Here is a 111207-nt window from a genome sequence, read left to right as displayed (position 1 = left end):
CCAGAAGCGCTCGAGCCTGATCGAAGTGAGCGAGGGCGGGGCGCAGATGCTGGGCCAGATTGCCGCCGAGCTGGCGTATGGCGAAGGCCTGCAGGCCCACGCCCGCAGCGCCGAGTATCGTTTCAAGCGTAGTTGAATCCCATTGCAGCCGCGTTGGTGCGGCTGCGCAAACAAGGAGCATCCATGTCAGTCGTAGACCCTTCCCTGATCGAGCGAATCATCCGTGACGACGTGCGCGCCATGGGCGCCTACCACGTGCCGGATTCGCATGGTCTGGTGAAGCTCGACGCCATGGAGAACCCGTACCGCCTGCCGCCCGACCTGCGCGCCGAACTGGCCGCGCGGCTCGGCGAGGTGGCGCTGAACCGCTACCCGGTGCCCAGCAGCGAGGCGCTGCGCGCGAAGCTGAAGGACGTCATGCAGGTGCCGGCCGGCATGGATGTGCTGCTCGGCAACGGTTCGGATGAAATCATCAGCATGCTGGCGCTGGCCGCGGCCCGGCCCGGTGCGAAGGTGATGGCGCCCGTGCCCGGCTTCGTGATGTACGCGATGTCGGCCCAGTTCGCCGGCCTGCAGTTCGTGGGCGTGCCGCTGCGCGCGGACTTCACGCTGGACCGCGAAGCCATGCTGGCCGCCATGGCCGAACACCAGCCCGCCATCATCTACCTGGCCTATCCCAACAATCCGACCGGCAACCTGTTCGATGCCGCCGATATGGAGGCCATCGTCCGTGCCGCGCAGGGGGCGGTATGCCGCAGCCTGGTGGTCGTGGACGAGGCCTACCAGCCGTTCGCGCAGGAAAGCTGGATGCCGCGCCTGACGGAGTTCGGCAACCTGCTGGTCATGCGCACGGTGTCCAAGCTGGGCCTGGCCGGTATCCGCCTGGGCTATGTGGCCGGCGCACCACAGTGGCTGGAGCAGCTCGACAAGGTGCGCCCGCCGTACAACGTCAATGTACTGACCGAGGCGACGGCGCTGTTCGCGCTCGAGCACGTCGCCGTGCTCGATGAGCAGGCGGCGCAGCTGCGCGCCGAACGCGCGCGCGTGGCGCAGGGCATGGCTGCCCACGCCGGCGTGACCGTGTTCCCCAGCGCGGCCAATTTCCTGCTGGCACGCGTGCCGGATGCCGCACAGACGTTCGATCGACTCCTTGCCCGCAAGGTGCTGATCAAGAACGTGAGTAAAATGCACCCATTGCTGGCCAACTGTTTGCGCGTCACGGTCAGCACTCCCGAAGAAAACGCGCAGTTCCTAGAGGCATTCGCAGCGTCGCTGCAGGATTAACACCATGCGTGTTGCAGAGGTCACCCGCAATACATCGGAAACGCAAATCCGCGTTTCCCTGAACCTTGACGGCACCGGCCGCCAGAAACTGGCGTCCGGCGTGCCGTTCCTCGACCACATGCTCGACCAGATTGCCCGCCACGGCATGTTCGACCTGGAAGTCGAGGCTACCGGCGATACGCATATCGACGACCACCACACCGTGGAGGACGTCGGCATCACCCTCGGCCAGGCGGTCGCCAAGGCTATCGGTGACAAGAAGGGCATTACCCGCTACGGCCACAGCTATGTGCCGCTGGACGAGTGCCTGTCGCGCGTCGTGATCGATTTTTCCGGCCGCCCGGGCCTGGAATTCCATGTGCCGTTCACCCGTGCGCGCGTGGGCAGCTTCGACGTCGACCTCACCATCGAGTTCTTCCGTGGCTTCGTCAACCATGCGGGCGTGACCCTGCATGTCGACAATCTGCGGGGCATCAATGCCCACCACCAGTGCGAGACCGTGTTCAAGGCCTTTGGCCGGGCGCTGCGCATGGCGGTGGAGCTGGACCCACGTTCGGCGAATACCATTCCATCGACCAAGGGCACGCTCTGAGCAGCTGCCGAACCGAAGGCGTGCCGGCTGGTTGCGGCGCCCGCTGACCGAACTTCGCGAAACTGGGCCGGGGCACTGGCCACCCGCAACCGATCGCAACCGATGGATACGCTCAAGTCGTTCATCTCGCTGCTGGCGCTGATCAACCCGATCGGCGCCATTCCGTTCTTCATCAGCCTGACCGGCCAGCAGTCGGAAGGGGAAAAACTGCGTACCATCAAGATCGCGTCGGTCTCGGTGGCGATTGTGGTGGCGGTATCGGCGCTGCTGGGCCAGCAGATCATCGAGTTCTTCAATATCTCGGTGGCGTCACTGCAGGTGGGCGGCGGGCTCATCATGATCATGATGGCCATGAACATGCTGAACGCCCAGACCAGCCGGACCAAGGCCACGCCGGAAGAAGAGGACGAGGCCGAGGCCAGGTCCAGCATCGCGGTGGTGCCGCTGGCGCTGCCGCTGCTGACCGGCCCGGGTTCGATCAGCACCGTGATCGTCTATGCGGGCAAGACGCAGCACTGGTACCAGTTGCTGATCCTGGTCGGCATTGGCGTGGTGCTGGGTGCGGTGGTGTACGCGGTGTTCCGCGCGGCGGATCCGATCGCCCGGGTGGTGGGGCGTACCGGCATCAATATCGGCACGCGGCTGATGGGGCTGATCCTGTCGGCGCTGGCCGTTGAATTCATTGTGGACGGGCTGAAGACATTATTGCCTGTTTTGAAATCATGACTACCATAGCAATTGTGGATTACGGCATGGGCAACCTGCGCTCGGTGGCGCAGGCCTTGCGTGCCGCGGCGCCGGAAGCGGACGTGCGCGTGGTGGATGTCCCTGAAGGCATCCGCAGCGCTGACCGCGTGGTGTTGCCGGGGCAGGGCGCCATGCCTGACTGCATGTCGGCGCTGGGCGCTTCGGGGCTGCAGGAAGCGGTGATCGAGGCGGCGGCCAGCAAGCCGATGTTCGGTGTGTGCGTTGGCGAACAGATGCTGTTTGAACATAGCCGCGAAGCCAGGCCCGGCACCGACAAGACGCCTTGCCTGGGGCTGATGCCCGGCGAGGTTATCCGCTTCGAGCTGGACGGGATGACCCAGCCGGATGGTTCCCGCTTCAAGGTGCCGCAGATGGGCTGGAACCGCGTCAGGCAGTGCCGACCCCATCCGCTGTGGGATGGCGTCCCGGACGAAAGCTGGTTTTACTTCGTGCACAGCTATTTCGTGCGCGCGCAGGACCCGGCCCATATTGCCGGCGAAACGGAATATGGGAGTGTGTTTACCAGCGCGGTAGCACGCGATAATATTTTTGCCACGCAGTTCCACCCTGAAAAAAGCGCCGCCATGGGGCTGCAGCTTTACCGGAACTTCGTGCACTGGAATCCCTGAAGATCCGATCCGAGCCAGTCAACGCTATCCAGGAATGCTTGCCTATTGACCCGGACTTTCCGGCTGTTGGCCAGTCTGGCTCTATCTCACTCACTCAACCACGCTCGTCACGATTATGTTGCTCATTCCGGCCATCGACCTGAAGGACGGTCAGTGTGTACGCCTCAAGCAAGGCGACATGGACCAGGCCACCGTCTTTTCCGAAGATCCCGCCGCCATGGCACGTCACTGGGTCAATCAGGGTGCGCGCCGCCTGCACCTGGTCGATCTCAACGGCGCATTTGTCGGCAAGCCCCGCAATGAAGCCGCCATCAGGGCCATCATCGCCGAAGTCGGCGACGAGATCCCGGTGCAGCTCGGCGGTGGCATCCGCGATCTGAATACCATCGAGCGATGGCTGGACGATGGCCTGTCGTACGTCATCATCGGCACCGCCGCGGTGAAGAACCCTGGCTTCCTGAAGGACGCCTGCTCGGCCTTCGGCGGCCACATCATCGTCGGCCTCGACGCCAAGGACGGCAAGGTCGCCACTGACGGCTGGAGCAAGCTGACCGGCCACGAAGTGGCGGATCTTGCCCGCAAGTACGAAGACTATGGCGTGGAAGCCATTATCTATACCGACATCGGCCGTGACGGCATGCTGCAGGGAATCAATATCGACGCTACCGTGAAGCTGGCGCAGTCGATGTCGATCCCGGTGATCGCCAGCGGCGGGCTGTCCAACCTGACCGATATCGACAACCTGTGCGCCGTGGAGAACGACGGCGTGGAAGGCGTCATCTGCGGCCGTGCCATCTATTCCGGCGATCTCAATTTTGCCGACGCGCAGGCGCGCGCGGACAAGCTGAGCACCGGGGAATAAGCCAATGCGCCCTGCGGGGCGCCGCCGCCGCCGGGCCATGACCGGGTCCGCGGCGGACAAGGAATCTCATGCTAGCCAAACGTATCATCCCCTGCCTCGATGTGACGAACGGGCGGGTGGTCAAGGGCGTCAACTTCGTCGAGCTGCGCGATGCGGGCGACCCCGTGGAAATCGCGCGCCGCTATGACGAGCAGGGCGCCGATGAAATCACTTTCCTTGACATCACCGCGACCAGCGACGGGCGCGACCTGATCCTCCATATCATCGAGGCGGTGGCTTCGCAGGTCTTTATCCCGCTTACCGTTGGCGGCGGCGTGCGCGCCGTGGAAGACGTGCGGCGCCTGCTCAACGCCGGGGCCGACAAGATCAGCGTCAATTCGTCGGCCATCGCCAATCCGCAACTGGTGTCGGATGCGACCGGCAAGTACGGCTCGCAGTGCATTGTGGTGGCCATCGACGCCAAGCGCAGCTCGGCGCCGGGTGAGCCGCCGCGCTGGGAAGTCTTCACGCACGGCGGGCGCAAGGCCACGGGGCTGGATGCGGTGGCGTGGGCGAAGGAAATGGCCGCGCGCGGCGCCGGCGAGATCCTGCTGACCAGCATGGACCGCGACGGCACCAAGAGCGGCTTCGACCTGGAGCTGACGCGCGCCGTGAGCGACGCGGTGCCGGTTCCCGTGATTGCCTCGGGCGGAGTCGGCAGCCTGCAGGACCTGGCCGACGGCATCCGGCTCGGGCACGCCGATGCGGTGCTGGCCGCCAGCATCTTCCACTACGGCCAGCATACGGTTGGCGAGGCAAAGGCATTCATGGCCCGCGAGGGCATCCCCGTGCGGATCTGATCATGGCAAAGAAATGGCTCAACAAGGTCAAGTGGGACGATAACGGCCTGGTGCCGGTGATCGTCCAGGAAGTCGGCACCAATGACGTGCTGATGTTCGCGTTCATGAACCGCGATGCGCTGCAGAAGACGGCTGAACTCGGCGAGGCCGTGTTCTGGTCGCGCTCGCGCAAGCGCTTGTGGCACAAGGGCGAGGAGTCCGGCCACGTGCAGAAGGTGCACGAGATGCGCCTGGACTGCGACGAGGACGTGGTGCTGCTGAAGGTCACGCAGGTCGACAACATTGCCTGCCATACCGGCCGGCATTCGTGCTTTTTCCAGAAGTTCGAAGGCGATGCCGAGACCGGCGACTGGCAGACCGTCGAGCCGGTGCTCAAGGATCCTTCCCAAATCTACAACGCAAAGTCATGACCGAATCCCACTCCGCCGGTGCCGATGTACTGGCACGCCTCGCCGCGGTGCTGGAATCGCGCAAGCCGGAAAACGGCGGTGACCCCGAGAAATCGTACGTCGCGCGGCTGTTCCGCAAGGGCGACGATGCCATCCTCAAGAAGATCGGCGAGGAAGCCACCGAGACCGTGATGGCTGCCAAGGACGCGCGCGCGGCCGGCAAGTCCGGCGCCGACGCGGACAAAGTCGTCTACGAAGTGGCGGACCTGTGGTTCCATACCATGGTGCTGCTGGCCAACTTCGGCCTGGGGCCGGCGGATGTCGTCAACGAGCTGGCGCGCCGGGAAGGGCTGTCCGGCCTTGAGGAAAAAGCCAGTCGCAAGGAACAGGGCTGACGGCTGGCGCCAATCCGCCGGCGACTGGAATCGGGAGGGCGAGCATGGCGAACGACTACACGGGGCAGGTCACCATCAGCGACAGCGAACGGCTCGGCAGCCTGCGCAAGCTGATGCACATCCTTTATGCGCTGTATGCCATCTTCTGGCTGACCGGCGGCGTGACGGCGCTGATTGCCATCATCGTCGACTACGTCAAGCGCGACGATGCGCGCGGCACGCTGTATGCATCGCACTTCGCGTGGCAAATCCGCTCGTTCTGGTGGTCGGTGGCCTGGGCGGTGCTTGGCGGGGTGTTTTTCGTCAGCGTGGTGCTGATTCCGCTGGCCTTCGCGGTGTGGGCGGTACTGTCCCTGTGGATGCTGTATCGTATCGTCAAGGGCTGGCTCTACCTTAATGACAGCAAGCCGATGTATGCGGAGCAGGGCATTTAGCGCTCAGGTATGCCGCGGCGCTGGTGTGCGCCCGACATCGCAACGAAAACTTCATGAATTCCCTGGATAATTGCATCTTCTGCAAGATTGTGGCCGGCCAGATTCCGTCGCGGAAAGTTTATGAAGACGATGACATCATGGCCTTCCACGATATCCACCCCAAGGCCCCGGTACACTTCCTGCTGATTCCCAAGTCACATATCGACTCGCTGGCGGAGTGTGGTCCGGCCGAAGGAGAGGTGCTTGCTAGAATGATGCTGAAGGTGCCCCAACTGGCGCGCGCGGCAGGGTGCGGCAACGGCTTTCGGACGGTGATCAATACCGGACCGGATGGCGGCCAGGAGGTCTACCACCTGCACGTACATGTGCTTGGTGGGCCCCGCAACCAGTGGAAGGTGCCACTGCCCTGAGCGGGCAGACGAAGCATGAGGAGCCGGACCGCGTGCGCGGGCCGGACGCTGCGCCGGCAACCGTCGCCCGGCGCAGCCAAATTCGGACGGAACAACGGGTCCGGGCGGCAACAGGTAACGCCCGCGGCTTCATCAGGAGCAAGAAATGGGTTCGTTTAGCATCTGGCATTGGCTGATCGTTCTGGTGATCGTCATGCTCGTTTTCGGTACCAAGAAGCTGCGCAATATCGGCCAGGACCTGGGCGGTGCGGTCAAGGGCTTCAAGGACGGCATGAAGGAAGGCACCGACGACAAGCCGGCGCAGGCCAAGGAACTGCGTGATTCCACCACGATCGACGTGGACGCCAAGGAAAAGAGCCGCCAGCAATAAACCTGGCATCGCCGCTTTTTCATTTTTCGCCCCGTCTCCGCACTCAGTGGTTGCACGCCCGATGATTCTTGCCCCGGCAGTAATCCGCCTGACGCCCGCATGATCGACCTTGGCATTTCGAAGCTGGCGCTGATCGGCGCCGTGGCGCTGATCGTGATCGGCCCCGAACGCCTGCCACGCGTGGCGCGCACCGTGGGCGCGCTGGTCGGGCGCGCGCAGCGCTATATCAATGACGTCAAGGCTGAAGTCAGCCGCGAGGTGGAGCTCGAGGAACTGCGCAAGATGCGCACGGAATTCGAGGATGCCGCGCGCGACGTGGAGCGCACGATCCACAAGGAGGTCAGCGAGCAGACGCAGGCGCTGAACGAAGCGCTGGGCGGTATCGACGGGTCTGCCCAAGCGGGCAGTGACGCTTCGAACTTCTCGCCGACCTGGGACTCGGCTCACAAGTCGCACAACGGCCGCAAGAGCTGGAGGGTCAAGCAGGGGGCGCGCCCGCTCTGGTTCAAGCGACAGCACAACGTCCGCGTCTGGGTCCAGTCCGGCGCTGCGCGCGTCAAACGACACCGTCCGGCTGCCGGGCGGGCCCGATCCTTCTTCGAATGAGCCTGGCCGCGCGGCAGCACGCTTGCTGCCCGCGCCATCGGCAATGCCTGCCGCGCAAGCGGTATCACCGAAATCCAAATGCCAGCCGCCACGGCTGAGCGGTCCACGCCATGAGCGACAACCGGTCCAACGATCCCCAAGACGAATCGCAGCAGGAAACCTTCATTTCCCACCTGGTCGAGCTGCGTGAACGCCTGGTCAAGGCGGTGGCCGGCATCATCCTCGTCTTCGTGGGACTGGTGTACTGGGCTCCGGTCATCTTCAACCTGTTCGCGCGCCCGCTGATGGAGTCGCTGCCCAAGGGCGGCAAGATGATCGTGACCGATGTCACCGGCTCCTTCTTCGTGCCGATGAAGGTCACGCTGCTGGTCGCCTTCCTGATCGCCTTGCCGTGGGTGCTGTACCAGATCTGGCAATTTGTCGCGCCGGGCCTGTACCAGCACGAGAAGCGGCTGATCCTGCCGCTCGTCAGCAGCAGCTACGTGCTGTTCCTGTGCGGCGTGGCGTTTGCGTACTTCCTGGTCTTCCCGACCGTCTTCCACTTCATGGCGCACTACAACGCTCCGCTCGGTGCGGACATGTCGACGGATATCGACAAGTATCTGAGCTTTGCCATGACCATGTTCCTCGCGTTCGGCATCACCTTCGAGGTGCCGGTGGTCGTGATCGTATTGGTTCGCTTTGGCGTCGTGGAGCTTGAAAAGCTCAAGCAAGTCCGTCCCTATGTGATCGTCGGTGCCTTCATCATTGCGGCCGTCGTTACGCCGCCGGATGTGCTTTCCCAGCTGCTTCTCGCCGTTCCCTTGATCGCGCTATACGAACTTGGGCTGCTTATGGCGCGCTTTGTAGGGCGGCCCGAAGCCGACACGGATGCGGCGGGAGAAACGCAGGCCGATTGAGTCTGCAGGACAGCGAAAGCGGTAATTTCGCACCAAAATGGGGAATTCGTTCCCCATTTCTGTTGTTCGATCACAACAAAAAGCAACCGTATACGCGGTTTACGCCGAAAAAGCCTTCTGACGGCCGGGGACGCTGGCCCATAATACGCAGCAGACGTGAAAGTTAATGCGTCGCCCAAGCACTTGGGCAACCAAGATTTCCCAATCAGTTGACAAGGAAAGTGTCGATATGAAGATGAAACTGTTTGCTGCTGCCGTCGCCGCCCTGGCTGCTGGTGGCGCGTATGCCCAGTCGAGCGTAACCCTGTACGGTGTTGTTGACGCTGGTATCGAATATCAGAACAACCAGCCCGCTAACCTGTCCCAAGGCGTGGGCTCCGGCCACAGCGTGACCCGTCTGATCTCGGGCGGCCAGTCGGGCAGCCGTTGGGGCCTGCGTGGCGTGGAAGACCTGGGCGGCGGCCTGAAGGGTCTGTTCGTGCTGGAAAGCGGTTTCACCGTTGACGACGGCAAGATGGGCAACGACAGCCGTCTGTTCGGTCGCCAGGCCTACGTCGGTGTCGGCAGCCAGTACGGCCAGCTGACTCTGGGTCGTCACCAGACCCCGTTCTATGACTTCGGTCTGCAGTTCGACCCGATGGCCATTTCGTCGAACTACTCGATCACCGCTCAGGATGGCGCTTTCGCGGGCCGTGCCGACAACTCGATCAAGTACATCGGTACCTTCGGTGGCCTGACCGCAAACGCGCTGTACAGCTTCGGCTCGAACACCGGCGGCGCTGCTGGCGTCTTCCAGGGTAACCAGGGTGAAGTTCCGGGCACGTGGAAAATTGGCCGCGAGTACAGCCTGGGCCTGACCTACGCTGGTGGTCCGTTCTCCGTGGGCGCCGTCTATGACGAAACCAACCTGGGCTTCACCGCCAATCCGGACGCCGTGGTTCGCCGCGCTTCGCTGGCTGGTACGTACGCCTTCGGTCCGGCCAAGCTGTTCGCCGGCTATCGTTGGGCCAAGGGTGTTGACCTGGGCACGATCCCGTTCCTGGGCCTGAGCGCACAAGCTCTGACTGGTGCCAAGGCTTCGTCGAACCTGTACTGGCTGGGTGCTGGTTACCAAGTGACGCCGGCATTCTCGCTGACGGGCGCCGCCTACTACCAAGACTTCCGCGGCAACAAGGCTGATCCGTGGCTGTTCGTTGCCACGGCTGACTACGCTCTGTCGAAGCGCACCGACGCTTACCTGAGCCTGGCCTACGCCTACAACCGCAACAACTCGAATCTGGGTGTTAGCGGCTTCGGCAAGACCAACGTTGACGCGACCGGCAAGGGTGACAGCCAGTTCGGCGCTACCGTCGGTATCCGCCACAAGTTCTAATCTGACGCGGGCCTAGGCCCGCTGTAGATTGACTTGAAAAACGCCGGCATCTGAAAGGATGCCGGCGTTTTGTTTTGTCGTCCGCGCGCCAGTGACGGCAGTCGTGGGTGGCACGGCCAGGGTGCGAACGACACGTCCGATTTGCACGCGGGTACTGGGGGACGGTGCCAGACGTCGCGCGGGGTGGATGCTTCGCGCAAGCTGCGGTATATCGGGCGCCTGGACAATAGGTGTGAGCGTTTCCATAGATACGGCGCCAGCCGTCTGGTTGCCTGTCCAAGCGGGCGATGGGGAAGGCCGAGGCGAAGAGGGGATCATCCTGCAACGCCGGCGAAGCGCCAGGCAACAAAAAACCCCGCCGTTCAAGGGGCGGGGTTCCGGGGGAGCAATCAGCATGCAGTGACGCTGCTATTCCTCTTCATCTAACGGCAGCGCACGCCGCGGAGGCGGAGGCCGCTTGCCGATGGTCACTGTCAGCTCGGTCGGCTTGCCGCGCCGAATCACCTTCATTTTGGCGTCCGCGCCGGGCTTAAGCTGGGCGATCGCGTTAAGCAGCGCCGTGGTATCCGTGATGGACTGGCCATCGACGGACGTCAGCACGTCGCCGGGCTTCACGCCTGCCTTGTCGGCCGGGCCGCCTTGCACCACGGCCGCGATCAGTGCGCCTTCCTTGGCCTCCAGCCCGAACGATTCAGCGATCTCCGGCGTCATGTCCTGCGGCTCCACGCCGATCCAGCCGCGTGTCACGCTGCCGGTCGAAATGATCGATTCCATCACCTGCTTGGCCGTCGATACCGGAATCGCGAAGCCGATGCCGAGCGACCCGCCCGAGCGCGAATAGATCGCCGTGTTGATGCCCAGCAGGTTGCCCTGCGCGTCGACAAGCGCGCCGCCGGAATTGCCGGGGTTGATGGCGGCATCCGTCTGGATGAAGTTCTCGAACGTATTGATCCCCAGGTGGCTGCGGCCCAGCGCCGAGACGATACCCATCGTCACGGTCTGGCCGACGCCGAATGGGTTGCCGATCGCCAGCACCACGTCGCCGACCTTGACGTTCTCCAGCCGGCCCAGCGTGATGGCCGGCAGTTCCTTCAGCGAGATCTTCAGTACCGCCAGGTCGGTCTCGGGGTCCGAGCCCACCACCTTGGCGTTGGCTTTGCGGCCGTCGGTCAGCGCCACCTCGATTTCATCGGCGCCGTCGACCACGTGGTGGTTGGTTAGAATGTAACCCTCGGCACTGACAATGACGCCCGATCCCAGGCTGGACACCGGCTCCTGGCGCTCCGGCAGGCGGTCGCCGAAGAAGAAGCGGAACCACGGATCCTCGGCCTGCGGGTGGGGCGAGCGCCGGGTGCCGTTCTTGCTGGTAAAAATATTCACCACGGCAGGCATCGCCAGCCGCGCAGCTTCGCTATAAGACCCTTCCGCGGCAGCGCCGGTCACATTGGGCACGACTTCCTTCAGCGCCACGATAGGCGACCCTGACTGCACCGCGACACGCCCCCTCTGAAGCCACTCGGGCTTGAGCGTGGCGACGACGAACCAGACTGCCAGCACGACGGTGACAGCCTGCGCAAAGAACAGCCAAAAGCGCCGCAACATATTGGAGTTTGAGCAAAAAATGAAGACTAAAGAGCTGGAATTGTACTTGAACGACCTATTGGAGGTTTCCCGCTACAAGGACTATTGTCCCAATGGTCTGCAAGTGCAAGGCAACGCCGAAGTCACACACCTCGTGACGGGAGTGACGGCCAGCCTCGCTCTGGTCGAGGCGGCCGTCGAAGCCGGCGCGCAGGCCATCCTGGTGCACCACGGTTACTTCTGGAAAAACGAGGATGCGCGCGTGGTTGGCCAGAAGCATGCACGCCTCAAACGGCTGCTGGCGGCAGACGTCAACCTGTTCGCCTATCACCTGCCGCTCGATAACCATCCGGAATTCGGCAACAACGCCCAGCTTGCACTGCAGCTAGGCTTCACCCCGACGGGCCGCTTCAGCGACGATCAGCTCGGCTGGACCGGCACGCTGCCTGCGCCGATGCCGCTGCAGGCATTCGCCGCGCACGTGGGCGGCGTGCTCGGTCGTGAGCCGCTCGCAATCGGCGACCCCGACCAGATGATCCGCACGGTAGGGTGGTGCACCGGCGGTGCGCAAGGCTATTTCGATGCTGCCGTCGCAGCGGGCGTCGATGCCTATCTGAGCGGCGAAGTTTCCGAGCAGACCACGCACCTCGCACGCGAAAGTGGCGTGGCCTATCTCGCGGCCGGGCACCATGCCACCGAGCGCTACGGCATTCGCTCGCTCGGCGAGCATGTGGCGCAGCGCTTCGGCCTGCACCACACCTTCATCGACATTCCCAATCCTGTTTGACGCGTATCAATAAAAACGGCCCCCACTGGGGCCGTTGTCTTGTCAGAATCCTGAACTTGCCGAATCAAGGCTGGCGGGCTTTCAGGCTGTCGCGGATTTCACGCAGCAGGGCGATATCCTCGGGCGTCGGCGGCGGTTCCGCCGGGGCTGCCGGCGCTTCCGCGCGCATCTTATTGAATGCCCGCACCATCAGGAAAATGATGAAGGCCAGAATCACGAAGTTGACCACAATGGTCAGGAAATTGCCGTAAGCAAACACCGGCACGCCCGCTTTCTTCAATGCGTCCAGCGTCATCGTCGTGCCTGCCGGTGGCTCCGCCAGCGTAATGAACATATTGGAAAAATCCAGCTTGCCAACGATTCGCCCGATCACCGGCATGATCAGGTCATTGACGACCGAATCCACGATTTTCCCGAATGCAGCACCAATGATCACACCGACCGCAAGGTCGATCACGTTGCCGCGCATTGCGAAGGTCTTGAACTCCGACATCATGCTCATGGGGCTTTCTCCTTCTTGTTTGCTAGCAATGAACGCCTTCAAGGCCAGAAGCCTGCCGCATCAATGCGCGGAAATCAAGTTTGCACACGGCTATCAGCGCGTTCGACCGATAATCGTACATTCCCATCGGGTTTTTCGCCTATCTCGCGCGGAGGTGCCTCATGTACAATTTATGGTTGACGCAAAATCTAAATTGACTTCCCCTGGGGTTTGGAATGAGTGACCAGCAAGACGTGAAGAGCGTGGATAAAGGTCGCCGCAATTGGTTGATCGCGACATCCGTCGCTGGCGGCGTCGGAGGCGTGGCAGTAGCGGTTCCTTTCGTCAGTACCTTTGCACCATCCGAGAAGGCCAAGGCGGCCGGCGCGCCAGTGGAAGCCGATATCGGCGCCCTCAAGCCCGGCGAGATGATGACGGTCGAATGGCGCGGCAAGCCGGTCTGGATCCTGCGCCGCACCGACGAGATGCTGGCCTCGCTCAAGAAGACCGACGGCGAAGTCGCCGACCCCAACTCCGACGTTCCCTTCACCATGAAGACGCCGGAGTACTGCAAGAACGAAACCCGCTCCCGCGCGGAACACAAGGACCTCCTGGTCGTCGTGGGCATTTGCTCCCACCTTGGCTGCTCGCCTTCGGGCCCCTTCGTTGCCGGCTCCAATCCCCAGCTCGGCACTGATCCCGGTTTTCTCTGCCCCTGCCACGGCTCCACCTTCGACCTGGCTGGCCGCGTCTTCAAGAACAAACCGGCCCCACAGAATCTCGATGTTCCCCCATACCAGTTCCTGACCGACACCAAGATCGTGATCGGCAAGGATGAAAAAGGAGAAGCTTGATCATGGCGGCCGATAAGCAAGTCAAGACAACCGGTCTGCTGGGCTGGATCGACGCCCGCTTCCCCGCCACGCAACTGTGGGAAGACCATCTCTCCAAGTACTACGCGCCGAAGAACTTCAACTTCTGGTATTTCTTCGGCTCGCTGGCGCTGCTGGTGCTGGTGATCCAGATCGTCACCGGCATCTTCCTGGTGATGAACTACAAGCCGGACGGTACACTCAACGCCGCCGGCATTCCCGTCGCCTTCGCCAGCGTGGAATACATCATGCGCGAAGTGCCGTGGGGCTGGCTGATCCGCTACATGCACTCCACCGGCGCTTCGGCGTTCTTCGTGGTGGTGTACCTGCATATGTTCCGCGGGCTGCTGTACGGCTCGTACCGCAAGCCGCGCGAGCTGGTCTGGATCTTTGGCTGCCTGATCTTCCTGTGCCTGATGGCCGAAGCCTTCATGGGCTACCTGCTGCCTTGGGGCCAGATGTCGTACTGGGGCGCCCAGGTGATCGTGAACCTGTTCTCGGCCATCCCCGTGATCGGCCAGGACTTGTCGCTGTTCATCCGCGGCGACTACGTGGTGAGCGATGCCACGCTGAACCGCTTCTTCTCGTTCCACGTCATTGCCGTGCCGCTGGTGCTGCTGGCGCTGGTGGTCGCGCACATCATCGCGCTGCACGAAGTGGGCTCCAACAACCCGGACGGCGTCGAGATCAAGGCCAAGAAGGACGCGAACGGCGTGCCCCTCGATGGCATCCCGTTCCACCCCTACTACTCGGTGCACGACACGCTGGGTGTTGCCGGCTTCCTGGTGATCTTCTCGGCCGTGATCTTCTTCTTCCCGGAAGTGGGCGGCTATTTCCTGGAAGCCAACAACTTCTTCCCGGCTGACCCGCTCAAGACCCCGCCGCACATCGCGCCGGTGTGGTACTTCACGCCGTTCTACTCGATGCTGCGCGCCACCACGTCGAACTTCCTGCCGATCCTGTGGGTGTTCTTCGCACTGGTGCTGGGCATGCTGTTCGTGCGCAGCAAGAGCGCGGGCATCAAGGCCGCATCCGTGGCCATCGCCGTGATCCTGGCAGTGGGCTTCTACTTCATCGACGCCAAGTTCTGGGGCGTGCTGGTGATGGGTGGCTCGGTGATCGTGCTGTTCTTCATGCCGTGGCTCGACTGCTCGCCGGTCAAGTCCATCCGCTATCGTCCCGCTTTCCACAAGACGATCCTGATCGTCTTCGTGGTGGTGTTCCTGGTCCTCGGCTACCTCGGCGTGCAACCGCCGTCGCCGGTGGGCGAGAAGGTGTCGCAGCTCGGCACGCTGCTGTATTTCGCCTTCTTCCTGACCATGCCGCTGTGGAGCCGCGCCGGCGAGTTCAAGCCGGTGCCGGAGCGCGTCACGTTCCATCCGCACTGAGCGAACGCGCGAACCCGACAAGAGGACAAGGACACACGATGAAAAAGCTGCTTTCCATCATTGCGCTGGCAGGCGCCTGCTTTGCCGCCGCGCCCGTCATGGCCAGCGAAGGGGGCTATCCCCTGGAGCCGGCACCGGTGAACACCGCCGACCTGTCGTCGCTGCAGCGTGGCGCCAAGCTGTTCGTCAACTACTGCCTGAACTGCCACGGCGCATCGATGATGCGCTACAACCGGCTCAAGGACATCGGCCTGACCGATGACCAGATCCGCGACAACCTGCTGTTCACGGCGGACAAGGTGGGCGAGACCATGACCATCGCCATGCAGCCGAAGGAAGCCAAGGCCTTCTTCGGCGCGCAACCGCCGGACCTGTCGGTCATCGCCCGCGCCCGCGGCGACGACTGGCTCTACACCTACCTGCGCACCTTCTACCGCGACGACGGCCGCGCCACCGGCTGGAACAACCTGGTGTTCCCGAGCGTCGGCATGCCGCACGTACTGTGGGAGCTGCAGGGCCAGCGCGCCGCCAAGTTCTCCGAAGTGGAGGAGCATGGCGAGAAGGTCCACAAGTTCGCCGGTTTCGAGCAACTGAGCCCGGGCAAGATGAGCAAGGTCGAGTACGACCAGGCCACCGCGGACCTGGTCGGCTTCCTGGACTGGATGGCCGAGCCCGCGCAGAACCACCGCAAGCGCCTGGGCGTCTGGGTGCTGCTGTTCCTGGGCATGTTCACCGTCTTCGCCTGGCGCCTGAACGCCGCCTTCTGGAAGGACGTGAAGTAAGGTCTCAGGCCGGCCCGGCATGAGCGCAGGGGCCAGAGCGGAAGTTGCAGTCGCAGCACCGCTCTGGCCCCTTTTCTATTGGAGCCGCCGTAAATGGTGCTCCAAAAGTGCCGCATTTATAACTTATTTGCAATTCGATGCCCGGTTTTGGCAGAATGTCTGACCCTACTGTCCGACCCAGCATCGGCTAAGCCCAAGGAATCCAACCATGATGGTGTTGTATTCGGGTACGACTTGCCCGTTTTCCCAACGTTGCCGCCTCGTCCTGTTCGAAAAAGGCATGGACTTCGAGATCCGCGACGTTGACCTGTTCAACAAGCCCGAAGACATTTCGGTCATGAACCCCTATGGCCAGGTGCCCATCCTGGTCGAGCGGGACCTCATCCTGTACGAGTCGAACATCATCAACGAGTACATCGACGAGCGCTTCCCGCACCCGCAGCTGATGCCGGCCGATCCGGTCCAGCGTGCGCGCGCGCGCCTGTTCCTGTTCAACTTCGAAAAGGAACTGTTCACCCACGTCTACGTGCTCGAGAACGAAAAGGGCAAGGCCGCGGAAAAGAATCACGAGCGTGCCCGTGCCGCGATCCGCGACCGCCTGACCCAGCTCGCGCCGATCTTCGTCAAGAACAAGTACATGCTCGGCGAAGAGTTCTCGATGCTCGACGTGGCCATCGCTCCGCTGCTGTGGCGCCTGGACCATTACGGCATCGAGCTGTCGAAGAATGCCGCGCCGCTGCTCAAGTACGCCGAGCGTATTTTCAGCCGTCCGGCCTATATCGAAGCGCTGACCCCGTCGGAAAAGGTCATGCGCCGCTAAGCCTGGCGGGCCCGATGCTTGCATCGGGCGTTGCCGGCGCCATGAAGAAGCACCATGCCTGAAACCTCCACCAAGCCTTACCTGATCCGCGCCATCTACGAATGGTGCACGGACAACGGCTTCACGCCGTATATCGCCGTCTTTGTCGACGCGAATACCAGCGTGCCGCGCGAATTCGTCAAGAACAACGAGATCGTGCTCAACGTGAGCTTTGACGCCACCAGCGGCCTGGATATGGGCAACGAGTGGATCACGTTCAGCGCGCGCTTTGGCGGCATCTCGCGCAAGATCGACGTGCCCGTGGAAAACGTGCTCGCCATCTACGCACGTGAAAACGGGCAGGGCATGGCATTCCCGGTCGAGCGCAGCGTGCCGGAAACCCAGGCCGCGACCGAACGCGAAAACAACCCGCCGCCCAAGCTGGCTCCGGTGGAGTCCGAAACCACCGTCAGCGCCGAGCCAGGCACTCCGGACGACGACGAAACCCCGCCGCCCGTGCCGCGCATCGGTGGCAAGAAGCCGTCGCTGAAGGTAGTGAAGTAAGTCATTCGCAATGCACCAAAGCGGACCGCAATGCAGTAGAATCGCGGTCTGCATCAGATATGCCGGCTTAGCTCATCAGGTAGAGCAGTTGATTTGTAATCATCAGGTGGCGGGTTCGAGTCCTGCAGCCGGCACCAATTAAAAAAAGGGGTTGCGCGTAAATCGCGCAACCCCTTTTTGTTTCTCTTGCGCCGCATGTCATACCGGGGGCCTCGGACGCGCGCGGTGCCGGCCGCTCGAGTATGCCGACTTCAATCCAGCGTCATGTGCGAGGCCCGAATGACCTCTCCCCAGCGGTCGCGCTCGCTGGCGACGAAGGCGGCGAATTTTTCCGGTGACTGGCCGCCGGGAATGCCGCCCATCTGCCGGATCTGCTCCTGCAGGTCGGGGTCACGCATGACAGCCGCGAGCTGCCGTTCCAGATCGGAGACGACACCCTGTGGTGTTTTCGCCGAGACGAAGATGCCGATCCAGGCCGTCGACAGGAAATTGTCGAACCCCGCCTGCTCCATGGTCGGAACCTCGGGGAGGCTCGGCATGCGCTGTCTGGCCGTCACGGCAAGCGCGCGCAGCTTGCCGGCGCGGATGTAGGGCAGCGCCTGCGTCAGGTTGTCAAACTGGAACGAAGTCTCCTCGGCCAGCAATGCCGTGGTGGCAGGCGTGGACCCCTTGTATGGCACGTGGATGGCATCGGTCCCCGTGCGAAGCTTGAAGAGTTCACCGACCAGGTGGCTGGTCTGCCCGATGCCCGCTGAACCAAACGACAGCTTGCCGGGTTGCTGCTTCAGTTGCGCAACCAGGTCCGCCACGCTCCTGACCGGCGAGCGGGCATTGACCACCAGCACATTGGGAAAGGCAATGATGTCCGTGACAGCCGTCAGATCGGACGGTTGGTACGTGAGTCGCTTGTAGGCGCTGTAGTTGATTGCCTGCGGGCCGACATTGCCCGCCAGGAGGGTATAGCCGTCAGCCGGGGCCCGCAGGGCGGCCTGCGTGCCGATGATGCCGCCGCTGCCCGGGCGATTGTCTACGACGACCGGCTGACCGACACGCGCGCTCAGCTTCTGTGCCAGCAGCCGGATCGGAATGTCGATGGTGCCGCCAGCTGCGCCTGGCACGACGATGGTGATGGGCCGCGCGGGCCAGGCCACCTGTGCATGCGTGATTGAGGGAAGTGCCAGTGCCATCAGGGTAAGGGCGGTTGCCATCACGACGGAACGTTTCGCCCGGTAGAACGCTTGCATACCTCTTGCCTCCTCTTTGTGTGCTTCGTGGACCTGCAAGATCAGACTGCGTCAGGGGCGCGCTTCCTCCGTGGCCGCCGCGAAGCGGCCCAGGTGCGCGGCAGCGTTGCCAAGCAACAGATCGTTGCCCATCAGCCGCTTGCTGTAATGGCTGATCGGCGTCTCGTCCTGCAGGCCGATCGCGCCATGCAGTTGCAGAACGTCGAGCGCGATCGCGCGGCCGGCCATGCCCACCGTGTACTTCGCGGCGCTGACGCGGCACTTGCGTTCGGCGGGTGATGCCGTCTGCCAGCCGGCGAGGGTTCGCCTCACCAGGTGTCGCGCGCCATGCCAGGCGCGGTAATGGTCGACCACGCGATGCTGCAAGACTTGCTGTTCTGCCAGCGTGCGGCCGAACTGCTTGCGGGTACGCAGGTATTCGACCGTGATGCCGAGCGCTTGCCGCATGGCGCCGATGCTTTCCGCGCAAAGCGCCAGCGTGGCAAATGACAGGGCACTCTCAAGAGCGATGGCAACCGTTGCGCCGCCGGCGAGCAAGGCAGAGGGCGGCAGCGTGACCGCGTCGAGCCGCAGGCTGGCGGCGCCGCGTCCATCGTGCAGCTGGTATGCCTGTGTGGCGACGCCAGCCACATCGGCCGGTACATCGAACAGAGCCGCGCTGCCATCTTCGCGCAGCGCGGCCACGATGAAGCGATGGGCCTGGGCGCCACCCATGACCAGCGGATAGATGCCGCCAAGCCGCCAGCTATCGCGCGCCTGCTGTGCGGTGACTTTCGGACGCCAGCTCCGGCCGGAACCGGAATCATCGCCACAGGCTAGCGCGCACAAGGCATCGCCACTTGCGACTGCCTCCAGCAGCGTGTCGCGCGCTGGGCCGGCGGGCGTGGCAAGCAGTGCCTGCACCACCAAAACTGCATTCCACGGCAGGGGCTCCAGCACCAGCGCTTCGCCCAGCGTTTCGACAAGTGGCAGCAGGTCTTCCATCGATTGACCGAGGCCGCCGGCACTTTCCGGGATGGCCAGGTTGACGAGGCCGAGTTCGCAGAGCCCCGTCCATGCCTCCTGGTCGAAGCCGCCTTGCGCACCGACGATCCGCTGGCGGCGGTCGAAGGTGTAATGCTTGCCCAGCCAGCGCCGGACCGTGTCGACCATCATGGCCTGCTGTTCGCTCAGATGGTCGTTGCGTGGACGATCGATCTCGGTCTGCCCGGCGAAGATTGCCTTGGCGATGATCTGCTTCTGAATCTCCGAGGAACCGCCCGCCAGGGAACTGCCCCGATAGCGCCACATATGCAAGGCCAGATTTGCCGCATGCTCCGCGGTGCCGGACAAACTGCCTGGCTGCCCGTCGAGCGCTTCGGGATGGAACCGCAGCGACTCGGTGCCATGCGCATCGGTCTGGAACAAGTGAAGGTCCTGCAGCAGCTGGATGCCCTCAAGCTTCAGCAGTGAAGCTTCCAGGTCGGGGCTGCCACCCTCTGCAGCCATCCGCACGGCAGGCCACCAGGCGGCTTCCAGGGTGCGCGTGCGGATGTCCAGCTCAGCGTGGCGGCGCGCAAGCAGTGCATGTTCAACGCGCAGCTCGGGAGAGTGATCGATCTGGCGTGCCCTGACCAGTCTTGCGGCACTGGCGAGTTCTGCCTTGCATTCGGCCATGCGTGCCACGAACAGGCGTTCGATGACCAGCAGTCCCTTGGCGATCGCCCACCCGTTGTCGACCGGGCCAACCAGGTTCTCGGCTGGCACCCGCACATCGTCAAAGAAGATCTGGACGTGGAAGTGCGAGCCGTTGATATAGCGGATCGGCCGTACGGTTACCCCGGGTGAGCGCAGGTCGACGAGCAGTACCGAGATCCCATCCTGCTTGCGTGTCGCGCGCGGATCCGTGCGAACCAGAACGAGGGCCCAGTTGGCCCAATGCCCGAGGCTTTGCCAGATCTTTGTGCCATTGACGCACCACATGCAATCGTCCAGCCGCGCCGTGGTGCGCAGTGCCGCGAGGTCCGATCCGGCGTCCGGCTCGGAGTATCCCTGTGCCCAGAAGTCGTCGAAAGACAGCATGCCGGGGAGGAACTTCCGGCACTGCTCCGGCGTGCCGTGCCGGATCAGGGTGGGACCGATGGTATCGATGCCGAGATTCTCGATATGCGGCGCGTCGCTGGCGGCGAGTTCCTCGCGGAAGATGGCCTGCTGCACCAGCGACCACCCCGGGCCGCCGTGCTCGCGTGGCCAACCCGGGGCAGCCCAGCCGCGAGCATGAAGGATGCGGTGCCAGCGTGCGGCCTGTTCCCGGGTGACAAGACAGTTGGCCTGCGTTGCCGCACGGATGTCGGCTGGCACCGCCTCCGCGAGGAATGCGTGGACCTCATCGCGGAATGTCTCTTCGGACACAACGGAACTGGCGTCTGATGGATGTGGCATGGCCCTTTTTCTTTCTGGTTACGTGGCACCAAATGGCCGGCTGTGCATGGTTTGCCGCGCCCCCCGTACCGTTCTGTCGTCAGCCTTGCCAGTACGGCTTGCGCTTTTCCACGAAGGCGGCGATCCCCTCCCTGGCGTCTTCCGTCGCAAAGACATTGCCAAACGATTCCACGGCCGTGGCGATCCCGCGCCGGTAGTCGCCATCATTGGCGCGCAGGAATGCCGTGCGTCCCATCCGCATCACGACCGGGGACTTCTCGCATAGCGTCTGCGCCAGCGCACGCGCTTCGCGCATGACGTCTTGCTCCGGAACGACGCGGCTGACCAGTCCGAGCGACATGGCTTCGGCCGCGCCGAACGAGCGGCCCGTGAACAGCAGGTCGAACGCGCGATGGCGGCCGATGATGCGCGGCAGGTGCGTGAAATGGATGGCCGGCGTAACGCCGACATCGATCTCCGGATAGCCGAAGGTCGCGGAATCGGCGGCCACGATCATGTCGCAGTGAATCGCCAGCGTCATGCCGCCGCCGCGCGCAGTCCCGCTCACCGCGGCAATGGACGGCTTGCCGAGGTTGAACTGTGCTTCGTGCAGCCCGTTGTAGAGCTTGTCGACAAGCTGGTACGCGCGCGACGGCGTCGCACCGTGCAGCGCATCGAGCTGAAGCCCCGCGCAGAAGCGCCGCGGCACGGCGCTGCCGAGAATGACGGCACGTACGGAATCGTCTTGCGCCGCGCGGCGCAAGGCGTCCAGCAGCGCGTCGATCATGCCTTCGTTCAGGGCATTGACCGGCGGGCTGTCCAGCAGGATCTCGGCGACGCGGTCGCGGACTTCATAGGTAACGGCGGACATGTCGGCTCCAGGTGTCATGCCGCGGCGCGCTGGCGCGTCGGCGGTGTGTTGGATTCAGCGCTGCCGGCAGTTGCCACGACGCCGCTCGCCTTGAGCGCGGCGATGGTGTCGGCGTCGTAGCCGGCCTGGCGCAGTACCTCCTCGGTATGCTCGCCGAGCAGTGGCGGAGCCCGGTGCGCGGCGCGGTCCTCGCCCCGGAAGCGCACGGGCAGGCCCATGTTGCGGACCGTTCCCAGCACCGGGTGCTCCGACTCGACGACCAGCCCGCGTGCCGCAAGCTGCGGATGGGCCAGGGCCTGGTCGAGCGTATGAATCGGGGCGCAGGCAACGCCCGCGTTGCGCAGCGCTTCCAGCCAGAACGCAACGGGTTCGGTCGCAATGCGCGCGCGGACCAGCGCGACGGTCTCGTCGAAGTGCGCGACGCGGTCGGCATTGGTCGCGAAGCGCGGATCGTCGACGTAGGCTTGTAGCCCGGCAACGGGGCAGAAGCGCCGCCATTGCGCATCATTGCCGATGCCGATCATGACCGGGCCGTCCGCGGCCTCGAATACCTGGTACGGTGCCATGGCCGGATGCGCGGTCCCCATCGGGCGCGGCGGCTTGCCGCTGCACCAGTAGTTCTGCGCGAGGTAGCCCATGAAACCCATCGCGGTGTCCAGCAGCGAGACCTCCAGCTGCATGCCGCGGCCGGTTTTCTGCCGCTCGATCAGCGCGGCCAGGATGCCGCTGAACGCATGCATGCCGGTGCCAAGGTCGACCGGGGAGAAACTCGCGCGGGCAAGGCTGCCGCCGGGTTCTCCCATCGTGCTGATCATGCCGCTGAATGCCTGCAGCATGACGTCGTAGCCGGGCTCCTGTCCGAGCGGGCCGGTCCGTCCGTAGCCGGATATCTCGCAGTAGATCAGTGCCGGATTCAGCGCCGACAGGGTTTCGTAGTCGACGCCAAGCCTTGCGGCGGCGCCGCTTCCGAATCCTTGCAGCACGATGTCGGCCTTGGCCGCCAGCGTCTGAACGATCTCTCGGCCCTGCGCCGTCTTCAGGTCGACAGCGAGGCTGCGCTTGTTGTGGTTGACCGCCAGGAAGGTGGCGGACTGGCCGCGGTCCTGCGGCAGCCACGCGCGCGTATCGTCGCCATGCCCGACGGGCTCGACCTTGATGACTTCGGCGCCAAGCTCGCCCAGGTACTGGCCGCACAGCGGGCCGGCCAGCACCTTGCTCAGGTCGAGGACCCGAATTCCCTGCAATGCAATCATGTGTCTATCCCGATTGAAATCCATATGCGGCCCCTGGCCCATGTACCAGGGCCGGATCCACGCGTCCTATTCAGGCTTGATGTCGATCGACCGCGCCAGGGCCGTCCAGCGCGCCGCGTCGCGGTTGACGAAGTCCTGCACTTCGCCGGGCGCAAGATGGAACGGCTCGGCCCCGCGTGCGACCAGCGCACTGCCGTACGCCGCATTGCGCGCGGATTCGGCCACCGCATCGCGCAGCAATCCGACAATCGCGGGCGGCGTGCGTGCCGAGACCTGCAGCGCGAGCCAGAACTTGAGGCTTACCGCCGGATATCCCGCTTCGGCCAGCGTCGGCACATCGGGCAGCAGCGGCGAGCGCGCGGCCGAGGTGATGGCCAGTGCCTTGAGCTTGCCGCCCTGAACCTGGCCAATGCAGGTGGTCATGCTGTCGAACAGGAAGTCGACATTGCCGGCCATCACGTCGCTGCTGGCGGGCGCGCTGCCCTTGTACGGGATGGTGACTGCGGAGAACTTCGCGGCCTTGAGCAGCAGCGCGCCATAGATATGCGGCGAGCTGCCCGCGCCATAGGTCGCGTAGCTGAGGTTGTCGGGCTTCTGCCTGCCCAGCCGGACCAGGTCGGCCAGGCTGCTCACACCGAGCTTGGTCGGGTGCACCACCAGCACGTTCGGCACAGTCGCGACCACGCCCAGCGCCAGCAGGTCGCGCTGCGGCTGGAAGCGCAGGTCCGGGAACATCAGCGGGTTGACGGCGTGCATGCCGACCGTGTTCAGCAGGATGGTGTAGCCATCGGGGCTGGCATCGAGCACGCTCTGCGTGCCGAGGTTGCCGCCAGCGCCGGGCTTGTTCTCCACGACGACGGTCTGGCCGAGCTTCTGCGACAACGGCACGGCAATCTGCCGCGCGACGAAGTCGCCGGGGCCGCCGGCGGCAAACGGCACCACCAGCCTGAGCGGCCGCGTGGGCCATTGGTTTGCCAGCAGTGGCCGCGCGAACAGCGCGGCGCCTGCGCCTGCAAGAAAGTTGCGGCGACCGATTCCCATATCGTCTCCAGTGATGGTCTGTGCCGGAGTCCGCGTGCGTTGCGCGGGGCAGGTGTCACTATCAAGGCCGCTTGGCTATATGTCCAAGACATCTTCAGGATGCCGGGTATCATGATCCGTTATAGCCGGCGGGGGCCAGGGAGACAGCAATGGGAATACCAGTGGACGTGCGCGGGTTGCGCAGCTTCCTCGCCGTGGCAGCGGCGGGGTCAATCTCGCGCGCGGCGCAAACGCTGCATATCGCCCAGCCTGCCGTGAGCCTGCAGATCCGGCAGCTCGAAGAGACGCTCGGCGTGGCCCTGTTCACGCGCAGCCACAAGGGCGTGTCGGTCACGGCGGCGGGCCAGCGTTTCGAGCAGCATGCCAGGGACATCCTGAAGCGGCTCGACCTTGCCTGTGAAGACGTGCGCGATCTTGTCACGGATCCGGAGGGGCGCGTCGCGATCGGCCTGCCGCAGTCCATGGCCAAGATCCTGACCGTGCCGCTGGTACGGGAAACCATCCGACGCTGGCCCAGGGTGCGGCTGCAGGTGATCGAACTGAGCACCGGGTACATCCCGAACCATCTGCTGACCGGCCATATCGATGTCGGCATGACCTTCCAGGCGAACGCCGACCCCGGGCTCCTGTTCGATCATCTGGTCGACGAAGATCTTGTGCTCGTGGCCGCGCCCGGCAGGTTTGGTGGCGCGAAGCGACGCGATGCCCTGCCTGCAAAATCCGTTCGCCTGGGCGATCTGAGCCGCTATCCGATGATCCTGCCCGCCGGCGAGCATGGCCTGCGTGCGCTGATCGACAGCCATTTGCGTGCCCATGAGATCGGACTGAGCGTACTGGCGGAGGTGAATGCCATCCCCGAGCTGATCGCGCTGGCCGCGGCCGGCGTCGGCTGCACGGTGCTCTCGTATGCATCGGTCTGCGCGGAACTGCGCAAGGGGCTGCTGTCGGCCGCGCGCATTGCCGAACCCGCCATGTCGCGACCGGTGTTCCTGTGCCGCTCGGCCACCATGCCGCTGTCGGTGGCGGCGTCGGCGGTGCATGAGTTGCTTGGGGAGATCGTCAGCGCGCAGATTGCCGACGGGAGCTGGCCGGCGCGCGTCGGCCCGGCGCGGCGGTAATGCCGCGCGGGCGATACGTGCCTTGTCGTCCTTATCGCGACAACACTGCCTCGATGCGCGCGATCTCGCCTTCCATCCAGCGACGCAACAAGCTGTCCGACATGACCAGCAGCGTGCTGCCGCCGAGGATGCGGTAGACCTTCCTGCGGTCGGTCTTCGAGACCTTGTCCGGGTCGAGCCACGCCTCGTTCTCCACAAGCAGCAACAGGGTCTCGAGCCCGATCAGGATCGGCCACAGGCAGGCGAGCCGCAGCCGCACGGCAGTACGCGGAATCGCGAGCGTGTAGGCCATGGCTTCGCGGAAGTGGTCGAGCGCCAGGCGCACGAGCTCGAACAGCACCGGCCGCATGCGGCGCGAATTTGCCGGCTCCAGCAGGTCGCGCGGCTCGCATCCGTAGCGGTGGAGGAGTTCCTTCGGCAGATAGCAGCGCCCGATACGCAGGTCGCTGCCGCAGTCGCGCAGCACGTTGACCATCTGCAGGGCCTTGCCGAAGCGGATGCCCCGACGCTGCATGATGGCTGGCTCTTCCCTGAGTACGCCGGGCAGGTGGGCGTAAGTCATTGCTGTCCAGAACTCTCCGACGCAGCCGGCGACGAGGTACGTGTAGCGATCAAGCTCGGCCAGTTGCTGCAACGCGCCAAGTTCGCCGGAGCGCTCGTCCGGGAACGTGCGCAGGTCGAATTCCATGCCCTCGGTCAGCGTGGTGACGATGCCGCGCACGGCGGCCCGGTCGGCGTCATCGAGCTGCGCCAGCACGTCGAACGCGGGCCGGATCGACTCCAGCAGCGCTTTCTCCTTGGATTCCGTCTGATGGTTGGCGACTTCGCGGGACAACCGGTCGGCGAACGGCACCGGGTCGCTGCGGCCATTGACACATTCGCGAAGCGCAAGCAGCAGATCAAGGCGCTCCGCGGCCGGAATCAGCGCGGTGTCCGCAATCGTGTCGGCCGCACGCGCGAGCAGGTAAGCCAGGCCGACGGGGTCGCGCATACCCGCCGGCAGGATGCGCAGCGTCAGGTAGAACGAGCGGGAAACTCCCTTCAGCAGCGGGCCGAGCAGGTAGGCCCGGGTCGGGTTTGGCATGGGTGCGGTGGTTGCGCGAGGGTAGGGCGCATTGTAGCCGTCACTTCCCGACCTAAGTCAGTACCGGCACATTCGATTCCACCGATAACCCTTACCAAAATAACGCGTTATACGCCGCCCATGCCCGCTGGCGACAATTCCCCAAAGTCCTCACCGTGGACACTATATTCAGAACAAATAGGGAGAAGACCATGACTGCCCGCGACGATTCCCACCGCCGCCCCACACGCGAGCGGCGCCGTTTCCTGCAAGGGGCCGGTGCCCTGATGGCCCAGGCCGCGCTGGGCGCCACGGCGTTCGATGCGCTGGCTGCCGGCATGCCGGGCAAGGTCACGATGCCCTTTGCCAACGGCGAGCGCGAACTGGTTGCCTTCCCGCAGAAGCGCCCGCTGATCCTCCTGACCAGCCGCCCGCCGCAGCTCGAGACGCCGTTCAGCGTGTTCAACGAGGGCGTCCTCACGCCCAATGACGCGTTCTTCGTGCGCTATCACTGGAGCGGCATCCCGACTTCGATCGATCCGCAAGCCTATCGGCTGCGCATTGGCGGCCACGTGAAGGCGCCGCTGGAGCTGTCGCTGGCTGACCTGAAGACCCTGGCCGATCCGGTCGAGATCGTGGCCGTGAACCAGTGCTCGGGCAACAGCCGTGGCTTCTTCGACCCGCGCGTGGGCGGTGGCCAGCTTGGCAACGGTGCGATGGGCAATGCGCGCTGGACCGGCGTGCCGCTCAAGAAGGTGCTGGAAAAGGCCGGCGTGCAGCCGGGTGCGGTGCAGGTTACCTTCAACGGCCTCGACAAGCCGCCGCTCGAAACCGGACCGGACTTCGTCAAGGCGCTGAATATCGATCACGCGCTCGACGGCGAGGTGATGCTGGCCTGGGCGATGAACGGCGCGGATCTGCCGATGCTCAATGGCTATCCGCTGCGGCTCGTGGTGCCGGGGCACTACGGCACGTACTGGGTCAAGCATCTGTCGGACATCCAGGTCGTGGACAAGGTGTTTGATGGCTTCTGGATGGCATCGGCCTATCGCATCCCGGCGAACCCGTGCGCTTGCGTGGCGCCCGGCACTGCGCCGTCGGCGACCACGCCGATCGGCCGCTTCACGGTGCGCTCGTTCATCACCAGCCTGCAAGACGGCGCCAAGGTGCCGGCTGGCCGCGAGACGGTGGTACGCGGTATTGCGTTCGATGGCGGCTACGGTATCGCCGAAGTCGCCTTCTCCGCGGATGGCGGACGGTCGTGGCAATCGGCAAAACTCGGCCAGGACCTGGGCCGCTACTCGTTCCGCGAATGGACGGCGGCGCTGCGCCCGCCGCGCCGCGGCAACCTGGACCTGCGCGTGCGCGCTGTGAACCGCATCGGCCAGAGCCAGCCGCTCGAGGCGCTGTGGAACCCGCCCGGCTATATGCGCAACGTGGTCGAGACCACGCGCGTCACGGCGGTTTGAGGGAGGCGGACATCATGAACATGAAGACCCTGATCGCCGCCGCGCTCGCCGCCATCGCCGTGCCAGCCATGGCGCTGGAAGTGACCCTGCCCCCGGAAACCGCCGCCTATCGTCCGAGCGATCTGCCCGGTTACCGGCTGGTGCAGCAGAACTGCATGACCTGCCATTCGGCGCAGTACGTGGAGACGCAGCCGCAGACCTCCAGCCGCGCCTACTGGGACGCGACCGTCAAGAAGATGAAGAAGCCTTTCGGCGCGCCGCTGCGCGACGAAGACATGCCGGCCATCGTTGACTACCTGGTCAAGACCTATGGCGCGGAGCGCGGCAGCGCAACGCCCGTAGCGGCCGTTCCCGTGCCCGCCGCGGCAGCGGCCAATGGCGGACCGCGCACGGCGGATGCGCTGCTCGGCGCCAACCAGTGCAGCGCCTGCCATGCGGTCGACAAGAAGGTGGTCGGCCCTGCTTTTCATGACGTGGCGGCCAAGTACGCAGGCAATGCCGATGCTACGGGCAAGGTGATGCAGAGCATTCGCAACGGCGGCAGTGGCAGGTGGGGGCAGGTGCCGATGCCAGGCTTCCCGCAGTTGGATGAGGCGGATTTGAAGACGCTGGCGACGTGGGTGTTGTCGCGATAACGGAATCGGGCTACGTGAATGCGTAGCCCCTTCTCTTTATGCCGCCACGCTCTCGTCCTGGCCCTGTGACTCGAGCTTCAATGCCCACCCGAGTGACTTCCATGACCGTAATGATGGTCAGGTCAGGGGCAGAATGGTCGACGAGCTGTCGTTCTTGGCGCACGTCAAGCACGCCGACCCATGCATGGCCACAAGCCGGCGAGCCCGCGCCGTCTATTCTTGCCCCGACATCTGACAAGCGAGCACCCATTCCAACTGCGCCTTCAGCAATCCGAGCAGGCAGAACGCGCTGAAGCACTTCTCCGATCGCTCGCTTTGCTGCTCAAGCAAGTCGAGAACCCCTTCAAGACCTGCGCTGACTTGCTGCAGGCTGGAGTTCGCTGCGGAAACATCGATTGTGGACATTTGACCTCCATGGTGTGTAGAAGGTCGACCGCGAACTATTGAGGGGAGGGCGGCGGACCTTGACGACGAGGGTGGAAAACCGGTGTATCGACCAAAACCGGTCAGCCTTGCGGCTGCCTCGTGTCCGGCCCGCCATGGAAACGACGACAAGCGCGTACGCGAATGAGAAGGGCGCCGAAGCGCTCCTTTGGTCGGTCGATGCATTCAGGCTTCCACACCCGGTCAACGCAACGCGAGGACGGCCTCAAGTGTTCCTCGGCGCCGATGACGAATCGATAGGACACTTCGCATTTCCGTACAGCGGCATACGCCACATCGCCATATCATGCGGGCTCGCCAAAATCGAGCAACACCTTGCAGCTCTCGCGCGGATTGCGCTCAGCCAGGTCGAAGGCGCTTGCGACTTCGCGGAAGTCGAACTGGTGCGTGACGATGTGGCCCGGATCCACCAGTCCGCGCGAGATCCAGTCGATCACCGTAGGGAACATCGCGCAGTTCAGGCGCGACGCGTAGACGCTCAGCTCCTTTTTTGTCAGCTCCTGCTGCGGAATCGCGGACGGCGTCGCGGAAAAGCCCAGTACGCCGATCCGGCCCGCCGGCGCGGCAAGACGCACCGCCTCTTCCAGGATCGACGGGTGGCAGACCGCGTCATAGATCAGCGTCGGGCCGCCATCCACCCCGCGCCGCGCAAGGGCCAGCTCCAGCGGTTCACGCGCGGTGTTGATGATTTCGTCCTCTTCGGCACCGCAACCACGCGCCAGCGCCAGGCGCTCGTCAACGTGATCGGTGATGAAAGTGCGCACACCGTACACGCGCTTGAGCACCTGCAGCAGGTTGAGACCGACCGGCCCGGCGCCATAGACCAGTGCAATGTCTTCGCACAGCACGCCGGTGCGGTAGGTGACGTTGGCCGCCACGGCGAACGGTTCGATCACCGAGGCGCTGGTTGTCGGCAAGCCATCGGGAACCGCGTAGGCATTGCGCGCCGGTACGCACGCGTACTCGCTGAAGCCGCCGTCGCGGTGCACGCCGATGACCTGCAGGTGGGTGCAGACGTTCTGCCGGCCGATCCGGCAGGCATGGCACTGTCCGCAGCTGATCACCGGATCCACCACCACTCGCTCTCCGATGCGCGACGTGTCGACGCCGGCGCCGACCGCGTCGACGCGACCCACGAACTCATGGCCAATGATGCGCGGATAGGCCACGAAGGGGTTCTTGCCGTGGAAGATATGCAGGTCCGAGCCGCAGATGCCGGCATAACGCACGCGCACGCGGACTTCACCGGGAGCGGGCGCGGGGGTTGGCCGTTCGCACACGGCCATGCTGTTCGGTTGATCGACGACAACGCTCAACATCCTGAGTCCTTGTTCTGAAGGCCTGGGCCGGATTACCAGTGCCACATCGAGCCATCACGCAGGCGTGCCACCGGCAGGTAGGCGCGTTCGTACGGATACCTGGCGGCCAGGGTCTCGTCGATGTCGACGCCAAGGCCCGGCACTTCATCCATGACGAGGTAGCCATCTTCGAAGCGGTAGTTGTGCGGAAAGACCTCGTCGGTCAGGGCGCTGTGCGGCATCAGTTCCTGAATGCCGAAGTTTGGCGCCCACAACCCAAAGTTGACCGCGGCCGCCATGCACACCGGAGACAGGTCGGTGGCGCCATGAAAGCCGGTGCGCACCTGGTACATGGCGGCGAAGTCCGCGATGCGCCGCACGTGCGTGATGCCGCCGGCGTGCACGATGGTGGCGCGGATGTAGTCGACCAGCTGGTTGCTGATCAGGTCCTTGCAGTCCCAGATGGAATTGAAGATCTCGCCGACCGCCAGCGGCGTAGTGGTGTGCTGGCGAATGAGGCGGAATGCGTCCTGGTTCTCGGCTGGCGTGGCATCCTCCAGCCAGAAGAGGCTGTAGGGTTCGAGTGCCTTGCCGAGGCGGGCCGCTTCGATGGGTGTCAGCCGGTGGTGCGCATCATGCAGCAGATGGGGTTCGAAGCCGACCGCCTCGCGCACCTTGCGAAAGAGCTCCGGCGCGTGGCGCAGGTAGAGCGAGGTGTCCCACGGCTCCTCCGGGGGCAGGCCTTTCTCCGCGGGTTCGTAGTGGCCTTGTTGCTTGCCCACGCCGTACACCTTCGCCAAGCCCGGCACGCCGGATTGCACGCGGATTGCCTTGTAGCCTTGCTCGATATGCTTGTGTACGGCATCGATGGCTTCGCTGTGGTCGCGGCCATTGGCATGGCCGTATACCATCAGCCCGTGGCGGCTGCGGCCGCCCAGCAGCTGGTACACCGGCATGCCCGCCAGCTTGCCCTTGATGTCCCACAGCGCCATGTCGATGGCCGCGATGGCGGTCATCGTGACGGGCCCGCGCCGCCAGTAGGCGCCGCGGTAAAGGTATTGCCAGATGTCCTCGATATCGCGCGGGTCCCGCCCAATCAGACAGGGAATGACGTGTTCGTCGAGATAGGCCCTGACGGCCATTTCCCGGCCATTGAGCGTGGCATCCCCCAAACCATGCACGCCTGCGTCCGTCACGACCTTGACGGTCACAAAGTTGCGGCCCGGGCAGGTGACGATGGTCTGGATCCGTTCGATCTTCAAGGCGTGCTCCTGGCGCTGCGTGCAAGGGGGAAATCCCGACGAGGGGAAGGCATGCCACGCAGGTTATAGCGGGGGCGTCACGGGGAGTGGAGGCAGCTTCTGCAGCGGTAAAGCGCACCTTCTGCATAGGTCTGGCGAAACGGCCGCACGTTTGTGCGGGTACCCCGTGGTACGTTGAGCCTCGGTTCAGACAGCAGGCATTCGAGGCACGATGCAGCATTGCAAACGATCGAGGTACCGGCCATGAGGCTGGCGCAGCGTACCCTCTGCAGCGCCAATGCAGGCGTGCGTCAGCCCGGCTACGACCGCAGCCGCCTGTCGCGCGGCGTGGTGCACATCGGGTTGGGCGCCTTCCATCGCGCGCACCAGGCGCTGTACACCGAAGCGGCGATCCGCAGCGGCGACACGCGCTGGGGCATCGTCGGCGTCAGCCTGCGGGGACCACGCATGGCGCGTGCGCTGTCTGCGCAGGATGGCTTGTATTCGGTCACCGAGCGGCAAGGCGCGGAGGCGACCACGCGCATCGTGGGCGCGGTGGTGCAGGCCCTTTACGCGCCGCATGCGCTGGAGCAGGTCCTTGGGGCGCTCGCGGACCCGGCCGTATCCGTGGTGACCTGCACCGTCACGGAGAAGGGATACAGCCAGCACCCGTCCACCTCGGACCTCGACACCGCCGATACGGATATCCAGCACGACTTGTCCTGTCCCGACGCACCAAGAAGCACGCTCGGCGTGCTGGCGGCCGGCCTGCGCCGGCGGCCACCGGATGCGCCGCTCAGCATCGTGTGCTGTGACAACATGGCCGGCAACGGCGATGCGCTGCGCAGGCTGCTGGTGCAGTACGCAATGCTGATCGATCCGGTGCTCGCGCGGCGCATCCGGGACGATGTGGCGCTGCCGAACGCCATGGTGGACCGCATCGTGCCGGCTGCCACGCCGGCATCGCTGAACTGGGCGCAGCAGCGCCTCGGCTTGCGTGACGAGGCGGCCATTGTCTGCGAGACGTTCTCGCAATGGGTGATCGAGGACCGCTTCGCCGGGCCGCGGCCCGCATGGGAAGCGGGTGGAGCGCTGCTGACCGGCGATGTCCGGCCCTTCCAGGCCATGAAGCTGCGGCTGCTGAACGGCACGCACTCGGCGATCGCCTATGCCGCGCAGCTGTGCGGCATCGAGACCGTTGCCGCGGCGATGGCCGATCCGGTCCTCGAGGCCTTCGCGCGGGGCGCGATGGACGACCTGCGCGCCACCGTGGCAGCGCCGCCGGGATTCGACGTGAGCCGCTACGGCAAGGAACTGCTGTGCCGCTTCCGCAATGCCGCGCTCGAGCACCACACCGCGCAGATCGCGACAGACGGCACGCAGAAGATCCCGGTGCGCTGGCTGCCGGCTTTGCGCGAGAGCGCTGCCGCAGGCATCGAGCGGCCATACCTGGAGCGCGCGCTGGCGGTGTGGCTGCACTACCTGCGCAGCGAAAGCAGCGACCACGGCGAGGCGCTCGTCATCCGCGATCCCGGTGCCCCGGCGCTGGCCGCACGGCTGCGCGCGGCGGGCTGCGACGCGGCAGCCATTCGGCAGGCCCTGGCCCATGCCGCCGTCTTTGGCGACGAGCCGTGGCCAGAGCCGCTTACCCACCGCCTTGCCGGACATCTGAAGGTACTGGGCGAGCGCGGCACGGTTGCACTGCTGTCCTGCTAAGCCACACCCATGAACAAAAGGAGACAACGACTTCATGGCCAAGCTGTTTACCCGCCGCCAGTTCGGCGCACTCGCCGCCGGTGGCATGGCACTGGCATTGCCCGTGCGAAGGGCGTTCGCCCAGAGCGCCGCCATCAGGCTCAAGTACGGTACCGCTTTCCCTGCGGACCATCCGGGCACGGTGCGTATCAAGGAGGCCGCCGAAGCCATTCGTCGGGACACCGGTGGCAAGGTCGACCTGCAGGTCTATCCCAACAGCCAGCTGGGCAGCGAGCCCGACATGATCTCGCAGACGCTGGCCGGCGCCATCGATTTCATGTCGACGGCCGGCACCAACCTGCAGACGCGGGTGCCGGCCGCCAGCATCAACGGTGTTGCCTATGCCTTCAAGGACTACGCCACGGTATGGGCCGCGATGGACGGGGCGCTCGGCGCCTATGTCCGGGCCGCGCTTGCCAGGGTGAACCTGCACGTCTTCGAAAAGTGCCTCGATAACGGCTATCGCCACATCACATCCTCTGTCCGGCCGGTGAACACGCCTGCGGACCTGAAGGGATTCAAGATCCGCGTGCCCGCGATCCCGCTCTGGGTTGCAATGTTCAAGACCCTGGGCGCGTCGCCGACGGTCATACCCTTCGCCGACCTCTATTCGGCGCTGCAGACCCGGGTGGTGGACGGGCAGGAGACGCCGCTCTCGCTGATCCGCAGCGGCAAGCTCTATGAAGTCCAGAAGTACTGCTCGCTCACAGGGCATACCTGGGACGGACACTTCATCTTCGGCAACGCGAAGAAATTCCAGGCCCTGCCGCGCGAGGTGCAGGCATCGCTCACCACGCGCTTCACGGCCGCGGCGCTGAAACAGCGCGAAGACATTGCGCGCGCCGATGTCGATGCGCAGGGCGAGATGGTCCGGCTCGGCATCACCTTCAACCGGCCCGATCCGGCGCCGTTCCGCCAGCTGCTGCAACGCGAGGGTTTCTATACGGCGTGGAGGCAGAAGTTTGGCGACGAGCCATGGCGGATGCTGGAGCAATACACGGGTCCCCTGGCCTGAGGCCGGCTCGAACCCCGCCACCGCGAAAGAGGAGACAGTGATGGAGCCCACCTCCGGGACCCTGGTCCCGCCCGCACATGCACCCCTGACCATCAGCGCGCGCTGGGGGCGCATCCTGGCCTGGCTGGTCGAGGTGCCGACAGCGCTGATCGTCGTTGCCGAAATCCTGATCCTCGGCGGCGGCGCGTTTGCGCGCTATGCCTTGCATGCGCCGGTGGCGTGGACCGATGAACTTGCCGGCATTCTGTTCCTCTGGCTGGCGATGTTCGGCGCCGTCATCGCGCTACAGCGCAGCGCGCATATGCAGCTCACCACCTTCATCAAGAACGCGCCGCCGCGCCGGCGCGCGTGGCTGGATGCCTTCGGCATGTGGATGGTGGTGGCGTTCCTGTTGCTGCTGTTGCGGCCTGCATGGGAACACCTGGCAGAACACGTCGACGTGCTGACGCCGACGCTGGAGATCAGCGAAGCCTGGCGCGCCGGTGCGGTGCTTGCCGGGGCCGTACTGATGCTCGTGACTGCCGTCATCCGCCTGCTGGCGCTTGCGAGCCTGAAGCAGCTTGCAGCGAGCGGCGCGCTGGTGGCGGCCGGCGCCGGCGTGCTGTGGCTGCTGTCGCCCGTGCTGATGGAACTCGGCAATGCCAATCTGGTGATCTTTTTCCTGCTGATGCTGGTCGGCTGCGTCGCCGTCGGCATGCCCATTGCCTTCGCCTTCGGGCTTGCCACGCTTTGCTACCTCGCGCTGTCCACCGATACGCCGCTGTCCATCATTCCGAACCGCATGCAGGAGGGCATGTCCCACCTGATCCTGCTAGCGGTGCCGCTATTCGTCTTCCTGGGCGCACTGACCGAGATGACGGGGCTTGCGCGCGCCATGATCCATTTCCTGGTAGCACTGATTGGGCACGTGCGCGGGGGGCTGCAGTACGTGCTGCTCGGCGCGATGTACATCGTTTCAGGGATTTCCGGCTCCAAGGCCGCCGACATGGCGGCAGTGGCGCCGGCGCTGTTTCCCGAGATGAAGCAGCGCGGCGCCCGGGATGGCGACCTGATCGGGCTGCTGTCGGCGTCGGGGGCGATGTCGGAAACCATCCCGCCCAGCATTGTGCTGATCACGGTCGGGTCGGTGACGGGAGTATCGATCACGTCGCTGTTCATCGGTGGCCTGATGCCTGCCGTGGTCGGGCTGGTGATGATGGCGCTCGTGGTCTGGTACCAGACGCGCAACGAAGACATGAGCGGCGCGGGGCGGCCGTCGCGGCGGGAAATCCTCAGGTCGCTGCTGGTTGCGCTGCCGGCACTGGCGCTGCCGGTCATCATCCGTACCGCGGTCGTGGAGGGCGTGGCCACGGCGACGGAAGTCTCGACCATCGGCATCTTCTACACCGTGCTGGCAGGCGTACTGGTCTATCGGCAGTTCAACTGGCGCCGGATCTACCCGATGCTGGTCGACACGGCGGCGCTGTCGGGGGCGATCCTGCTGATCGTCGGCTGCGCCACCACCATGGCCTGGGCGCTGACCCAGTCAGGCTTTGCACAGGACCTGGTGACGATCATGTCTGCCGTGCCCGGCGGCAAGACTGGTTTCCTGCTGGTATCGGCGCTGGCCTTTGTCCTGCTGGGCAGCCTGCTCGAGGGCATTCCAGCCATCGTGCTGTTCGGGCCATTGCTGTTCCCGATCGCCAAGCTGGTCGGCGTGCACGAGGTGCACTACGCCATGGTGGTGATCTTCGCGATGGGCCTGGGCTTGTTCGCGCCGCCGTTTGGCGTGGGCTTCTATGCCGCCTGCGCGATCGGGCGGGTTTCGCCAGACGTGGCGATGCCGAGGGTCTGGCCGCACATGGCGGCGCTGTTCATCGCGCTGTTGCTGCTGGCGCTGGTGCCGTGGTTTTCCATCGGCTTTCTCTGAGCGGGACGTGCGGCTCCGGGATCAGGCTTCGACGGCCGATGCATTGCCGGCCGCCTTCCCCAACTCGCGCCACGCCAGGAACAAGCGCGTGTCGAATTCCAGCTGGTGGTAGTGCGGCTCCATGTGCTCGCACAGGCGATAGAACGCCTTGTTGTGGTCGCTCTCCTTGAGGTGAGCGAGTTCGTGCACGACGATCATGCGCAGGAATTCCGGCGGTGCCTCCTTGAACAGCGAGGCCACGCGGATTTCCTTCTTGGCCTTGAGCTTGCCGCCCTGCACGCGCGAGATGGCGGTATGCAGGCCCAGCGCCTTGTGGGCCGTGTCGAGGCGGGCGTCGTAGCCAACCTTGTGCAGCGGCGGTGCGCTGCGCAGGTATTCCTGCTTCAGTTCATTGGTGTAGTCATACAGCGCGCGGTCGGTCTGGACGCCGTGACACTGCGGGTAGCGGCGGGCGAGGTGCTCACCCAGCTTGCCGGTCGCCACAAGGTCGCGCACCTGGTCCAGCACGCCGGGCGGATAGCCGCCCAGGAAGCGCATCGGGTCCTTCGCGGACGGCTGCCAGGTGTTCGCGTTCACTGCGCGCCGATCAGTGGTGGTGATGGTGGTGCATCCAGCTGTTGTCCAGCGAATTGACGAAGGACTCCACGGCGTCCTTGTCGCCGGTGGCGTGGCGCATCAGCTCGCCGCACTTGCAGAAGCCCTGGTACGGCGTGATATGCGAGCAGGCCGAGGTCTTCTGCAGGTACAGCGTGACGGGCTTCGTGCACTTCTTGCACTTGAACTTCAGGGTCAGGGCGGGTTTGCTCATGGGCGAATGAAATCAATGCGTTAGCGCTACGGCGAACTATCGATTGTACCGGGCACTCGGGCATTTCGCAGACCGGCGGACACCTGCTTTGTTAAACTCCGCCCATTCCCAAATTCCCGAAAAGCACGGACACCGCACTCCATGGCTCAGTACGTTTTCACCATGAACCGCGTGGGCAAGATCGTTCCGCCCAAGCGTCACATCCTGAAGGACATCTCGCTGTCCTTTTTCCCCGGCGCCAAGATCGGCGTGCTGGGCCTGAACGGCTCGGGCAAGTCCACGCTGCTGAAGATCATGGCCGGCCTGGACAAGGAGATCGAGGGCGAAGCCACGCCGATGCCGAACCTGAACATCGGCTACCTGCCGCAGGAACCGCAGCTCGACCCCGAGCAGACCGTGCGGGAATCGGTGGAAGAAGCACTCGGTGGCGTGTTCGAGGCGCGCAAGAAGCTCGATGAGATCTACGCTGCCTATGCCGAGCCGGATGCGGACTTCGACGCACTTGCTGCCGACCAGGCCAAGTACGAAGCCATCCTGGCCGCCAGCGACGGCAACAATGCCGAGCTGCAGCTCGAAATCGCCGCCGACGCGCTGCGCCTGCCGCCGTGGGATGCCAAGGTCGGGCACCTGTCCGGTGGCGAGAAGCGCCGCGTGGCGCTGTGCCGCCTGCTGCTGTCGCGCCCCGACATGCTGCTGCTGGACGAACCGACCAACCACCTGGACGCCGAGTCGGTGGACTGGCTGGAGCAGTTCCTGACGCGCTTCCCGGGCACCGTGGTGGCCGTGACCCACGATCGCTACTTCCTCGACAACGCCGCCGAGTGGATCCTGGAACTGGACCGCGGCCAGGGCATTCCCTGGAAGGGCAACTACAGCTCGTGGCTGGACCAGAAGGAAGCCCGCCTCAAGCAGGAAGAGGCCAGCGAATCGGCCCGCCAGAAGGCGCTGCACAAGGAACTGGAGTGGGTGCGCCAGAACCCGAAGGGCCGCCAGGCCAAGTCCAAGGCGCGTCTGGCCCGCTTCGACGAGCTGAACAGCCAGGAATACCAGAAGCGCAACGAAACCCAGGAAATCTTCATCCCGGTGGGTGAACGCCTGGGCAATGAAGTGATCGAGTTCGACAACGTCAGCAAGGGTTTTGGCGACCGCATGCTGATCGAGAACCTGAGCTTCAAGGTGCCGCCGGGCGCCATCGTCGGCATCATCGGCCCGAACGGCGCCGGCAAGTCGACCTTCTTCAAGATGCTCACGGGCAAGGAACAGCCGGACAGCGGCGAGATCAAGATCGGGCCGACCGTGAAGATGGCCTTCGTCGACCAGAGCCGCGACGCGCTGGACGGCACCAAGACCGTGTTCGAGGAAATCTCGGGCGGCGCCGACATCCTGACCGTGGGCCGGTACGAAACGCCGTCGCGCGCCTACATCGGCCGCTTCAACTTCAAGGGCGGCGACCAGCAGAAGCAGGTCGGCACGCTGTCGGGCGGGGAGCGCGGCCGCCTGCACATGGCCAAGACGCTGATCGCCGGCGGCAACGTGTTGCTGCTCGATGAACCGTCGAACGACCTCGACGTGGAAACGCTGCGTGCGCTGGAAGACGCGCTGCTGGAATTCGCCGGCTGCGTGATGGTGATCTCGCACGACCGCTGGTTCCTGGACCGTATCGCCACGCACATCCTGGCCTTCGAAGGCGATTCGCACGTGGAGTTCTTCCCGGGCAACTACCAGGAGTACGAGGCGGACAAGAAGCGCCGACTCGGCGAGGAAGGCGCCAAGCCGAAGCGAATCCGCTACAAGCCGATTTCGCGCTGATTGGTTTGATCGCAGAAAAAAAGCCAGGCCCCTTGCGCCTGGCTTTTTTTTCTTGAGTGGCCAGATAGCGAGGGCGTGTCCGGCATCAATCCTGCGCCCGCACCAACCTTACCCGCGTAATCTCCGAAGGCGCCCCGAACCGCTTGGGCGGCCCCCAGTAACCCGTCCCGCGGCTCACATAGACCCACAGCGATTCATGCCGGTTGAGCCCCGCCGTGTACGGCTGCTGCATCGGTACGAACAGGTTCCACGGCCAGAACTGCCCGCCATGGGTGTGGCCTGACAACTGGAGGTCAAAGCCCGCCTCGACCGCCGCCGGCGCCGTGCGCGGCTGGTGGGCCAGCAGCACGCGCGCGCCGGCGGGCGGTGCGCCGTGCAAGGCACGCTGCGGGTCGCTGCGGTGGTGTTCAAAGAAGCGGCCAGCCGAATAATCGGTGACGCCGGCCAGCACCAGCACAGCGCCGCCATGATCGAGCGCCACGTGCTCGTTCATCAGCACGCGCAGTCCGAGCCGCCGCAGTTCGGCGATCCACGATTCGGCGCCCGAGTAATACTCATGGTTGCCAGTGACGAAGTACACGCCGTGGCGCGCCTGCAGCCGCGCCAGCGGCGCGGTGTGGGGGGACAGCTCGCGCACCGTGCCGTCGACCAGGTCGCCGGTGATGGCCACCGCGTCGGCCTGCAGGCTGTTGACGCGGTCGACGATGCGGTCCAGGTAAGGCCGCTTGATCGTCGGGCCGACGTGGATGTCGCTGATCTGGGCGATCGTGAAACCGTGCAGCGCCTCGGGCAGGCCGCTGACCGGCACATCGACTTTAACCACGCGGGCGAGTCGCCTCGCATTCACATAGCCGGCCAGGGTTACCAGCAGGGCGAGCAACGGCACTGCGGCGGCGCTGTACGCGTACAGCCCGGGGGGGTGCCAGTTCGCCAGCCAGGCGCCGGCCAGCACGATGTCACGTCCAACCGTGAGCACCAGCAGCGTGGAGAAGAACCCCATGGCCAGCATGCCGACCCACGACACGGCGTCCGACCACGGCTGGCTCACGCGGCGCGCCAGCAGGCCCGCGGGCAGCAGCGCGCATGACAGCGCCAGCCAGGCGCCGCACAGCGCCTTGACCACCAGCGGCACTGGCAGGCCGGGCAGCAGGCGCAGGGCGATATAGGCATGCAGCAGTGCCGTGATGGCACCGGCAGTCAGGATAGTGGTCCGTGGGGGCATGGGGGCGCGCTCGGGGGACGGTCCCGAAAAAATGGGGCCGGCGCGCGGGGCGTTCAAGGGGGACACTGCCGCAATGTGCCATTGACGGCGGTGACAGGGATTTACCACCGATCTCCGGTGATCCAACCGGCATTGGCATGTGACGCGGCCGGCGCGCTATGGCCCCCGCCCTCGGTGATCTGAGCCCTTTGCGTTCGCGTGCTGAATGTTTTTGAAACGGATTGTCCGCCTTTGCGGGCTCATCTAGATTCGCACACAGGGGCGCCCGGTTGTGCAGCATCGTGCCCAACGTACGCATAGTCTGCCTGCACGGGGTCACCCCAGCCGGAGATAGCCATGTCTTTTCGCCTGACGCGCGCCAGCGCGCTGATGACTGCCGTCTGCATCGCGCTGGCGCCCGTAGCGCCGCAGGCGGCCACGCCGCCCAAGCCAGTCACGCCGCTGACCTGGCCGCGCAACTTCGATGCCGCCAGCGAGCATGTGGAGCTGTACCAGCCCGAGATCGAAAAGTGGGAGGGCAACCGCATCGCAGGCCGCGCTGCGGTGGCGGTCGGCGCGAAGGACGGGACGCCGACCTATGGCGTGGTCCACTTCTCCGCGATCGCCGATATCGACAAGCCCTCGGCGTTGGTCCAGCTGACCCAGATCACCATTGAAAGCGTCGAAGTGCCGACGCGCCCCGATGCCGCCGACCAGGTGCGCAACGCGCTGCTTGCCCGGTTGCCGCCCCAGGGGCTGACCGTGCCACTGGACGAACTCCAGGCCAGCTACGCCGTCTCGCGCCAGTTGGCCAGCGCCGCGCGGGTAACAGTGAAGAACGATGCGCCGCAAATCATCTTTGCCACCACTCCGACCCTGCTGGTGCTGGTCGATGGCGAGCCGGCCTGGCGCGCCGTGCCGGGCACCAGCTACGAACGCGCGCTCAACAGCCGGGCCATGCTGCTGCGCGAGTCCGGCGGCGAGCTGTACCTGCAGGCGGCAGGCTATTGGTACCGGTCCGAGTCCGCTGGCGGCTCCTGGGAGGTGATGTCGACCGTGCCGAAGGCCTTGCAGGCCGCTGCAGCCAAGGCCGCCGCGTCCTCCAAGCCTGATGCGATGCTGCCGGCGGACGGCAAGCGCCCCGCGCGCGGGCCTGACATCCTGCTGGCAACGCGGCCGACCGAGCTTGTGGTGACCAGCGGCGCCCCGCAGATGACGCCGGTGGGCGGTGGCGGCCTGCTGGCCATGTCCAATGCCGACCACGCGGTGTTCGTGGATCCGGCCTCCAACAACTACTACGTGCTGGTGTCGGGCCGCTGGTTCCGCGCGACGATGCTGCCCGGTCCGTGGGAATACGTGCCAGGCAGCGAGTTGCCGGCCGATTTTGCAAAGATCTCGCCCAACGATCCCAAGGCCAATGTGCTGGTCTCGGTACCGGGCACGCCGCAGGCCAAGGAAGCCGCGATCGCCGCCACCATTCCGCAGACGGCAACCGTATCGCGCGCCAAGGCGGCGCTAACCGTGGCCTATGACGGCGCGCCGCGCTTCGTGCCGATCACCGGCACGTCGCTCAGCTACGCCGTCAATACCGGCACGCCGGTGATCGAGGTGGACAGCAGCCATTACTACGCCGTGGCCAATGGCATCTGGTTCACGGCGCCCTCGCCGGCTGGCACCTGGCGCGTGGCGACCGAGGTGCCATCGGCCATCTACACCATTCCGCCGAGTTCCCCGGTCTACTACGTGACCTACGTGCGCATCTACTCTGTCACGCCGGACACGGTCGTGGTGGGCTACACCCCGGGCTACATGGGCGTGGTGGTCAGCGCCGACGGCACCGTGGTGTACGGCACCGGCTACGTCTATCCGGCGTACGTGGGCGCGGTCTACTACGGCTATCCGGTCACCTACGGCTATGGCGCCGGCTTCGGCATCGGCCTGGCCGAGGGGTTTGCGTTCGGCTTCGCGGCCGGCGCGTTCTGGGGCGCGGCATCGCCGTACTGGGGGCCGTACTGGTGGGGCGGCCCCTATAACTGGAACTACGTGAACGTGAACCAGGCCAACTTCTACGGCCGCTGGGGGCAGGGCACGGTCACCCACGCCCAGGGCTGGAACGCCTGGACCGGCACCGAATGGCGCGGCACCGCGGCTTCCGGGTTCAACCCCGCCACGGGCGCGCATTTCCAGGGCAGCCGTGGCGCGGCGTTCAATCCGTATTCCGGCAATTTCGCGGCGGGGCGGCAGGGGTCGTTCGCCAATCCGTCTACCGGCCGTGAAGGCGCCGGGCGTGGCGGCGTCGTCGGCAATGCGTACACGGGCAACTACGCGGCCGGGCGCCAGGTGGCCGGCTATAACGCCCAGACCGGCCGCGTCGGCGCGGCCGAGGCCGGCATCGCCGGCAATGCCCAGACCGGCCAGTACACGGCGGGCAGCCGTGGCTTTGTCGCCAATCCGGACAAGGGCAATGCCGTGGTCTGGAACAACGGCAATGTCTATGCCGGCCACGACGGCTCCGTGTACCAGCACACCGACAACGGCTGGCAAAAGCACACGCCGGGCGGCTGGGAACCCGTGCAAACCAGCAACGAGGTCACGGGCCGGCTGGAACAGCAACGCCAGGCCCGCGAGGTCGGGCAGCAGCGCTTCCAGGGCGCGGCGCAGCAGTGGCAGGGGGGCGGCCGCTTCGGCGGCGGCGGCTTCCATGGCGGCGGCCGGTTCCACGGCGGATTCCGGCGCTGAAGCCGGCGGCAGCGGCGCCAACCGGCGCCCGCGCATGACCGCCGGCCGGCGCGACGAAATGAGTAAACACGGACACAAAAAGTTTGAATAGGCGCGCCCTTTGGCGCGCCGTAACCTGCCTGAACAGGCACCGGATCGGGCGGCGTGGGGCCGCCGTGTCCGGAACGGGGGGCGGCCATGGTTGCTGGCACAGGAGGTCACGTGAGGACAATGCTCAACTGGCGCAGTGCAGCGGGCCTGCTCGCGGTTCTGCTGGTGGCGGGATGCAGCAAGGAAAAGCCGGCAGCGGTGGTACCTCCGCCCGCCGAGGTCGGCGTCGTGACCGTGGCGTTGCGAGATGTGCCACTGGTCTACGATTTCGTCGGCCAGACCGAGAGTTCGCAGCAGGTCGAGATCCGCTCGCGCGTGAATGGCTTCCTGGACAAGCGGGTCTATACCGAAGGCGCCGTGGTCAAGGCTGGCCAGACCATGTTCGTGATGGACCGCAAGCCCTTCGAGGCAACCCTGCAGGCGGCCGAGGCGGAGCTGGCCCAGCAGCAGGCGCGCCTGACCACGGCACGGGCCGACCTGAAGCGCGTGCGGCCGCTGGCCGAGCGCAATGCCCTGAGCCAGCGTGACCTCGATGATGCCATCGGCAAGGAGCAGGCGGCCGCGGCCGCCGTCGAAGGGGCGCGGGCCAATGTGATCAGCGCCAGGCTGAACCTGGGCTATACCACCATCACCTCCCCGGTGAATGGGCTGTCGAGCTTCGCCAAGCGCCAGCCCGGCTCCTATATCGATGCCGCCAACAGCCTGCTGACCTACGTGGCCAAGCTGGATCCGATGCGGGTCAACTTCAGCCTGTCCGAGAATGAAGTGCTGCGCACGCGCACGGATCGCGAGTCCGGCGCGGTCAAGTACCCTGACCAGGACAAGTTCGATGTCGTCATTGTGCTGGCGGACGGCACGGAGTTCCCGAATCACGGGCGGATTGCCTTTGCCGATGCGTCGTTCAACGCGGAAACGGGTACTTACCTGATTCGCGCGGAGGTGGCCAATCCGGAGGGCGTGCTGCGCCCGGGCCAGTTCGTGCGGGTCAAGGTGCATGGCGCCATGCGCACGAATGCCATCGCCGTACCGCAGGAAGCTGTCGTGCAGACCCCGCGAGGCCAGACAGTCTGGGTGATCGGGCCTGACAACAAGGCCCAGCAGCGGGTGGTGGACGTGGGTGAGTGGACCGGCGCCAACTGGGTGGTACGTTCGGGGCTGAAGGCGGGTGAGCGCGTGGCGGTCAGCGGCACGCTGCGGTTGGTGCCAGGCGCGCCCGTCAAGGCCGTGGAGGCCAAGCCAGGCGCCGCGCCTGCCGCAGCCAGCGGCGCAGCGCCTGCGGCTCCGGCTCCGGCGTCGGGTGCCGCAGCGACGACAGGGGGCAAGTCATGAAACTTGCCCACTTTTGTATCGACCGGCCCATCTTTGCGTCGGTCATTTCCATCGTCATCACGGTGGGCGGCCTGGTGGCCCTGACCAAGCTGCCGATTGCCCAGTTTCCGGATATCACACCACCGACGATTACCGTCACGACCCGTTATCCGGGCGCCAGCGCGGAAGTGGTCGCCCAGAACGTGGCCGCGCCGATCGAGCAGCAGGTCAACGGCGCGGACCGGATGATGTACATGAACTCGACGAGTTCCTCGACCGGTGACCTGACGCTGACCACGTACTTCGAGATCGGCACGGACCCGGAACTCGCGCAGGTCGACGTGCAGAACCGCGTCAACCTGGCGCTGCCCACGCTGCCGAACGAGGTCACGTCGCAGGGCGTGTCGGTGCAGAAGCGTTCGTCGGCATTCATGATGGTGATCGCCATCTATTCGCCGGATAACAGCTACGACCAGGTCTTTGTCGGCAATTACGCCAACATCTATGTGCTGGACGCGATCAAGCGCATCCCGGGCGCCAACCAGTCCTCCATCTTCGGCGTCCCGGACTATGCGATGCGCATCTGGCTCAGGCCGGACCGCATGGCGTCGCTCGGGATCACCACCGAGGACGTGAAGAACGCTGTGGCCAACCAGAACCAGCAGTTCTCCGCGGGGCGGATCGGGCAGTCGCCCACGGCCGGGCCGGTGCAGCAGACGTTCCCGATCGCTACCAAGGGCCGCATGACCGAGCCCGCCGAGTTCGAGAACATGATCCTGCGCGCGCAGTCCGGCGAAGCCGCGATCGTGCGGCTCAAGGATATCGGCCGCGCCGAGCTGGGGTCCAAAGACTATTCGCTGCGCAGCCGTTACAAGGGCAAGACCGCCACGCTGCTGGCGGTCTACCAGCAGCCGGGCGCGAACGCGCTGGACGTGGCCAAGCAGGTGCGCGCCACGCTGGCCGAGCTGAAGAAGAGTTTCCCGCCCGGGCTGGAGTATGAAATCGCGCTGGACACGACGGAGTTCGTGCATGAGTCAATCAATGAGGTGGTGCACACGCTGCGCGATGCCGTGATCCTCGTGATCCTGGTGGTGTACCTGTTCCTGCAAAGCTTCCGCGCCACGCTGGTGCCGATCCTGGCGGTGCCCGTGTCGATCATCGGAGCCTTTGTCGGGATGAGCGCCTTCGGCTTCTCGGTCAACATGCTGACCCTTTTCGGCATGGTGCTGGCAATCGGTATCGTGGTGGACGACGCGATCGTAGTGATCGAGAACGTCGAGCGCAACATGACGGAGTTCAACCTGCCTCCCAAGGAGGCCGCCAAGCGGGCGATGGACGAGGTGAGCGGGCCGGTGGTCGCCATCGTGCTGGTGCTGCTGGCGGTGTTCATTCCCGTAGCCTTCCTGTCAGGCATTACCGGTCAGCTCTACAAGCAGTTCGCGATCACGCTGGCAGTGTCCGTGACGTTGTCCGGCGTGGTGGCGCTGACGCTGTCGCCGGCGCTGGCGGCCATCCTGCTCAAGCCGGGAGAGCACAAGAAGAACCGCTTCTTCACCTGGTTCAACAACAAGTTCGACCAGCTGATTGGCGGCTACGACAAGTCGCTGCAGGTCGTCATCCGCCGGACCGTGATCTCGATTGCCCTGATCCTGGTCATGATCGCGGTCACCGTCCTGATGTTCATCCGTATCCCGACCTCGTTCCTGCCGGTGGAAGACCAGGGCTACCTGTTCGGCGCCGTGGTCATGCCCGATGCTGCCAGCCTCGACCGCACCGGGGATCTCACCAGGCGCGCTGAAACCTGGCTGGCCAAGCAGCCCGGTGTGTCGTCGGTGGCGACCGTGGATGGCTACAGCCTCATCGACTCCCAGAACAAGGCCAATTCCGGCACGCTGTTCATCACGCTCAAGGGCTTCGGCGAGCGCGGCAAGGGCGAAAGCGCCAATGACCTGATCATCAAGGGCAAGCAGGAGTTCTCCAAGTACCAGGACGGGCTTGCCCTGCCGATCAATCCGCCGTCGATCCCGGGCCTGGGCACGACCGGCGGGTTCGAGTTCTGGCTGCAGAGCACCGGGGACAGCACGTATCAGCAACTCGAGGAGAAAGTGCGCGAGTTCATGGCGAAGGCGCGCCAGCGGCCCGAGCTGACGGGCGTGAATTCGACCATCAACTCCCGCTCGCGCCAGTACCTGGTGGAGGTGGACCGCGAACGCTCGGAAACGCAGGGCGTGCCTGTCGAGAATGTGTACTCCGCGCTGCAGACGATGTTCGGCTCCCTGTATGTGAGCCAGTTCCCGAAGAACAGCCGCCTGTTTCAGGTGATCCTGCAGGCCGAGCCGCAATTCCGCTCGCGTCCGGAAGACCTGGACAAGGTGTACGTCCGCAACAGCAAGGGCGATATGGTGCCGATCAAGGCGGTGACCACGACCAAGTACGTGCCCGGCCCCGACATCGTCACGCGCTTCAACAACTTCCCGGCCGCCAAGATCGTTGGCGATGCCGCTCCCGGCTACAGCTCGGGGCAGGCGATCGCTGCGATGGAGGAGACCGCGCAAGAGGTGCTCGGACAGGGCTATGCCTACGCCTGGAGCGGTCAGGCCTATGAAGAAAAGTCCGCCGGTTCCACCGCGGCCTACGTCTTTGCTTTCGCCATGCTGATGGTGTTCCTGATCCTCGCCGCCCAATACGAGAAGTGGTCGCTGCCACTCGGCGTGCTGCTGGCGGTGCCGTTCGCGCTGTTCGGTGCGCTGCTTGGCATCCTGATGCGCGGCATGGAGAACGACGTCTACTTCCAGATCGGCCTCACCGTGCTGATCGCGCTGGCCGCGAAGAACGCCATCCTGATCTTCGAGTTCGCGGTGGAAATGCGCGAGAAGGAAGGGCTCAGCGCCTACGACGCGGCCATCCATGCCTCCAAGATGCGCCTGCGTCCGATCATCATGACCTCGCTGGCCTTCATCCTGGGCTGCGTGCCGCTGGCCATCGCCAGCGGGGCATCGGCGGCCAGCCGGCAATCGCTCGGGACAGGCGTGATCGGCGGCATGCTGGGCGCCACCGCGATCGCCCTGTTCTTCATCCCGATGTTCTTCTGGGGGCTGGAGCGCATGTCCGAAGGCAAGGCGAAGGGCGAACCCAAGTCCGGCGGCGCGGCGCAGCCGCCTGCCACGCCTGCGGCGGGAGAACCATCATGAGACCGCGTGCCTGGATGCTGGGCGCCTGCGCGGCAGTGGCGCTGGGCGGTTGCGCGATCGGGCCCAACTACCAGCGGCCGGAAACGCCCGATGTCGCGCAGTACCGCATGGACACCGGCCAGCTCGCCATCGCGGCGGACGGCGACTGGTGGAACCAGTTCAACGATCCGGTGCTCAATGCGCTGATCGACGAGGCGCTGGCGAACAACTATGACGTGCGCATCGCCGCCGCGCGCATCGACGAATTCCGCGGCCAGCTGATGGTCGCGCGCTCGGGCCTATTTCCGCACGTGAACTTGAACGCGGCGGCCACGCGCCAGCGCGCGGGCACGTTCAACGGCACGCAGTTCGCATCGTTCGACGCGCCGCGCAATTCGTACCAGTTGCTGGCCAACGCAAGCTGGGAGCTGGACCTGTGGGGTCGCATCCGGCGCCAGGCCGAGGCCGCCGAGGCCAGCCTGTGGAATGCCGAGTACGCGCGTCGCGGCGTGGTGCTGTCGCTGGCCGCGTCGGTGGTACAGGGCTATGCCACGCTGCGCGGGCTCGACGCCCAGCTCGAAGTCGCCAAGCAGACGCTGGATTCGCGCGCCAGCGGGCTCGATATCTTCAAGCAGCGCTATGAAGGCGGCGTCATCTCCGAGATGGAGCTGGCCCAGGCCCAGAATGACTTCTATGTCGCCGAGGCTTCCATTCCGCAGATCCGCACCAGCATTGCGCAGACGGAGAACGCGCTGTCAGTGTTGCTCGGGCGCCAGCCGGGGCCGATAGAGCGGGGCAAGGACATCTATGCGCTGCAGGCGCCGCCGGTGGGCGCCGACCTGCCCGCGCTGCTGCTGTCGCGCCGGCCCGACGTGCTGCAGGCCGAGCAGGCTGCGGTGGCGGCCAATGCGCAACTGGGCGCGGCGCAGGCGCTCTATCTGCCGTCCGTCAACCTGAGCGGCTTGTTCGGCGCGATCGCCTCGTCACCTGCGGGTTTGTGGGACAGTGCGTCGCGGGTGTGGGGGGTTGGTGCAGGGCTGACCCAGCCCATCTTCCAGGGCGGAGCGATCCGTGGCCAGGTGCAGACGGCGTCAGCGCAGCGCACCGAGGCCATGCTGGCCTACCAGGGCACCGTGCTGGCCGCGCTTGCCGACGTGAACACCGCCCTGGCCAACGGCGTCGAGACGCGTAATCGGCTGGGAAGCCTGCGCCAGCAGGAAAAAAGCCTGACCGTTTATGCCGACCAGGCCTATGCAAGATATGAGGGCGGCTATTCGAGCTACCTGGAAGTGACCAACGCGCGCGAGAAGCTGTTCGACGCGCAGCTGGCGGCGATCCAGGGGCAGGTCGACGTGCTCAACGGCACCGCGGCGCTGTACAAGTCGCTGGGCGGCGGCTGGCCGGCGGTGCCCGATGCGGTCAGGGGCGCAGGCATGCAGGGCAATGCGCCCGTCCTAGCGCGCTGACCATTCCCCTTCGCGCACGCCCAGCGCCGTCACCAGGCCGTAGGCGGTAATGCCCATCGCCACGCCCAGGAAATGCCCGTCCAGCCCCATGCCGGCGACATTGGCCAGCAGCCAGCCGCCGCCGGCAGCCAGGCCGATCCGGCACAGGCCGGCCGCCATCGGCCAGCGCATGCGGCCCGCGCCCATCGACGCAAAGTACAGCGCCATGCCAAGCCCGAAGCCGCCGAAGGCCGGCCCGACCCAGGACAGCGCGCGCGCGGCAATGGCCGCTACCTGCTGGTCCCGCGTGAACAGCGCGGCGAACCGGTGCGGCATCATGCCGACCAGCGCACCGGCCAGCCCGGCGATGAGCAGCGCCAGCAGCGCGCCGACCCACGCCGTGCGGCGTGCGGTATGCCAGTCGCCCGCGCCGACCGCGCGGCCGACCAGCGCGGTCAGCGCCGAGCCGACGCCGAACGCCAGCGGGATCATCAGGAATTCCAGCCGTGCCGAGATGCCGTAGGCAGCCACGGCCGCCGTGCCGTGATGCCGCAGCTGCGCGGTGACGAGGATGGTGGTCAGGTTGGCCACCGAGGCCAGCGCGCACGCCACCAGCCCGACCGACAGGATGCGCGCGAACAGTGCCCGCGACGGGCGCATGCGCAGCACCGGCACGAAGCCCGCGCCGCCGCGCGCCACCACCACGGCCATCGCCAGCGCCGCGGCCCACGACACCGCGGCCAGCGCCGCGCCAATGCCGGCCAGGCCCATGCCCAGCGGCTCGGCCAGCAGCCACGACAGCAGCGGGAACGCCAGCCACATCAGCGCCAGCACGCGCGCGGCCAGCGCGTGGCGTCCGCCGCCGCGCAGCACCGAAGCGAGCGTATTGGCGAGCCAGGCCGGCACCGCGCCCGCGCCAAACAGCCAGATGGCATAGGTGGCCGCTGCCTCCGCTGCCGTGACCCCGGCCACCGCGCCCAGCACGCCGCGCGGGAAGCCCGCCAGCACGACGGCGAACGCCAGTCCGGCCGTGACTGCGATGATGAGCGCGTGCAGCACCAGCGACGAGGCTTCTTCGCGCTTGTTGGCGCCCAGCGCGCGGGCGATGGCGGACACCACGCCGCCGCCCATGGCGCCTGTGGACATCTGCTGCAGCAGCAGCGCGAACGGCAGCACCACGGCCCAGCCGGCCAGGGCCGAGGTGCCCTGGCGTGCGGCGAGCCAGGTCTCCACCAGTTGCGCGCCGGCCTGCAGCAGCGCAATCACGGCAGTGGGGCCGGCCAGGCTGCCGATGCGCCGCGCCAGCTCGGTTGCCGGTACGGGGTCGGCGCTGCCGGATTTGGCGACGGTACTGGATACGGTCATGGCTGGCGTTTCAGGCATGGTTGTCCTCCGGCTCGGCGGCGGCTTCGCCGAAGCGGCGCCGCAGCAAGTGGCCGGCGCCAGGGCCGGGCATGACACTGAGGTCGTCCAGCGTGATGGCGCTGCCGTCGGCGCGCGTGAGCGAGGGCGGCGAGATTTCGGTGCCGCTGCGCTTGTCCTGCAGCACCGTCAACGGACCCTTGTCATCGGTCATCCAGCGATCGGCCCAGGCCTTGAGCGCGACATAGGCCGGGAAGAAGTCCCGCCCCTTTTCCGTAAGCTGGTAGACGTGGCGCCCGCCGCCTTCAGGCGTGACGCGGGCCAGCAGTCCATGCGTGACCAGCGTCTTCAGCCGCGCGCTCAGGATGTTGGGCGCGATGCCCAGGTTTTTCTCGAACTCATCGAAGCGCGTGCTGCCGTAGAACGCTTCGCGCAGCACCAGGATGGCCCAGCGCTCTCCGAGCACCGCCATCGAGCGGGCCACCGGGCAGGGCATGGTGGTGAAATCTGTGGGGGGCATAGGTCTCCGTGACTGCGGCGGGTTTTTACTTTTGATTTGCAAGTTTTAGGGATCATAGCTTGCAAATTGAAAGTTTGCACGGGGAGGGGGAGTGGCGGGTGCTGCTGTTTCGCCTGCGTAGCCGGCGAGTCACTTTTTGTCCGAGCGACAAAAAGTAACCAAAAAGCGCGTTGACTTGCCCTAGCGGGCGAATATTGATCGTAGTGTGCTGCGGGTGTTGTACGGGTATGGGCTTCAGAGTGTGCCCGGCTGCCTGCCGCGTGGTGCACGGCCGCCGGTAGGCTTTCAAGCAATGATTGAACGAGCCCCGAAACTGTCCGTGGTCCCTGCTGCTACCGACATCGTGTAATCGCCTTCGGCTGCGCTTCGCGCAGAGCCCTAGTCTGAGCACCCAGGCCGCAGGCAAACCGCGCCGCAGCGAAGCAGAAACCGAACCGTTGGCACTGGCGACGATGATGCCCCGCGCACACCGACTAGGACGTGCGCGCAGCGCAGCCGAAGGCGTCCGACCACTGGCGCTATTGGAACGCTGTACCCGAGCCCTACATGGGGATCGTTCACAAGCCGGTTATCGGAGGCACAGGTTCTGAATCACTATGCGTAGCAGGCTCGAACGGGCAACCACGTTTCGCGAGACCAAGCCCCTTGAACACAAGAAGCGTATCGTTGATGGCCAGCCGCCAGGCGACGCGCTTCTTGCCTACTTCTTGTCGCTCGGACAAGAAGTAGGTCGCCGGCTACGCCGGCGAAACAGCGGCGCTTGCCAAGTATGACGAGCCAGTCATAACCACAAAGCCCCCGCCGGCGAACCAACGGCGCCTGCCAAGCACAACCCCTCACCTCACTCATTGAACACCGGCAGCCTCCCAATCTCTTCCTTCAAAAACGCAATCAGCGCCCGCGCCGCCATAGTCGGGTGCCGGCTCGGCGTAGTGATGACATAAAGGCTGCTGCCGAGCCCTTCGGCCTTCCAGTCGGTCAGCACGTGCACGAGACGGCCCTGGCGCACTTCCTCCCAGCTCATATAGCGCGGCAGCAGGCCGATACCATGGCCTTCGCGCACGGCCTGCAGCAGAAAGCGGAAGTGTTCGGACTGCAGATGAGGCGCGAGTTCGACTTCCTCGCGCTGACCGTCGCGATTGAGCGCCAGCACGAAGCGCGAACCGTAGGGCGGGCAAAGGAAGTGGCAGCGCGCGAGGTCGGCCGGTACGCGCGGCGGCGCCACGCGTTCCAGGTACGTAGGCGAGGCGCAGAGCTGCCAGTCGATCGGACAGATCTCGCGCGCCACGTGGTCCAGCGGCGGCGATGAGGTCACGCGCAGCGCCACGTCAATTTCCGATGCGATCAGGTCGACCACGCGGTTCGCAAAAAACACCCGCAGCGTGATGCCCGGATAGCGCTGCGCGAACTGCAGCAGCAGCGGCGCGACGAACGCGTCGCCCAGGCCCGTGGGCATGCTCACGCGCACGTGGCCGCGCAGCGTCTTGCCGAGGCTGTCGATCTCGGCCTGCGCCGACGCCACCTCCTGCAGGATACGCAGCCCGTGCTGGTAAAGCGCCTGGCCCGGCTCGGTCAACTCCAGCCGGCGCGTGGTCCGGCGCAGGAGCTGGGCGCCGGCCTGCTGTTCCAGCTCACGCAACTGGCGGCTTACCTGCGAACGCGTGACGCCGCGCCGCCGGCCGGCTTCGGCGAGGTTGCCGGCATCGACGATGTCCACAAAGGCTTCGATCAGATTCAGGTCCATCGGGGATTGCCAGCAGGATTGTCGCGTCTGACGCAACATTGTGATTCCGTGGCGGCGAATTGTCGATGCCAGGCTTCGCGGCTACATTGGAACGCTGCGAAACAGGACAAGCACAGGAGACTACCGATGGCCACAGACCTCTGGTTCGAAGACATGCACCGCGACGGCGCCGAACTGCTCGACCGCGGCGCCCGCCTTGCCGGCGGCCTGCGCGCCGCCGGCCTGCGGGAGGGCGATGTGGTGGCGGTGCTGCTGCGCAACGATCCGGTCTATGCCGATGTCGTCCACGCCTGCCGCATCGGCGGTACCTATTACTGCCCGATCAACTGGCACTTCACCACCGAGGAAGTGCGCTTCCTGCTGGCCGACAGCGGTGCCCGCGCGCTGATCGTGCACGCCGGCCTGCTGGCCGCGGTGCGCGACGCCGTACCGGCCGGCATGACCGTGCTGGTGGTGGCCGACGGCGCGCAGGCGCCGGATGGCACTGACTATGAAGCCTGGCTTGCACAGCAGGGCCCGTACGACGGCCCGCGCGCGTCCCCGCGCGGCCATATGGCCTACACCTCCGGTACCACCGGCCGTCCCAAGGGCGTGCTGCGCGAGCCGGTGCCGCTGGACCAGCTGGAAGACCAGCTCGCGCGTGCGCGCTCGCTGGTGCGGCAGGTGTATGGCATCGTCCCCGGCTGCCGCGCGTTGATGTCGGCGCCGCTGTACCACAGCGCGCCCGGGTCGTTCATCCAGAACGCGCTGCAGATGGCCGAGCGTCTCGTGCTCACGCCGCGCTTCGATGCCGAGCAGGTGCTGGCGCTCGTGGAAAAGCACCGCATCGACGTGCTTTATCTCGTGCCGATCATGTACGTGCGCCTGCTCAAGCTGGCGCCCGAGGTGCGCGCGCGCTACGACCTGTCGTCGATCCGCTTCGTCGCCTCGACCGGCTCGCCGTGCGCGCCGGAGGTCAAGCGCGCGATGCTCGAATGGCTGGGGCCGGTGATCCACGAAACCTATGCGTCGAGCGAGGCCGGCATGATCACGGTGGCCACGCCCGCTGACGCCGCCGCCCGCCCGGGCACGGCCGGCAAGCCGGTAGATGATGCGCAGCTGCGCATCCTCGACGAGGACGGCAAGCCGTGCGCGCCGGGCGAGGTCGGCATGGTGTATGTGCGCCAGCCCGCCTACCCTGACTTCACTTACCGCAACAATGAAGCCGCGCGCCGCGCCATCGACTGCGATGGCCTGGTGACGCTCGGCGACATGGGCTACGTCGATGCCGACGGCTACCTGTTCATCTGCGACCGCGCCTCGGACATGGTGATCTCGGGCGGCGTGAACATCTATCCGGCCGAGATCGAGCACGAGCTGGTGCATTACCCGGGCGTGGCCGATTGCGTGGTGTTCGGCGTTCCCGACGACGAATACGGCGAGCGGCTGCTGGCCATGGTGCAGCCGATGCCGGACGTGACGATCCATGAGGCGGAGGTGATCGACTGGCTGCGCGCGCGCCTCTCGGGCTTCAAGGTGCCGCGCAGCATCGTGATCGAGCCGCAGTTGCCGCGCGACGAAACCGGCAAGCTGGCCAAGCGCCGGCTGCGCGACCGCTATTGGGAAGGGCGCCAGCGGCGCGTCTGAGCGCGGCGCGGCAGGGCCGCATCCATCCAGAGCAGAAAAAAGGCGCCCACGAAGGCGCCGCCAGACAGGAGACACTATGCAAGGCAGGAAATCTGGCCGCCGGGCCTGGATCGCCGCAGCGGCCGCCGCCGTCTGCGTACTGGCAGGCGGCACCGCGCCCGCGCTGGCCGCTTATCCGGATCATCCGATCAAGCTCGTGGTGCCGTATACCCCGGGCGGCTCGACCGACCAGTTCGGCCGCGCGATTGCCGACGGCATGTCGCGCCAGCTTGGCCAGACCGTGGTGGTGGAAAACCGCCCGGGGGCGGCCACCATGGTTGGCACCAGCAGCGTGGCGCGCGCGCCGGCCGACGGCTACACCATGGTGCTGGCCACCAACGGCAGCATGGTGCTCAATCCCTTGCTGTACAAGAAGATCAGCTACGATCCGCCGCGCGACTTCAAGATATTCAGCATCGGCACCGAAGTGCCGCTGGTGGTGGTGACCAATTCGAAGGTGCCGGCCAGCAACATCCGCGAGTTCGCCACCTATGCCAAGGCCAGTGGCGGCAAGCTCAACTATTCGTCGGTTGGCCTCGGCAACGCGCTGCAGCTTGCCACCGAGATGCTGAAGACCGAGCTGGGCATCGAGGTCACGCACGTGCCCTACAACGGCAGCGCGCCGGCGCTGTCGGCGCTGCTCGCCAATGACACGCAGCTGATGGTGGACGTGGTCAGCACCTCGCTGCCGCACATCAAGGCCGGCAAGCTCAAGGCGCTGGCCGTCACGGGCCGCCAGCGGCTGGACGTCCTGCCCAATGTGCCGACCGTCGCCGAAGGCGGCTACCCCAACTTCCAGGCCGCCACGTGGTTCGGCCTGGCCGTGCCGGCGCAGACTCCGCCCGAGGCGGTGGCAAAGCTGCGCGCCGCGGCCGACAACGTGCTGAAGGACGCGAAGTTCCGCGCCGCCTTCAGCGACCTCGGCCTGGTGGTGCAGCCGCCGCGCACGCAGGCGGAGATCGACCGCTATGTCGAAGCGGACCGCGAACACTGGGGCAAGGTGATCCGCGCCAACAACATCACGCTGGATTGACGAAGGAACGCGCGGCGGACCGCCGGTGCGGCCCGCGCTGACGGGCGTATAGTGCGGGACATCCAGGCAAATGCGCCCCGACGGCCGGGGCGCGAGATGCCGCCATGTCCCGCTTGTCATGACCAATCGTGCCCCCTCCGAGCCACCAGGCCCCTCCAGCGCCGACGACGGCAACGAATCCGTCAGCGCCGACACATCGCACAACCGTCCAGAAGGCCCCGCCGACCCGGCCAATGCTCGCCTGGCTGACACGATCAGCCGCCGCGCGCGCCTTGCCGCGTGGCGCAAGTCGCGCCAGGCCGGGCGCATCTCGCGCACCACGCTGCGCTATGCCGTCTTCATGTGTGGCGCCGGCTGCGTCGCGCTGTTCTCCATGGTGTTCGCATGGATCGCCGAACTGGCCCTGCGCTGGAACCACCAGGTGACACAGGCCTCGCCGTGGATCGCGTTTGTGATGCTGCCGTTCGGGCTGGCGGCACTGCGCTGGCTGACCATCAGGCTGGCGCCGCAGGCGCGCGGCAGCGGCATTCCGCAGGTGATCGCCGCCGTCACGTTGCCGCCGTCGGGGCCCGCGCAGACCTTGCTGGTTTCATTCCGCCAGTCGATGTGGAAGGTGGTGCTGACCGCCGCCGGCCTGCTCGCGGGCGCTTCGGTCGGCCGCGAGGGGCCGTCGGTGCAGGTTGGCGCCGCGGCCATGCTGGCGTGGGGCCACTGGTGCCATGAAAGGCTGCGCTTTCGCATCGGCTTCCACCCGAACGCGCTGATCGCGGCTGGCGCCGCGGGCGGCCTGGCGGCGGCGTTCAATACGCCGCTGGCCGGCGTGGTGTTCGCCATCGAGGAGCTAGGCCGCGGCACCGCCGTGCGCTGGGACCGGCTGGTGCTGTCGGGCGTGCTGACGGCAGGCTTCCTGTCGCTGGCATTGCTCGGCAACAACCCGTACTTCGTCGTCAAGGTGCCCATGCTGGTGCTGCATGACGCCTGGGGACCGGTGATCCTGTGCGCGGTGGTGTGCGGTGTGCTCGGCGGGCTGTTTGCCAAGGCGCTGACCGGCGGCGTGCCGGGATTGCTGCCGGCGCGCTGGCGCCACTGGCCGCCCGCGCATCCGGTGCAGGTGGCCTTCGGCTGCGGGCTGGTCGTGGCCGCACTGGGCTGGGCGACGGGCGGAGCGACGTTCGGCACGGGCTATGAGCAGGCTTCGGCCCTGATCAATGGCGAGTCGCACGCCACGCTTTGGTTTGGCCTGGCCAAGTTCGCGGCCACGGTGGTGTCGTATTTCGCGGGCATTCCCGGCGGCATCTTCACGCCGGCGCTGGCCATCGGCGCCGGCATCGGCGAGAACGTGGCGCATTTCATCCCCGGCATGCTCGAGCCGCGCTTGCTGGCGCTGGTGGCCATGGCCGCGTTCCTGGCCGGCGCCACGCAGGCACCGATTACGGCCAGCGTGATCGTCATGGAAATGACGCGCACGCAGGACCTGACGCTTTTCCTGCTGGCGGCTTCGCTGCTGGCATCGTTCATTTCGCGGCAGTTTTCGCCGCACCCGTTCTATCACCACGTGGGCCATGCCTTCCGGCGCGAGGCGCTGGCGCTGGTACGCAAGGCACCCGCAGGCTGACCCCCGGGGCCATTTGCGTCGGACATGGTGTCGCGTGCGGCTTTCCTCTAAGATTGCGGCGCGCCGGCAGCAAGACCGGCCCCGGCTGCGCCCGCCGCGCTGTGCCGCGCAGCGCTTGCCAACGCGTTGCTGCGAATGCCCGGACAAGCGCACTTTGGGGCAGGTGAGGTGTGCAATGCGCCATGCCGGCAATGCGTGATGCAGTTGCCCGGAACATCTCGCTCGCCGCAGGCTCCAACAGGGGCTTTTTTTGAGGAGTCTGGATTTTGAAATTTCCCGTTGCCGCGCTGGCTGCTGCCGGCCTGATCGGCGCCGCCACGAGCGCCTCTGCCGCCCCGGCGGCTCCCGCCGCCGCCTCCGCCCCTGCCGCCGCTGCGCCGAAGGTGGCTCAGAAGACTGCGCCTGCCGAAGACAGCGCGCTGTCGCCGCTGCTGAAGCTGCTGGAAATCGGCAATCCGCTGCCCGCGCTGCCTGACTGTGCCGACAAGCGCACGCCCGATGGCCGCGACGTGACCGCCTTCTGCGTCGAGGTGAAGGGCGACGGCCTCATGCGCCAGGTTGGCATTCCGCGCGACAAGCGTCCGGCCTTCATGGACGGCGTGCATGTCGTGGCGTTCGTCGATGGCAATGCACTTGTCGGCGTGATCGTGCCGACCGCCGGCGCCAATTCGCAGCAGGCTGCGCTCGACAGTGTGAACGCGCTCTATGGCAAGCCGTTCCGCCAAGAGCAGGAGGATATGCGCGACAAGGCCGGCAACACGGTCAAGACCATCCACGCGGGCTGGATGCAGAAGCCGCTGACGGTCGAGCTGTACGCCATGCCGGAAGACCCGAACACCGGCACCATCGAGATGCTGCTGCCCCGGGCCCGCGCGCTGATGGCGGACAAGGACGCGCAGGTCGCGCAGCAGCTCGCGCCCGCATCGGCGCCCGCTGCCGCGCCGAGCAAGGAGAAGAAGCCGGCGCCCAAGCCCGTCAAGCCGGGCAGCTGGTAACGCCCGGCTTGCCGCCGGCCTGATGCCGGCTCAGATGCCGTCCATCACCTTGTCCAGCCCGCGCACCACGCCGCGCACGGTGTGGACCTTGCGGATCGCCAGCAGTGCGCCCGAGACATAGGGCTTGGAGCCGTCGCCGGCCTCATGCTTGAGATGCAGGCGCTGGCCGTCGGCGCCAAAGATGACTTCCACGCCGAGCTGGTAGCCGGGCAGCCGTACGGCATGCACCTGCGTGCCGGACATGGTCGCGCCGCGCGTCTCGCGCGGGCCGTTGACCTGGTCCACCGGCACAGCCTGCTGCGCGGCCTTGACCTCGCCGAGGCGGAACGCCAGCTCGCGCACCGTGCCGGACGGCACGTCGACCTTGCCGGCCTTGGCGTAGTCGATAATCTCCCAGTGGTCGAGATGGCGCGCCGCCATTTCCGCGAACTTCTGCAGCAGCACCACGGTGATGGCGAAGTTGCCGCACGCCAGCACGCCGCGGTCCGCCTTGCGCGCGGCCGCGTCGATCTCGGCATAGTCCTCGTCGCTCAGCCCAGAAGTGCCGACCACCACGTGCGCGCCATGCGCCAGTGCCTGCAGGATGTTGTGCTTGGCAATGGCCGGCTTGGTGTATTCCACATAGACGTCATAGGGCGTGTTCCCCAGCGCCTCGATGCTGGCCGCCGCCACGCCTGGCGTATCGGCATGCCCCGTCAGCTGCGCCAGCGGCTGCCCGGCGGCGCCGCGCGACAGGCCCGCCACCAGCGTCATGTCGGGCGCGTGCGCCACGCCGCGCGCCAGTTCGCCGCCGGCCCAGCCGGTTACGCCGCCGACGGCGACACGGATCGGATTGCTCATCGTCTTTTTCTCCCGTTGCGGTGATGATGGTCCGGAGGATACCGTGCTAATCCGTTGCGCGTCGGCGGTCGATTTTTCTCGCCAGCACGATCGACGTGGTGGTGTGGTTGACGCCGTCGAGCATGCCGATCTCGTCGAGCAGCTGGTCGAGCCGCGCATGGTTGGCGCAGCGGATCACCGCCATGTAGTCCACCGGGCCACTGACCGAACTCAGCTCCTCGATTTCGGGCAGGCGCTGCAGCGCCCGCACGATGGCAGGGCCCGCCTTGGGCTGCACCGACAACCCGCAGAAGGCCTGGATCGCGTTGTCGCCCATCTCGCGGCCGAGCCGCACGCCGTAGCCGGCGATCGCGCCAAGACGTTCCAGCCGCGCAATGCGCGCCACCACGGTGGTGCGCGCGATGCCCAGGTGGCGGGCCAGGTTGGCGGCACTTTCGCGCGCGTTGGCCTGCAGCAGCGACAGCAGGTGCCGGTCGGTCTGGTCGAGCTTGTCGGGATCTGCCATATCGTCGGAATCCATCGTCGTTTCGTTTGATTATGGCGGGTATTCGTCGAACTTGCGCCTTCATTCTGTTGCGCGTGCTGCCCATACTTCAGTCAGGCATACACAAAGACAGGCTTGGACCAAGGAGGACACCATGCAGCCATCCACCCTCGGCCGCGGCTCGCCGCGGGACCTGACACGGGCCAAGGGCCCCCTGCAAGTGGTGGTCCTGGGCGCCGGCAAGATCGGCCGCACCATTGCCGCCATGCTCCACGACAGCGGCGACTACCGCGTGAGCCTGGTCGACAACGATGCGCGCCATCTCGACGGCCTGCCGCGCGCCATCACGGTACGCGCAGGCGACCCGACCGAGCCGGGCACCTGCGCCGCGCTGCTGGCGGGTGCCGACGCGGTGCTCAACGCGCTGCCGTTCCACGCCGCCGTGAGCGTGGCCACGGTGGCCGCGCGCCTGGGCGTGCATTACTTCGACCTGACCGAGGACGTGGCCGCGACGCAGGCCATCCGCCAGCTTGCGCAGAGTGCGCGCTCGGTGCTGATGCCGCAGTGCGGCCTGGCGCCGGGCTTCATCGGCGTGGTCGGCAACGACCTCGCGCAGCGCTTCGTGCGCGGCGGCGGCGAGCTGCTGGACCTGCAGATGCGCGTGGGCGCGCTGCCGCGCTACCCGAGCAATGCCCTCAAGTACAACCTGACCTGGAGCACCGAAGGGCTCATCAACGAGTACTGCAATCCGTGCGAAGCGATAGTCGACGGCCGCCGCGTCGAGCTGCCGGCGCTGGAGGGGCTTGAGACCTTCGCGCTGGACGGCATCGAGTATGAAGCCTTTAATACATCAGGCGGGCTTGGCACGCTGCCGGAAACGCTGGCGGGCCGGGCACGCAATGTCGACTACAAGTCCATCCGCTACCCGGGCCACTGCGCGCTGATGAAGCTGCTGCTCAACGACCTGCGCCTGCGCGAGCGGCGCGGCTGGCTGCGCGAAATCTTCGACCGCGCGATTCCCGTGACGGAGCAGGACGTGGTCATCATCTTTGCCACCGCGACCGGCTACCCGGCCGGCGGCGAGCGCGGACGCGGGCCGCTGACGCAAGCCTCGTTCTCGGCGCGCATTGGCGGCGTGGATGGCCCGGCCGGGCACGTCAATGCGATCCAGCTCACGACGGCTGCCAGCATCTGTACGGCGCTGGACCTGGTGGCAAGCGGCGGGCTGCCGCAGGCGGGCTTCGTGCGGCAGGAAGCCGTGCCGCTCGCTGCGTTCCTGGCCAACCGCTTCGGCCGCCACTATACGCAGCGCCCGCTGCAGGAGACCACTGTATGAAAGCGCAAGAGATCGCGGCGTGCTGGCAGTCGATGGGGCTGCCCCGGCCATGGAGCGACGGCACCCCCGCAGGCACGGTCATCGTGCGTTCGCCGGTCGATGGCGAGGCCTTCGGCCACGTTCCGGCCTGCACGCCGGCCGGCGCCGACGCGCTGATCGCGCGCGCGCATGAGGCGCAGTGCGGCTGGGCGCTGGTGCCGGCGCCGGTGCGCGGCGAAATCGTGCGGCGCTTCGGCGAGGTGCTGCGCGAACACAAGATGGCGCTGGGCCGGCTGGTGTCGCTGGAGTCGGGCAAGATCCTGCAGGAAGGGCTGGGCGAGGTGCAGGAGATGATCGACATCTGCGACTTCGCCGTCGGGCTGTCGCGGCAGCTGCACGGGCTGACCATCGCCTCGGAACGCCCGCAGCATGCGATGCGCGAGACCTGGCATCCGTATGGCCTGTGCGGCGTGATCTCGGCGTTCAATTTCCCGGTGGCGGTGTGGGCGTGGAATGCGGCGCTCGCGCTGGTGTGCGGCAATGCGGTGCTGTGGAAGCCGTCGGAAAAGACCACGCTGTGCGCGCTGGCCGCGCATGGCCTGCTCGAACGCGTGCTGGCGGCCACGGCGCCGCAGTACGTGGGCATATCGGCCGTGCTGCCAGGCGGGCGCATGGTGGGTACGCACCTGGTCGGGCATCCGATGGTGCGGCTCGTCAGCGCGACCGGCTCCACGCGCATGGGCCGCGAGGTGGGCGTGGCGTGCGCCCAGCATTTCAAGCGCAGCATCCTGGAACTCGGCGGCAACAATGCCGCCATCGTGGCGCCGTCGGCCGATATCGAACTGGCCGTGCGCGCCATCACGTTCGCGGCGGCCGGCACGGCGGGCCAGCGCTGCACCACGCTGCGCCGCTGCTTCGTTCACGCCGACCTCATGGACACCATGGCCAGCCGGCTGGTGACGGTGTTCGACCGCCTGCCCGTCGGCGATCCGCTCGAAGACGGCACGCTGCTCGGGCCGCTGATCGATACCGCCGCGGCCGACGCCATGGCCAACGCGCTGGCCAGTTGCCGCGCGCAGGGCAATATCGTCACGGGCGGCGAACGGCTGCTGGCCGACCGCTTCCCGCACGCAAGCTACGTGCGCCCGGCTCTGGTGATGACCGACGAACAGCACGACACCATGCTGACGGAGACCTTCGCACCGATCCTGTACCTGATGCCCTACACCTCGCTCGACGAGGCCATCGCGCTGAACAATGCCTCGGCACACGGATTGTCGTCGTGCATCTTCACGGAGTCGCTGCGCGAAGCGGAACGCTTCCTGTCATCGGCAGGCAGCGACTGCGGCATCGCCAATGTGAATATCGGCACCAGCGGGGCGGAGATCGGCGGCGCGTTCGGCGGCGAGAAGGCGACCGGCGGCGGCCGCGAGTCGGGGTCGGATGCGTGGAAGGGCTATATGCGGCGGGCGACCAATACCATCAACTACGGCGATACATTGCCGCTGGCGCAGGGCATCCGCTTCGAGATCTGAGTGGCGATACCCGAGCGGCGATACCCGAGCGGCTTTACGTTCACCAAACCGTTGCGAATCGTAACAAAGGTTACAGCGCCTTGACGCTGTATTACGTTGGGGCCCCGTATAACGTTTTCAGGGCAAGGCACTTGCCCCGAAGCGACCCCCAAGGAATAAAACGATGAGAACGGTAACGATTGGTCTGGCCGCAGCGGCCGCCGCCACAGCCTTGCTGGGTGGTTGCGCGGTATATCCGTATCCGGCTGGCCCCGGCCCCGCTGTCGCGGTGGCCCCGGCGCCGGTCTATGTCGGGCCGCCGGCGGTGGTGGTATCGCCGCGGCCGTACTACTACGGCGGCTATGGCTACTACGGCCGGCGCCATTACTGGTAAGCCGGCGCCGCGGAGGGCGGCTTAGTTGCCGCTGTCCGCGGCCTTGCCGTAGATGCCGTTCAGGCCCGGCCAGCTCGGCGCCAGGGTCTGGCCGATATCGGGCAGGTCGACCAGGTCGAGTACGCGGCCCACGGTGTGGTCGACCAGTTCGGCAATGCTTTGCGGCTTCTGGTAGAACCCGGGCACGGGCGGGAAGACAATGCCGCCCATTTCCGTTACCGCGGTCATATTGCGCAGGTGCGCCAGGTTCAGCGGTGTCTCGCGCACCATCAGCACGAGCCGGCGGCGTTCCTTGAGCGTGACGTCGGCGGCGCGCGTGATCAGGTTGTCGGACAGGCCGTGGGCAATGGCGGCCAGCGTGCGCATCGAGCACGGGGCCACCACCATCGCATGCGCGCGGAACGAGCCGCTGGCGATGGTCGCGCCGATATCGCGCACGTTGTGCACGACGTCGGCCATGGCCTCCACGTCGGCGCGGCCGACCTCCAGCTCGTGCTGGAGATTCATCACGCCCGCCGGGGAGATCAGCAGGTGGGTTTCCACCGTCGGCACATCCCGCAGCACCTGCAGCAGGCGCACGCCATAGATGGCGCCGGTGGCGCCCGTGATGGCGACGATCAGCCGTTGCGGCACGGTACCGCCGGTCACGGGCATGGCAGTGCTCAGCCCTTGAGCAGGGTCTGGAGTTCGCCGTTCTGGTACATCTCCATCATGATGTCCGAGCCGCCGATGAACTCGCCGTTCACGTAGAGCTGCGGAATGGTCGGCCAGTTGGCGTATTCCTTGATGCCCTGGCGGATACCTTCGTCTTCCAGCACGTTGACCGTGGCCGGCGCATCCACGCCGCAGGCCTTCAGGATCTGGATGGCGCGGCCGGAAAAGCCGCACATCGGGAACTGCGCGGTGCCCTTCATGAACAGGACCACCGGGTTGCCCTTGACGATCTGGTCGATCTTTTGTTGCACGTCACTCATGGTTGCTTTGTCGGTTGAGGTGGCGCCTGCGCTTCAGGGCCACCGGGTGTCGAAGGCCGCACGGCATTGCCGTGCGACGGTGATCTGACTGCAAATTTTACCGGATTCGCCGCCAGGCTTCAGGCGGCCTGCATCACGCGGAAGCGGGGCGGCGTCCGCCGGTGCAGCGCTCCTGCCCGGCCAGGTCGCGCGCGGTGAAGACTTCGGTGAAGCCGGCGCGCTCGAGCAGCGCCTGCGTGGCAGCCGCCTGGTCGTAGCCGTGTTCCATCAGCAGCCAGCCGCCCGGCAGCAGCCGCGCGGGCGCGCCGGCCACGATCGCGGCCAGGTCGGACAGGCCGTCCTTGTGGTCGGTCAGGGCATCGATGGGCTCGAAGCGCAGGTCGCCTTCGGCGAGGTGCGGGTCGCCTTCGGCAATATAGGGCGGATTGCTGACGATCAGGTGGAAGCGCAGGTCGGCCGGCACCGCGGCATACCAGTCCGATACCAGGAAATGGATGCGGTCGGCGCCCAGGGCGCTGGCGTTGTCCTGCGCCACCATCAGCGCGCCCGGCGAAATGTCGGTCGCCCACACCTCGGCATCGGTGCGTTCGCGCGCGATGGTCACGGCCAGGATGCCCGAGCCCGTGCCCAGGTCCAGCACGCGCGGATGTGGCACGCCGGCCAGCCGCGCCAGCGACGATTCCGCGGCGATCTCTGTGTCAGGACGCGGAATCAGCACATCGGGCGTCACGCGGAACTTGCGGCCGAAGAATTCGCGCTCGCCGATCAGGTAGGCCATCGGCTCGCCGGCCAGTCGGCGCGCCAGCAGTGTGGCGAAGGCGTCGCGCTGGGGCAGGCTCAGGGTGTCGCCGTCACGGGTAATCAGCTGCGTGCGGGTCAGCCCGGTGACGTGCGTCAGCAGCATCCGCGCTTCCAGCGTGGGCAGGCCGGCCATGGCGGCGAGCGTATGCGCTTCACGCACGGTGGGGGAAGCCGGCAAGGCGCCGGACATGGCAGGGGACATCGGCAATGCGGGATCGGAAACGCCAGCGGCGACACGCCGGCCGGAAACAAAAAACCCCGCCGGGCGTTGGCCTGGCGGGGCTTTCGGCGGGTCTACCAGCTAAGGGAGCAGTGTAGCGCTGAACCCTGGCAGCCGGTGGGAATCCCTTGTAGCGGTCATTACTTATTGACGGCGTCCTTGGCCTTGTCGGCGCCTTCGTTGACAGCTTCCTTGGCCGCCTGCTTGGCATTTGCCATGGCGTTGCCGGCATCGGTCTTGGCCTTTTCGGCGGCGGCCGAGACATCGGCGGCGGCGTTGCTGGCCGCGGCCTTGGCGGCATCAGCGGCGTTGCCGGCGGCGGCAGCGGCATCGCTGGCAGCGGCCTTCGCCGATTCCGCCGCCTTTTGCATGGCGGTATCGGCGCTCGGCGTGGCCGGCGCTTCTTCCTTCTTGCTGCAAGCGGCCATGGCCGCGGTGATCATCAACAGCGCGAGCAGTTTCTTCATGATTTCGTCCTTATGTCCGTGCTTCAGGAGAGACAATAGCCGGCAACTTCTTCGGTAGCCGGTCGAAAACGATTATAGACAGCGGACTTTTGCCTGCCAGTGCTGTTTCAAGCATTTACAACAGATACAAAGCTTTAGCCGCCATAGAGCGGGGATCGCGTCGAGTATCGGTCAGGGAATTTCAATGGCGGTCGTCAGGCATCCTCGCCGAGCGCTGCCAGCTGGTCAGCCTGGTGTTCGGCCGCGAGCGCGGAGACCAGTTCGTCCAGATCGCCGTCCATGATCATGTCGATCTTGTAGAGCGTCAGGTTGATGCGGTGGTCGGTCACGCGCCCCTGCGGGAAGTTGTAGGTGCGGATGCGGTCGCTGCGGTCGCCGGAGCCGATCAGGTTGCGGCGGGTGCTGGCTTCCCTGGCCTGCGCGGCGCGCATCTGCTGGTCCTTGATGCGCGCGGCCAGCACCTTCATGGCCTTGTCCTTGTTGCGGTGCTGGCTGCGGTCGTCCTGGCACTCCACGACGATGCCGGTCGGGATATGCGTGAGGCGCACGGCCGAGTCGGTCTTGTTGACGTGCTGCCCACCGGCGCCCGATGCGCGGAAGGTGTCGATGCGCAGGTCGGACGGGTTGATTTCCACTTCGCCCACTTCATCGGCCTCCGGCATGACCGCGACCGTGCAGGCCGAGGTATGGATGCGGCCCTGCGCCTCGGTGGCCGGCACGCGCTGCACGCGGTGGCCGCCGGATTCGAACTTCAGGCGCGAGAACGCGGCATCGCCGGCAATGCGCACGATCACCTCCTTGTAGCCGCCCAGGTCCGATTCGGACTCGCTCATGATTTCCACCTGCCAGCGCTGGCGTTCGGCAAAGCGCGTGTACATGCGCAGCAGGTCGCCCGCGAACAGCGCGCTTTCCTCGCCGCCGGTGCCGGCGCGGATTTCCAGCAGCAGGTTGCGGTCGTCGTTCGGGTCCTTGGGCAGCAGCAGCTTCTGCAGGCTGGCTTCCAGCGTCTCCAGGCGCTCGCGCGCGCTGGCGATCTCGTCGGCCGCGAAGTCCTTCATCTCCGGATCGTCCAGCAGCGCCTGCGCGGTCGCCAGGTCGTCCTGGGCCTGGCGGTACAGGCCATATTGCTCGGCCACGGGCGACAGTTCGGCGTGCTCGCGGCTGAGCTTGCGGTACTGGTCGATGTTGGCAGTCGCGTCTTCGCGGGCAAGCAGGGCGTTGACTTCATCGAGTCGCTCGGCCAGTTGGTCGAGCTTGGCAAGCATGCTGGCTTTCATGGGAATCCGGGTAGGGAAGGCGGGAACCGGGCCGCGGTCGGCGCGGGCGGCGGGTTGCCGGCGCGCATGGCGCGCGGGCGCAGCGGTCGGCGCGGCTAGCGCTCGGAGTGGCTGCTGTGGCGGAACAGGCCGGGCACCAGGCGCACCAGCGCCTCGCGGTCCTCGCCCTGCGTGTGGTTCAGTGCATGGGTCGGGCCATGCAGGAACTTGCGCGTGAGCGCGCCCGACAGCGCTTCGAGCACGGCTTCCGGGTCATCGCCGCGCGCGAGCATGCGCCGGGCGCGGTCCAGTTCGGCCTGGCGGATCGACTCGCCGGTGGTCTGCAGTTCGCGGATGACCGGGACCACGCTGCGCGTTTCCAGCCAGTGCATGAAGTTCTGCACGCGGCTTTCGATGATCGCCTCGGCCTGGGCCACGGCGGCCTGGCGCAGCGCGTTGCCTTCGCGCACCACGGCGCCGAGGTCGTCCACGGTGTAGAGGAAAACGTCGTCCAGGCGCGCGACCTCGGGTTCCACATCGCGCGGCACGGCCAGGTCGACCATCATGATCGGGCGGTGCTTGCGGCGCTTGACCGCGCGTTCCACCGCGCCCAGGCCGATGATCGGCAGCGAGCTGGCGGTGCAGGACACGACGATGTCGAACTCGTGCAGGCGCTCGCCGAGATCCTGCAGGCGGATCGCCTGCGTGGTCAGGCCCTGTTCGGCGAGCTGCTCGGCGAGCTTTTCGCCGCGCTCGACGGTGCGGTTGGCCACCACCACCTGGCGCGGCTGCTGCGCCGCGAAGTGCGTGGCGCACAGCTCGATCATCTCGCCCGCGCCGATGAACAGCACGCACTGCGTCGAGATGCTTTCAAAGATCCGTTGGGCCAGCCGCACGGCGGCGGCGGCCATCGACACCGAATGCGCGCCGATCTCGGTCTGGCCGCGGACTTCCTTGGCCACCGCGAAGGTGCGCTGGAACAGCTGGTTCAGGTAAGTGCCCAGCGAGCCGGCTTCACCGGCGGTGCGCACCGCGTCCTTGAGCTGGCCCAGGATCTGGGTTTCGCCCAGCACCATCGAATCGAGTCCGCTGGCGACGCGGAACGCGTGGCGCACGGCCTCGGACTGCGGCAGGGAATACAAATGCGGCGCCAGGTCGGACGCCGGCACGTTATGGTGCTGCGACAGCCACCTCAGCGTATGCTCGAAACCCTCCGCACCCGGCGTGAGCACGTCGGTGGCGCAGTAGATCTCGGTGCGGTTGCAGGTGGAAAGGATGGCGGCTTCGGTACCATTGCGCCCCGACAGGTGCATACGCAGCGCGCCGAGCGCCGGTTTGATCTGCTCAAGCGGAAACGCCACCCGCTCGCGCAGCGAGACTGGTGCCGTCGTATGGTTGATGCCGATCGCGAGCAGTTGCATTTGTAGGGACTGGTACCGGGTCCGCAGCAAGTGCGGCCCGATTGCCATTATAACGTCGGGATCGGAACTTGCAGGCAGGCGCGGCCGCGAGCCGCCGGTGCTGTATCGTTACGCCGGAATCTCAGGCCTGTGGTTCCGGAGACACATGGGAGTCAGGATGCTGGGCACATTGATCGTCGGATTGCTGGTTGGCCTGGCCGCGCGCCAGATGCATCCCGCTGGCACGGTCGTTTCCCTGCCGGCCGCGCTGGTGCTGGGAATGGCGGGAGCTGCGGCGGCTTTCTACGGCGGGCGTGCGCTGCATCTTTTCACTGACGGGCAGATGAGCGGCTGGCTGGCGGCGATCGTCGGCGCCGCCGTCCTGGTCGGGATGTGGGGCGCGTTGCGGCCCCGCCACGGATAAGGTCAGAACTGACGATCCGGGCAGCAATCCGCGCCGACCGGGATGCGGATCAGGCGCGCGCCGCCAGGAAGCGGCGCAGGATGCCGTCCGAATAGTGGCTCGCTACATCCTTCAGGAATGCCGGAAAGTCCACGTGGGCGCTGTCGTCGGCGCGGTCCGAGATCGTCCGCATGACCGCGTACCTCACCCCGTATTCATGGCAGACCTGGGCCACGGCGGCGCCTTCCATCTCCACGGCCAGCAGGTCGGGCAGGCATTCGCGCAGCCCGGCGACTGCGGTGGCCGCGTTGATGAACTGGTCGCCGCTGGCAATCAATCCAAGCTGCAGCGATGGCGTGCCGATGCCGAAGCGCTCGCGCACTGCGGGCGGGACATCGGTGGGCAGGTCGTCGCGCAGGAAGCGGTCGGCGGCGGCGCGCAGCGCTTCGGTCAGGTCCGGGTCGGCGGGAAAGCGTGAGCGGTCCAGCAGCGGCACTTCATGGCGCGGGAACAGCGGGCGCGCGTCCAGGTCGTGCTGCATGGTCTCGCTGGCGATGACGATGTCGCCGACCCGCACGCCGTCGCCCACGCCGCCGGCCAGGCCGGTGAAGACGATCTCGTCCACGCCGAATTCCCGGATCAGGGTAGCCGTGGTGGCGGCCGCCGCGACCTTGCCGACGCGCGCGAGCACCAGCACGCAGGGCTGCCCGTGCAGGTGGCCCACATGGTAGTCGCGCATGCCGATGTGGTGGATGGTTGCGCGGGCGTCTTCATGGCGCATGGCCGCGACCAGGCTGTCGACTTCATCATGCAGCGCGGCGAGGATGCCGAGGGTCATGGGGCATGTTCGGAATGAAAGGCCAAAGCATACCGGTACGCGCTGCCCTGGCATAGGTCGCCCTGACCAATCCGCTGTGCGGCGCCAGCGGCGCTTTGCTAGAGTGGTTTCATTGCGACTCCGGGACAAGCGCATGACAACGACATCGACGCCGGCAACCGGCGAGCGCCGCGCCATCCGCCAGGCCCTGGCCGACTGGCGCGCGCAAGGGCGGCTGGCGCCCGGCAGCGTGGCGCGGCCGTGGGCGAGTACGGAGCCGGTGGCGGCCGACTGGCGCCGCTGGCTGGACCATGGGCTGCTGGCGCTGGGCACGGTGCTGCTGTGCGCCGGCGTGATCGTCTTCTTCGCCTTCAACTGGCAGGACCTGCACAAGTTCGCGAAATTCGCGGTGCTGGCCGCGGCCATCAGCCTGCTCGCCGGGTTTGCGCTGTTCCGGCCGCCCGCCGACATGGGCGGCCGCGCGGCACTTGGCGGTGCGCAGGTGCTGGCCGGTGTGCTGCTGGCCGTGATCGGACAGACCTACCAGACCGGGGCCGACGCCTGGCAGCTGTTCGCGCTGTGGACGCTGCTGGCCGTGCCGTGGGCGCTTGCCGCGCGCGCGGCGCCGCACTGGTGGCTGGTGATCGTGATCGGCAACGTTGCGCTGCTGCGTTATTTCAGCGTGCGCCTGGGCGTCGGCGGCATGTTCGAAATGCTGTTCGATGCCCGTTACGCGCGTACCACCACCTTGCTGTTGCTGGGCGCAGTGCTGCTGCAGCTGGCGCTGTGGGCATGGCTCGGCGCACAAGCTTCCTGGCTGGGCTTCCGGGGGCAGACCGGGGCGCGCATCCTGGCCGCGCTGGCCTGCTTTCATGCGGGTTTCGCGGGCCTTTGCGCATTGTTCGACAAGCACCCCGACCTGTCGGTCTTCGGGCTGGCGGCGATTGCGCTGCTGGCGCTGGGCTGGTGGTTCCGGCAGCGCGCCTTCGACATCGTGGTGCTGAGCCTGGCGAGCCTGACCGGCATCGTCCTGGTCGTTGCCGCGGTCGGCCGGCTGCTGATCGAGGGCAGGGCCGATTTCGGGGCCTTCCTGCTGCTGGGCCTGATCACCGTAGGCATGGCCGCCGGCGCGGCCGCGTGGCTGATGCGGGCTTACCGCGCGCAAACCGTGGAGCTGTCATGACCGAGGCCATCCAGACCGAACAGGCGCTGTGGCGCGAGCTGGCCGCGCGTGGCGAGGTGCAGGGCGACCCCGTTGCCAGAGTGCGGACGCCATGGGCGGTGCGTGCCTTGATGGGAGCGGCCGGGTGGCTTGGCGCGCTGTTCTTCCAGATGTTCTTCCTTGGCGCGGTCTTCGTCGCCGTACGCGAGGACGCCGGCGCGATTGCGGTGACCGGCTTTGCCATGATCATCCTCGCGGCGGTCCTGTACCGGCGCGGCTCGGGCATCGCGCTCGGGCAGTTCGCGCTGGCCGTGAGTCTTAGCGGCCAGGGCATGGTGATCTATGGCGTGGCGGAGTTGCTCGGCGGGGGGCGACTGATCGAGACGGCCGCGTTCTGGGTGTGCCTGGCCGTGTTCGAGGCTGCGCTCTACGCGCTGGTGCAGAACCGGCTGCACCGGTTCCTGGCCGCGCTGGGCGTGTGGGTCGGACTGGCCGTCGCCGTCCATATCGTGCTGGCGGGTTCGGAGCGCAACGCATGGCTCACCATTCCGTGGTCGTTCGGCTGGCTGGCGCCGTTTGCGTGCGCGCTCGCGGCGTGGTTCACGGCAGCCGAGGAGCGCCTGTGTGTCACCGGCGTACATGGATGGTTCGAGCCCGCGATGGATGCCACGCTGCTGTTCGCGCTGGGCGCGGCGCTGGTGGTGACGGGCGCGAGCCATCCGCTGGCATGGCTCGGGATCCCGGAGACGGCACCGCGCTTTTCCGGCGCGCGCTGGCTGGCCGGCGGGCTCGTCGGTGTGGTGCTGGTCGGCTTCGCGCTGGTGGAGTCCCGGCGCCTGGCGCTGTCCGCCACAGCCGTTGCGATCCTGCTTGCCGGCACGGTGGCGTTCGGTGCCCTGATGGCGGCGGCTCCCGCTGTCGGCGCTGGCGCGCTCGCACTGGGACTGGCGTTGCGGCGGGCCTCGTTGCCTTGGCTGGGCCTGGGCATTGCGGCCATCGCGATCGGCTTCATCTGGTACTACAGCTCGTTGAATTGGACGCTGCTGGCAAAGTCCGTCACGCTGGTCGTTGCCGGCGTAATGCTGATGGTATTTCGTCAGTGGCTGGGACGTGCCGCGCCGGCAAAGGAGGCCGCATGAAACGCTGGATCCTGATTGCGTGGGCACTGACGCTGGCCCTGGCCGCGGTGGGCATCGCGGGCAAGGAGCGCCTGCTGGCGCGCGGCGACGCCGTCCTCCTCAAGCTTGCGCCGGTCGATCCGCGCTCGCTGATGCAGGGTGACTATATGGCGCTGAACTTCGACATCGGCAACCGGATTCTTGCCGCGCAGGGCCGTGCTGATCGGCCTCCGCGCGACGGCGTAGCCGTGATTCGGCGCGACGAGCAGGGCGTGGCCAGCTTCGTGCGCATACACGCCGGCGAGCCGCTGGCGGCGGGCGAGCTGCTGCTGCGCTACCAGATCGCGCGCTCGCGCTGGGGCGGCATGCAGGCGCAGGTGTCGACCGATGCTTATTTCTTTCAGGAGGGGCAGGCGGAGCGGTTTGCGCAGGCTGGCTATGGGGAATTCCGTGTGGATGCTGACGGGCAGGCGTTGTTGGTGGGGCTGCGGGGGAAGGGGATGGAGAAGTTGTGAGGTCCCCCCTCAGAGGATGGGGAACGACAGTGCAATCATAACCACAAAGCCCCGCCGGCTACGCCGGCGAAACAGCGGCACATGCCAAGCACGAAAAACCCAACCATTCCCCATTCCCGCAATCCGGCGAAGACCCAAAAAAAGCCCGGCAATTGCCGGGCTTTCAGGTTGGATTCGAGATGTCATTAGACATCCAAGCTTTGGCGTCAGACGTTGAACAAGAAGTTCATCACATCCCCATCCTTCACCACATATTCCTTCCCTTCCGCCCGCATCTTGCCCGCTTCCTTCGCTCCGGTTTCACCCTTGAAGGCGATGAAGTCCTCATAGGCGATGGTTTGCGCGCGAATGAAGCCGCGTTCGAAGTCGGTGTGGATCACGCCGGCGGCCTTCGGGGCGGTATCGCCCACGTGGATGGTCCAGGCGCGGACTTCCTTCACACCGGCGGTGAAGTAGGTCTGCAGGCCCAGCAGCTTGTAGCCGGCGCGGATCACGCGGTCCAGGCCAGGCTCTTCCATGCCCAGGTCGGCCAGGAATTCGGCCTTGTCGGCATCGTCCAGGTCGGCGATCTCGGCCTCGATGGCGGCGCAGACGGCTACGACCGGCGAATCAGTGGTCTTGGCGTACTCACGCACGGCATCCAGGTGCGGGTTGTTCTCGAAGCCGTCCTCACGCACGTTGGCCACATACATGGTGGGCTTGGCGGTGATCAGGCAGAACGGGCGCAGGGCATCCCACTCTTCCGGGGCCAGGTCGAGCGTGCGCACGGCCTTGGCCTGGTCGAGCACGGTCTGTGCCTTTTCCAGCACCGCGACCAGACGCTGGGCTTCCTTGTCGCCAGCGCGGGCGGGCTTCACATAGCGCGCCAGGGCCTTCTCGACAGTGGCCAGGTCGGCCAGCGCCAGCTCGGTGTTGATGACCTCGATGTCCGACAGCGGATCGACCTTGCCGGCCACGTGGATCACATTCTCGTCTTCAAAGCAGCGTACGACGTGCGTGATGGCGTCGGTTTCGCGGATGTTGGCAAGGAACTGGTTGCCCAGGCCTTCACCCTTGGAGGCGCCCGCTACGAGACCGGCAATGTCGACGAATTCGACCACGGCGGGCAGGATGCGCTCGGGCTTGACGATCTCGGCCAGCTTCGCAAGCCTCGGATCCGGCACTTCCACCACGCCTACATTGGGCTCGATGGTGCAAAACGGATAGTTTTCGGCGGCGATGCCGGCCTTGGTCAGGGCGTTGAACAGCGTGGACTTGCCGACGTTGGGCAGGCCGACGATGCCGCATTGGAGGCTCATGGTGACAGGCGGGAAATTGCAAAACCCATATTCTAGCGGATGGGCCCCCCGGGCCTTGCCCTGCCGTGCCTTGTGATCCAAGGGGCCGGGAGTGACGTGGCTATAATCCAGCCATGACCCGATCCCATGCGTCCGTGCGTAATTCCTCCGCTTTCCAGATTGCCGTCGTCGGCGGCGGCATCGTGGGCAAGTCCTGCGCCTTGCTGCTGGCGCAGCAGGGCATGAGCGTGGCCCTGGTCGCGCCGCGTCCGGCGCGCGGGCGTCCGCCAGCCGGTCCCGATGACTGGGACAGCCGCATCTACGCGTTTTCCGCGAGTTCGCAGGCGTTGCTGGCGCGCATGCGCGTCTGGGAAGCGCTCGATCCCGCCCGTATCCAGCCGGTGCGGGACATGCGCGTGTCCGGCGACGTGAGCGCCGCCGAAACGTCCCCGAGCCTCGATGGCGACCTGCATTTCTCGGCCTATGCGGCGGCGGTGCCGCAGCTTGCGTGGATCGTCGAATCCGGGCTCGTGGAGCGCGCCCTCGACACCGCACTCGGTTTCCAGCACCAGGTCCAGTGGCATGACGACACCGCCTCCGGCTTCGAGCGCGATGCCGACGGCGCCACGCTCACGCTATCCGGCGGCGCGAAGATTCGCGCGGCCTGCGTGGTCGGCGCCGATGGCGCGCGTTCCTGGGTGCGCCAGCAGTGCCATATCGGCGTGACCACGCGCCGCTATCGCCAGCTTGGGGTGGTGGCCAACTTTGAATGCGAACGGCCGCATCACGACACGGCCTGGCAATGGTTCCTGGGCGCGCCGGAAAAGCTCATGGCGGACGAAGAGGCGGCCAATGGCGAGATCCTGGCCATGCTGCCGTTGCCCGGTTCGCGCATGTCGATGGTCTGGTCGGCCGACGAGGCCCACGCGCACGAGTTGCTGGCGCTGTCGCCGGAGGCGCTCGCCGCCACGGTGATGCAGGCCGCCGCGGGCGCAGTCGGCAGCCAGTTCGGCGCGCTGCATTGCATCACGCCTGCGCAGGGCTTCCCGCTGGTGCTGCAGCGCGCGGAACAGTTCGTGCAGCCGCACCTGGCGCTGGTGGGCGATGCCGCGCACGTGGTGCATCCGCTGGCCGGGCAGGGCATGAACCTCGGTTTGCGCGATGTTGCGGAACTTGGCAAGGTCATGGCCGCCAAAGAACCTTTCCGCGGCGAGGGCGACCTGCGCCTGCTGCGCCGCTACGAACGGGCCCGCGCCACCGACCTGCTGTCGCTGACCGCTGCGACCGATGGCCTGCACCGGCTGTTCTCGCTGCCCGGCAGCATGGCGCGCGTGGTGCGCAATACCGGCATCCGCATGGTGGGCCGGCAGTCGCTGCTCAAGCGCTTCCTGATTGAACGGGCGCTCGGCTGACGCCGGGGCCCGGACCCTGACTGAATACCTGGAGTCGATATGTTCCAACTCATGCGCCGCCACCCCGCCTGGACCACCGCCATTGCAGGCGGCCTGGCGGCCGCAGGCTTTGCCCTGCACGCCATGGCGGCCGGCGAACCGGGCGCCGACCGCATCAAGGAATCCCTTCAGAAGATGCTGGGCGGCCGCGCGGAAGTGAAGAGCGTGACCAAGAGCCCGGTGCCGGGGCTCTTCGAAGTCAACGTCGGCGGGCAGGTGGTCTACACCGACGCCACCGGCCGCTACGTGATCAATGGCGAGCTGATCGATACCAAGACCGGCACCAACCTGACCGAAGAGCGCCTGGCGGACATCAACCGCATCAAGTGGTCCGACCTGCCGCTGGCGCGCGCCATCAAGTGGACCAAGGGGGACGGCAGCCGCCAGGTCGCCGTGTTCTCGGACCCTAACTGCGGGTACTGCAAGCGCATCGAGCAGACCTTCCAGCAGATGGACAACATCACGGTCTACACCTTCCTGTATCCGGTGCTCTCGCCGGATTCGGAGACCAAGGCGAAGCAGGTCTGGTGCTCGGCCGACCGCACCAAGGCCTGGCGCGACTGGATGCTGAACAAGGTGGCCCTGACCGGTAACGGCAACTGCAAGACCCCGGTCGACGACAACCTCGCGCTCGGCCAGAGCATGAATATCACGGGCACGCCGGCCGTGTTCTTCATGGACGGCACGCGCATCCCGGGCGCGGCCGATGCCGGCACGCTCGAACGCAAGCTCGCGAGCATCAAGAAGTAAGGCGCGGCCGGCGTCCCGGCCCGAGCAGGCGGCCGGACCCAGTCCGGCCGCTTTGCATTCCGGACCATCCCTTCCAGACAGACCGCCCGCAGGGCGGCACAGGAGACTTCCATGACGTTCCAGGCATTGCTGCTGACCCAGGCGGATGGCGCCACCCAGGCCAACATCGCCACGCTGGACGAGGGCCAACTTCCGGCCGACGGCGACGTGCTGGTCGCGGTCGACTATTCCACCATCAACTTCAAGGACGGGCTGGCCATCACCGGGCGCGTGCCGGTGGTGCGCAAGTGGCCGATGGTGGCCGGCATCGACGGCGCCGGCACGGTGCTGGAGTCGTCCCATCCGCGCTGGAAGGCCGGCGACAAGGTCATCCTGAACGGCTATGGCGTCGGCGAGACGCACTGGGGCTGCCTGGCACAGCGTGCGCGCCTGAAGGGCGACTGGCTGGTGCGCCTGCCCGATGCCTTCACCACGCGCCAGGCCATGGCGATCGGCACGGCCGGCTACACGGCGATGCTGTCGGTGCTGGGGCTGGAGCGCGGCGGCGTCAATGGTCCGGTGCGTCCGGGCGATGGCGAGGTACTGGTCACGGGCGCCTCCGGTGGCGTGGGCACGGTGGCGATCGCGATCCTCGCCAAGCTCGGCTATCGCGTGGTGGCTTCCACTGGCAAAAGCAACGAAGCGGATTTCCTCAAGGCGCTCGGTGCGGCGGAGGTCATCGATCGCGCGGAGCTGTCCGCGCCGGGCAAGCCACTGCAGAAGGAACGCTGGGCGGCGGTGGTCGACGCGGTCGGCTCGCACACGCTGGTCAACGCCTGCGCGCAGGTGCGTTACGGCGGCGTGGTCACGGCATGCGGACTCGCGCAGGGCATGGATTTCCCGGCGTCCGTGGCCCCGTTCATCCTGCGCGGCGTGACGCTGGCCGGTATCGACAGCGTGATGGCCGCGATGGCCTTGCGCGAGCAGGCCTGGGCGCGGCTGGCGACGGACCTGGAGCCGGACCGCCTCAACGCGATCACGCGCGAGATCGGACTGGGCGAGGCCATCGAGGCTGGCCGCAGCATCGTGGAAGGCAAGCTGCGCGGGCGCACCGTGGTCAACGTCAACCGCAGCTGATCGCGCCCGACGGCCTCGGCCAGCCTCGGCCAACCTCGGCAGATCGCGCCGAATGACGAACGATACAATCATGCCCATGACGCCGATCCGCTATGCCATTGCCCCGCTTCAGCCCGAAGCGCATCTCTTCGCCGTCACCGTCACGGTGACCTCGCCCGATCCTGCCGGCCAGCGCTTCTTCCTGCCGGCCTGGATTCCGGGCAGCTACATGATCCGCGAATTCGCCCGCCATATCGTGCGCATCCGCGCCGACGCGGGCGGCAAGCCGGTGGCGCTGACCAAGCTCGACAAGCACAGCTGGCAGGCTGCGCCGGTCGACGCATCGGCCGGTGCGCTCACGCTGAGCTATGAAGTCTATGCCTGGGACCTGTCGGTGCGCGCCGCGCATCTCGACACGACCCACGGTTTCTTCAACGGCAGTTCGGTGTTCCTGTGCGTGGACGGGCAGGAGGACCAGCCCTGCACCGTGGATATCCACGCGCCCGCCGGCGACGCGTACCGCAACTGGCGCGTGGCCACCGCGATGCGCGAGGCATCGGGCCGCGAGGGCGCCAAACGCTATGGCTTCGGCCGCTACCAGGTCGCCGACTATGACGAGCTGGTCGATCACCCGGTCGAAATGGGCGACTTCCTGCTGGCCACCTTCCGCGCATGCGGGGCCCAGCATGACGTGGTGTTCACAGGCCGCGTGCCGCAGCTTGACATCGAGCGTGTCTGCCGCGACCTCAAGCGCATCTGCGAAACCCAGATCCGCCTGTTCGAGCCGCGCACCGCACGCGCGCCATTCCTGGACAGCAATCGCCGCTATGTCTTCATGACGATGGTGACCACGGATGGCTACGGCGGCCTGGAACACCGCGCCAGCACCGCGCTGATGTGCGCGCGCTCGGACCTGCCGGTGCGCGGCGACAGCGAGTCCAGCGAGGGCTACCGCACCTACCTGGGCCTGTGCAGCCACGAGTATTTCCACACCTGGAACGTCAAGCGCATCAAGCCCGCCGCGTTCGTGCCGTACCGGCTGCGGGAGGAATCCTACACGCCGCTGCTGTGGCTGTTCGAGGGCTTCACCAGCTACTACGACGACCTCGTGCTGGTGCGCTCGGGCTGCGTGACCGACACCCAATACGTCGAGATGCTGGCCAAGACCTGGAACGGCGTGCTGCGCGGCAACGGCCGCACCAAGCAGAGCGTGGCGGACAGTTCGTTCGATGCCTGGACCAAGTACTACCGCCAGGACGAGAACGCGCCCAATGCCATCGTCAGCTACTACACCAAGGGCTCGCTGGTGGCGCTGACGCTCGACCTGACCATCCGCGACAAGACCGGCGGGCGGCGCTCGCTCGACGACGTGATGCGCGCGCTGTGGCAGCGCTACGGGCGCGACTTCTATGCGCCGGATGCGGTCCAGCGTGGCGTCACGGAGGCCGAGGTCCATGCACTGTTCGACGAGGTCACGGGCCTGCGCCTCGGTGCGTTGCTGCGCTCGCTGACCGAAGGTACCGGCGAACTGCCGCTGGCGCCGCTGTTCAGGCGTTTCGGCGTCAAGTCCGAGGCGCAAAAGGCGACCCGCGCCGCGGCGCTGGGCATCAAGACCAAGACCGACGATGGCTGGGTGCGGGTGACCCAGGTGCTCGACTGCGGCGCGGCGCAGGCTGGCGGCGTGTCCGCGGGCGACCTGCTGGCCGCGGTCGACGGCCTGCGCGTGGCACCTGGCCAGTTCGACAAGCTGCTGGCGCGCTACCGTGCCGGGGATCCCGTCACGCTGCACGTGTTCCGGCGCGACGAGCTGCACGTGCTGCCGCTGACGCTCGCACGCGAACCCTCGGCGCAGCACAAGCTGAGCCTGGAAAGCGGGCGCCACACTGCGCGCACGCGCTGGCTGGGCCACTGAAATCCGCGTGCCCCGCAGTATCTCCGCAGCCTGACCCAGCCACGCGTCCATGCAATACGCGCACGATCCCCGCACCTTCGTCTATTCGCACTATGTCTACCGTGGCCTGCGCTCGGCCACGGGCGTGATCGGCGCCACGCTGATCGCCCTGCAGTTCGCCGACCTGCCCACCGCGATGGTGGTGTCGATGGGCGCGCTGTGCACCAGCCTGATGGACTTGCCGAGCCCGGTGAGCCACAAGTTCAACGAGATGCTGGCCAGCGTGCTGCTGACCAGCGCCGTCACGCTGGCGGTGGCGCTGGCCACGCCGTTCCCGCGCGTGATGCCATTCGTGCTGGTGCTGGTCACCTTCATGGCCGGCATGATGACGGTGTACGGCAACAAGACGCTGCCGCTGCAGTTCTCCACGCTGTTCGTGATGACGCTGACCATCAACGAGGACTTCGTGGTGCGCCGCGCGCTCGAGCACACGGGGCTGTTCCTCATCGGGGCGGTGGCCTACCTCGCGTACGCCATGCTCGTGAGCTGGGTCACCGAGCGCCGCACCAAGCAGCAGATCCTGGCCGAGTCGCTGTACGAGATGGCCCGCTATCTCGAGGTCAAGGCCGGCTTCTACGACGCCGGCAGCGACTACGACGCCCAGTTCAACCAGCTGGTGCGCCAGCAGATCATCGTCGCGGAGCGCCAGCAGGCCGCGCGCGACCTGGTGCTGCGCGGCAACCGTACGCCGCATGACGGGCTGCTGGTGCAGGTGCACCTGCGCATGCTCGACCTGTACGAGTACATCCTGTCCACCAACACCGACTATCCGCTGCTGCGCCAGACCTTCGGCGGCACGCCGGTGCTGGACCAGCTGCGCAAGCTTGTGCTGCTGATGTGCAAGGACGTCGAGGAGATTGCCTACGAAGTCACGCGCGGGCGCCCGTCCTATGCCGCCGTGGACTATCGGGAAGGCCTGCGTGCCGTGGAGGCCGGGATCGCGCAGCTGCGCCACCACCACATCTCGCCAGCGGCGATGACGGCGCTGGCCGAGACGCTGGACATGATCCGCGGCGCGATCACGCTGGTGGGGCAACTGCACGAGGCGTCGCGCACGCCCGTGGAGCCGGCCAAGGTGCTGCCGGGCGCCGACATGACGCCGTTCCTCACGCGCCAGAAGTACGAGCTCGGCGTGCTGCGCGACAACCTCAAGTGGCGCTCGCCCGCATTCCGCTTCGCGCTGCGGATCTCGATGGCGGTCGCGCTCGGGTTGTGGGTCGCGGACCACGTGCCATACGCCTCGCACGGCTACTGGATCCTGCTGACCATCATCGTCATCCTGAAGCCCAATTTCAGCATGACCAAGCAGCGCTACAACGACCGCGTGATCGGCACGCTGATCGGCTGCATCATCTCAGTGGGCATCCTGAAGGTATTCCACGAACCGCTGATCCTGCTCGGTTTCCTGTTCCTGGCGCTGGTGGCAAGCGCGGCGTTCGTGACCATCAAGTACCGCTATACGGCGATCGCGGCCTGCGTGCAGGTGCTTATCCAGATCAACCTGCTGATGCCGAACACCCAGAACGCGGCGGGCGAGCGGCTGGTGGATACGGTGATCGGTGGCATCATCGCCTCGCTCTTCAGCTTCGTGCTGCCGAGCTGGGAGTACCGCGCCATTCCGAAGCTGGTGGAAGGCGTGCTGCAGGCCAACCGCCGCTATATCGCGGCCACGCGCGACCTGCTGCTGCGCCGGGCCAAGGACGACTTCGCCTACCGCGTGCAGCGCAAGCAGTTCATGGATGCGCTGTCGGCACTGATCGGCTCGTTCCAGCGCATGCTCGACGAGCCCAGGAGCCGGCACCGCGCGGTGGACAACCTGAACCGGTTTATCGTGCAGAACTACTTGGTGGCGGCGCACGTGGCGGCCGCGCGCATCCAGGTGCGGCAGCACTACACCGAACTCGACATCCCCGCGGCGGAAACGGCGATCGAGCAGGCGACCGATGCCGCCAGCCGCAGCCTGCAACTGGCGATCGAACGGCTGGCCGCGGACGACCGCTCGGGCAGCCGGGGCGCGGGCTTCATCCGCGCCGGCGAGCAGGTGGCCGGCGCCGGCAGGCCGCCGCTCGAAGGCCCGCCGCCCGAACATGCCGATGACCGGCGCGCGCGGCTCGCGGACTCGGCCGACCGGCGCCGGGCCGACGAGCTTGCACACGCGGCGGCGGCAGGGGAGTCCGCCCACGAAGCCGGCCCGACCGCCAGTTCCACGGGCCGTCCCGCCAATGCCGTGCTGGAACGCCGCCTGCGCGCGCTGCGCGAGGACGCGGCCAAGATCGCGCTGCGCACCGGTGCGATCGGTCGGGCGATGCGGATGCGGGACTGAGGTACGGGCAGGGAATAGGACCGACGACGACGTCGGTTCCTCCCCTCTCCCATGCATGGGAGAGGGGAGTCACGCTTCAGAAGGTTGTCAGGTTAGCGTTCTACGCCAGCTTCCCCTTGGTCCTGCTCCTCCTTCGGCAACGTCAGCATCCCGCTGTTATAGCTGTACTCATATACCTCGCCGTGACGCCCCCAGTCGATCGCCACGGACAGCACGCGCTCCGCTTCCTCGGGCTTGAGGAAGGCTTCCAGTTCGCGCAGCACCTGCTCCTCGCCGACTTCGCCGTCCTCCGACGCTTCCAGTTCGCGCCGGATATGCGTGGCCAGCGCGACATGCGCGAGCAACTGCCGGCCGAACATGGCCTTGCGCTCGTTCGGCTCGGCCGCATAGTACTCGCGGCCCGTCTCGGTGGTGGTGATGTCGCCGCGCTCGATATGCGCGAGCTGCAACAGCTGCAAGGCTTCGCAGGCGGGCAGCAGGTCGTCGTCGGTCAGGCCGGCCTCGTCGGCCAGGTGCGGCAGGTCGGCCCGGCCGTGGAACGGCGGCTCCGACAGCAGGTCGAGGATGGCGTCCATCTGGCTGATGTCCACGTCCGGCAGCCGGTAGCCGATCTGGCGCGATGGCGCCAGTGCCGGCACGCGCGGCTCGGGCGCCGCCGGCGAAGTCATCAGCATGTAGACCTCGTCGATCAGCGCGCGCACCTGGGCGGCGTCGCGGTTGCGCGGGCGCGGGAACGGCACGCGGACTTCGGCGCGGATGCGCCCCGGATCGCTCGACAGGATGACGATCCGGTCGGCCATCATCACCGCTTCCTCGATATTGTGCGAAACGATCAGGATGCTGCGGATATTGGCGCGGCCGCTTTCCCACAGGTCCAGCATTTCGTCGCGCAGCGTCTCGCCGGTGAGCACGTCGAGCGCGGAAAACGCTTCGTCCATCAGCAGCAGGTCGGGCTGCGTCACGAGCGCGCGCGCGATGCCCACGCGCTGGCGCATGCCGCCGGACAGCTCGCGCGGCAGCGCGCCGTTGAAGCCCGACAGCCCGATCATGTCGATCGCCGCTTCCGCGCGGCGCGCGCGCTCGGCCTTGGGCACGCCCTGGGCTTCCAGCCCCAGCTCCACGTTCTGCTGCACCGTGAGCCACGGGAACAGCGCGAACGACTGGAACACCATGGCGATGCCCTCGGCCGTGCCATTCAGGCGGCTGCCGCGGAACTGCACTTCGCCGCGGTCGGCGCCGACCAGCCCGGCCATGATGCGCAACAGGGTCGACTTGCCCGAGCCGGACTTGCCCAGCATGGCGACGATTTCGCCTTCGCGCAGCGTCAGGTCGACGCCTTCGAGCACGGAGCGGTCGCTCTGGCTGGCCGTGCGGAACATCTTGGAGACGCCGCGCAGTTCGATCACGGGCGCCGTGACGGCGGGGTTCAGGTTTTCTGCCATCGTTGCCTTACAAGCGGGTGCGCTCCTGCGCGAGTTGATACAGGCGGTTCCACAGCAGCCGGTTGAAGCCGACCACGAACAGCGCCATCACGCCGATGCCCAGCGCGATGCGCGGGAAGTCGCCGCGCGCGGTGGTTTCGGCGATATAGCTGCCCAGCCCCGTGGCGACCAGCGTGCGGTCGCCCCAGGTGACGTATTCCGCCACGATGCTGGCGTTCCACGAGCCCCCCGCGGCCGTCACCAGCCCGGTCAGCAGGCTCGGGAACACCGCGGGGATCAGGAAGCGCTTCCACAGCAGCCAGCCGCGCAGGCCGAAATTGCGCGCGGCCAGCCTGAGTTCGGTCGGGATGCCCGACGCGCCGGCCACCAAATTGAACAGGATGTACCACTGCGTGCCGAAGATCAGCAGCGGGCTGAGCCAGATTTCCGGGTTCAGGCCGAAGCGCACGATCAGCATGACCACCAGCGGGAACATCAGGTTGGCGGGGAAGGCCGCCAGGAACTGCGCCACCGGCTGCGCAATGCGCGCCACCGACGGGTTCAGGCCGATGCGGATGCCGATCGGCACCCAGATCACCGCCGCCAGCGCGATCAGCACGATCACGCGCACCATGGTCAGCATGCCCAGCCACAGCACATGGCCGACTTCGGCCCAGCCGACTTCGCTGTGCACGAAGTACATCACGCGGCCCAGCGCGGCCAGCGCCACCAGCAGGATGACCGCGTTGGCGGCGCGCTCGCGCCATTGCACGCGGCGCGGATCGGGTTCGGCCGACGCGCGGCCCTGGGGCCGCGCGCCCCACGCCAGCGTGCGCTCGGCCAGCGCCGCCGTGCGCGCCAGCAAGGCCCGCACCCACTCCGAGCGGCGCAGCAGGTTGAGCAGCCACGACTCGGGCTCCTTGTCCTGGGCCAGCGTCTCGAAGCGGAAGCGGTCGGCCCACGCCACCAGCGGGCGGAACAGCAGCTGGTCATACAGCAGGATGCCGACCAGCATGGAGACGATGGCCCATCCGATCGCCGCCAGGTCCTGCTGCTGGATGGCCAGCGCGATATAAGAGCCGATGCCCGGCAGCCGGATGTCTTGGCCAGACACCGAGATGGCTTCCGAGGCGACCACGAAGAACCAGCCGCCGGACATCGACATCATCATGTTCCACAGCAGCCCCGGCATGGCGAACGGCACTTCCAGCCGCCAGAAGCGCTGCCACGGCGACAGCCGGAACATGGCTGCCGCCTCGAGCAGGTCGCCCGGGATGGTGCGGAACGACTGGTACAGGCTGAAGGCCATGTTCCAGGCCTGCGAGGTAAAGATGGCGAAGATCGCCGCGCATTCCACGCCGATCAGGTTGCCCGGGAACAGCGCGATGAAGCCGGTCACGGTGATCGAGAGGAAGCCCAGCACCGGGATCGATTGCAGGATGTCCAGCGCCGGCACCAGCACCTTTTCGGCCGTGCGGTTCTTGGACGCCAGCGCCGCGAACGCCAGCGAGAACACCAGTGACGCCGCCAGCGCCGCCAGCATGCGGATGCTGGTGCGCATCAGGTAGTAGGGCAGGTAGGCGATGTCCAGATGCACCGTCATCGGCTCGCCGGGCACGAATGGCACGTTCATCTGCTGTGCCGCGAACGCCACCATGACGAGGATCGCGAGCAGGATCGGCAGCAGCGCGAAGTCGAAGCGGTTGGGCGGGGCGGTCAGCAGCTGGCTGTCATAGCCGGGCGCTGGCGTGGCCGGGTTGTCGTTGGCGGGTTGCTGCATCATGGCGCTTGGTGGGCTGGCGCAGCCGGCATGGCGATGACCGGCGGCGGAAGGGGCGGCCCGTCGATGGGACCTGGCTGACGGCTTGGGTGCCGGCGACATCACGCCTCGTGGCGCGCATTCTCTGGTAACGCCCGGGGCAGCCGTCTAGTTTACGTCTTGTGGATGACGTGCCGATGTAGCGGGGCGGCCGGCACGGTCAAGGAGGAGCATGCCATGGAAACCTGGCACATGACGGCGCATGGGCGCGTGCAGGGCGTGGGCTACCGCGCTGGCTGCGCGCAGGCGGCCATTTCGCTCGGGCTAAAAGGCTGGGTGCGCAACCGGTCCGACGGCACCGTCGAAGTCATGGCCGCCGGCACGGTGCTGCAACTGGAGGCACTGCGCGACTGGATGCAGTCCGGCCCGCCGGCCTCGCGCGTCACGCACGTGGACGTGGAACCGGGTCAGGGCAGGTTCGAGGATTTCGACCTGCGGCCGACGGTTTAGGGGCGAAGCGGAGTCCGGCCGGAAAGTCCGGTAAAGCCGCTCAGGCCGCCAGCCAGTCGATCGGCGTGCGTCCGTGCGCCTCCAGCCACTGGTTGGCTTCGCGGAAATGCCCGCACCCCAGGAAGCCGCGGTGCGCCGAGAGCGGCGACGGGTGCGGGGCTTCCAGCACGCAGTGGCTGTCCGTGAGCAGCGGCTTCTTGGCCTGTGCATGGCTGCCCCACAGCAGGAATACGAGGTTCGGGTGGCTCACGGCCAGCGCGTGGATCAGGCAGTCGGTCACCGCTTCCCAGCCGCGCCGCGCATGGCTGGCGGCCTGGCCCTGTTCCACCGTCAGCACGGTGTTCAGCAGCAGCACGCCCTGGCGCGCCCAGCCTTCCAGGTTGCCGGACGCGCGCGGCGCCGGGCTGTCGCCGTATTCGGCGGCGATTTCCTTGAAGATGTTGCGCAGGCTCGGCGGCACCTTGACGCCGTCCGGTACCGAGAAGGCGAGGCCATGCGCCTGCGGCAGCTCTACGCCGCCGACCAGGCCAGTGCCGTGGTACGGGTCCTGGCCGAGGATGACGACCTTGACCGCGTCGGGCGGCGTCAGGTGCAGTGCATGGAAGACCTCGTGCGGATAGACCGGCTTGCCGGCTGAACGCTCGCGGTCGACGAAGGCGGCCAGCTCCTGCCAGGCCGGTGCCGTCAGGCAGGGCTCCAGCAACGCGCGCCAGGCGGCGGGCAGGGCCTCGGCCTGGGCTTGCAGCCCCGCGGCTGCGGCGCGAGGTGTTGCTGTGTCGGTCTCGGAGGCGAAAAGGTCGGCTTGCATGCGGTCGGATGGAGGCAGGATCGCTGGGGGTGGGAAGGTATCAGGCGTCTGCGACACCGGCCAGCCGGTAGCCGCGCGCGGCCTTGCTGAGATCGGACGGCGTCAGCGCGGCGATGGCCTGCAAGCGCGCGCCAAGCGCGTGGAGCGCGTCGGCCGCCCGGCTTTCATCGCCCGACAGCCATTCCAGTTCCAGTTCCTGGATGCGCTCCTGCGCGTGGGTGGCCGGCGCGGTGATGGCACCGCTGTCGAGCGCGGCCTCGATGCGCGCGCCGTCCTGTTCCAGGATCCAGGTGCGACGGGCAAAGTCGGTGCGAAAGACCGGGGCAAGGCGGGCTGCCAGCGGCGCGAGCAAGGCGCGCGCCTCGTCCGGCAGTTTCTGCAGCTCGATGGCCTCGCCGGCGACTTCGGTTTCCCACTCGTGCCGGCTGGCCAGGCCGGCCTGGCTTTGCCCAGCGGTCTTCAGCGTCTGCAGCCACTGGGCGCCCTTGCGGCGCAGGCGCAGCGCGGCGCGCGCGCGGGCCAGGTCGCGTTCGGGCGTGTCGAGGTAGACGTTGAGCAGCGTGAGCTCGCCCTTGGCCTCGCCATTGGCGTCGAGCCACGCAGCGACCTGCGCCAGCGCCGCATCGGGAACGGCGAGCTTCAGCTCGATTTCCTGTGCCATCGGGTTACGCGAACAGGCGGGCCAGTTCGACACCCGGGTCCGGCGCGCGCATGAACGCTTCGCCGACCAGGAAGGCATGGACATCGGCATCGCGCATGCGCTTCACGTCGTTCGGGCCCAGGATGCCGGATTCCGTGACCACGAGGCGATCGGCCGGCATGCGCGGCAGCAGCTCAAGCGTGTTGTCGAGCGAGACTTCGAAGGTGCGCAGGTTGCGGTTGTTCACGCCAAGCAGCGGCGTCTTCAGGCGCAGCGCGCGGTCGAGCTCGTCGCCGCCGTGGACTTCCACCAGCACGTCCATGCCGAGTTCGTGCGCGCAGGCTTCCAGGTCGGCCATCAGGCCCGGGTCGAGCGCCGAGACGATCAGCAGGATGCAGTCCGCGCCCCAGGTGCGCGCTTCATAGACCTGGTACAGGTCGAGCATGAAGTCCTTGCGCAGCGCGGGCAGCGGGCAGGCGCCGCGCGCGCGCTTGAGGTAGTCGGCATGGCCCTGGAAGAAGTTCACGTCGGTCAGCACCGACAGGCAGGCGGCGCCATGGCTGGCGTAGCTCTCGGCAATCGCCTCGGGCACGAAGTTCTCGCGCAGCACGCCCTTGGACGGCGAGGCCTTCTTGACCTCGGCGATCACGCCGGCGTGGCCGGCGGCGATCTTCTCGCGCAGCGCGCGTTCGAAGCCGCGCGGGGCGAAGCCGGCCTCGTGGCGCAGGCTTTCGGCCTCGGCGCGCAGGCTGGGCAGGTCGCGCTTCTTGCGGGCAGCGGCGACTTCGTCGGCCTTGACGGCCATGATCTTTTGCAGGATGTCGGACATACGGCGTTTCCGGCGGATAGTGGAATTCAGGCCTTGAACTGCTGCGTGGCGCGCACGAACTGGTCGAGCTTCTCGCGCGCGGCGCCGCTGGCGATGGCTTCGCGCGCGCGGCGGATGCCGTCCTCGATGGAATCGGCCACATTGGCGGCATACAGCGCGGTGCCCGCGTTGAGCGACACGATCTCGCGCGGCGTACCGGGCACGTTGCCGAGCGCTTCGAGCAGCATCTCCCTGGACTCGATCGCATCGGCCACCTTCAGGCCGCGGTTCGAGATCATCGACAGGCCGAAGTCTTCCGGGTGGATCTCGTATTCGCGGACTTCACCGTCCTTCAGTTCGCCGACCAGCGTGGCGGCGCCCAGCGATACCTCATCCATGCCGTCCTTGCCGTAGACCACCAGCGCGTGCTTCGCGCCCAGGCGCTGCATCACGCGCACCTGGATGCCGACGAGATCCGGGTGGAACACGCCCATCAGGATGTTGGGCGCGTCGGCCGGGTTGGTCAGCGGGCCGAGGATATTGAAGATGGTGCGCACGCCCATCTCCTTGCGGATCGGCGCCACGTTCTTCATGGCCGGGTGGTGGGTCGGGGCGAACATGAAGCCGATGCCGGTCTGCGCGATGCACTGGCCGACCTGTTCGGGCGTCAGCATGATGTTCACGCCCAGCGCTTCCAGCACGTCGGCGCTGCCCGACTTGGAGCTCACGCCGCGGTTGCCGTGCTTGGCGATCTTCGCCCCGGCGGCGGCGGCCACGAACATCGAGGCGGTCGAGATATTGAAGGTATGCGAGCCGTCGCCGCCGGTGCCGACGATATCGACGAAGTTCTCGCGGTCGGCCACATCGACCTTGTTGGCGAATTCGCGCATCACCTGCGCCGCGGCCGAGATCTCGCCGATGGTTTCCTTCTTCACGCGCAGGCCGGTCAGGATCGCGGCGGCCATCACCGGCGAGATCTGCGCCTGCATGATCTGGCGCATCAGGTGCAGCATCTCGTCGTGGAAGATCTCGCGGTGTTCGATGCAGCGGGTCAGCGCTTCCTGGGCGGTGATGGTCATGGCGGTCTCGGTCGTTGGTGTGGCGGGCGGCGCGATGGAAACGGACGGCGTAGGGATATCGAGCAGCCTCATCGCGTCGTCTTCAGGAAGTTGGCCAGCAGCGCATGGCCGTGTTCGGAAAGGATCGACTCGGGGTGGAACTGCACGCCCTCGATCGCCAGCGTCTTGTGGCGCACGCCCATGATCTCGCCGTCAGGCGTCCAGGCGGTCACTTCCAGGCAATCGGGCAGGGTTTCGCGCTCGATCGCCAGCGAATGATAGCGCGTCACGTCGAAGTGCTTCGGCAGGCCGGAGAACACGCCTTCCTGCGTGGTCTCGATGGTGCTGACCTTGCCGTGCATGACCTTCTTGGCGCGGATCACCTTGCCGCCGAAGGCCTCGCCGATGGCTTGGTGGCCCAGGCATACGCCGAGCAGCGGCACCTTTCCTGCGAAGTGCTGCAGCACGGCGACCGAGATGCCGGCTTCCTTCGGGCTGCACGGGCCGGGCGACACGCAGATGTGGTTGGGTTTGAGCGCCTCGATCTCTTCCAGCGAGATTTCGTCGTTGCGGTAGGTGCGCACGTCCTCGCCGAGTTCGCCGAAGTACTGAACCAGGTTGTAGGTAAAGGAATCGTAGTTGTCGATCATCAGCAGCATGGCCTTGTCTCCCTTGTTCAGATGTCGGAGTCCAGGCCATCCTGGACCTGCTCGGCGGCGCGGATCACGGCGCGCGCCTTGGCTTCGGTTTCCCTCCATTCGGCTTCGGGGTCCGAGTCGGCGACGATGCCGGCCGCGGCCTGCACGTAGAGGTTGCCGTCCTTGATGATGCCGGTGCGGATGGCGATCGCCAGGTCCATCTCGCCGCCGAACGACAGGTAGCCCACGGCACCGCCATAGATGCCGCGCTTGCGCGGCTCCAGCTCGTCGATGATCTCCATCGCGCGCACCTTGGGCGCGCCCGATAGCGTGCCGGCCGGGAAGGTGGCGCGCAGCACGTCCAGGTTGCTCATTCCCGGGCGCAGCGTGCCTTCGACCGAGCTGACGATGTGCTGCACGTGCGAGTACTTCTCGATCACCATCTTGTCGGTGACCTTGACCGTGCCGGTCTCGGCAATGCGGCCGATATCGTTGCGCGCCAGGTCGATCAGCATCACGTGCTCGGCGATCTCCTTCGGGTCGTTGAGCAGTTCGGTGGCGAGCTGGGCGTCCTTCTCGGGCGTGTTGCCGCGCGGGCGCGTGCCGGCCAGCGGGCGGATGGTGACGATATGCTCGTTGCGGGTATCGCCGTTGGTGCCGACCTTGCGCGACTCCTGGCGCACCAGGATTTCCGGCGAGGCGCCGACGATCTGGAAGTCGCCGAAGTTGTAGAAGTACATATACGGCGACGGGTTCAGCGAGCGCAGCGCGCGGTACAGCGACAGCGGCGCGTCGCGGTACGGCTTGGTCAGGCGCTGGCCGATCTGCACCTGCATCATGTCGCCGGCCATGATGTATTCCTTGGCCTTGTGCACCGCGGCGAGGTAGTCGGCCTTGTCGAATTCGCGGTAGACATCGGTCTGCACCGACGGGCTCGTGACCGGTACGTCCACCGGCTGGCGCAGCTTCATGCGCAGCTCGCGCAGGCGCTGGCGCGCGCGCGGGTAGGCTTCGGGCGTGGTCGGGTCGGCGTAGACGATCAGGTAGAGCTTGCCGGACAGGTTGTCGATCACGGCAAGCTCTTCGCACAGCAGCAGCTGGATGTCGGGCAGGCCCAGGTCGTCAGGCTTCTGCGTGTCGGCCAGCTTCTTCTCGATATAGCGCACCGCGTCGTAGCCGAAGTAGCCGGCCAGGCCGCCGCAGAAGCGCGGCAGGCCGGGGCGCAGCGCCACCTTGAAGCGGCTCTCGAACTCGGCGATGAAATCGAGCGGGTTGCCTTCGTGGGTCTCCACGACCTTGCCGTCGGTCACGACCTCGGCGCGGTTGCCGTAGGAGCGCAGCAGCGTGCGGGCATGCAGGCCGATGAACGAGTAGCGCCCGAAGCGCTCGCCGCCCACCACCGATTCCAGCAGGAAGGTGTTGACGCCGCGCGTCTGCGACTGGGCCAGCTTCAGGTACAGCGACAGCGGCGTTTCCAGGTCGGCAAAGGCCTCGGCGATCAGCGGGATGCGGTTGTAGCCCTGGTCGGCCAGCGATTTGAATTCCAGTTCGGTCATGTCGATCCTCGTTTGCGGCGCGCGGCGTTATCAGGGTGGCGCGGCGCCGCGGTGTCGGCAATTCGGCGGGAGATGGCGCAAAGCCAGCTCCGGGTGTGGAACCGTGGTGCGGGAAGACTGCGGACAAGACCGCACACGGCCTGGGCGGCGTGTGGCGCGTTCTTGAGCTAAACGTAGCACATGCGGCTACGCTTGCTGGCGGGAGTGAGGAGGGATCCAGTAAGGATGCCGGCACCCTGGCCGGTTGCGAAGGCCTTCGGTACGAAGGCCCTCAGCGGACTCGCGAACGCACTTTACGCCTGTTGGGAGGCGCGCCAGCGACGCCAGGGCCAGGCCTGCCGATCACTGCCAGAAGATATGCGTTTGCGGTTGACGAACATTGAGGTGTTCAGGGCTGTAGAAATCTGATTGCCGTGGTTTTCAGCGTGGTTTTCAGTGAATCTCGTGTGCAGAAAGAAGCTCTGCCACGCGGGCAATGGAATCGACTATACCATCGGCGTCGACGCCTTGTACAGGGTTGCCATGGTTGTAGCCATAGGGCATCAGCAGCACGCCCATGCCGGCCGCGCGGGCCGCCTGCGCGTCGTTTTCCGAGTCGCCGATGGCCAGCATGGCCGACGGATCGAGGTGGAAAACCTCGGCCACCTTGAGCAGCGGGTATGGGTCCGGCTTGCGCAGCGGAAACGCGTCGCCGCCATAGACCAGCTCGAAATACTGCGCGAGACCGGTCTTGGCCAGCAGCGGCTCGGTGAAGTTGTAGGGCTTGTTGGTCACGCACGCCATGCGCAGCCCGGCCGCCTTCAGCGCCGCCAGGCCTTCGCGCACGCCCGGGTAGACCTGCGAGAACTGGCCGTTGATGCGGATGTACTCGCGGTCGTAGAGCGCATAGGCCTCGGCGAACAGGCCGTTGGCGTGCAGCGGGGCAAAGCGCGCATCGAGCACGCGCCGGATCAGGTTTTCCGAGCCCTTGCCGACGAAGCTGACAATGTCCTGTTCGGACATCGGCGCCACCGGCCCCAGGTTTGGGTACCGGTGCCCAAGCGCCAGCAGCATGGCGTTGATCGAGGCGTGGAAATCGCCCGCGGTGTCGACCATGGTGCCGTCCAGGTCGACGATCACGCCGTCGATGCCGCGCCAGTCGGTGCGGCGCAGCGTCATGCCGGCGCTCATTGGCCGGCCTTGGCCAGTTCCGCGCGCAGCGCCGAAATAATGCCCCGGTAGCCGCCGTCCGCATCGGGCTTGCCGAACACGGCCGAGCCGGCCACGAAGGTGTCGGCGCCGGCCGCGGCGATCTCGGCGATGTTGTCCACCTTCACGCCACCATCGACTTCCAGCAGGATCTTGCGGCCGGTGCGCTCGGTATAGGCGTCGATGCGCTGGCGCACCGCGCGCAGCTTGTTCAGCGTCTCGGGGATGAACGACTGGCCGCCGAAGCCCGGGTTGACCGACATCAGCAGGATCACGTCGAGGCGGTCCATCACGTGGTCCAGGTGGTGCAGCGGCGTGGCCGGGTTGAACACCAGCCCGGCCTGGCAGCCGTTGTCGCGGATCAGCGCGAGCGAGCGGTCCACGTGCTCGCTGGCTTCCGGGTGGAAGGTGATGATATTGGCACCGGCCTTGGCGAAGTCGGGGATGATGCGGTCCACCGGGCGCACCATCAGGTGCACGTCGATCGGCGCGGTCACGTGCGGGCGGATGGCCTCGCACACCAGCGGGCCCACCGTCAGGTTCGGGACGTAGTGGTTGTCCATCACGTCGAAGTGGATCCAGTCGGCGCCGGCCTCGGTCACGCGGCGGACTTCCTCGCCCAGGCGGGCAAAGTCGGCGGACAGGATGGACGGGGCGATGCGGTAGGCGGGCGTGCTCATGGCGGCGGGCGGAAAAAAGGGGACAGTAGGGTGGCGGCGCGGCGGAATCGTGCTTGTGTGGGGCGATCCGGGGTCTGCCGGCCGGCGAATGGCGCGTATTTTACGCCTGTCGGCGGCGCAGGGCCGACGCCGGCTCCGCACTTGCCGCTGCCGGTGCCTTGCCGCACAATGCGCCTACCCTTGAGCCGGATCCCGCAGACAAATGAGCGAGTACGCCTTTTCCGTGGCGGTACGTACCCAGTACCTGCCCGACCAGTCCGACCCCGAACGCGGGCGCCATGCCTTCGCGTACACCATCACGATCCACAATACCGGTGAAGTCGCGGCGCAGCTGATCTCGCGCCACTGGATCATCACCGACAGCGACAATACCTCGCAGGAAGTCTCGGGCCTGGGCGTGGTCGGCCACCAGCCGCTGCTCAAGCCGGGCGAGCACTTCGAATACACGAGCTGGGCCACGATCTCGACGCCGGTGGGCTCGATGAAGGGCGAATATTTCTGCGTGGCCGAGGACGGCCACCGCTTCGAGGTGCCGATTCCCGAGTTCGCGCTGGTGCTGCCACGCATGCTGCACTGAGCCGCTATGGCCCGCTGCGTGCTGCGCCGGGAACCTACTGGCGCGGCTGGCTGTCCTGATCCTGCGCCGGCTTTGGGTCCTGGGCCTGGCGCGACGGGTGGTCGGCGGGAGCACGGGTCGGACGGGGGTTCTTCTTCGCCGTGCCCATGGTCCAGACCACGATGAAGATCAGCAGGAACAGCGCCACGCCGGCTTCGAGCGCGAACAGCAGCATCGGGTGGGCTTCAAGGAACTCGGACATGATCGGTACGGCGGGCGGCCTTCACGGGCGCCGGCAACGGTGACGATTGACGCCGGGCATTGTAGGGCATTGGCCCCGAGGCATGCGCGGCGGCGCTGGACAATACGAACTGACAAGATGGCAATTCCGCATTTCCTCTCCACGTATCCGCGATCCAAGGCCAGCCGCCTTGCCGGTGCGCCATGGCGCGGCTGGCTGGCGCTGGCCGCCGGCGCCGCGCTGCTGGCCGGCTGCATGAGCGGGCCGCCGCCGCGCATCGAGACCGGCGGCACGCCCGGCACGACCGCCCCGACCCCGGGCGCGCAGAAGGGCCGCCTGCAGGCCGCGGACTGGAACGAGATCAACGGCTGGAGCCAGGATGACATGCGCGCCGCCTGGCCCGCGCTGCAGGCCAGCTGCCAGGCGCTGAAGAAGCGCGCCGAATGGAGCCGCGCCTGCGCCGCGGGCCTGATGGTCGACGCCGGCGACCTCGGCGCCATGCGCGCCTACTTCGAAACCAACTTCCAGCCCTACCGCGTCGTCAATGGCGACGGCTCCGACAGCGGCCTGATCACGGGCTACTACGAACCCATCCTGCACGGCTCGCGCACGCGCCAGGGGCCGTACCAGATTCCGCTGTACCGCAAACCGGCGCAACTGGCCAACCGGGCGCTGCCGGCGCGCGCCGAGCTGCTGCAGAACCCGGCCATGCGCGGCAACGAGCTGGTGTGGGTGGATGACCCGGTCGAAGCCGCATTCCTGCAGATCCAGGGGTCCGGCCGCATCCGGCTGACTAGTGGCACCCTGATGCGCGTGGGCTTTGGCGGCACCAATGACCAGCCGTTCCGCTCGTTCGGCAAGTGGCTGCTGGACCGCGGCGAGATCACGCCGGCGCAGGCGACCATGCAGGGCATCAAGGCATGGGCGCGGGCCAACCCGGCGCGCGTGGACGAAATGCTCAACGTGAACCCGCGTTTCGTGTTCTTCCGCGAGCTGCCGCCGACCAATGACGGCCCGGTCGGGGCGCTGGGCGTGCCGCTGACGGCGGAGCGCTCGATCGCGGTCGATCCGGCCACGATTCCGCTCGGCGTACCGGTGTTCCTGTCGACCACGCGTCCGCTGTCGAGCGAGCCGATCGAGCGGCTGATGTTCGCGCAGGATACCGGCAGCGCCATCAAGGGCGGCGTGCGCGCCGACTTCTTCTGGGGTGCCGGCGACGCCGCGGGCGAGACCGCCGGCCGCATGAAGCAGGGCGGCCGGATGTGGGTGCTGATGCCGCGCAGCTGACGCGCGGCAGTGCTTTAGCGCGGGCGCTGGTCGACGATGCGCCGCGCCTTGCCGACCGAGCGCTCGATGCCGCCGGCCGGCAGCACCTCGATGCCGGCGCTCACGCCGATATACGCCTTGATATCGTGGGCCAGCGCCTCGCGTGCGGCCTGCGCCGTCGCCGGTTCGCCGCCGTGGGCGCATTCCACGCGCACGGTCAGCATGTCCATCGGCCCCTCGCGCGTCAGCACGCACTGGTAGTGCGGCGCCAGCTCGGGGCGCTTCAGGATCAGCTCCTCGATCTGCGACGGGAACACGTTCACGCCGCGCACGATCATCATGTCGTCGGTACGGCCGGTGACCTTTTCCATGCGCCGGAACGCCGGGCGTGCCGTGCCCGGCAGCAGCCGGGTCAGGTCGCGGGTCCGGTAGCGCACCACCGGCATCGCCTCCTTGGTCAGCGAAGTGAAGACCAGTTCGCCGAACTCGCCGTCGGGCAGCACGGCGCCGGTGTCAGGGTCGATGATTTCCGGGTAGAAGTGGTCTTCCCAGATCGTCGGGCCGTCCTTGGTCTCGGCGCATTCATTGGCCACGCCCGGGCCCATCACCTCGGACAGGCCGTAAATGTCCACCGCCGAGATGTTCATGCGCTTCTCGATCGCCAGGCGCATTTCCGGCGTCCACGGCTCGGCGCCGAAGATGCCCACGCGCAGCGAGGTCGTGGCCGGGTCGACGCCCTGGCGCTCGAATTCGTCGGCGATCGCCAGCATGTAGCTTGGCGTGACCATGATGATCTCGGGCTTGAAATCCATGATCAGCTGCACCTGCCGCTCGGTCTGCCCGCCGCCGAACGGGATCGCGGTGAGGCCGGCCTTTTCCACCCCGTAGTGCGCGCCCAGGCCGCCGGTGAACAGGCCATAGCCGTAGCTGACGTGCACCTTGTCGCCGCGCCGCGCGCCGGATGCGCGGATCGAGCGCGCCATCACGGTGGCCCAGGTGTCGATGTCCTTGAGCGTGTAGCCGACCACCGTCGGCTTGCCCGTGGTGCCCGACGAGGCATGCACGCGCGCCACGCGGTCCTGCGGCACGGCGAACATGCCGAACGGGTAGTTGTCGCGCAGGTCCTGCTTGGTGGTGAACGGGAAGCGCGCCAGGTCCGCGAGCGTCTGGACCTGGTCCGGGTGCACGCCGGCTTCGTCGAACTTGCGGCGATAGACCGGAGAATGCTCGTAGGCATGACGCAGCGACCATTTCAGGCGTTCGAGCTGCAGGGCCTGCAACTCGGCGCGGCTGGCAGTCTCGATGGGTTCGAGCGGCAGATCGGTCAGGCGCGTGCTCATATCGTCTCCTGCACGGGGGGCGTTCTTGTCGATGACATCGTCTTGCGCGGGCTCAGGCCACGGGCCTGGCGATGCTTGAGGCGACGCTGTCCGGCGGTACCACGTGTCCCTTGATCTGCGCCGACTTGCCGCGGAACATCGCCACCACGTCGCCCGCGGCATTGGTCACGCGGATATCGTAGATGCCGTGCCGGCCGGACAGGGTCTGCTCCGCCGCCTCGGCCGTCAGCACGTCGCCGCCGTGCACGGGTTTCAGGAACTCGATGCTGCAGCCCGCCGCCACCGTATTGATATTGTGGCTATTGCACGCGAAAGCGAAGCTCGAGTCAGCCAGTGTAAACATCAGGCCGCCATGGCAGATGCCGTGGCCATTGAGGAATTCAGGGCGCACCGGCATGGTCAGGCGGGCGTAGCCCGGCCGCACTGCCTGCACCACGATGCCGAGCCAGCGGCTGCAGGTATCGGCTTCATACATGGCGGCGGCGGCCGCCTCGGCAAGTGCCTGCGGATCTTTGCTCAAGCGGGTCTCCTGTCTTGGTGGGGCGCCCGAGGGCGCTTGCCGGTCAGCGGCCGGTGAACTTCGGTGCGCGCTTTTCCAGAAAGGCATTGACGCCTTCCGCATAATCGGCGGATTGCCCCAGCTCGCGCTGCAGGTCCCGCTCCAGGTCGAGCTGCGCATCCAGCGTCGAGGTGGCGCTGGCATACATGGCGCGCTTGATCGCCGCGAGCGCGCGCGTGGGCTGGGCCGCGAGATGCGTGGCGAGCGCCAGCGCCTGCCCGTGCAGCAGCGCATCGTCCATGACTTCCCAGACCAGGCCCCATTTCTCGGCCTCTTCGGCCGTGAGCTTGTCGCCTGTCATGGCCAGGCCCATGGCGCGTGCCATGCCGATCCGCTTGGGCAGCAGCCAGGTGCCGCCGGAATCGGGCACCAGCCCGATCTTGACGAAGGCCTGGATGAAACTGGCCGAGCGCGCCGCCAGCACCATGTCGCAGGCCAGCGCCAGGTTGGCGCCAGCGCCCGCTGCGGTGCCGTTCACGGCGGCCACCACCGGCAGCGGCAGGGCCTGCAGGCGACGCACGAGCGGATTGAAATAACTGTCGATCAGCGCGCCCAGGTCGGTCATGCTGCCGGGCGTGAAATCCAGGTCGGCCAGGTCCTGCCCGGCGCAGAAGCCGCGGCCGGCGCCGGTCAGCAGCAGCGCGCGGGCGCCGCCTGCCTCCACGTGGCCGAGCGCCTGCTGGAGCGCGCCGTGCATCTCTCGGGTAAAGCTGTTGAGCTTGTCGGGGCGGTTCAGGGTGATGACGGCCACATTGCCTTGCCATGTCAGCAAGACGGGGCCGGAATCCAGGCTGACCGGCTGGCCAGCGGGCGCGGACGTCGGGGGCATTGTTGTCTCCTGCCTTGGTGTTCTCGTCGGGCGGCTTTAATTACCCGACCGGTCGGTCGGTAAATGGTAGCACTGAATCCCGCGCGAGGGTGGTGTCGCGCGCCATTTCGCGCGAGAGGAACGTCACAGTTTTCAGAGTCTTGCGCAGACTAAGGCTCAATTCGGTGGTGTTTACCCCAGCGGAGCAGAGAGACGGGGTTTTTGATTAACCCTAAAGGGAATGGACGCGCGCTAGCGGTGGAGGGAACATGAAAAGATTGCGGATCGATCTGACCGAAGAGCTCTACGCACGAGTCGCGGATCTAGCCCGAGCAGAGCGGACGACACGGGAAAAAGTGATTCTCGATGCAATCCAAGCCTATGTTCCCAATCGTCGTGTGGCGGCAGGGGCGGCAGATGCCTTTGGGCTGTGGAGCGGGCAGGCGTCAGCCACGCGTGCATATATAGAATCGATCCGATCAGAATGGGGAGACGAGGCGATTTAAGTTCATCCGCCAAGCGAGTTTCCGTCTATTGTTGCGCTTTCGTTTCGACCGGGCGCTCCTACAAAGGAATCGGCACTGCGGCATGATTGGCGACGATCCCATCGAAGAGTTTGGGACCAAGATCGCAGGCAGCTGTGAATGCAGTCACCAGCGAAAGTTCTTCGCCATGGATGTTTTTCAGCATTGGCTCGTGGCGGTTAGTGGAATGAGTGTGGCCAGCACTGTTCTCATTTATTCTTCCGTAGCAGTTGGTGGAAGCCCCGAGTTTCGCCGATGTGAGTTGGCCCAACCGCTGTCTCTGTCGAATGCTTTCCACGGTGCAACCAGGTAACGGGCCCTCCGCCTATCCGTGCTTCTTGGCGCCAGAGGCAACTACCGACCCTGAGCGGCCCTCTGGAATGTGTGAAAGGAGACATTCAAGAAGCAAATATCGCCGAATACTGGTGCCGGCACCCACATACGCATTGGGCTGTGCTGAACAAGCCGCTGCCGACTATGTGCAAAACAAAAAGGGTCAGGGGGGAGCATGATTGTCTCGAAGCAAGTTATCGAGAGTGACAGCGTGACCGTTCCGATCGGCATGTTTGCTATGACATATGAGAAACATCTCCCGTCGATAATGGTCTCGATTGGGGCCTGCGGCGGGTTCGCCGCGCAACTTGCCGTTTGGCACACATTGATCCAACCGACTCACCGCAATCCGGGTGACTTTTTGGTTCACGCACGAACTAGATCGAACGAGTCGTTCATTCTCGGTGAGGCGATTAACCAGTTCCTTTTCGTCGCCGGTCCGGATCGCCTCTCATTCCTTAGCACTGCGGCTGCATGCCTTCAAGGTGCTCATCAGCTTCCTGATATTAGGGAATTGGCTGCACATGCAATTCGAACCATGGGAAGCGAAGCCTTCGGTGTCCCACGATTCCCGGGACCTGGTCAGTTTCTAGAGCAGCCGCGGGTAGCTTTGAACAAGATTTTTAAGATTGTTGCGGACTGTTTTCGCAGGGACAATCACTCCCCTGCGAACTGGCCGGCATTGTTGGGCATAGTCGCCTTTCGAATTATTGATGCGCACAAGCACATTTTACCTCCAGCCAGTGCGGTCAAGATGTTGCTGGAATCGGCTGTTCCCATGTCGAAAATCGATCCATCTACGGTGAACGGAATCGAGTTCGATGTCGATTGGAAGCTTAAGGAAAAATGGAGCAATCGAGCATTGGATATTAACGATGTGCAGGCGCAACGCGAACTGCTTGCAGAAGTTTTCCAGGCGATGCCCGCACGCCTCGATTCCCAGGAATAGTAACACTCGATTGCCGCGCATCTAGAACAACCATTCGCATGAACCGGCTTCGTGCGCCATGTGGATGGGTTTTTATCGCCCTGCTAATGTCCGTTATTGCGTGCAAGTCTGTCTGGCTGCTCATGGCCGGTAGCAGCTCGTCCCCTTCAGATTAAGACCCGCTAACAATACCCCTCAACGAATCGTGAGCAGATCACGGCGCAGGCAAGCGTGAGCAGGGCGAGATGAATATCAAGGCGACGTTCGAAGCGAATGCGCAGCTTGCCGAACCCGGCGAGCCAAGCATGCGTGCGCTCCACAACCCAACGATGCTTGCCGAGGCGGTCGTTCTTCTCGATGCCACGGCGTGCAATGCGTGGGCTGATGCCTCGCTTGCGAAGATGGCGACGACAGCGTGCAAAGTCATATTCCTTGTCGGCGTGGAGCTTGTGGGGATGGCTTCGCGGTCGGCCAGACAAGCCTGGCACCGCTGGGATTGCATCAACCAAGTCTTCGAAAGCTATGGAGTCGTGCCGGTTGGCACCCGTCACGGCCACCACCAAGGGAACACCCCTCCGGTCTACGACGAGATGTCGTTTGCTGCCGAGTTTGCCGCGGTCCGTGGGGTTCGGGCCAGTCTGCTGGCCCCCCGGGGGCTGGCCGCCGCTGCACCATCAATGCTCGCCCGAGTCCAATCGATTTGGTCATGCTCACGCAAGCGTGTCAGCAGGGCCAGGTGCAAGCGCTCCCAGATGCCGCTGGCCTGCCAGTCGCGCAGCCGACGCCAGCAGGTCATACCGCTGCCGAAGCCCAGCTCCTGCGGCAAGTCCTCCCACGGAATGCCAGTCTGCAATACAAACAGGATGCCGTTCAGCACTGCTCGGTCGTCCACTCTGGGGCGGCCACCTTTGGGAGAGGGCTCGACCATCGGCAGCAGCGGTTGTAATGCCTTCCACAATTCGTTGTTGATCTTCTTTCGTGCCATGACAAGTGGCAACGTTCAACAGGCATGTGGCGATGACATGGTTTTGTTAGCCAGTCTAACTCAGGTCCTAATCTGCGGAGACGCAAGTCAGCGCAGTACGCGATAAGTCGACTGCACCAGGCCTGATGGAAAGTGCCGGCTCGATTCGAGCGCCAGACTTACGTCGTGCAGTAGGGCGCCGAACAAAGGTCTGCCGGTCCCGATCAAGACCGGCACGGTGGTGACGACCAGGTCGGCGATCAATCCATCGCGCAGGAATGACTGGACCAACTGACCGCCATCGACGTACACACGACGTACTCCCGTGGCCTCCAGTTGCGACATCGTATCCGCGGGCGTGCGATCCGAGAAGCGCACCTTTCCCTGGAGCGTTTCTGGCACTGGTGTGCCTGCCAGCTTTCGGGACAGCACCAGCACGGGCTTGTCGTAAGCCCATTCGCCCATGGTGAGGACTTTTTCGTAGCAACCCCGGCCCATGACGATCGTGTCCTTGTCGGCGATGAAGTCCGGATAGCCATGGTCTTCGGCCGGGTCATCCCGCTCCAGTAGCCAGCCGATGTCGCCATCGGGCCGGGCAATAAAGCCGTCAAGGCTGGTAGCAATAAAGACGTGTCCAGTAATCATTGTTAGTGCCTATGAGTTGTCGCTTCCCGACCCCTCGGAGACGTTCGTTGCGGGGCCAAACGGACGGCAGATTTAGGCAATGCAACGGTCATTGGCAGTGATTGGGGAGGGCGATCTCTCGGCGATAAATTGCCGTTGTGAAGGTCAGTCCTTTCCGAAACGGGTAGATGCGTCTTTGACAGTCTCTTGCCGACCAGGACGGACTCGACGGTCGATGGACTGCCACGGGACAGGCCATGGATCGCGCGCTCAAGGCAGCAGCGCAAACATAACGAGCACGTAGATAGCGGAAGCGGCCAGTTGCGCCACGGTGATGGGCAGGCCATACCGCAGGAATGTGCCGAAGGTGAGGGGTGTGCCCTGCCTGGCGCAGATACCCGCCGCCACGATGTTGGCCGAGGCGCCGACCAGGGTGGCATTTCCGCCCAGTGTGGCGCCGAACATCATGGCGACAAAGACCGGTATCGAAGCGGCTGGCCATTGCGAGAAGTGTGGAGCCATCGCGATGTCAGGCACCACTTCGGCCATTATCAGGTAGCCCTTGACCATCACGATGGATGCCGCGGCCACGGGCACGTTGGCCAGCACGCTGGACAGGAGCGCGATACCGACGATAAGGGTCAGCGCAACCGGGGTGAGCGCAATGCCGAAGACCTCGTAGAGCTTGATCGCAAGCGCCTGCAGCAGCCCAGTCTTCACCATTGCCTCCACGAGGCAGAAGATGCTGGCGAGGAACACCAGCGTCTTCCAGTCCACGTCGCGTAGCACGTTTTCCGTTGGTTCGACGCGGGCCGCGAAGCCGACCAGCAGCGCCAGTGCGCTGGCAATGACGGCGGCCGCGGGTGGCACGATGTGCGTGGGCAGGTGCTCACCAAAGACGAACAGCACCATCATCAGCAACAGCACCGCTACAGCGAGCGCCGCATAGACCGGCCGTTCCAGCCGCTTGCCCCGTAACGGCGGCGGCAGCGTCCGCTGCATGATCCAGAGGTCGCGCATCAACCACGGCAACATGGGCACGATGACCAGGATCGCCATCACGCCGCCCAGGCTGACCCGCTGCAAGTACTGGGAGAAGGTCATGCCGATTGAGCTGCCGACCAGGAAGGTCGCCGGGTCACCGACCAGCGTCAGCAAGCCTGCCGAGTTGCTGATAATGGCGGTCAGCACCATTGGTCCCACGTAATCGGCTTCGAGCGCGATGCAGACCCTGACGATGATGGGCGCGAGCAGGATGACGGTGGTGGCGTTAGGTAGGAACGCGCAGACCGGCGCGACAAGCAGGATGAGCAGAAACAGGAAGCGTTTGCCGCTGCCGCCCGTGGCCCTGAGATAGGCGTCGCCGACGACTTCGAAAATGCCCGTGGTCGCCAGGATGCGCGCCACCACCATGCCGCCGAACAGCAGGCCGAGCGGCCCTGCCGACGTGCGCGTGGCCGCAATCAGGTCCTGTTCCGTGAGGATGCCCAACGCAATCAAAAGGCACACGCCCGTCAGCGCGGCGACCGCCATGTCGATGAGGTTGAGCGCGATGGCGAGGATCACCGCGAGGAAGACAGCGACCGTGACGTAGATCTGGAGCTGGCTCATGGTGGCTCTCCGCCAGCCTATCGCATCGGCGGGGCGTACATCAGTCCGCCTTGCGTCCACAGTCGGTTCTGTCCTCGCTCGAGGCGCAGCGCACTTCCGCTCCCCAGGTTGCGCTCGAACATTTCCCCATAGTTGCCGACACTTTGCACCGCCCGCACGGTCCAGTCCCGGTCGACACCGAGACTGCGGCTGGCTTCCTCATCGGCAACCAGGGTCCGCCGCACGGCGGGGTCGCGCAGGCGGGCCTGGAGGTTGTCACGGGTCACGCCCAACTCCTCGGCAGTCAGCAGTGAGAACAGCACCCATCGCACAAGCGTGGCCCAGCTCTGGTCGCCGCCGCGCAATGCCGGCCCGAGCGGCTCCTTGGCGATGCGCTCGGGCAGGATGACGGCGGACTGGGGCCCGGCGGGCGCCTGCATCCGTACGGCCGCCAGATGCGAGGCGTCGGCGGCATAGGCGCCACACAAGCCGCCGTAGAAGGCCTTGCGCGCTTCGGCCGCAGAGTCGTAGACAAGCGGCTTCAGCGCCAAGCCGTTCTCTGTCGAATACGATCGGACGTGATCGTCGGTAGAAGTACCTTTCTCAACACAAACGGTCGCACCCTTGAGGGCCGCCACGTTCTGCACGGCACGGGGGACGAGAAAGGCTTGGGCATCGTAGAAGAGTACGCCGGCGAATTGAACCCTGAGTGCTGCCTCCCGCACCAGCGTCCAGGTAGTATTGCGCGCCAGCAGGTCGACCATGCCCTCGTTCAGGGCCGGGAACCGGACAGACGCTCGCAGGGGGACAAAGGTGACCTTGGTGGCATCGCCCAATGTCGCGGCAGCAACAGCGCGGCAGAAATCGGCGTCGAGGCCCGTCCAGCGCCCGGATGTGTCGCGGGCCGAAAAGCCCGGCACGCCTTCGCTGACCCCGCAACGGAGCATGCCCCGCGCCCGAACCCCGGCCAGCGTCTCTCCGTCCGCCGCATAAGCGGGCGAAAGGATGCCGCCGGTGGCCAGCAGGCAAAGCAACAGTACAGCCCTGACGGTAAGCGCAAGGTGCGACATGTCGCTCTCCACGGCGGGGACCCGGTTCACCAATGCGGCATACGCCATTTGCACCCATTATCGGTGCCGCATCAGAGCCTTTCCATACGCCCTAAGTATTAGAAGGAGCTTGGAGAAAAGTCCAGCTTTGGTCACCCGGCGCCGAGCCGGAATGGCTGCACGGGAGTGCTTGGACGGGCCTTAGCCCGGGCCGACTTCGCTATCGAGGGGCTCCTCCAACCGGCGTCGAGCGGACGTTCGACTGTCCGCATGGAGTCGTGGGCGAGCATCTATAGATGGCCGACAAGCGACTGCTCGCCGGCCATCGGGTTGTCAAATTTCAGTTTGCTCTGCCATTTCGAGCGCGTCGTCTACTTCAATGCCCAGATATCGAACCGTGCTTTCAAGTCTGGTGTGTCCCAGGAGCAACTGTACGGCACGCAGATTCTTTGTGCGCCGGTAGAGTAGCGAAACCTTGGTGCGTCGCATTGAATGCGTGCCGTACGCAGTATCGTCTAGCCCGATGGAGGCAACCCAGCGATGCACAATTCGAGAATACTGCCTGGTTGATAGATGTGGGGATGAATGCAGCCGGCTTGGAAACAGGAAGTCGGTTGGGCTCAATCGACGAGCTTTGATCCAGGTCTCTACACATTCACGAGTTGGGCCCGTGATCTCGAACTGTACCGGTCGCTGAGTCTTCTGCTGCAGCACAGTAGCCCGGGTAGCGACCTGGTTGCCATGACACACGTCTTGCACATGCAGGCAAGTGAAGTCGCACGCCCGCAGCTTGCTATCAATGGCAAGATTAAACATCGCGAGCTCGTGGACGTTCGAGGACATCTGCAGCCGAGTACGTATTGCCCAGATTTCACTGAGCTTCAACGGCGGCTTCTGTCCAGTGAGCTTGCCCTTGTTCCAGGGGATACGATTTCCGAGAGGGGGGTGCAGTGATTCCATGATGATCTCCTTTCTTGCGAAGGGAGCCCAAGTCTGCACTTCATTGGGTGGTCGCTGACCGACCCTATTTCGGTCGTCCGTGGCTTCCGAAAGCTGTCCCTGAAGTTTAAGAAAGCGGTCCCCTCTGCTTCCGAGCGAAGGCGACCGCCGAGGTGTGCAGCCGCCAGCATGTCTCGTTGACTTTTAACCGTCAGCAGTGTCGGCTTGCGCACAGACCGCCTGCCGCACGCGCCGCAAACTACTTCGAATCTGTCCAACCCGCCAGGAGGCACAGATGAAGCAGGTATCACTGACCATTCCAGAAATTGGATTGATTGCCGGAACACGGGCGGCAGGCGCTGCGGGCCTCGCACTGTTGCTCAGCGACCGAATGAATCCGGAACAACGCCGCGCCATCGGCTGGACGCTGCTCGCTGTAGGGGTCATCACCACAGTGCCGTTGGTCGCGCAAGTGCTTGGGAAACGTCAGCCATACAAGAGCCCCGACGAGAAGTGAAGTAATGGTGCGAGGGCCAGAGCCCAAAATTGACGGACTCGACGAGCGACCGGTCCTGGCCGGTCCCCGTCGGATGCACGCTGGGAACCTGCGATCCTCCCTGACCCACTGCTGCCGTTCAGACCGGGGCAGTCGCAATGGCCGCTTTCAAGCAGCACTTTCAGAAAGAAGCCGACATTCGAATGTTGGCCTGAGAGCGCAGTCGAGTGGCCGTAGGTGGCCGGTTGCGCATGAACAGGGCCGCGCCAGAAAGCGGCCGCACGAATACGTAGCATCGTTTCGTCGGCCAGCATCGGCCGCGCTAGTACTTGATGTCCCGTTTTTCCTGGCGGCCCTCCTGCTTCGTGTCGCGCTTGTCTTGCCGGCACTGGGAGTTGCTCTTCTGGTTTGCAGCCCGGCAGTCGACCTTGCCCGCGCGCGCTTCCTGTTTGGCAGCCTGGTTTGCGTCCCTGCCTTGTTGGCGCTGTTGCGACTGGTTGGTGGCCAGGGCAGCCCCCGATAGCGCCAGGAGTCCGGCCGCGGCCAGCATTGCGCCCGTCCGCCTCCAAAGTCCATTTCTTGATTCGACCATTTTCACTTCCTCCGTGCTGGGTAGAAACGGCGGTCAGTTGTCGCACAACGCCGCCTTCGCATGCTCGTAGAGAGCCAGACTGAAGAAGCCTCCTCCGACAAAAGAAAGCATCCATTGCCCGCAGCCGATGATGGCACGAATGAATGTCGCTGAGAACAAATTCCCATGCGCAAGCCATCCCTCAAAGGGTGGCAATGGTTTGTGAGTGGCCGACGATCCCACGTCAGTTGCGGCGCGCGTCAAGCGTCCGCTGTTTGGCCATACCTGACGTTTGAGCGTCCGCGCGGTCTTCTGCGGGGATGTCGCTTGATGGCCGTTGGACTAAACCGCTCGCGCGGTAGGGGCTGCGGTCATACGGTTGCGGTCAGGGAGAGGCCGGTCACACGGTTCTATGTTGGCGAATGAGGCAATCCGCCTCGTTCTCCACAGGAGCCGAATCATGACCTCCTTACCGGCAAACGCCAGTCCACTGCGTCAGCGCATGATCGACGACATGCGCATGCGTCAGCTTTCGCCGAAGACGCAGGACACCTATCTGCACATCGTGCACGAATTTGCCCGGTTTCTCGGGCGCTCACCTGACACCGCCACCGTCGAGGACCTGCGGCGCTACCAACTGCATCTCGTCGATCACGGCACATCGCCTGTGTCACTGAACCACGCGATCACCGGCCTGAAGTTCTTCTTCGAAGTCACGCTCGACCGGCCTGAGCTGATGGTCAGGATGCACCCGGTGCGCGTGCCCCGCACATTGCCCGTCGTGCTCAGCCCCGATGAAGTGCGGCGGCTAATCGAGGCGGCCGGCAACCTCAAGCACCAGACCGCGCTGTCGGTCGCCTACGGCGCCGGCCTGCGCGCCAGCGAAGTGGTGGCCCTGAAGGTGACCGACGTCGACAGCCAGCGCATGACGCTGCGCATCGAACAGGGCAAGGGCCGCCGCGATCGCTACGCCATGCTTTCCCCAGTGCTGCTCGAGCGCCTGCGTACCTGGTGGCACGTGGCCCGGGCCCAAGGCAAGATGCTGGATGGTGGGTGGCTGTTTCCCGGGCTCGATCCCGTCGACGCGCTCAGCACTCGGCAACTGAACCGCGCCATCCACGCCGCCGCCGAAGCTGCGCACATCGACAAGCGCGTGTCCATGCACACCCTGCGGCACAGCTTTGCCACGCACCTGCTCGAACAGAAGGTGGACATCCGCGTGATCCAGGTGCTGCTCGGCCATGCCAAGCTCGAGAACACCGCGCTCTACGTCCAGGTGGCCACCGACCTGCTGCACGAGGTCACCAGCCCTCTGGACCGCCTGCCTCCCGAGTAAGCCCGCGCGCTGCAGCACCTCATGCTGGAGGTTGCGGACATCTTCCGCAGCCACGGGCCAGCGTGGCGAGCCACGACACACCTGAGCCTGGGGCAGTTGAAGGTCATGTCGGCCATCGAACAGTGCCGCACGGCGGCGCTGGGCGGGCATGTGCTGCGCTGTTCAGGTTGCGAGCGCATCGAGGTCGCCTTCAACTCCTGCCGCAACCGCCATTGCACGAAGTGCCAGGCCAGTGCCGCCCACCGTTGGCTCGAAGCGCGCCAGGCCGACCTGCTGCCTGTCGAGTACTACCACGTCGTGTTCACACTGCCTGCACCGGTCGGTGCGATCGCCTGGTACAACAAGACGGTGATCTACGGGCTGCTGTTCGACATCGCCGCCGAAACACTGCGTACCATCGCCGCGGATCGCAGGCACCTCGGTGCCCAGATTGGCGCCACGCTCGTGCTGCACACCTGGGGCTCGGCGCTGACGCATCATCCGCACGTGCACGGCATCATCCCGGGCGGGGGCCTCTCGCCCGATGGTGAGCGGTGGATCGCATGTCGGCGCGGCTTCTTCCTGCCCGTGCGCGTCCTGTCGCGTCTGTTCCGGCGCCGCTTCCTCGAAGCGCTCGAATCCGCTCACCAGCGTGGCCAGTTGCAGTTCTTCGGCGAATACACGGAGCTTGCCAATGCGGCCACCTTTGCACGGTGGCTCGCGCCGCTGCGCACTTGCGAGTGGGTCGTCTACGCTAAACGTCCCTTTGCCGGACCGGACGCCGTCCTCGAATACCTCTCACGCTACACGCACCGCGTGGCGATCTCCAACCAGCGCCTGGTCGCCTTCGATGAACGCGGTGTCACCTTCCGCTGGAAGGACTACCGGGCAAAGGGACGCACCCGCCACAAGATCATGACGCTCGAAACCGGCGAGTTCATGCGCCGCTTCCTGCTCCATGTGCTGCCCGCCGGCTTCCATCGCATCCGTCACTACGGCTTGCTCGCCAACCCGGTACGCCGCGCCAGTCTCGCGAAGGCCCGTGAACTGCTGGGTGTCGTGCCTGAGGTCGACACCCAGCCCGACGATCCCGGGCTTGCGATCCCTCCGGTCTTCGTCTGCCGGCACTGCGGTGCGCCGATGATCGTCATCGAGATCCTGGAACGCACTGCGCCCATTCGCGCACCACCCGAGCGGCGAGGCCAGACATGAGCGCCACGCTTCCTGGACGTGCAACTCGACCGTCGGCTTTGCGGCAATGCGGCCTACGAGCGGACGCTTGCGCTTGCCGCTTCGCCAAGCCCCTCGCACGTCCGCTTCATCCTCAAGATTGCGCGACTCGACCACATCGTCACCGCACCAGGCCTTATCTAACATCTTGTTTGACCGCGCAGGCTCCAGCACCGTTGGGCATCCCGGCCTATCAATCGCCATAGCCGCCAACACTCCGACCGCCTCGGAGCACTCCGCGGTTTCCTCCATCGAGGCTTGTTCGCCGCCTGCCAGCAAGGCGCGGTGGCACACTCACATTCCTGCGGGTGACGGCAGGCATCGAACAACCCTAAACGGCCTCGGTCGGATTCTCGCCGCGAAGGTGCGACCGTCGCGGACCATCTGCGACCTTCGGAAGTTCCTTGCCGAATGGCCGGTCATTCGCTACAGCGGTCCTACGTGCCGCACCGGATCCCCTGCGCTGCACGTCAATCCATCTAATCCCATTTTCCTACACTTCTGGCGGAGGCAACTGCTATCCGGTTACGCATAGGCGCGGTTCCCCTCTTTACTGCGTCGCAGTGCTTTGCGGGTACTTGTCTTGTGGATTCGCCGGTGCGGTATCGCCCCACGGGTCATCGCTGTGGAGCAGGGCGTAGTCATTGGGGAACAGCGTTCGAAATGGTGTCGGGTACTGGAATGCGAGTACCGGTTCGAGTTGCCGCTGCTGATTTACCACAAACACCTCGAGGAGCCGTCGGGCCCCGCCGGTGTCGCGAGCATAAACGTAGTAGTACCGGATGTGTTTCCAGACAAGCGAGTCAGCAAGATATGGCCCAACAACTCCCGGGATCGGGCTGAACGCCCTGAATTGCTCCAGGGCCTGTTGAACGTATTCGGTTTGGGAGAGCTCCGGTCCCATTGGCTCTGCATTGACTGCATTGAGCCTAATACCCGCATTTATCATATTGTGATGGAATCATCCATGGGGCGAAACGATTCTACTATTCCGTGTCCGCTGCGGCACGACAAGATGTTCCTCAGTCGCAGGTACTGCACGGTACACCGCCAGTACAGTCGATTCTGTGCATCATGATCGTCTTCGCCAAACCGCAGTAAGTAAGTTTGGGGACGACCATTCCTTGGCTTTTGTGCCGTCATGTCCCATTCATGGAATGCACCATAGAGTGAATTTGGCTTCGCCTCGATTGGGACAGCGCGATCAAGGCACCCCGAATCGAGCCTTTGCGTGTTTGATATCCGCCCCACAGCGGTTCAGTCTCCGGAGTTGCTGCGGGATCTGCGAACCGCCGACCTGGACTGGGTGGCGCGGGTGGTGCAGGCGGCACTGCGGGAAATGCCGCAAATCCGGCAAATCCCAGCGGGCGGCTCTGACAGATTGTGGAGTTACTCCTTGATTTGCAGTTGCCCATTCCCTGTCTTGCCATAGTAATTCGAGGCCGTTCTCTCCGCCGGCGGGCATGTGGGGAAAATAGCGCTGCACATACATCTGGGTCCGCTCCCGCTCCGTGGGCGCCGGCAGGGCCACCACCCGGAATACACGCGGACTCACCCGTTCGGTAATGGCCTTGATGGTCCCGCCCTTGCCAGCGCCGTCCCGGCCTTCGAAGATGATACAGACCTTCGCGCCGGTGAGTTGAACCCAGCGCTGCAGCTTGACCAACTCCACGTGCAAGCGAAAGAGTCCCTTCTCGTATTCCTTGTTTCCCAGTCTCGTCCTTGTCGATAAGGACTCCGCTCCCTCCCGGCTTACCTTCTTTGCCATCGTTGCCCTCCTGCTGTTCACTAGAGACTCGTCCCCGGTGCGGCCTGTGCAGGGTCCGCCCCGTCAACATCAAGCGGCGATGTGCTCGCTTGATCAAAGCGATGGCTCTGCTCGTACCCGAGCGGCGGATTGGAACCGGCGCCGAGCCATTCCCAAAGGGACGGATCGATCTGGCCCAAGCAGGAAAAGTATGATCGTGACACCGAGTAGAAGGCTATGTGAGCGAGTCTCATTGCTGTGGACAGTGATCTCGCGATGCCCACAGCTTCGCCTGAGGAGGCGCACGAGTGTGGCGAGCAGCAACGCCCCCGTCAGGTTGAACAGGAAGGGGCGCGATGACGTAGTTCGCGTCGGCGGTCAAAGTGGCCGTACGAGCCACGATTACAGTCGCGAACTCGCATTGGTCTTTGTTAGGTCCAGACGCATTTGCCCGGGTTGCCGGCATTCGAGAGAGGCGCCTACGGCCGATTCTGAACTCTTTCAGCGCGACGGTGTCTCCAGGTCCTCCTCGATAAAACGCAGAATGGCTTCCGTCATGCCTTCGCGTGGATAGGCGTTTTGGGTCACGAACATCGCGCCAATAGTCGGGCGTGACCGGGCAATCGGAACAGCCATTGCCCAGTGATCGGCATTGATATAACCCATGAGGATGCCGCCCGGTATAACCTGGTCATAGAAGATGACCTGGCTGTCGTTGCGCGCATCGACACGAGCCAGCTTGTTGTAGCTCGATGTGAGGATCGAGGAGATCTGCTCCGGCCGGGGAAAGGTCACCACCGAGTAGTAGCGGGGACCGGCCGGTAACGGATGCTCCGCCAGCCATGCCTTGCGAACCGCCGGCCTCAGGCTCTGCACGCCGCCACCATCGCCGGCCTCGCATTTTGCTCCGGGGAAATACTGCAGCAAGTTGGCCTGGTACTGTTCGGCGTCGTTGGCGAGCGGCGATCCGCCGACGGCGCCGGCTGCACTGACCACCGCCGCCACGCGACCGCGGATCTCCGGGTAGTTGACGATAGCCTCGAGGATGTCGGGCGCGCCCTTCGAGTAGCCGACCAGTACGATGTACGGGCTGTCCGGACTCACCGGCGCCGACATGACGGCATCGCGGATCTGGCGGGCATTGTGTTCAGACCCTGACAGGGCATCGACGCGAAGCAATGTAGCGTCGTAGCCGTACTGCCGCACGTGCATGGTGACTGTCCCGGGCGGATTCAGCCATGGCTCGAAGCATTCGTACCCGATACCCGGCACCACCATGGCGACAAGATGCCGTCGCGACGGGCCAAGGTTGACCGGCCTACCTGTGGCTGCGGGCTCCACGCCCACGCGTGTCAGCGCGTCGTCGCATGGCCGGTAGTCAGGAAGGTCGGACCGGCGTGCCTGCAGCACCGCACAGAAGATCTCGCGGAAGCGGCCACGTGCATCCCATACCCCCGCGTACGCAGCCGGCACGAGTATGAGGGGTGGCGTCTCGGACGAGTACGGGATGAGCGGTTGCGAAGCGCAACCCGCCAGCACAAGGCACGCGCAGATCAGAGTCCATGCGCACCGTAGTGGCGCGCAAGACACGATGCGGCATCTGGCGAACGACGGGTCGCCCGGCCCATCCGCCTTACTTGCGCGCATGTCCGTCCTCCTCGGTCGCAGCGGTCCCCGGCACCCTGGCGAAAGGTACCCAGTCCAGTATTTGCAGGTCTGACAGGCTCAAAGGCCGGGCAGCAAAGAACAGCACCGCGCGCAGTCCGTCTGTAAAGTAGCGTGCGCCACCGAACGTGGTCCGCTCGCCGCCCCGGCCGGCTGCGCCGACACCGCTGATAAAGCCAAGCTTCTCCAGGCCCTCTGAATATATACAGTCCTGGACCACGAGGTTCCTTGCCTCATCGACGTCTTCGTGGAGGATGGGAGGAACGCCCCTCGCTGCGAAGCGGCCGCCCTCCGGCCGGCCAATCTGCAACACATAGACGGGACGACCTTGATAGGTGAACGGGGCGCGCCACGCCCGCGCCCAGTTGGCAGGTGCCCCGGCTTGGGCCTGTTTGCGCAGCACGGCGTCCGGGATGCGACCGAAGACATACTGCGCGTCGTCCATCGCTTGCTGATTGCGCCGGTAATTGCGTCGCACCACGGCTGCCCCGAAATCCTCGATACCGCCGATGGCGACTCCGTTCAGGGGATCGCCGCTAATCCGGCCGGCCGCATCCATTGCGCAGCATGGCAGGCGTTCCAGGGCGGTCCGCAGCGATGCCAGATCCTGGTGATCCGTGATGGCGGAGGCTGGATACTCGAACAGGGATCGGGAAAAGCTTGGGTCCCCGGTGTCGTCAGGCACCATGAGGAAGAGGGTGAAGACGACCAGGGCCTGATCGCCTAGCAGGTCGACGTTGAGCAGCTTCGTGCCGCGGGCCGGATTCGTGAACACGACGCCCGATCGCGTCTCGCCCGGCGGAATCGGGTTTTTGAATCCCTGCTGGTTGAACCAGTCGTCGATACGGGCGTTCGTCGCGCTGGAAAACTGCCCGTGCAGCGACCATGCGACCTCCAGCGGCGAGAAGTAGTCGGGATCGGTGCCCGTGCGAAGCAGCCCCAGCGACTGTGACGTCTCGTTACGCACCTCGATCCAGACTGGCTGCACGCCGCTAGCGTTGACGTTCGCACCGAACAGCCGCTTACTCTCCGCCGTGCTAAGTACGGCCGCACTCAGCGTGACCCCCTGCTTTGTGACGCTTGCGGCGCGGGCGCGAATCGGTTCATTCCCCCCTGCGGCAGGGGGCTGCCACGTGGCACATCCGGGAAGGAAAAAAGCGACATGAGCCAGAGCAAGCAGCCAGCGACGGTAAGCTGGTGACGGGCTCATCGGCCGAATCCCGACGCCGCGCCGCGCCGGGTGTCCATCTCACGCCACCGGAAGAAGCGGATGGCGGCGAGAGAGACGGGGCGCTGGTCGAACACGAGTACGAGGCGATCGCCGTCCGTATAGTACGGATCCGTGGTCAGGTTTCCGCGCGGACTCTCCGGTGCCGCGGGGCCCACGCCCGGCGCATAGCCAACCATGGTCAGGCTTTGGGAATAGGCCATGTCTTCCGCCAGAGCCGTACGTGCCTCGTCGACATCCGGATCAATCTTGTGCGTAGTCAGCGTGGGCGAGTGGATCGTCAGGCGGCTGCCGATGTC

General features: G+C 65.9%; 108 protein-coding genes, 1 tRNA gene and 1 pseudogene (2 of these 110 cut by a window edge). 57 read left to right on the top strand and 53 right to left on the bottom strand.

The features are described 5' to 3' along the window. The 15 genes from hisD to CupriaWKF_RS15605 form a co-directional block, all read left to right on the top strand. Window positions 1-136, top strand: the final stretch of a protein-coding gene (gene hisD, locus CupriaWKF_RS15675; RefSeq protein WP_276098746.1) for a histidinol dehydrogenase. Its footprint begins 1202 nt before the window's first position; 136 of the gene's 1338 nt are visible here — the last part of the coding sequence; its start codon lies off the left edge, out of view; it ends in the stop codon at window positions 134-136. A gap of 47 nt (window positions 137-183) precedes the next feature. Next, a complete protein-coding gene (gene hisC, locus CupriaWKF_RS15670; RefSeq protein WP_276098745.1) occupies window positions 184-1284 on the top strand; it encodes a histidinol-phosphate transaminase in 1101 nt (366 codons plus the stop codon). 4 nt (window positions 1285-1288) lie between these two features. Then, a complete protein-coding gene (hisB, locus tag CupriaWKF_RS15665) occupies window positions 1289-1876 on the top strand; it encodes an imidazoleglycerol-phosphate dehydratase HisB (protein WP_276098744.1) in 588 nt (195 codons plus the stop codon). Between the two features lie 102 nt (window positions 1877-1978). Continuing rightward, window positions 1979-2602 carry a YchE family NAAT transporter gene (locus tag CupriaWKF_RS15660; RefSeq protein ID WP_276098743.1) on the top strand — a complete coding sequence of 208 codons (624 nt, stop codon included), beginning with the start codon at window positions 1979-1981 and terminating at the stop codon, window positions 2600-2602. Further along, window positions 2599-3252: an imidazole glycerol phosphate synthase subunit HisH gene (gene hisH, locus CupriaWKF_RS15655; RefSeq protein ID WP_276098742.1), complete on the top strand. Its 654-nt coding sequence runs from the start codon at window positions 2599-2601 to the stop codon at window positions 3250-3252. Before CupriaWKF_RS15660 ends, hisH begins: the two co-directional genes overlap by 4 nt. Window positions 3253-3367: 115 nt before the next feature. Beyond that, window positions 3368-4114, top strand: coding sequence for a 1-(5-phosphoribosyl)-5-[(5-phosphoribosylamino)methylideneamino]imidazole-4-carboxamide isomerase (gene hisA / locus CupriaWKF_RS15650; protein ID WP_276098741.1), 747 nt, complete (start codon window positions 3368-3370; stop codon window positions 4112-4114). 68 nt (window positions 4115-4182) lie between these two features. Continuing rightward, a complete protein-coding gene (gene hisF, locus CupriaWKF_RS15645) occupies window positions 4183-4953 on the top strand; it encodes an imidazole glycerol phosphate synthase subunit HisF (protein ID WP_276098740.1) in 771 nt (256 codons plus the stop codon). A 2-nt stretch (window positions 4954-4955) separates the two neighbouring features. Beyond that, complete coding sequence (gene hisI / locus CupriaWKF_RS15640; RefSeq protein ID WP_276098739.1) at window positions 4956-5363, top strand: phosphoribosyl-AMP cyclohydrolase; 408 nt, start codon at window positions 4956-4958, stop codon at window positions 5361-5363. Further along, entirely contained in the window at window positions 5360-5737 is a 378-nt protein-coding gene (locus CupriaWKF_RS15635) for a phosphoribosyl-ATP diphosphatase (RefSeq protein ID WP_276098738.1), read from the top strand. The genes hisI and CupriaWKF_RS15635 overlap by 4 nt, the downstream gene beginning before the upstream one ends. Before the next feature lie 44 nt (window positions 5738-5781). Beyond that, window positions 5782-6171, top strand: coding sequence for a hypothetical protein (locus tag CupriaWKF_RS15630; protein WP_276098737.1), 390 nt, complete (start codon window positions 5782-5784; stop codon window positions 6169-6171). Between the two features lie 53 nt (window positions 6172-6224). Beyond that, entirely contained in the window at window positions 6225-6581 is a 357-nt protein-coding gene (locus CupriaWKF_RS15625; protein WP_276098736.1) for a histidine triad nucleotide-binding protein, read from the top strand. 145 nt (window positions 6582-6726) lie between these two features. Next, window positions 6727-6951: a Sec-independent protein translocase subunit TatA gene (tatA, locus tag CupriaWKF_RS15620; RefSeq protein WP_224081447.1), complete on the top strand. Its 225-nt coding sequence runs from the start codon at window positions 6727-6729 to the stop codon at window positions 6949-6951. 99 nt (window positions 6952-7050) lie between these two features. Further along, complete coding sequence (gene tatB, locus CupriaWKF_RS15615; protein WP_276098735.1) at window positions 7051-7557, top strand: Sec-independent protein translocase protein TatB; 507 nt, start codon at window positions 7051-7053, stop codon at window positions 7555-7557. 110 nt (window positions 7558-7667) lie between these two features. Beyond that, the gene (gene tatC / locus CupriaWKF_RS15610) at window positions 7668-8456 is read left to right on the top strand and encodes a twin-arginine translocase subunit TatC (RefSeq protein WP_276098734.1); all 789 of its coding nucleotides are present in this window, start codon (window positions 7668-7670) and stop codon (window positions 8454-8456) included. A 229-nt stretch (window positions 8457-8685) separates the two neighbouring features. Next, window positions 8686-9828: a porin gene (locus CupriaWKF_RS15605; RefSeq protein ID WP_276098733.1), complete on the top strand. Its 1143-nt coding sequence runs from the start codon at window positions 8686-8688 to the stop codon at window positions 9826-9828. A gap of 408 nt (window positions 9829-10236) precedes the next feature. Here CupriaWKF_RS15605 and CupriaWKF_RS15600 read toward each other — a convergent pair whose 3' ends face one another. Next, on the bottom strand, window positions 10237-11430 hold the full coding sequence (locus CupriaWKF_RS15600; RefSeq protein WP_276098732.1) for a Do family serine endopeptidase: 1194 nt from the start codon (window positions 11428-11430) through the stop codon (window positions 10237-10239). Window positions 11431-11449: 19 nt separating this feature from the next. Between CupriaWKF_RS15600 and CupriaWKF_RS15595 the strand changes: the two genes are divergently transcribed. Next, the gene (locus tag CupriaWKF_RS15595) at window positions 11450-12196 is read left to right on the top strand and encodes a Nif3-like dinuclear metal center hexameric protein (protein WP_276100833.1); all 747 of its coding nucleotides are present in this window, start codon (window positions 11450-11452) and stop codon (window positions 12194-12196) included. Window positions 12197-12260: 64 nt separating this feature from the next. Here the strand turns inward: CupriaWKF_RS15595 and mscL are convergent, their stop codons facing one another. Beyond that, window positions 12261-12698, bottom strand: coding sequence for a large conductance mechanosensitive channel protein MscL (gene mscL, locus CupriaWKF_RS15590; protein WP_276100832.1), 438 nt, complete (start codon window positions 12696-12698; stop codon window positions 12261-12263). A gap of 215 nt (window positions 12699-12913) precedes the next feature. On the opposite strand from mscL, the gene petA reads away from it, so the two are divergent. From petA to CupriaWKF_RS15560, 6 genes are all read left to right on the top strand, one after another. Next, complete coding sequence (petA, locus tag CupriaWKF_RS15585) at window positions 12914-13531, top strand: ubiquinol-cytochrome c reductase iron-sulfur subunit (RefSeq protein ID WP_276098731.1); 618 nt, start codon at window positions 12914-12916, stop codon at window positions 13529-13531. Window positions 13532-13533: 2 nt separating this feature from the next. After that, the gene (locus CupriaWKF_RS15580) at window positions 13534-14937 is read left to right on the top strand and encodes a cytochrome bc complex cytochrome b subunit (RefSeq protein ID WP_276098730.1); all 1404 of its coding nucleotides are present in this window, start codon (window positions 13534-13536) and stop codon (window positions 14935-14937) included. 38 nt (window positions 14938-14975) lie between these two features. Beyond that, window positions 14976-15719 (top strand): cytochrome c1, encoded by a 744-nt coding sequence (locus CupriaWKF_RS15575; protein WP_276098729.1) that lies wholly within the window; start codon window positions 14976-14978, stop codon window positions 15717-15719. A gap of 208 nt (window positions 15720-15927) precedes the next feature. After that, window positions 15928-16539, top strand: coding sequence for a glutathione S-transferase N-terminal domain-containing protein (locus tag CupriaWKF_RS15570; protein ID WP_008643086.1), 612 nt, complete (start codon window positions 15928-15930; stop codon window positions 16537-16539). A 54-nt stretch (window positions 16540-16593) separates the two neighbouring features. After that, window positions 16594-17082: a ClpXP protease specificity-enhancing factor gene (locus CupriaWKF_RS15565; protein ID WP_276098728.1), complete on the top strand. Its 489-nt coding sequence runs from the start codon at window positions 16594-16596 to the stop codon at window positions 17080-17082. A 61-nt stretch (window positions 17083-17143) separates the two neighbouring features. Further along, window positions 17144-17219, top strand: a tRNA-Thr gene (locus tag CupriaWKF_RS15560). A 114-nt stretch (window positions 17220-17333) separates the two neighbouring features. Here CupriaWKF_RS15560 and CupriaWKF_RS15555 read toward each other — a convergent pair. From CupriaWKF_RS15555 to CupriaWKF_RS15535, 5 genes are all read right to left on the bottom strand, one after another. Beyond that, on the bottom strand, window positions 17334-18326 hold the full coding sequence (locus CupriaWKF_RS15555; protein ID WP_276098727.1) for a tripartite tricarboxylate transporter substrate binding protein: 993 nt from the start codon (window positions 18324-18326) through the stop codon (window positions 17334-17336). Between the two features lie 51 nt (window positions 18327-18377). Continuing rightward, the gene (locus CupriaWKF_RS15550; protein ID WP_276098726.1) at window positions 18378-20747 is read right to left on the bottom strand and encodes an acyl-CoA dehydrogenase family protein; all 2370 of its coding nucleotides are present in this window, start codon (window positions 20745-20747) and stop codon (window positions 18378-18380) included. A gap of 79 nt (window positions 20748-20826) precedes the next feature. Then, window positions 20827-21597, bottom strand: a complete 771-nt coding sequence (locus tag CupriaWKF_RS15545; RefSeq protein WP_276098725.1) for an enoyl-CoA hydratase/isomerase family protein — start codon at window positions 21595-21597, stop codon at window positions 20827-20829. Window positions 21598-21611: 14 nt separating this feature from the next. Continuing rightward, entirely contained in the window at window positions 21612-22850 is a 1239-nt protein-coding gene (locus tag CupriaWKF_RS15540) for a CaiB/BaiF CoA-transferase family protein (RefSeq protein WP_276098724.1), read from the bottom strand. 66 nt (window positions 22851-22916) lie between these two features. Continuing rightward, on the bottom strand, window positions 22917-23891 hold the full coding sequence (locus tag CupriaWKF_RS15535) for a tripartite tricarboxylate transporter substrate binding protein (RefSeq protein ID WP_276098723.1): 975 nt from the start codon (window positions 23889-23891) through the stop codon (window positions 22917-22919). 149 nt (window positions 23892-24040) lie between these two features. On the opposite strand from CupriaWKF_RS15535, the gene CupriaWKF_RS15530 reads away from it, so the two are divergent. After that, a complete protein-coding gene (locus CupriaWKF_RS15530; RefSeq protein WP_276098722.1) occupies window positions 24041-25009 on the top strand; it encodes a LysR substrate-binding domain-containing protein in 969 nt (322 codons plus the stop codon). A 31-nt stretch (window positions 25010-25040) separates the two neighbouring features. On the opposite strand, the gene CupriaWKF_RS15525 is transcribed toward CupriaWKF_RS15530, so the two are convergent. Continuing rightward, a complete protein-coding gene (locus tag CupriaWKF_RS15525; protein WP_276098721.1) occupies window positions 25041-26093 on the bottom strand; it encodes a phytoene/squalene synthase family protein in 1053 nt (350 codons plus the stop codon). 266 nt (window positions 26094-26359) lie between these two features. On the opposite strand from CupriaWKF_RS15525, the gene CupriaWKF_RS15520 reads away from it, so the two are divergent. Next, on the top strand, window positions 26360-27541 hold the full coding sequence (locus CupriaWKF_RS15520; protein WP_276100831.1) for a molybdopterin-dependent oxidoreductase: 1182 nt from the start codon (window positions 26360-26362) through the stop codon (window positions 27539-27541). A gap of 14 nt (window positions 27542-27555) precedes the next feature. Next, window positions 27556-28176, top strand: a complete 621-nt coding sequence (locus tag CupriaWKF_RS15515) for a c-type cytochrome (protein WP_276098720.1) — start codon at window positions 27556-27558, stop codon at window positions 28174-28176. A gap of 213 nt (window positions 28177-28389) precedes the next feature. On the opposite strand, the gene CupriaWKF_RS15510 is transcribed toward CupriaWKF_RS15515, so the two are convergent. The 3 genes from CupriaWKF_RS15510 to manD all read right to left on the bottom strand — a co-directional run bounded on the left by CupriaWKF_RS15510 (window position 28390) and on the right by manD (window position 31180). Next, window positions 28390-28581, bottom strand: a complete 192-nt coding sequence (locus CupriaWKF_RS15510) for a DUF1484 family protein (RefSeq protein ID WP_276098719.1) — start codon at window positions 28579-28581, stop codon at window positions 28390-28392. Between the two features lie 323 nt (window positions 28582-28904). Then, a complete protein-coding gene (locus CupriaWKF_RS15505) occupies window positions 28905-29939 on the bottom strand; it encodes a Zn-dependent oxidoreductase (RefSeq protein WP_276098717.1) in 1035 nt (344 codons plus the stop codon). A 32-nt stretch (window positions 29940-29971) separates the two neighbouring features. Beyond that, window positions 29972-31180 carry a D-mannonate dehydratase ManD gene (manD, locus tag CupriaWKF_RS15500; RefSeq protein WP_276098716.1) on the bottom strand — a complete coding sequence of 403 codons (1209 nt, stop codon included), beginning with the start codon at window positions 31178-31180 and terminating at the stop codon, window positions 29972-29974. 243 nt (window positions 31181-31423) lie between these two features. Between manD and CupriaWKF_RS15495 the strand changes: the two genes are divergently transcribed. The 3 genes from CupriaWKF_RS15495 to CupriaWKF_RS15485 are packed head-to-tail and all read left to right on the top strand — an operon-like array spanning window position 31424 to window position 35838. Further along, the gene (locus CupriaWKF_RS15495) at window positions 31424-32875 is read left to right on the top strand and encodes a mannitol dehydrogenase family protein (RefSeq protein WP_276100830.1); all 1452 of its coding nucleotides are present in this window, start codon (window positions 31424-31426) and stop codon (window positions 32873-32875) included. A 34-nt stretch (window positions 32876-32909) separates the two neighbouring features. Next, window positions 32910-33929, top strand: a complete 1020-nt coding sequence (locus CupriaWKF_RS15490; RefSeq protein ID WP_276098715.1) for a TRAP transporter substrate-binding protein — start codon at window positions 32910-32912, stop codon at window positions 33927-33929. A gap of 40 nt (window positions 33930-33969) precedes the next feature. Continuing rightward, on the top strand, window positions 33970-35838 hold the full coding sequence (locus tag CupriaWKF_RS15485) for a TRAP transporter large permease subunit (RefSeq protein WP_276098714.1): 1869 nt from the start codon (window positions 33970-33972) through the stop codon (window positions 35836-35838). A 21-nt stretch (window positions 35839-35859) separates the two neighbouring features. On the opposite strand, the gene CupriaWKF_RS15480 is transcribed toward CupriaWKF_RS15485, so the two are convergent. Together CupriaWKF_RS15480 and CupriaWKF_RS15475 are read right to left on the bottom strand one after the other, a co-directional pair. After that, window positions 35860-36375, bottom strand: coding sequence for a M48 family metallopeptidase (locus CupriaWKF_RS15480; RefSeq protein ID WP_276100829.1), 516 nt, complete (start codon window positions 36373-36375; stop codon window positions 35860-35862). Between the two features lie 49 nt (window positions 36376-36424). Then, window positions 36425-36646, bottom strand: a complete 222-nt coding sequence (locus CupriaWKF_RS15475) for a hypothetical protein (protein ID WP_276098713.1) — start codon at window positions 36644-36646, stop codon at window positions 36425-36427. A gap of 141 nt (window positions 36647-36787) precedes the next feature. On the opposite strand from CupriaWKF_RS15475, the gene ettA reads away from it, so the two are divergent. Beyond that, window positions 36788-38455, top strand: a complete 1668-nt coding sequence (ettA, locus tag CupriaWKF_RS15470) for an energy-dependent translational throttle protein EttA (protein ID WP_276098712.1) — start codon at window positions 36788-36790, stop codon at window positions 38453-38455. 85 nt (window positions 38456-38540) lie between these two features. On the opposite strand, the gene CupriaWKF_RS15465 is transcribed toward ettA, so the two are convergent. Then, on the bottom strand, window positions 38541-39677 hold the full coding sequence (locus CupriaWKF_RS15465; RefSeq protein ID WP_276098711.1) for a metallophosphoesterase: 1137 nt from the start codon (window positions 39675-39677) through the stop codon (window positions 38541-38543). Between the two features lie 336 nt (window positions 39678-40013). Between CupriaWKF_RS15465 and CupriaWKF_RS15460 the strand changes: the two genes are divergently transcribed. From CupriaWKF_RS15460 to CupriaWKF_RS15445, 4 genes are all read left to right on the top strand, one after another. Next, on the top strand, window positions 40014-42395 hold the full coding sequence (locus CupriaWKF_RS15460) for a carbohydrate-binding family V/XII (protein ID WP_276098710.1): 2382 nt from the start codon (window positions 40014-40016) through the stop codon (window positions 42393-42395). Between the two features lie 210 nt (window positions 42396-42605). After that, complete coding sequence (locus CupriaWKF_RS15455; protein WP_276100828.1) at window positions 42606-43814, top strand: efflux RND transporter periplasmic adaptor subunit; 1209 nt, start codon at window positions 42606-42608, stop codon at window positions 43812-43814. Continuing rightward, window positions 43811-46984 carry a multidrug efflux RND transporter permease subunit gene (locus CupriaWKF_RS15450; protein ID WP_276098709.1) on the top strand — a complete coding sequence of 1058 codons (3174 nt, stop codon included), beginning with the start codon at window positions 43811-43813 and terminating at the stop codon, window positions 46982-46984. Before CupriaWKF_RS15455 ends, CupriaWKF_RS15450 begins: the two co-directional genes overlap by 4 nt. Then, window positions 46981-48429 carry an efflux transporter outer membrane subunit gene (locus CupriaWKF_RS15445; RefSeq protein ID WP_276098708.1) on the top strand — a complete coding sequence of 483 codons (1449 nt, stop codon included), beginning with the start codon at window positions 46981-46983 and terminating at the stop codon, window positions 48427-48429. The genes CupriaWKF_RS15450 and CupriaWKF_RS15445 overlap by 4 nt, the downstream gene beginning before the upstream one ends. Here CupriaWKF_RS15445 and CupriaWKF_RS15440 read toward each other — a convergent pair. From CupriaWKF_RS15440 to CupriaWKF_RS15430, 3 genes are all read right to left on the bottom strand, one after another. Continuing rightward, window positions 48418-49791, bottom strand: coding sequence for an MATE family efflux transporter (locus tag CupriaWKF_RS15440; RefSeq protein WP_276098707.1), 1374 nt, complete (start codon window positions 49789-49791; stop codon window positions 48418-48420). The two genes, CupriaWKF_RS15445 and CupriaWKF_RS15440, sit on opposite strands and share 12 nt — an antisense overlap. Further along, entirely contained in the window at window positions 49784-50290 is a 507-nt protein-coding gene (locus CupriaWKF_RS15435; RefSeq protein WP_276098706.1) for a helix-turn-helix domain-containing protein, read from the bottom strand. The genes CupriaWKF_RS15440 and CupriaWKF_RS15435 overlap by 8 nt, the downstream gene beginning before the upstream one ends. 841 nt (window positions 50291-51131) lie before the next feature. Next, the gene (locus CupriaWKF_RS15430; protein WP_276098705.1) at window positions 51132-52034 is read right to left on the bottom strand and encodes a LysR family transcriptional regulator; all 903 of its coding nucleotides are present in this window, start codon (window positions 52032-52034) and stop codon (window positions 51132-51134) included. A gap of 126 nt (window positions 52035-52160) precedes the next feature. Here CupriaWKF_RS15430 and CupriaWKF_RS15425 point away from each other — a divergent pair, with 126 nt between their 5' ends. From CupriaWKF_RS15425 to CupriaWKF_RS15410, 4 genes are all read left to right on the top strand, one after another. After that, window positions 52161-53660, top strand: coding sequence for an acyl-CoA synthetase (locus tag CupriaWKF_RS15425; RefSeq protein ID WP_276098704.1), 1500 nt, complete (start codon window positions 52161-52163; stop codon window positions 53658-53660). Between the two features lie 76 nt (window positions 53661-53736). Next, window positions 53737-54732 (top strand): tripartite tricarboxylate transporter substrate binding protein, encoded by a 996-nt coding sequence (locus CupriaWKF_RS15420; protein ID WP_276098703.1) that lies wholly within the window; start codon window positions 53737-53739, stop codon window positions 54730-54732. A gap of 118 nt (window positions 54733-54850) precedes the next feature. Next, complete coding sequence (locus CupriaWKF_RS15415) at window positions 54851-56347, top strand: chloride channel protein (protein WP_276098702.1); 1497 nt, start codon at window positions 54851-54853, stop codon at window positions 56345-56347. A 266-nt stretch (window positions 56348-56613) separates the two neighbouring features. Then, complete coding sequence (locus CupriaWKF_RS15410) at window positions 56614-57342, top strand: hypothetical protein (RefSeq protein WP_276098701.1); 729 nt, start codon at window positions 56614-56616, stop codon at window positions 57340-57342. 30 nt (window positions 57343-57372) lie between these two features. On the opposite strand, the gene dapB is transcribed toward CupriaWKF_RS15410, so the two are convergent. Together dapB and CupriaWKF_RS15400 are read right to left on the bottom strand one after the other, a co-directional pair. Then, complete coding sequence (dapB, locus tag CupriaWKF_RS15405) at window positions 57373-58182, bottom strand: 4-hydroxy-tetrahydrodipicolinate reductase (protein WP_276098700.1); 810 nt, start codon at window positions 58180-58182, stop codon at window positions 57373-57375. 46 nt (window positions 58183-58228) lie between these two features. Continuing rightward, on the bottom strand, window positions 58229-58687 hold the full coding sequence (locus tag CupriaWKF_RS15400; RefSeq protein ID WP_276100827.1) for an Lrp/AsnC family transcriptional regulator: 459 nt from the start codon (window positions 58685-58687) through the stop codon (window positions 58229-58231). A gap of 133 nt (window positions 58688-58820) precedes the next feature. On the opposite strand from CupriaWKF_RS15400, the gene CupriaWKF_RS15395 reads away from it, so the two are divergent. From CupriaWKF_RS15395 to CupriaWKF_RS15385, 3 genes are all read left to right on the top strand, one after another. Further along, entirely contained in the window at window positions 58821-60002 is a 1182-nt protein-coding gene (locus CupriaWKF_RS15395) for a saccharopine dehydrogenase C-terminal domain-containing protein (RefSeq protein ID WP_276098699.1), read from the top strand. Beyond that, on the top strand, window positions 59999-61516 hold the full coding sequence (locus CupriaWKF_RS15390) for an aldehyde dehydrogenase family protein (RefSeq protein ID WP_276098698.1): 1518 nt from the start codon (window positions 59999-60001) through the stop codon (window positions 61514-61516). Before CupriaWKF_RS15395 ends, CupriaWKF_RS15390 begins: the two co-directional genes overlap by 4 nt. 163 nt (window positions 61517-61679) lie before the next feature. Then, window positions 61680-61889: a hypothetical protein gene (locus tag CupriaWKF_RS15385; protein ID WP_276098697.1), complete on the top strand. Its 210-nt coding sequence runs from the start codon at window positions 61680-61682 to the stop codon at window positions 61887-61889. A 21-nt stretch (window positions 61890-61910) separates the two neighbouring features. Here the strand turns inward: CupriaWKF_RS15385 and CupriaWKF_RS15380 are convergent, their stop codons facing one another. The 6 genes from CupriaWKF_RS15380 to hemA form a co-directional block, all read right to left on the bottom strand. After that, window positions 61911-62543 (bottom strand): UbiX family flavin prenyltransferase, encoded by a 633-nt coding sequence (locus tag CupriaWKF_RS15380; RefSeq protein ID WP_276098696.1) that lies wholly within the window; start codon window positions 62541-62543, stop codon window positions 61911-61913. A gap of 8 nt (window positions 62544-62551) precedes the next feature. Continuing rightward, window positions 62552-62863 (bottom strand): Grx4 family monothiol glutaredoxin, encoded by a 312-nt coding sequence (gene grxD / locus CupriaWKF_RS15375; RefSeq protein ID WP_276098695.1) that lies wholly within the window; start codon window positions 62861-62863, stop codon window positions 62552-62554. A gap of 133 nt (window positions 62864-62996) precedes the next feature. Further along, window positions 62997-63866 carry a peptide chain release factor N(5)-glutamine methyltransferase gene (gene prmC, locus CupriaWKF_RS15370; RefSeq protein ID WP_276098694.1) on the bottom strand — a complete coding sequence of 290 codons (870 nt, stop codon included), beginning with the start codon at window positions 63864-63866 and terminating at the stop codon, window positions 62997-62999. 158 nt (window positions 63867-64024) lie between these two features. After that, the gene (locus CupriaWKF_RS15365) at window positions 64025-64351 is read right to left on the bottom strand and encodes a hypothetical protein (RefSeq protein ID WP_276098693.1); all 327 of its coding nucleotides are present in this window, start codon (window positions 64349-64351) and stop codon (window positions 64025-64027) included. A gap of 194 nt (window positions 64352-64545) precedes the next feature. Further along, window positions 64546-65628 (bottom strand): peptide chain release factor 1, encoded by a 1083-nt coding sequence (prfA, locus tag CupriaWKF_RS15360; protein ID WP_276098692.1) that lies wholly within the window; start codon window positions 65626-65628, stop codon window positions 64546-64548. Window positions 65629-65723: 95 nt separating this feature from the next. After that, entirely contained in the window at window positions 65724-67028 is a 1305-nt protein-coding gene (gene hemA / locus CupriaWKF_RS15355; protein WP_276098691.1) for a glutamyl-tRNA reductase, read from the bottom strand. Between the two features lie 157 nt (window positions 67029-67185). Between hemA and CupriaWKF_RS15350 the strand changes: the two genes are divergently transcribed. After that, window positions 67186-67431: a hypothetical protein gene (locus CupriaWKF_RS15350; RefSeq protein ID WP_276100826.1), complete on the top strand. Its 246-nt coding sequence runs from the start codon at window positions 67186-67188 to the stop codon at window positions 67429-67431. Between the two features lie 49 nt (window positions 67432-67480). Here CupriaWKF_RS15350 and CupriaWKF_RS15345 read toward each other — a convergent pair whose 3' ends face one another. After that, a complete protein-coding gene (locus CupriaWKF_RS15345) occupies window positions 67481-68248 on the bottom strand; it encodes a 5'-methylthioadenosine/adenosylhomocysteine nucleosidase (protein WP_276098690.1) in 768 nt (255 codons plus the stop codon). Window positions 68249-68381: 133 nt separating this feature from the next. Here CupriaWKF_RS15345 and CupriaWKF_RS15340 point away from each other — a divergent pair, with 133 nt between their 5' ends. Genes CupriaWKF_RS15340 through CupriaWKF_RS15330 form a run of 3 tightly spaced genes read left to right on the top strand, consistent with a single transcriptional unit; the run spans window position 68382 to window position 71022 of the window. Continuing rightward, window positions 68382-69410, top strand: a complete 1029-nt coding sequence (locus CupriaWKF_RS15340; RefSeq protein WP_276098689.1) for a DUF2157 domain-containing protein — start codon at window positions 68382-68384, stop codon at window positions 69408-69410. Beyond that, window positions 69407-70528: a DUF4401 domain-containing protein gene (locus CupriaWKF_RS15335; RefSeq protein ID WP_276098688.1), complete on the top strand. Its 1122-nt coding sequence runs from the start codon at window positions 69407-69409 to the stop codon at window positions 70526-70528. Before CupriaWKF_RS15340 ends, CupriaWKF_RS15335 begins: the two co-directional genes overlap by 4 nt. Beyond that, window positions 70525-71022 carry a GDYXXLXY domain-containing protein gene (locus tag CupriaWKF_RS15330; RefSeq protein ID WP_276098687.1) on the top strand — a complete coding sequence of 166 codons (498 nt, stop codon included), beginning with the start codon at window positions 70525-70527 and terminating at the stop codon, window positions 71020-71022. Before CupriaWKF_RS15335 ends, CupriaWKF_RS15330 begins: the two co-directional genes overlap by 4 nt. Before the next feature lie 206 nt (window positions 71023-71228). Here the strand turns inward: CupriaWKF_RS15330 and ychF are convergent, their stop codons facing one another. After that, complete coding sequence (gene ychF / locus CupriaWKF_RS15325) at window positions 71229-72320, bottom strand: redox-regulated ATPase YchF (protein ID WP_276098686.1); 1092 nt, start codon at window positions 72318-72320, stop codon at window positions 71229-71231. A gap of 113 nt (window positions 72321-72433) precedes the next feature. Here ychF and CupriaWKF_RS15320 point away from each other — a divergent pair, with 113 nt between their 5' ends. The 5 genes from CupriaWKF_RS15320 (at window position 72434) to CupriaWKF_RS15300 (ending at window position 79869) form a co-directional block, all read left to right on the top strand. Next, window positions 72434-73711 (top strand): UbiH/UbiF family hydroxylase, encoded by a 1278-nt coding sequence (locus CupriaWKF_RS15320; protein ID WP_276098685.1) that lies wholly within the window; start codon window positions 72434-72436, stop codon window positions 73709-73711. Window positions 73712-73750: 39 nt separating this feature from the next. Next, window positions 73751-74500 (top strand): DsbC family protein, encoded by a 750-nt coding sequence (locus tag CupriaWKF_RS15315; protein ID WP_276098684.1) that lies wholly within the window; start codon window positions 73751-73753, stop codon window positions 74498-74500. Between the two features lie 111 nt (window positions 74501-74611). After that, window positions 74612-75616, top strand: a complete 1005-nt coding sequence (locus CupriaWKF_RS15310; protein ID WP_276098683.1) for an MDR family oxidoreductase — start codon at window positions 74612-74614, stop codon at window positions 75614-75616. Between the two features lie 76 nt (window positions 75617-75692). Next, entirely contained in the window at window positions 75693-77507 is a 1815-nt protein-coding gene (locus CupriaWKF_RS15305) for a M61 family metallopeptidase (protein WP_276100825.1), read from the top strand. Window positions 77508-77556: 49 nt separating this feature from the next. Next, window positions 77557-79869 carry an FUSC family protein gene (locus CupriaWKF_RS15300; RefSeq protein WP_276098682.1) on the top strand — a complete coding sequence of 771 codons (2313 nt, stop codon included), beginning with the start codon at window positions 77557-77559 and terminating at the stop codon, window positions 79867-79869. A gap of 92 nt (window positions 79870-79961) precedes the next feature. Here the strand turns inward: CupriaWKF_RS15300 and CupriaWKF_RS15295 are convergent, their stop codons facing one another. Both CupriaWKF_RS15295 and CupriaWKF_RS15290 read right to left on the bottom strand, forming a co-directional pair. Next, entirely contained in the window at window positions 79962-81311 is a 1350-nt protein-coding gene (locus CupriaWKF_RS15295) for an AAA-associated domain-containing protein (protein WP_276098681.1), read from the bottom strand. A 7-nt stretch (window positions 81312-81318) separates the two neighbouring features. Then, the gene (locus CupriaWKF_RS15290; RefSeq protein WP_276100824.1) at window positions 81319-83070 is read right to left on the bottom strand and encodes an ABC transporter permease subunit; all 1752 of its coding nucleotides are present in this window, start codon (window positions 83068-83070) and stop codon (window positions 81319-81321) included. Between the two features lie 216 nt (window positions 83071-83286). Between CupriaWKF_RS15290 and CupriaWKF_RS15285 the strand changes: the two genes are divergently transcribed. Then, window positions 83287-83559, top strand: coding sequence for an acylphosphatase (locus CupriaWKF_RS15285; RefSeq protein ID WP_276098680.1), 273 nt, complete (start codon window positions 83287-83289; stop codon window positions 83557-83559). 40 nt (window positions 83560-83599) lie between these two features. On the opposite strand, the gene CupriaWKF_RS15280 is transcribed toward CupriaWKF_RS15285, so the two are convergent. From CupriaWKF_RS15280 to rpe, 8 genes are all read right to left on the bottom strand, one after another. Next, window positions 83600-84367 (bottom strand): uracil-DNA glycosylase, encoded by a 768-nt coding sequence (locus CupriaWKF_RS15280; protein WP_276098679.1) that lies wholly within the window; start codon window positions 84365-84367, stop codon window positions 83600-83602. Between the two features lie 40 nt (window positions 84368-84407). After that, the gene (locus CupriaWKF_RS15275; protein ID WP_276098678.1) at window positions 84408-85028 is read right to left on the bottom strand and encodes a CYTH domain-containing protein; all 621 of its coding nucleotides are present in this window, start codon (window positions 85026-85028) and stop codon (window positions 84408-84410) included. A 4-nt stretch (window positions 85029-85032) separates the two neighbouring features. Continuing rightward, window positions 85033-85836, bottom strand: a complete 804-nt coding sequence (gene trpC / locus CupriaWKF_RS15270) for an indole-3-glycerol phosphate synthase TrpC (RefSeq protein WP_276098677.1) — start codon at window positions 85834-85836, stop codon at window positions 85033-85035. 26 nt (window positions 85837-85862) lie between these two features. After that, window positions 85863-86894, bottom strand: coding sequence for an anthranilate phosphoribosyltransferase (gene trpD / locus CupriaWKF_RS15265; protein WP_276098676.1), 1032 nt, complete (start codon window positions 86892-86894; stop codon window positions 85863-85865). A gap of 68 nt (window positions 86895-86962) precedes the next feature. Beyond that, window positions 86963-87532, bottom strand: coding sequence for an aminodeoxychorismate/anthranilate synthase component II (locus CupriaWKF_RS15260; protein ID WP_276098675.1), 570 nt, complete (start codon window positions 87530-87532; stop codon window positions 86963-86965). 17 nt (window positions 87533-87549) lie between these two features. Beyond that, window positions 87550-89067 (bottom strand): anthranilate synthase component I, encoded by a 1518-nt coding sequence (trpE, locus tag CupriaWKF_RS15255; protein ID WP_276098674.1) that lies wholly within the window; start codon window positions 89065-89067, stop codon window positions 87550-87552. A gap of 432 nt (window positions 89068-89499) precedes the next feature. Beyond that, window positions 89500-90237, bottom strand: a complete 738-nt coding sequence (locus CupriaWKF_RS15250) for a phosphoglycolate phosphatase (RefSeq protein ID WP_276098673.1) — start codon at window positions 90235-90237, stop codon at window positions 89500-89502. Further along, entirely contained in the window at window positions 90234-90935 is a 702-nt protein-coding gene (gene rpe, locus CupriaWKF_RS15245; protein WP_276098672.1) for a ribulose-phosphate 3-epimerase, read from the bottom strand. The genes CupriaWKF_RS15250 and rpe overlap by 4 nt, the downstream gene beginning before the upstream one ends. Before the next feature lie 202 nt (window positions 90936-91137). Here rpe and apaG point away from each other — a divergent pair, with 202 nt between their 5' ends. After that, the gene (apaG, locus tag CupriaWKF_RS15240; protein WP_276098671.1) at window positions 91138-91512 is read left to right on the top strand and encodes a Co2+/Mg2+ efflux protein ApaG; all 375 of its coding nucleotides are present in this window, start codon (window positions 91138-91140) and stop codon (window positions 91510-91512) included. A 34-nt stretch (window positions 91513-91546) separates the two neighbouring features. Here apaG and CupriaWKF_RS15235 read toward each other — a convergent pair whose 3' ends face one another. Next, a complete protein-coding gene (locus CupriaWKF_RS15235; protein WP_276098670.1) occupies window positions 91547-91753 on the bottom strand; it encodes a hypothetical protein in 207 nt (68 codons plus the stop codon). A gap of 117 nt (window positions 91754-91870) precedes the next feature. On the opposite strand from CupriaWKF_RS15235, the gene CupriaWKF_RS15230 reads away from it, so the two are divergent. Then, window positions 91871-93019: an MltA domain-containing protein gene (locus CupriaWKF_RS15230; protein ID WP_276098669.1), complete on the top strand. Its 1149-nt coding sequence runs from the start codon at window positions 91871-91873 to the stop codon at window positions 93017-93019. Window positions 93020-93033: 14 nt separating this feature from the next. Here CupriaWKF_RS15230 and paaK read toward each other — a convergent pair whose 3' ends face one another. Genes paaK through paaG form a run of 3 tightly spaced genes read right to left on the bottom strand, consistent with a single transcriptional unit; the run spans window position 93034 to window position 95726 of the window. After that, window positions 93034-94338, bottom strand: a complete 1305-nt coding sequence (gene paaK / locus CupriaWKF_RS15225; RefSeq protein WP_276098668.1) for a phenylacetate--CoA ligase PaaK — start codon at window positions 94336-94338, stop codon at window positions 93034-93036. A 52-nt stretch (window positions 94339-94390) separates the two neighbouring features. Beyond that, complete coding sequence (gene paaI / locus CupriaWKF_RS15220; protein ID WP_276098667.1) at window positions 94391-94858, bottom strand: hydroxyphenylacetyl-CoA thioesterase PaaI; 468 nt, start codon at window positions 94856-94858, stop codon at window positions 94391-94393. Window positions 94859-94901: 43 nt separating this feature from the next. Then, entirely contained in the window at window positions 94902-95726 is an 825-nt protein-coding gene (gene paaG, locus CupriaWKF_RS15215) for a 2-(1,2-epoxy-1,2-dihydrophenyl)acetyl-CoA isomerase PaaG (protein ID WP_276098666.1), read from the bottom strand. 248 nt (window positions 95727-95974) lie between these two features. Between paaG and CupriaWKF_RS15210 the strand changes: the two genes are divergently transcribed. Continuing rightward, window positions 95975-96211 carry a CopG family transcriptional regulator gene (locus CupriaWKF_RS15210; RefSeq protein WP_276098665.1) on the top strand — a complete coding sequence of 79 codons (237 nt, stop codon included), beginning with the start codon at window positions 95975-95977 and terminating at the stop codon, window positions 96209-96211. Between the two features lie 58 nt (window positions 96212-96269). On the opposite strand, the gene CupriaWKF_RS15205 is transcribed toward CupriaWKF_RS15210, so the two are convergent. Next, window positions 96270-96395 carry a hypothetical protein gene (locus CupriaWKF_RS15205; RefSeq protein ID WP_276098664.1) on the bottom strand — a complete coding sequence of 42 codons (126 nt, stop codon included), beginning with the start codon at window positions 96393-96395 and terminating at the stop codon, window positions 96270-96272. Window positions 96396-96737: 342 nt separating this feature from the next. Between CupriaWKF_RS15205 and CupriaWKF_RS15200 the strand changes: the two genes are divergently transcribed. After that, entirely contained in the window at window positions 96738-97511 is a 774-nt protein-coding gene (locus CupriaWKF_RS15200; protein WP_276098663.1) for a hypothetical protein, read from the top strand. 161 nt (window positions 97512-97672) lie between these two features. On the opposite strand, the gene CupriaWKF_RS15195 is transcribed toward CupriaWKF_RS15200, so the two are convergent. The 5 genes from CupriaWKF_RS15195 to CupriaWKF_RS15175 form a co-directional block, all read right to left on the bottom strand. Beyond that, window positions 97673-98475, bottom strand: a protein-coding gene (locus CupriaWKF_RS15195; protein ID WP_276098662.1) for an IS5 family transposase whose coding sequence is annotated in 2 segments (ribosomal slippage) — window positions 97673-98148 and window positions 98148-98475 — 804 coding nt in all. Because the reading frame shifts where the segments join, the coding sequence is not laid out codon by codon here. A gap of 87 nt (window positions 98476-98562) precedes the next feature. Next, window positions 98563-99099: a dihydrofolate reductase family protein gene (locus CupriaWKF_RS15190; protein WP_276098661.1), complete on the bottom strand. Its 537-nt coding sequence runs from the start codon at window positions 99097-99099 to the stop codon at window positions 98563-98565. A 249-nt stretch (window positions 99100-99348) separates the two neighbouring features. After that, window positions 99349-100689, bottom strand: coding sequence for an SLC13 family permease (locus tag CupriaWKF_RS15185; protein ID WP_276098660.1), 1341 nt, complete (start codon window positions 100687-100689; stop codon window positions 99349-99351). Between the two features lie 17 nt (window positions 100690-100706). Continuing rightward, window positions 100707-101738, bottom strand: coding sequence for an amino acid ABC transporter substrate-binding protein (locus CupriaWKF_RS15180; protein WP_276098659.1), 1032 nt, complete (start codon window positions 101736-101738; stop codon window positions 100707-100709). Between the two features lie 312 nt (window positions 101739-102050). Next, entirely contained in the window at window positions 102051-102677 is a 627-nt protein-coding gene (locus CupriaWKF_RS15175) for a tyrosine-type recombinase/integrase (protein WP_276098658.1), read from the bottom strand. Between the two features lie 274 nt (window positions 102678-102951). Here CupriaWKF_RS15175 and CupriaWKF_RS15170 point away from each other — a divergent pair, with 274 nt between their 5' ends. Then, on the top strand, window positions 102952-103173 hold the full coding sequence (locus CupriaWKF_RS15170) for a hypothetical protein (RefSeq protein WP_211949383.1): 222 nt from the start codon (window positions 102952-102954) through the stop codon (window positions 103171-103173). A 301-nt stretch (window positions 103174-103474) separates the two neighbouring features. On the opposite strand, the gene CupriaWKF_RS15165 is transcribed toward CupriaWKF_RS15170, so the two are convergent. Then, window positions 103475-103744 carry a hypothetical protein gene (locus CupriaWKF_RS15165; protein ID WP_013953073.1) on the bottom strand — a complete coding sequence of 90 codons (270 nt, stop codon included), beginning with the start codon at window positions 103742-103744 and terminating at the stop codon, window positions 103475-103477. Between the two features lie 439 nt (window positions 103745-104183). Here CupriaWKF_RS15165 and CupriaWKF_RS15160 point away from each other — a divergent pair, with 439 nt between their 5' ends. Then, window positions 104184-105059, top strand: coding sequence for a site-specific integrase (locus tag CupriaWKF_RS15160; RefSeq protein WP_276098657.1), 876 nt, complete (start codon window positions 104184-104186; stop codon window positions 105057-105059). 21 nt (window positions 105060-105080) lie between these two features. Next, complete coding sequence (locus CupriaWKF_RS15155; protein ID WP_276098656.1) at window positions 105081-106250, top strand: IS91 family transposase; 1170 nt, start codon at window positions 105081-105083, stop codon at window positions 106248-106250. A 568-nt stretch (window positions 106251-106818) separates the two neighbouring features. Here the strand turns inward: CupriaWKF_RS15155 and CupriaWKF_RS15150 are convergent. The 5 genes and pseudogenes from CupriaWKF_RS15150 to CupriaWKF_RS15130 all read right to left on the bottom strand — a co-directional run. Beyond that, entirely contained in the window at window positions 106819-107172 is a 354-nt protein-coding gene (locus tag CupriaWKF_RS15150; protein ID WP_276098655.1) for a hypothetical protein, read from the bottom strand. A 543-nt stretch (window positions 107173-107715) separates the two neighbouring features. After that, window positions 107716-108036, bottom strand: a pseudogene (locus CupriaWKF_RS15145) (polyphosphate kinase 2); the annotation flags it as partial. Between the two features lie 480 nt (window positions 108037-108516). Beyond that, window positions 108517-109425: a hypothetical protein gene (locus tag CupriaWKF_RS15140; RefSeq protein WP_276098654.1), complete on the bottom strand. Its 909-nt coding sequence runs from the start codon at window positions 109423-109425 to the stop codon at window positions 108517-108519. Between the two features lie 223 nt (window positions 109426-109648). Beyond that, entirely contained in the window at window positions 109649-110668 is a 1020-nt protein-coding gene (locus CupriaWKF_RS15135; protein WP_276098653.1) for an LssY C-terminal domain-containing protein, read from the bottom strand. A 218-nt stretch (window positions 110669-110886) separates the two neighbouring features. Further along, window positions 110887-111207, bottom strand: partial view of an LssY C-terminal domain-containing protein gene (locus tag CupriaWKF_RS15130; protein WP_276098652.1) — the 3' portion only. Its footprint extends 987 nt past the window's final position; only the last 321 of its 1308 coding nucleotides appear in the window; its start codon lies off the right edge, out of view; its stop codon occupies window positions 110887-110889.

The sequence above is a fragment of the Cupriavidus sp. WKF15 genome (genome assembly GCF_029278605.1).
Taxonomy (GTDB): domain Bacteria; phylum Pseudomonadota; class Gammaproteobacteria; order Burkholderiales; family Burkholderiaceae; genus Cupriavidus.
Note: the sequence above shows the minus strand (reverse complement) of the source record. Positions and strands in the feature narration are given on the sequence as shown.

Coding starts and splice junctions, on each gene's coding strand:
- CupriaWKF_RS15450 (WP_276098709.1), top strand. CDS start 43,811: ATGAAACTTGCCCACTTTTGTATCGACCGGCCCATCTTTGCGTCGGTC.
- CupriaWKF_RS15435 (WP_276098706.1), bottom strand. CDS start 50,290: ATGCCCCCCACAGATTTCACCACCATGCCCTGCCCGGTGGCCCGCTCG.
- CupriaWKF_RS15555 (WP_276098727.1), bottom strand. CDS start 18,326: ATGCAAGCGTTCTACCGGGCGAAACGTTCCGTCGTGATGGCAACCGCC.
- CupriaWKF_RS15345 (WP_276098690.1), bottom strand. CDS start 68,248: ATGACCCTCGGCATCCTCGCCGCGCTGCATGATGAAGTCGACAGCCTG.
- trpD (WP_276098676.1), bottom strand. CDS start 86,894: ATGACCATCACCGCCCAGGAAGCGCTGACCCGCTGCATCGAACACCGC.
- rpe (WP_276098672.1), bottom strand. CDS start 90,935: ATGAGCACGCCCGCCTACCGCATCGCCCCGTCCATCCTGTCCGCCGAC.
- CupriaWKF_RS15505 (WP_276098717.1), bottom strand. CDS start 29,939: ATGTTGAGCGTTGTCGTCGATCAACCGAACAGCATGGCCGTGTGCGAA.
- CupriaWKF_RS15420 (WP_276098703.1), top strand. CDS start 53,737: ATGCAAGGCAGGAAATCTGGCCGCCGGGCCTGGATCGCCGCAGCGGCC.
- hisC (WP_276098745.1), top strand. CDS start 184: ATGTCAGTCGTAGACCCTTCCCTGATCGAGCGAATCATCCGTGACGAC.
- CupriaWKF_RS15235 (WP_276098670.1), bottom strand. CDS start 91,753: ATGTCCGAGTTCCTTGAAGCCCACCCGATGCTGCTGTTCGCGCTCGAA.
- CupriaWKF_RS15230 (WP_276098669.1), top strand. CDS start 91,871: ATGGCAATTCCGCATTTCCTCTCCACGTATCCGCGATCCAAGGCCAGC.
- CupriaWKF_RS15540 (WP_276098724.1), bottom strand. CDS start 22,850: ATGATTGCATTGCAGGGAATTCGGGTCCTCGACCTGAGCAAGGTGCTG.
- hemA (WP_276098691.1), bottom strand. CDS start 67,028: ATGCAACTGCTCGCGATCGGCATCAACCATACGACGGCACCAGTCTCG.
- CupriaWKF_RS15520 (WP_276100831.1), top strand. CDS start 26,360: ATGGCCCAGGCCGCGCTGGGCGCCACGGCGTTCGATGCGCTGGCTGCC.
- CupriaWKF_RS15200 (WP_276098663.1), top strand. CDS start 96,738: ATGATTGTCTCGAAGCAAGTTATCGAGAGTGACAGCGTGACCGTTCCG.
- trpE (WP_276098674.1), bottom strand. CDS start 89,067: ATGACCGAACTGGAATTCAAATCGCTGGCCGACCAGGGCTACAACCGC.
- CupriaWKF_RS15150 (WP_276098655.1), bottom strand. CDS start 107,172: ATGGGACCGGAGCTCTCCCAAACCGAATACGTTCAACAGGCCCTGGAG.
- CupriaWKF_RS15160 (WP_276098657.1), top strand. CDS start 104,184: ATGACCTCCTTACCGGCAAACGCCAGTCCACTGCGTCAGCGCATGATC.
- hisI (WP_276098739.1), top strand. CDS start 4,956: ATGGCAAAGAAATGGCTCAACAAGGTCAAGTGGGACGATAACGGCCTG.
- CupriaWKF_RS15310 (WP_276098683.1), top strand. CDS start 74,612: ATGACGTTCCAGGCATTGCTGCTGACCCAGGCGGATGGCGCCACCCAG.
- tatA (WP_224081447.1), top strand. CDS start 6,727: ATGGGTTCGTTTAGCATCTGGCATTGGCTGATCGTTCTGGTGATCGTC.
- CupriaWKF_RS15600 (WP_276098732.1), bottom strand. CDS start 11,430: ATGTTGCGGCGCTTTTGGCTGTTCTTTGCGCAGGCTGTCACCGTCGTG.
- CupriaWKF_RS15275 (WP_276098678.1), bottom strand. CDS start 85,028: ATGGCACAGGAAATCGAGCTGAAGCTCGCCGTTCCCGATGCGGCGCTG.
- CupriaWKF_RS15630 (WP_276098737.1), top strand. CDS start 5,782: ATGGCGAACGACTACACGGGGCAGGTCACCATCAGCGACAGCGAACGG.
- CupriaWKF_RS15340 (WP_276098689.1), top strand. CDS start 68,382: ATGACAACGACATCGACGCCGGCAACCGGCGAGCGCCGCGCCATCCGC.
- CupriaWKF_RS15475 (WP_276098713.1), bottom strand. CDS start 36,646: ATGAGCAAACCCGCCCTGACCCTGAAGTTCAAGTGCAAGAAGTGCACG.
- hisF (WP_276098740.1), top strand. CDS start 4,183: ATGCTAGCCAAACGTATCATCCCCTGCCTCGATGTGACGAACGGGCGG.
- CupriaWKF_RS15480 (WP_276100829.1), bottom strand. CDS start 36,375: ATGCGCTTCCTGGGCGGCTATCCGCCCGGCGTGCTGGACCAGGTGCGC.
- CupriaWKF_RS15190 (WP_276098661.1), bottom strand. CDS start 99,099: ATGATTACTGGACACGTCTTTATTGCTACCAGCCTTGACGGCTTTATT.
- ettA (WP_276098712.1), top strand. CDS start 36,788: ATGGCTCAGTACGTTTTCACCATGAACCGCGTGGGCAAGATCGTTCCG.
- prmC (WP_276098694.1), bottom strand. CDS start 63,866: ATGTCCCCTGCCATGTCCGGCGCCTTGCCGGCTTCCCCCACCGTGCGT.
- CupriaWKF_RS15385 (WP_276098697.1), top strand. CDS start 61,680: ATGAGAACGGTAACGATTGGTCTGGCCGCAGCGGCCGCCGCCACAGCC.
- CupriaWKF_RS15460 (WP_276098710.1), top strand. CDS start 40,014: ATGTCTTTTCGCCTGACGCGCGCCAGCGCGCTGATGACTGCCGTCTGC.
- CupriaWKF_RS15155 (WP_276098656.1), top strand. CDS start 105,081: ATGCTGGAGGTTGCGGACATCTTCCGCAGCCACGGGCCAGCGTGGCGA.
- CupriaWKF_RS15335 (WP_276098688.1), top strand. CDS start 69,407: ATGACCGAGGCCATCCAGACCGAACAGGCGCTGTGGCGCGAGCTGGCC.
- ychF (WP_276098686.1), bottom strand. CDS start 72,320: ATGAGCCTCCAATGCGGCATCGTCGGCCTGCCCAACGTCGGCAAGTCC.
- prfA (WP_276098692.1), bottom strand. CDS start 65,628: ATGAAAGCCAGCATGCTTGCCAAGCTCGACCAACTGGCCGAGCGACTC.
- CupriaWKF_RS15490 (WP_276098715.1), top strand. CDS start 32,910: ATGGCCAAGCTGTTTACCCGCCGCCAGTTCGGCGCACTCGCCGCCGGT.
- CupriaWKF_RS15170 (WP_211949383.1), top strand. CDS start 102,952: ATGAAGCAGGTATCACTGACCATTCCAGAAATTGGATTGATTGCCGGA.
- hisB (WP_276098744.1), top strand. CDS start 1,289: ATGCGTGTTGCAGAGGTCACCCGCAATACATCGGAAACGCAAATCCGC.
- CupriaWKF_RS15485 (WP_276098714.1), top strand. CDS start 33,970: ATGGAGCCCACCTCCGGGACCCTGGTCCCGCCCGCACATGCACCCCTG.
- CupriaWKF_RS15440 (WP_276098707.1), bottom strand. CDS start 49,791: ATGCCTGAAACGCCAGCCATGACCGTATCCAGTACCGTCGCCAAATCC.
- CupriaWKF_RS15250 (WP_276098673.1), bottom strand. CDS start 90,237: ATGAGCGCCGGCATGACGCTGCGCCGCACCGACTGGCGCGGCATCGAC.
- CupriaWKF_RS15300 (WP_276098682.1), top strand. CDS start 77,557: ATGCAATACGCGCACGATCCCCGCACCTTCGTCTATTCGCACTATGTC.
- CupriaWKF_RS15400 (WP_276100827.1), bottom strand. CDS start 58,687: ATGGCAGATCCCGACAAGCTCGACCAGACCGACCGGCACCTGCTGTCG.
- CupriaWKF_RS15530 (WP_276098722.1), top strand. CDS start 24,041: ATGGGAATACCAGTGGACGTGCGCGGGTTGCGCAGCTTCCTCGCCGTG.
- CupriaWKF_RS15545 (WP_276098725.1), bottom strand. CDS start 21,597: ATGTCCGCCGTTACCTATGAAGTCCGCGACCGCGTCGCCGAGATCCTG.
- CupriaWKF_RS15320 (WP_276098685.1), top strand. CDS start 72,434: ATGACCCGATCCCATGCGTCCGTGCGTAATTCCTCCGCTTTCCAGATT.
- CupriaWKF_RS15175 (WP_276098658.1), bottom strand. CDS start 102,677: ATGGAATCACTGCACCCCCCTCTCGGAAATCGTATCCCCTGGAACAAG.
- petA (WP_276098731.1), top strand. CDS start 12,914: ATGAGTGACCAGCAAGACGTGAAGAGCGTGGATAAAGGTCGCCGCAAT.
- dapB (WP_276098700.1), bottom strand. CDS start 58,182: ATGAGCAATCCGATCCGTGTCGCCGTCGGCGGCGTAACCGGCTGGGCC.
- hisH (WP_276098742.1), top strand. CDS start 2,599: ATGACTACCATAGCAATTGTGGATTACGGCATGGGCAACCTGCGCTCG.
- CupriaWKF_RS15390 (WP_276098698.1), top strand. CDS start 59,999: ATGAAAGCGCAAGAGATCGCGGCGTGCTGGCAGTCGATGGGGCTGCCC.
- CupriaWKF_RS15535 (WP_276098723.1), bottom strand. CDS start 23,891: ATGGGAATCGGTCGCCGCAACTTTCTTGCAGGCGCAGGCGCCGCGCTG.
- apaG (WP_276098671.1), top strand. CDS start 91,138: ATGAGCGAGTACGCCTTTTCCGTGGCGGTACGTACCCAGTACCTGCCC.
- CupriaWKF_RS15660 (WP_276098743.1), top strand. CDS start 1,979: ATGGATACGCTCAAGTCGTTCATCTCGCTGCTGGCGCTGATCAACCCG.
- CupriaWKF_RS15415 (WP_276098702.1), top strand. CDS start 54,851: ATGACCAATCGTGCCCCCTCCGAGCCACCAGGCCCCTCCAGCGCCGAC.
- CupriaWKF_RS15305 (WP_276100825.1), top strand. CDS start 75,693: ATGACGCCGATCCGCTATGCCATTGCCCCGCTTCAGCCCGAAGCGCAT.
- CupriaWKF_RS15575 (WP_276098729.1), top strand. CDS start 14,976: ATGAAAAAGCTGCTTTCCATCATTGCGCTGGCAGGCGCCTGCTTTGCC.
- mscL (WP_276100832.1), bottom strand. CDS start 12,698: ATGAGCATGATGTCGGAGTTCAAGACCTTCGCAATGCGCGGCAACGTG.
- tatB (WP_276098735.1), top strand. CDS start 7,051: ATGATCGACCTTGGCATTTCGAAGCTGGCGCTGATCGGCGCCGTGGCG.
- CupriaWKF_RS15350 (WP_276100826.1), top strand. CDS start 67,186: ATGCTGGGCACATTGATCGTCGGATTGCTGGTTGGCCTGGCCGCGCGC.
- CupriaWKF_RS15550 (WP_276098726.1), bottom strand. CDS start 20,747: ATGCCACATCCATCAGACGCCAGTTCCGTTGTGTCCGAAGAGACATTC.
- CupriaWKF_RS15315 (WP_276098684.1), top strand. CDS start 73,751: ATGTTCCAACTCATGCGCCGCCACCCCGCCTGGACCACCGCCATTGCA.
- CupriaWKF_RS15330 (WP_276098687.1), top strand. CDS start 70,525: ATGAAACGCTGGATCCTGATTGCGTGGGCACTGACGCTGGCCCTGGCC.
- CupriaWKF_RS15455 (WP_276100828.1), top strand. CDS start 42,606: ATGCTCAACTGGCGCAGTGCAGCGGGCCTGCTCGCGGTTCTGCTGGTG.
- CupriaWKF_RS15580 (WP_276098730.1), top strand. CDS start 13,534: ATGGCGGCCGATAAGCAAGTCAAGACAACCGGTCTGCTGGGCTGGATC.
- CupriaWKF_RS15570 (WP_008643086.1), top strand. CDS start 15,928: ATGATGGTGTTGTATTCGGGTACGACTTGCCCGTTTTCCCAACGTTGC.
- CupriaWKF_RS15180 (WP_276098659.1), bottom strand. CDS start 101,738: ATGTCGCACCTTGCGCTTACCGTCAGGGCTGTACTGTTGCTTTGCCTG.
- paaG (WP_276098666.1), bottom strand. CDS start 95,726: ATGCCCCCGACGTCCGCGCCCGCTGGCCAGCCGGTCAGCCTGGATTCC.
- trpC (WP_276098677.1), bottom strand. CDS start 85,836: ATGTCCGACATCCTGCAAAAGATCATGGCCGTCAAGGCCGACGAAGTC.
- paaK (WP_276098668.1), bottom strand. CDS start 94,338: ATGAGCACGCGCCTGACCGATCTGCCGCTCGAACCCATCGAGACTGCC.
- CupriaWKF_RS15380 (WP_276098696.1), bottom strand. CDS start 62,543: ATGCCCGTGACCGGCGGTACCGTGCCGCAACGGCTGATCGTCGCCATC.
- CupriaWKF_RS15290 (WP_276100824.1), bottom strand. CDS start 83,070: ATGCAGCAACCCGCCAACGACAACCCGGCCACGCCAGCGCCCGGCTAT.
- CupriaWKF_RS15595 (WP_276100833.1), top strand. CDS start 11,450: ATGAAGACTAAAGAGCTGGAATTGTACTTGAACGACCTATTGGAGGTT.
- CupriaWKF_RS15365 (WP_276098693.1), bottom strand. CDS start 64,351: ATGAAGAAACTGCTCGCGCTGTTGATGATCACCGCGGCCATGGCCGCT.
- CupriaWKF_RS15565 (WP_276098728.1), top strand. CDS start 16,594: ATGCCTGAAACCTCCACCAAGCCTTACCTGATCCGCGCCATCTACGAA.
- grxD (WP_276098695.1), bottom strand. CDS start 62,863: ATGAGTGACGTGCAACAAAAGATCGACCAGATCGTCAAGGGCAACCCG.
- CupriaWKF_RS15635 (WP_276098738.1), top strand. CDS start 5,360: ATGACCGAATCCCACTCCGCCGGTGCCGATGTACTGGCACGCCTCGCC.
- tatC (WP_276098734.1), top strand. CDS start 7,668: ATGAGCGACAACCGGTCCAACGATCCCCAAGACGAATCGCAGCAGGAA.
- CupriaWKF_RS15445 (WP_276098708.1), top strand. CDS start 46,981: ATGAGACCGCGTGCCTGGATGCTGGGCGCCTGCGCGGCAGTGGCGCTG.
- CupriaWKF_RS15285 (WP_276098680.1), top strand. CDS start 83,287: ATGGAAACCTGGCACATGACGGCGCATGGGCGCGTGCAGGGCGTGGGC.
- CupriaWKF_RS15430 (WP_276098705.1), bottom strand. CDS start 52,034: ATGGACCTGAATCTGATCGAAGCCTTTGTGGACATCGTCGATGCCGGC.
- CupriaWKF_RS15425 (WP_276098704.1), top strand. CDS start 52,161: ATGGCCACAGACCTCTGGTTCGAAGACATGCACCGCGACGGCGCCGAA.
- CupriaWKF_RS15515 (WP_276098720.1), top strand. CDS start 27,556: ATGAACATGAAGACCCTGATCGCCGCCGCGCTCGCCGCCATCGCCGTG.
- CupriaWKF_RS15525 (WP_276098721.1), bottom strand. CDS start 26,093: ATGCCAAACCCGACCCGGGCCTACCTGCTCGGCCCGCTGCTGAAGGGA.
- CupriaWKF_RS15280 (WP_276098679.1), bottom strand. CDS start 84,367: ATGCAAGCCGACCTTTTCGCCTCCGAGACCGACACAGCAACACCTCGC.
- CupriaWKF_RS15625 (WP_276098736.1), top strand. CDS start 6,225: ATGAATTCCCTGGATAATTGCATCTTCTGCAAGATTGTGGCCGGCCAG.
- CupriaWKF_RS15465 (WP_276098711.1), bottom strand. CDS start 39,677: ATGCCCCCACGGACCACTATCCTGACTGCCGGTGCCATCACGGCACTG.
- CupriaWKF_RS15165 (WP_013953073.1), bottom strand. CDS start 103,744: ATGGTCGAATCAAGAAATGGACTTTGGAGGCGGACGGGCGCAATGCTG.
- CupriaWKF_RS15185 (WP_276098660.1), bottom strand. CDS start 100,689: ATGAGCCAGCTCCAGATCTACGTCACGGTCGCTGTCTTCCTCGCGGTG.
- CupriaWKF_RS15395 (WP_276098699.1), top strand. CDS start 58,821: ATGCAGCCATCCACCCTCGGCCGCGGCTCGCCGCGGGACCTGACACGG.
- CupriaWKF_RS15205 (WP_276098664.1), bottom strand. CDS start 96,395: ATGCTGAAAAACATCCATGGCGAAGAACTTTCGCTGGTGACTGCATTC.
- CupriaWKF_RS15605 (WP_276098733.1), top strand. CDS start 8,686: ATGAAGATGAAACTGTTTGCTGCTGCCGTCGCCGCCCTGGCTGCTGGT.
- CupriaWKF_RS15210 (WP_276098665.1), top strand. CDS start 95,975: ATGAAAAGATTGCGGATCGATCTGACCGAAGAGCTCTACGCACGAGTC.
- CupriaWKF_RS15295 (WP_276098681.1), bottom strand. CDS start 81,311: ATGGCAGAAAACCTGAACCCCGCCGTCACGGCGCCCGTGATCGAACTG.
- CupriaWKF_RS15260 (WP_276098675.1), bottom strand. CDS start 87,532: ATGCTGCTGATGATCGACAACTACGATTCCTTTACCTACAACCTGGTT.
- hisA (WP_276098741.1), top strand. CDS start 3,368: ATGTTGCTCATTCCGGCCATCGACCTGAAGGACGGTCAGTGTGTACGC.
- CupriaWKF_RS15510 (WP_276098719.1), bottom strand. CDS start 28,581: ATGTCCACAATCGATGTTTCCGCAGCGAACTCCAGCCTGCAGCAAGTC.
- CupriaWKF_RS15495 (WP_276100830.1), top strand. CDS start 31,424: ATGAGGCTGGCGCAGCGTACCCTCTGCAGCGCCAATGCAGGCGTGCGT.